Origin of the sequence: Halobacteriovorax sp. RT-2-3 (assembly GCF_047085075.1) — a bacterium.
Classification (GTDB): domain Bacteria; phylum Bdellovibrionota; class Bacteriovoracia; order Bacteriovoracales; family Bacteriovoracaceae; genus Halobacteriovorax_A.
Window position 1 is genome coordinate 180,781 of record NZ_JBKIYF010000002.1, and the last position, 115,343, is coordinate 296,123.

101 protein-coding genes and 1 pseudogene (2 of these 102 only partly in view) are annotated in these 115,343 nt (G+C 36.9%); 32 read left to right on the forward strand and 70 right to left on the reverse strand.

What is annotated here, in order from left to right:
* Together acs and ACMAYX_RS06695 are read right to left on the reverse strand one after the other, a co-directional pair.
* Positions 1 to 786, reverse strand: the beginning of a protein-coding gene (gene acs / locus ACMAYX_RS06690) for an acetate--CoA ligase (RefSeq protein ID WP_412470144.1). 1,122 nt of this gene lie to the left of the window's left edge; only the first 786 of its 1,908 coding nucleotides appear in the window; the start codon lies at positions 784 to 786; the stop codon falls past the left edge of the window.
* A 74-nt stretch (positions 787 to 860) separates the two neighbouring features.
* A complete protein-coding gene (locus tag ACMAYX_RS06695; protein ID WP_158246876.1) occupies positions 861 to 1,892 on the reverse strand; it encodes a serine/threonine protein kinase in 1,032 nt (343 codons plus the stop codon).
* Between the two features lie 80 nt (positions 1,893 to 1,972).
* Between ACMAYX_RS06695 and ACMAYX_RS06700 the strand changes: the two genes are divergently transcribed.
* Complete coding sequence (locus tag ACMAYX_RS06700) at positions 1,973 to 2,413, forward strand: DUF4430 domain-containing protein (RefSeq protein ID WP_392992556.1); 441 nt, start codon at positions 1,973 to 1,975, stop codon at positions 2,411 to 2,413.
* Between the two features lie 12 nt (positions 2,414 to 2,425).
* Here the strand turns inward: ACMAYX_RS06700 and ACMAYX_RS06705 are convergent, their stop codons facing one another.
* Both ACMAYX_RS06705 and ACMAYX_RS06710 read right to left on the reverse strand, forming a co-directional pair.
* Positions 2,426 to 3,913, reverse strand: a complete 1,488-nt coding sequence (locus tag ACMAYX_RS06705; RefSeq protein WP_392992558.1) for a protein adenylyltransferase SelO — start codon at positions 3,911 to 3,913, stop codon at positions 2,426 to 2,428.
* A gap of 6 nt (positions 3,914 to 3,919) precedes the next feature.
* Positions 3,920 to 4,141, reverse strand: a complete 222-nt coding sequence (locus tag ACMAYX_RS06710; protein ID WP_103218105.1) for a SlyX family protein — start codon at positions 4,139 to 4,141, stop codon at positions 3,920 to 3,922.
* Positions 4,142 to 4,278: 137 nt separating this feature from the next.
* Here ACMAYX_RS06710 and ACMAYX_RS06715 point away from each other — a divergent pair, with 137 nt between their 5' ends.
* From ACMAYX_RS06715 to ACMAYX_RS06750, 8 genes are all read left to right on the forward strand, one after another.
* Positions 4,279 to 4,791: a TlpA family protein disulfide reductase gene (locus ACMAYX_RS06715; RefSeq protein WP_103218106.1), complete on the forward strand. Its 513-nt coding sequence runs from the start codon at positions 4,279 to 4,281 to the stop codon at positions 4,789 to 4,791.
* A 65-nt stretch (positions 4,792 to 4,856) separates the two neighbouring features.
* Entirely contained in the window at positions 4,857 to 5,588 is a 732-nt protein-coding gene (locus tag ACMAYX_RS06720; protein ID WP_103218107.1) for a YebC/PmpR family DNA-binding transcriptional regulator, read from the forward strand.
* Positions 5,588 to 6,022, forward strand: coding sequence for a DUF5522 domain-containing protein (locus tag ACMAYX_RS06725; RefSeq protein ID WP_412470146.1), 435 nt, complete (start codon positions 5,588 to 5,590; stop codon positions 6,020 to 6,022). The genes ACMAYX_RS06720 and ACMAYX_RS06725 overlap by 1 nt, the downstream gene beginning before the upstream one ends.
* 96 nt (positions 6,023 to 6,118) lie before the next feature.
* Positions 6,119 to 7,606: a DUF4105 domain-containing protein gene (locus ACMAYX_RS06730; RefSeq protein ID WP_412470147.1), complete on the forward strand. Its 1,488-nt coding sequence runs from the start codon at positions 6,119 to 6,121 to the stop codon at positions 7,604 to 7,606.
* A 15-nt stretch (positions 7,607 to 7,621) separates the two neighbouring features.
* Positions 7,622 to 8,206, forward strand: coding sequence for a hypothetical protein (locus tag ACMAYX_RS06735; RefSeq protein ID WP_103218110.1), 585 nt, complete (start codon positions 7,622 to 7,624; stop codon positions 8,204 to 8,206).
* Between the two features lie 11 nt (positions 8,207 to 8,217).
* Positions 8,218 to 8,805 carry a hypothetical protein gene (locus tag ACMAYX_RS06740; protein ID WP_103218111.1) on the forward strand — a complete coding sequence of 196 codons (588 nt, stop codon included), beginning with the start codon at positions 8,218 to 8,220 and terminating at the stop codon, positions 8,803 to 8,805.
* A gap of 143 nt (positions 8,806 to 8,948) precedes the next feature.
* Positions 8,949 to 10,472, forward strand: a complete 1,524-nt coding sequence (locus ACMAYX_RS06745) for a hypothetical protein (protein WP_412471123.1) — start codon at positions 8,949 to 8,951, stop codon at positions 10,470 to 10,472.
* A 53-nt stretch (positions 10,473 to 10,525) separates the two neighbouring features.
* Positions 10,526 to 11,335 carry a hypothetical protein gene (locus tag ACMAYX_RS06750; RefSeq protein ID WP_412470149.1) on the forward strand — a complete coding sequence of 270 codons (810 nt, stop codon included), beginning with the start codon at positions 10,526 to 10,528 and terminating at the stop codon, positions 11,333 to 11,335.
* On the opposite strand, the gene ACMAYX_RS06755 is transcribed toward ACMAYX_RS06750, so the two are convergent.
* The 8 genes from ACMAYX_RS06755 to rlmN all read right to left on the reverse strand — a co-directional run bounded on the left by ACMAYX_RS06755 (position 11,313) and on the right by rlmN (position 18,186).
* Positions 11,313 to 12,101, reverse strand: coding sequence for a hypothetical protein (locus ACMAYX_RS06755; protein WP_412472270.1), 789 nt, complete (start codon positions 12,099 to 12,101; stop codon positions 11,313 to 11,315). The genes ACMAYX_RS06750 and ACMAYX_RS06755 overlap by 23 nt on opposite strands.
* Complete coding sequence (locus ACMAYX_RS06760) at positions 12,089 to 12,310, reverse strand: hypothetical protein (RefSeq protein ID WP_103218115.1); 222 nt, start codon at positions 12,308 to 12,310, stop codon at positions 12,089 to 12,091. Before ACMAYX_RS06760 ends, ACMAYX_RS06755 begins: the two co-directional genes overlap by 13 nt.
* Complete coding sequence (locus tag ACMAYX_RS06765) at positions 12,311 to 13,237, reverse strand: hypothetical protein (protein ID WP_412471873.1); 927 nt, start codon at positions 13,235 to 13,237, stop codon at positions 12,311 to 12,313.
* Entirely contained in the window at positions 13,234 to 14,007 is a 774-nt protein-coding gene (locus tag ACMAYX_RS06770) for a phosphatase PAP2 family protein (RefSeq protein ID WP_412471872.1), read from the reverse strand. The genes ACMAYX_RS06765 and ACMAYX_RS06770 overlap by 4 nt, the downstream gene beginning before the upstream one ends.
* A 36-nt stretch (positions 14,008 to 14,043) precedes the next feature.
* Entirely contained in the window at positions 14,044 to 15,246 is a 1,203-nt protein-coding gene (locus tag ACMAYX_RS06775; RefSeq protein WP_199177545.1) for a multidrug effflux MFS transporter, read from the reverse strand.
* Positions 15,246 to 16,112, reverse strand: coding sequence for a pirin family protein (locus tag ACMAYX_RS06780; RefSeq protein WP_103218118.1), 867 nt, complete (start codon positions 16,110 to 16,112; stop codon positions 15,246 to 15,248). Before ACMAYX_RS06780 ends, ACMAYX_RS06775 begins: the two co-directional genes overlap by 1 nt.
* Positions 16,113 to 16,122: 10 nt before the next feature.
* Positions 16,123 to 17,055, reverse strand: a complete 933-nt coding sequence (locus ACMAYX_RS06785; RefSeq protein ID WP_392992572.1) for a glutathione S-transferase family protein — start codon at positions 17,053 to 17,055, stop codon at positions 16,123 to 16,125.
* Between the two features lie 96 nt (positions 17,056 to 17,151).
* Positions 17,152 to 18,186 (reverse strand): 23S rRNA (adenine(2503)-C(2))-methyltransferase RlmN, encoded by a 1,035-nt coding sequence (gene rlmN, locus ACMAYX_RS06790; protein WP_412470151.1) that lies wholly within the window; start codon positions 18,184 to 18,186, stop codon positions 17,152 to 17,154.
* 61 nt (positions 18,187 to 18,247) lie between these two features.
* Here rlmN and ACMAYX_RS06795 point away from each other — a divergent pair, with 61 nt between their 5' ends.
* Positions 18,248 to 18,811, forward strand: a complete 564-nt coding sequence (locus ACMAYX_RS06795) for a redoxin domain-containing protein (protein ID WP_412470152.1) — start codon at positions 18,248 to 18,250, stop codon at positions 18,809 to 18,811.
* A 3-nt stretch (positions 18,812 to 18,814) separates the two neighbouring features.
* Here the strand turns inward: ACMAYX_RS06795 and ACMAYX_RS06800 are convergent, their stop codons facing one another.
* Together ACMAYX_RS06800 and ACMAYX_RS06805 are read right to left on the reverse strand one after the other, a co-directional pair.
* Positions 18,815 to 20,266 (reverse strand): disulfide bond formation protein B, encoded by a 1,452-nt coding sequence (locus ACMAYX_RS06800; RefSeq protein ID WP_412471871.1) that lies wholly within the window; start codon positions 20,264 to 20,266, stop codon positions 18,815 to 18,817.
* 8 nt (positions 20,267 to 20,274) lie between these two features.
* A complete protein-coding gene (locus tag ACMAYX_RS06805) occupies positions 20,275 to 20,442 on the reverse strand; it encodes a hypothetical protein (protein WP_158246878.1) in 168 nt (55 codons plus the stop codon).
* Between the two features lie 108 nt (positions 20,443 to 20,550).
* On the opposite strand from ACMAYX_RS06805, the gene ACMAYX_RS06810 reads away from it, so the two are divergent.
* Positions 20,551 to 20,955, forward strand: coding sequence for a hypothetical protein (locus ACMAYX_RS06810; RefSeq protein WP_103218123.1), 405 nt, complete (start codon positions 20,551 to 20,553; stop codon positions 20,953 to 20,955).
* A gap of 17 nt (positions 20,956 to 20,972) precedes the next feature.
* Here ACMAYX_RS06810 and ACMAYX_RS06815 read toward each other — a convergent pair whose 3' ends face one another.
* From ACMAYX_RS06815 to proB, 13 genes are all read right to left on the reverse strand, one after another.
* A complete protein-coding gene (locus ACMAYX_RS06815; RefSeq protein WP_103218124.1) occupies positions 20,973 to 21,179 on the reverse strand; it encodes a cold-shock protein in 207 nt (68 codons plus the stop codon).
* A gap of 207 nt (positions 21,180 to 21,386) precedes the next feature.
* Positions 21,387 to 22,193 carry a metal ABC transporter permease gene (locus ACMAYX_RS06820; protein ID WP_103218125.1) on the reverse strand — a complete coding sequence of 269 codons (807 nt, stop codon included), beginning with the start codon at positions 22,191 to 22,193 and terminating at the stop codon, positions 21,387 to 21,389.
* Complete coding sequence (locus ACMAYX_RS06825) at positions 22,193 to 23,077, reverse strand: metal ABC transporter substrate-binding protein (RefSeq protein ID WP_103218126.1); 885 nt, start codon at positions 23,075 to 23,077, stop codon at positions 22,193 to 22,195. The genes ACMAYX_RS06820 and ACMAYX_RS06825 overlap by 1 nt, the downstream gene beginning before the upstream one ends.
* A 9-nt stretch (positions 23,078 to 23,086) precedes the next feature.
* Entirely contained in the window at positions 23,087 to 24,142 is a 1,056-nt protein-coding gene (locus tag ACMAYX_RS06830; protein WP_412471870.1) for a hypothetical protein, read from the reverse strand.
* Positions 24,143 to 24,203: 61 nt separating this feature from the next.
* Positions 24,204 to 24,494, reverse strand: a complete 291-nt coding sequence (locus tag ACMAYX_RS06835; RefSeq protein WP_412471869.1) for a hypothetical protein — start codon at positions 24,492 to 24,494, stop codon at positions 24,204 to 24,206.
* A 62-nt stretch (positions 24,495 to 24,556) separates the two neighbouring features.
* Positions 24,557 to 25,981 (reverse strand): LysM peptidoglycan-binding domain-containing protein, encoded by a 1,425-nt coding sequence (locus ACMAYX_RS06840; RefSeq protein WP_103218129.1) that lies wholly within the window; start codon positions 25,979 to 25,981, stop codon positions 24,557 to 24,559.
* Between the two features lie 61 nt (positions 25,982 to 26,042).
* Positions 26,043 to 27,020: a LysR family transcriptional regulator gene (locus ACMAYX_RS06845; RefSeq protein WP_412471868.1), complete on the reverse strand. Its 978-nt coding sequence runs from the start codon at positions 27,018 to 27,020 to the stop codon at positions 26,043 to 26,045.
* A 185-nt stretch (positions 27,021 to 27,205) separates the two neighbouring features.
* Positions 27,206 to 27,976, reverse strand: coding sequence for a mechanosensitive ion channel family protein (locus ACMAYX_RS06850; protein ID WP_158246879.1), 771 nt, complete (start codon positions 27,974 to 27,976; stop codon positions 27,206 to 27,208).
* A gap of 85 nt (positions 27,977 to 28,061) precedes the next feature.
* Entirely contained in the window at positions 28,062 to 29,537 is a 1,476-nt protein-coding gene (locus ACMAYX_RS06855) for a sodium/proline symporter (RefSeq protein ID WP_103218132.1), read from the reverse strand.
* 111 nt (positions 29,538 to 29,648) lie between these two features.
* Positions 29,649 to 29,843: a hypothetical protein gene (locus ACMAYX_RS06860; RefSeq protein WP_103218133.1), complete on the reverse strand. Its 195-nt coding sequence runs from the start codon at positions 29,841 to 29,843 to the stop codon at positions 29,649 to 29,651.
* A gap of 62 nt (positions 29,844 to 29,905) precedes the next feature.
* Positions 29,906 to 30,709: a pyrroline-5-carboxylate reductase family protein gene (locus tag ACMAYX_RS06865; protein WP_412471867.1), complete on the reverse strand. Its 804-nt coding sequence runs from the start codon at positions 30,707 to 30,709 to the stop codon at positions 29,906 to 29,908.
* Positions 30,710 to 30,733: 24 nt separating this feature from the next.
* Positions 30,734 to 31,972 carry a glutamate-5-semialdehyde dehydrogenase gene (locus ACMAYX_RS06870; protein WP_103218135.1) on the reverse strand — a complete coding sequence of 413 codons (1,239 nt, stop codon included), beginning with the start codon at positions 31,970 to 31,972 and terminating at the stop codon, positions 30,734 to 30,736.
* Positions 31,956 to 33,101 (reverse strand): glutamate 5-kinase, encoded by a 1,146-nt coding sequence (proB, locus tag ACMAYX_RS06875; RefSeq protein ID WP_103218136.1) that lies wholly within the window; start codon positions 33,099 to 33,101, stop codon positions 31,956 to 31,958. The genes ACMAYX_RS06870 and proB overlap by 17 nt, the downstream gene beginning before the upstream one ends.
* A 245-nt stretch (positions 33,102 to 33,346) precedes the next feature.
* Here proB and ACMAYX_RS06880 point away from each other — a divergent pair, with 245 nt between their 5' ends.
* Both ACMAYX_RS06880 and ACMAYX_RS06885 read left to right on the forward strand, forming a co-directional pair.
* Positions 33,347 to 34,783 carry a hypothetical protein gene (locus ACMAYX_RS06880; RefSeq protein ID WP_412463200.1) on the forward strand — a complete coding sequence of 479 codons (1,437 nt, stop codon included), beginning with the start codon at positions 33,347 to 33,349 and terminating at the stop codon, positions 34,781 to 34,783.
* Positions 34,784 to 34,796: 13 nt separating this feature from the next.
* On the forward strand, positions 34,797 to 35,822 hold the full coding sequence (locus ACMAYX_RS06885; RefSeq protein WP_103218138.1) for a succinylglutamate desuccinylase/aspartoacylase family protein: 1,026 nt from the start codon (positions 34,797 to 34,799) through the stop codon (positions 35,820 to 35,822).
* 32 nt (positions 35,823 to 35,854) lie between these two features.
* Here ACMAYX_RS06885 and ACMAYX_RS06890 read toward each other — a convergent pair whose 3' ends face one another.
* The 9 genes from ACMAYX_RS06890 to ACMAYX_RS06930 all read right to left on the reverse strand — a co-directional run bounded on the left by ACMAYX_RS06890 (position 35,855) and on the right by ACMAYX_RS06930 (position 46,035).
* A complete protein-coding gene (locus ACMAYX_RS06890) occupies positions 35,855 to 36,805 on the reverse strand; it encodes a hypothetical protein (protein ID WP_392992595.1) in 951 nt (316 codons plus the stop codon).
* Positions 36,806 to 36,815: 10 nt separating this feature from the next.
* Positions 36,816 to 38,087, reverse strand: coding sequence for a lysine N(6)-hydroxylase/L-ornithine N(5)-oxygenase family protein (locus tag ACMAYX_RS06895; RefSeq protein WP_412463201.1), 1,272 nt, complete (start codon positions 38,085 to 38,087; stop codon positions 36,816 to 36,818).
* 20 nt (positions 38,088 to 38,107) lie between these two features.
* Positions 38,108 to 39,832 carry an IucA/IucC family protein gene (locus ACMAYX_RS06900; RefSeq protein WP_412471866.1) on the reverse strand — a complete coding sequence of 575 codons (1,725 nt, stop codon included), beginning with the start codon at positions 39,830 to 39,832 and terminating at the stop codon, positions 38,108 to 38,110.
* Positions 39,829 to 42,027, reverse strand: coding sequence for a GNAT family N-acetyltransferase (locus tag ACMAYX_RS06905; protein WP_412471865.1), 2,199 nt, complete (start codon positions 42,025 to 42,027; stop codon positions 39,829 to 39,831). Before ACMAYX_RS06905 ends, ACMAYX_RS06900 begins: the two co-directional genes overlap by 4 nt.
* Complete coding sequence (locus tag ACMAYX_RS06910) at positions 42,020 to 43,213, reverse strand: hypothetical protein (RefSeq protein ID WP_412470157.1); 1,194 nt, start codon at positions 43,211 to 43,213, stop codon at positions 42,020 to 42,022. The genes ACMAYX_RS06905 and ACMAYX_RS06910 overlap by 8 nt, the downstream gene beginning before the upstream one ends.
* Complete coding sequence (locus tag ACMAYX_RS06915) at positions 43,210 to 44,493, reverse strand: PepSY-associated TM helix domain-containing protein (RefSeq protein ID WP_412471864.1); 1,284 nt, start codon at positions 44,491 to 44,493, stop codon at positions 43,210 to 43,212. Before ACMAYX_RS06915 ends, ACMAYX_RS06910 begins: the two co-directional genes overlap by 4 nt.
* Before the next feature lie 71 nt (positions 44,494 to 44,564).
* Entirely contained in the window at positions 44,565 to 45,083 is a 519-nt protein-coding gene (locus ACMAYX_RS06920) for a hypothetical protein (RefSeq protein ID WP_103218145.1), read from the reverse strand.
* 175 nt (positions 45,084 to 45,258) lie between these two features.
* Complete coding sequence (locus ACMAYX_RS06925) at positions 45,259 to 45,489, reverse strand: hypothetical protein (protein WP_103218146.1); 231 nt, start codon at positions 45,487 to 45,489, stop codon at positions 45,259 to 45,261.
* A gap of 93 nt (positions 45,490 to 45,582) precedes the next feature.
* Entirely contained in the window at positions 45,583 to 46,035 is a 453-nt protein-coding gene (locus ACMAYX_RS06930; protein WP_412471863.1) for an ankyrin repeat domain-containing protein, read from the reverse strand.
* Positions 46,036 to 46,273: 238 nt separating this feature from the next.
* On the opposite strand from ACMAYX_RS06930, the gene ACMAYX_RS06935 reads away from it, so the two are divergent.
* Positions 46,274 to 47,191, forward strand: a complete 918-nt coding sequence (locus ACMAYX_RS06935; RefSeq protein WP_392992608.1) for a hypothetical protein — start codon at positions 46,274 to 46,276, stop codon at positions 47,189 to 47,191.
* Between the two features lie 77 nt (positions 47,192 to 47,268).
* Complete coding sequence (locus ACMAYX_RS06940) at positions 47,269 to 47,781, forward strand: DUF2391 family protein (protein ID WP_103218149.1); 513 nt, start codon at positions 47,269 to 47,271, stop codon at positions 47,779 to 47,781.
* Here ACMAYX_RS06940 and ACMAYX_RS06945 read toward each other — a convergent pair whose 3' ends face one another.
* The 12 genes from ACMAYX_RS06945 to ACMAYX_RS07000 form a co-directional block, all read right to left on the reverse strand.
* A complete protein-coding gene (locus ACMAYX_RS06945) occupies positions 47,782 to 48,258 on the reverse strand; it encodes a hypothetical protein (RefSeq protein ID WP_392992611.1) in 477 nt (158 codons plus the stop codon).
* Positions 48,251 to 51,367 (reverse strand): efflux RND transporter permease subunit, encoded by a 3,117-nt coding sequence (locus ACMAYX_RS06950; protein ID WP_103218151.1) that lies wholly within the window; start codon positions 51,365 to 51,367, stop codon positions 48,251 to 48,253. Before ACMAYX_RS06950 ends, ACMAYX_RS06945 begins: the two co-directional genes overlap by 8 nt.
* Positions 51,360 to 52,739, reverse strand: a complete 1,380-nt coding sequence (locus tag ACMAYX_RS06955) for an efflux RND transporter periplasmic adaptor subunit (protein WP_412471862.1) — start codon at positions 52,737 to 52,739, stop codon at positions 51,360 to 51,362. Before ACMAYX_RS06955 ends, ACMAYX_RS06950 begins: the two co-directional genes overlap by 8 nt.
* Positions 52,732 to 53,937 (reverse strand): TolC family protein, encoded by a 1,206-nt coding sequence (locus tag ACMAYX_RS06960; RefSeq protein WP_103218153.1) that lies wholly within the window; start codon positions 53,935 to 53,937, stop codon positions 52,732 to 52,734. The genes ACMAYX_RS06955 and ACMAYX_RS06960 overlap by 8 nt, the downstream gene beginning before the upstream one ends.
* A gap of 8 nt (positions 53,938 to 53,945) precedes the next feature.
* A complete protein-coding gene (locus tag ACMAYX_RS06965; RefSeq protein WP_103218154.1) occupies positions 53,946 to 54,227 on the reverse strand; it encodes a metal-sensitive transcriptional regulator in 282 nt (93 codons plus the stop codon).
* A complete protein-coding gene (locus ACMAYX_RS06970; protein WP_103218155.1) occupies positions 54,224 to 56,422 on the reverse strand; it encodes a heavy metal translocating P-type ATPase in 2,199 nt (732 codons plus the stop codon). Before ACMAYX_RS06970 ends, ACMAYX_RS06965 begins: the two co-directional genes overlap by 4 nt.
* 8 nt (positions 56,423 to 56,430) lie before the next feature.
* Positions 56,431 to 56,655 (reverse strand): heavy-metal-associated domain-containing protein, encoded by a 225-nt coding sequence (locus ACMAYX_RS06975; protein WP_103218156.1) that lies wholly within the window; start codon positions 56,653 to 56,655, stop codon positions 56,431 to 56,433.
* Between the two features lie 170 nt (positions 56,656 to 56,825).
* Positions 56,826 to 57,242 carry a hypothetical protein gene (locus tag ACMAYX_RS06980; protein WP_412471861.1) on the reverse strand — a complete coding sequence of 139 codons (417 nt, stop codon included), beginning with the start codon at positions 57,240 to 57,242 and terminating at the stop codon, positions 56,826 to 56,828.
* A 145-nt stretch (positions 57,243 to 57,387) separates the two neighbouring features.
* The gene (locus ACMAYX_RS06985) at positions 57,388 to 63,606 is read right to left on the reverse strand and encodes a tail fiber domain-containing protein (RefSeq protein ID WP_412471860.1); all 6,219 of its coding nucleotides are present in this window, start codon (positions 63,604 to 63,606) and stop codon (positions 57,388 to 57,390) included.
* A gap of 150 nt (positions 63,607 to 63,756) precedes the next feature.
* A complete protein-coding gene (locus tag ACMAYX_RS06990; RefSeq protein WP_412471859.1) occupies positions 63,757 to 69,606 on the reverse strand; it encodes a tail fiber domain-containing protein in 5,850 nt (1,949 codons plus the stop codon).
* Positions 69,607 to 69,745: 139 nt separating this feature from the next.
* Positions 69,746 to 71,230 carry a hypothetical protein gene (locus ACMAYX_RS06995; protein ID WP_412471858.1) on the reverse strand — a complete coding sequence of 495 codons (1,485 nt, stop codon included), beginning with the start codon at positions 71,228 to 71,230 and terminating at the stop codon, positions 69,746 to 69,748.
* A gap of 142 nt (positions 71,231 to 71,372) precedes the next feature.
* Positions 71,373 to 73,355 carry a BCCT family transporter gene (locus ACMAYX_RS07000; protein ID WP_392993651.1) on the reverse strand — a complete coding sequence of 661 codons (1,983 nt, stop codon included), beginning with the start codon at positions 73,353 to 73,355 and terminating at the stop codon, positions 71,373 to 71,375.
* Positions 73,356 to 73,563: 208 nt separating this feature from the next.
* On the opposite strand from ACMAYX_RS07000, the pseudogene ACMAYX_RS07005 reads away from it, so the two are divergent.
* The 5 genes and pseudogenes from ACMAYX_RS07005 to ACMAYX_RS07025 form a co-directional block, all read left to right on the forward strand.
* Positions 73,564 to 73,647, forward strand: a pseudogene (locus ACMAYX_RS07005) (phosphoribulokinase); the annotation flags it as partial.
* A gap of 39 nt (positions 73,648 to 73,686) precedes the next feature.
* Entirely contained in the window at positions 73,687 to 73,986 is a 300-nt protein-coding gene (locus ACMAYX_RS07010) for a CBS domain-containing protein (protein WP_370446913.1), read from the forward strand.
* Positions 73,987 to 74,053: 67 nt separating this feature from the next.
* Positions 74,054 to 75,346, forward strand: coding sequence for a Na+/H+ antiporter NhaC family protein (locus ACMAYX_RS07015; RefSeq protein ID WP_103218164.1), 1,293 nt, complete (start codon positions 74,054 to 74,056; stop codon positions 75,344 to 75,346).
* 67 nt (positions 75,347 to 75,413) lie between these two features.
* Positions 75,414 to 76,466 (forward strand): hypothetical protein, encoded by a 1,053-nt coding sequence (locus tag ACMAYX_RS07020; protein WP_412471857.1) that lies wholly within the window; start codon positions 75,414 to 75,416, stop codon positions 76,464 to 76,466.
* Between the two features lie 355 nt (positions 76,467 to 76,821).
* Complete coding sequence (locus ACMAYX_RS07025) at positions 76,822 to 84,075, forward strand: tandem-95 repeat protein (RefSeq protein WP_412472269.1); 7,254 nt, start codon at positions 76,822 to 76,824, stop codon at positions 84,073 to 84,075.
* Here the strand turns inward: ACMAYX_RS07025 and ACMAYX_RS07030 are convergent.
* Complete coding sequence (locus tag ACMAYX_RS07030) at positions 84,072 to 84,866, reverse strand: hypothetical protein (RefSeq protein ID WP_103218166.1); 795 nt, start codon at positions 84,864 to 84,866, stop codon at positions 84,072 to 84,074. The genes ACMAYX_RS07025 and ACMAYX_RS07030 overlap by 4 nt on opposite strands.
* Positions 84,867 to 84,965: 99 nt before the next feature.
* On the opposite strand from ACMAYX_RS07030, the gene ACMAYX_RS07035 reads away from it, so the two are divergent.
* Both ACMAYX_RS07035 and ACMAYX_RS07040 read left to right on the forward strand, forming a co-directional pair.
* Positions 84,966 to 85,352, forward strand: coding sequence for a hypothetical protein (locus ACMAYX_RS07035; protein WP_392992642.1), 387 nt, complete (start codon positions 84,966 to 84,968; stop codon positions 85,350 to 85,352).
* 33 nt (positions 85,353 to 85,385) lie between these two features.
* Positions 85,386 to 85,745, forward strand: coding sequence for a hypothetical protein (locus ACMAYX_RS07040; RefSeq protein ID WP_103218168.1), 360 nt, complete (start codon positions 85,386 to 85,388; stop codon positions 85,743 to 85,745).
* A 31-nt stretch (positions 85,746 to 85,776) separates the two neighbouring features.
* Here ACMAYX_RS07040 and ACMAYX_RS07045 read toward each other — a convergent pair whose 3' ends face one another.
* Positions 85,777 to 86,226 carry a CBS domain-containing protein gene (locus ACMAYX_RS07045; RefSeq protein ID WP_103218169.1) on the reverse strand — a complete coding sequence of 150 codons (450 nt, stop codon included), beginning with the start codon at positions 86,224 to 86,226 and terminating at the stop codon, positions 85,777 to 85,779.
* A 183-nt stretch (positions 86,227 to 86,409) separates the two neighbouring features.
* Here ACMAYX_RS07045 and ACMAYX_RS07050 point away from each other — a divergent pair, with 183 nt between their 5' ends.
* Positions 86,410 to 87,468, forward strand: a complete 1,059-nt coding sequence (locus ACMAYX_RS07050; protein WP_103218170.1) for a CNNM domain-containing protein — start codon at positions 86,410 to 86,412, stop codon at positions 87,466 to 87,468.
* Positions 87,469 to 87,484: 16 nt separating this feature from the next.
* Here the strand turns inward: ACMAYX_RS07050 and ACMAYX_RS07055 are convergent, their stop codons facing one another.
* Positions 87,485 to 88,351 (reverse strand): MBL fold metallo-hydrolase, encoded by an 867-nt coding sequence (locus tag ACMAYX_RS07055; RefSeq protein ID WP_103218171.1) that lies wholly within the window; start codon positions 88,349 to 88,351, stop codon positions 87,485 to 87,487.
* Positions 88,352 to 88,457: 106 nt separating this feature from the next.
* Here ACMAYX_RS07055 and ACMAYX_RS07060 point away from each other — a divergent pair, with 106 nt between their 5' ends.
* Positions 88,458 to 89,195, forward strand: coding sequence for a sulfite exporter TauE/SafE family protein (locus ACMAYX_RS07060; RefSeq protein ID WP_103218172.1), 738 nt, complete (start codon positions 88,458 to 88,460; stop codon positions 89,193 to 89,195).
* Here ACMAYX_RS07060 and ACMAYX_RS07065 read toward each other — a convergent pair.
* The 5 genes from ACMAYX_RS07065 to ACMAYX_RS07085 all read right to left on the reverse strand — a co-directional run bounded on the left by ACMAYX_RS07065 (position 89,187) and on the right by ACMAYX_RS07085 (position 92,657).
* Positions 89,187 to 89,693 (reverse strand): SRPBCC family protein, encoded by a 507-nt coding sequence (locus ACMAYX_RS07065; protein ID WP_103218173.1) that lies wholly within the window; start codon positions 89,691 to 89,693, stop codon positions 89,187 to 89,189. The two genes, ACMAYX_RS07060 and ACMAYX_RS07065, sit on opposite strands and share 9 nt — an antisense overlap.
* Before the next feature lie 18 nt (positions 89,694 to 89,711).
* Positions 89,712 to 90,086, reverse strand: coding sequence for a hypothetical protein (locus tag ACMAYX_RS07070; protein WP_412463213.1), 375 nt, complete (start codon positions 90,084 to 90,086; stop codon positions 89,712 to 89,714).
* Entirely contained in the window at positions 90,083 to 90,304 is a 222-nt protein-coding gene (locus ACMAYX_RS07075) for a hypothetical protein (protein ID WP_199177547.1), read from the reverse strand. Before ACMAYX_RS07075 ends, ACMAYX_RS07070 begins: the two co-directional genes overlap by 4 nt.
* Positions 90,305 to 90,464: 160 nt before the next feature.
* Positions 90,465 to 91,430: a deoxyhypusine synthase family protein gene (locus ACMAYX_RS07080; protein WP_412471855.1), complete on the reverse strand. Its 966-nt coding sequence runs from the start codon at positions 91,428 to 91,430 to the stop codon at positions 90,465 to 90,467.
* Positions 91,431 to 91,502: 72 nt separating this feature from the next.
* On the reverse strand, positions 91,503 to 92,657 hold the full coding sequence (locus ACMAYX_RS07085) for a hypothetical protein (protein WP_103218177.1): 1,155 nt from the start codon (positions 92,655 to 92,657) through the stop codon (positions 91,503 to 91,505).
* Between the two features lie 136 nt (positions 92,658 to 92,793).
* Between ACMAYX_RS07085 and ACMAYX_RS07090 the strand changes: the two genes are divergently transcribed.
* From ACMAYX_RS07090 to ACMAYX_RS07100, 3 genes are read left to right on the forward strand one after another with little or no spacing between them, the layout of a single operon-like run.
* Complete coding sequence (locus tag ACMAYX_RS07090; protein WP_103218178.1) at positions 92,794 to 93,882, forward strand: imelysin family protein; 1,089 nt, start codon at positions 92,794 to 92,796, stop codon at positions 93,880 to 93,882.
* Positions 93,876 to 95,240 carry a di-heme oxidoredictase family protein gene (locus tag ACMAYX_RS07095; protein ID WP_412471854.1) on the forward strand — a complete coding sequence of 455 codons (1,365 nt, stop codon included), beginning with the start codon at positions 93,876 to 93,878 and terminating at the stop codon, positions 95,238 to 95,240. Before ACMAYX_RS07090 ends, ACMAYX_RS07095 begins: the two co-directional genes overlap by 7 nt.
* Positions 95,240 to 95,755, forward strand: coding sequence for a hypothetical protein (locus ACMAYX_RS07100; protein WP_412471853.1), 516 nt, complete (start codon positions 95,240 to 95,242; stop codon positions 95,753 to 95,755). The genes ACMAYX_RS07095 and ACMAYX_RS07100 overlap by 1 nt, the downstream gene beginning before the upstream one ends.
* Positions 95,756 to 95,793: 38 nt before the next feature.
* Here ACMAYX_RS07100 and ACMAYX_RS07105 read toward each other — a convergent pair whose 3' ends face one another.
* From ACMAYX_RS07105 to ACMAYX_RS07130, 6 genes are all read right to left on the reverse strand, one after another.
* Positions 95,794 to 97,710, reverse strand: coding sequence for an ABC transporter substrate binding protein (locus tag ACMAYX_RS07105; protein WP_412471852.1), 1,917 nt, complete (start codon positions 97,708 to 97,710; stop codon positions 95,794 to 95,796).
* Between the two features lie 42 nt (positions 97,711 to 97,752).
* Positions 97,753 to 99,597 carry an ATP-binding protein gene (locus tag ACMAYX_RS07110; protein WP_412471851.1) on the reverse strand — a complete coding sequence of 615 codons (1,845 nt, stop codon included), beginning with the start codon at positions 99,595 to 99,597 and terminating at the stop codon, positions 97,753 to 97,755.
* A gap of 129 nt (positions 99,598 to 99,726) precedes the next feature.
* Positions 99,727 to 100,296 carry a YceI family protein gene (locus ACMAYX_RS07115; protein WP_412471850.1) on the reverse strand — a complete coding sequence of 190 codons (570 nt, stop codon included), beginning with the start codon at positions 100,294 to 100,296 and terminating at the stop codon, positions 99,727 to 99,729.
* Between the two features lie 7 nt (positions 100,297 to 100,303).
* Complete coding sequence (locus tag ACMAYX_RS07120) at positions 100,304 to 101,467, reverse strand: NAD(P)/FAD-dependent oxidoreductase (protein ID WP_412471849.1); 1,164 nt, start codon at positions 101,465 to 101,467, stop codon at positions 100,304 to 100,306.
* A complete protein-coding gene (locus tag ACMAYX_RS07125) occupies positions 101,464 to 103,425 on the reverse strand; it encodes a hypothetical protein (protein ID WP_412470173.1) in 1,962 nt (653 codons plus the stop codon). The genes ACMAYX_RS07120 and ACMAYX_RS07125 overlap by 4 nt, the downstream gene beginning before the upstream one ends.
* Before the next feature lie 56 nt (positions 103,426 to 103,481).
* Complete coding sequence (locus ACMAYX_RS07130; RefSeq protein ID WP_412471848.1) at positions 103,482 to 104,540, reverse strand: type III polyketide synthase; 1,059 nt, start codon at positions 104,538 to 104,540, stop codon at positions 103,482 to 103,484.
* Positions 104,541 to 104,670: 130 nt separating this feature from the next.
* Here ACMAYX_RS07130 and ACMAYX_RS07135 point away from each other — a divergent pair, with 130 nt between their 5' ends.
* Together ACMAYX_RS07135 and ACMAYX_RS07140 are read left to right on the forward strand one after the other, a co-directional pair.
* Complete coding sequence (locus ACMAYX_RS07135; protein WP_412471847.1) at positions 104,671 to 105,186, forward strand: LuxR C-terminal-related transcriptional regulator; 516 nt, start codon at positions 104,671 to 104,673, stop codon at positions 105,184 to 105,186.
* A 26-nt stretch (positions 105,187 to 105,212) separates the two neighbouring features.
* Positions 105,213 to 105,857, forward strand: a complete 645-nt coding sequence (locus ACMAYX_RS07140) for a hypothetical protein (protein WP_412471846.1) — start codon at positions 105,213 to 105,215, stop codon at positions 105,855 to 105,857.
* A 17-nt stretch (positions 105,858 to 105,874) separates the two neighbouring features.
* On the opposite strand, the gene ACMAYX_RS07145 is transcribed toward ACMAYX_RS07140, so the two are convergent.
* The 4 genes from ACMAYX_RS07145 to ACMAYX_RS07160 all read right to left on the reverse strand — a co-directional run bounded on the left by ACMAYX_RS07145 (position 105,875) and on the right by ACMAYX_RS07160 (position 109,616).
* Positions 105,875 to 106,369, reverse strand: coding sequence for an Hsp20/alpha crystallin family protein (locus tag ACMAYX_RS07145; protein WP_412471845.1), 495 nt, complete (start codon positions 106,367 to 106,369; stop codon positions 105,875 to 105,877).
* A gap of 80 nt (positions 106,370 to 106,449) precedes the next feature.
* Entirely contained in the window at positions 106,450 to 107,799 is a 1,350-nt protein-coding gene (locus ACMAYX_RS07150; protein ID WP_412471844.1) for an NAD(P)H-binding protein, read from the reverse strand.
* A 15-nt stretch (positions 107,800 to 107,814) separates the two neighbouring features.
* Positions 107,815 to 108,282 (reverse strand): DUF4442 domain-containing protein, encoded by a 468-nt coding sequence (locus tag ACMAYX_RS07155; RefSeq protein WP_412471843.1) that lies wholly within the window; start codon positions 108,280 to 108,282, stop codon positions 107,815 to 107,817.
* A 38-nt stretch (positions 108,283 to 108,320) separates the two neighbouring features.
* On the reverse strand, positions 108,321 to 109,616 hold the full coding sequence (locus tag ACMAYX_RS07160; RefSeq protein ID WP_412471842.1) for a sensor histidine kinase: 1,296 nt from the start codon (positions 109,614 to 109,616) through the stop codon (positions 108,321 to 108,323).
* A gap of 224 nt (positions 109,617 to 109,840) precedes the next feature.
* Here ACMAYX_RS07160 and ACMAYX_RS07165 point away from each other — a divergent pair, with 224 nt between their 5' ends.
* Positions 109,841 to 110,854, forward strand: a complete 1,014-nt coding sequence (locus tag ACMAYX_RS07165; protein ID WP_412471841.1) for a hypothetical protein — start codon at positions 109,841 to 109,843, stop codon at positions 110,852 to 110,854.
* Positions 110,855 to 110,925: 71 nt separating this feature from the next.
* Here ACMAYX_RS07165 and ACMAYX_RS07170 read toward each other — a convergent pair whose 3' ends face one another.
* Both ACMAYX_RS07170 and ACMAYX_RS07175 read right to left on the reverse strand, forming a co-directional pair.
* A complete protein-coding gene (locus ACMAYX_RS07170; RefSeq protein WP_412471840.1) occupies positions 110,926 to 111,972 on the reverse strand; it encodes a hypothetical protein in 1,047 nt (348 codons plus the stop codon).
* 138 nt (positions 111,973 to 112,110) lie between these two features.
* Entirely contained in the window at positions 112,111 to 112,536 is a 426-nt protein-coding gene (locus ACMAYX_RS07175) for an OsmC family protein (protein WP_103218195.1), read from the reverse strand.
* A 220-nt stretch (positions 112,537 to 112,756) separates the two neighbouring features.
* Between ACMAYX_RS07175 and hemN the strand changes: the two genes are divergently transcribed.
* On the forward strand, positions 112,757 to 114,091 hold the full coding sequence (hemN, locus tag ACMAYX_RS07180) for an oxygen-independent coproporphyrinogen III oxidase (RefSeq protein WP_412471839.1): 1,335 nt from the start codon (positions 112,757 to 112,759) through the stop codon (positions 114,089 to 114,091).
* Here the strand turns inward: hemN and ACMAYX_RS07185 are convergent.
* Positions 114,086 to 114,862: a ZIP family metal transporter gene (locus ACMAYX_RS07185; RefSeq protein WP_412463230.1), complete on the reverse strand. Its 777-nt coding sequence runs from the start codon at positions 114,860 to 114,862 to the stop codon at positions 114,086 to 114,088. The two genes, hemN and ACMAYX_RS07185, sit on opposite strands and share 6 nt — an antisense overlap.
* A 190-nt stretch (positions 114,863 to 115,052) precedes the next feature.
* On the opposite strand from ACMAYX_RS07185, the gene ACMAYX_RS07190 reads away from it, so the two are divergent.
* Positions 115,053 to 115,238 carry a hypothetical protein gene (locus ACMAYX_RS07190; protein WP_021268045.1) on the forward strand — a complete coding sequence of 62 codons (186 nt, stop codon included), beginning with the start codon at positions 115,053 to 115,055 and terminating at the stop codon, positions 115,236 to 115,238.
* Between the two features lie 11 nt (positions 115,239 to 115,249).
* On the opposite strand, the gene ACMAYX_RS07195 is transcribed toward ACMAYX_RS07190, so the two are convergent.
* A protein-coding gene (locus ACMAYX_RS07195) for an alpha/beta hydrolase fold domain-containing protein (protein ID WP_412471838.1) crosses the window boundary here: on the reverse strand, positions 115,250 to 115,343 show its 3' portion. Its footprint extends 869 nt past the window's final position; 94 of the gene's 963 nt are visible here — the last part of the coding sequence; its start codon lies off the right edge, out of view; its stop codon occupies positions 115,250 to 115,252.

Sequence of the window (115,343 nt, forward strand, 5' to 3'; positions counted from 1 at the left end):
ATGAAGAACTCCCTTAGGTGTTCCTGTTGAACCAGAAGTATAAAGAATGAATAATGGATCTTCGGCATCATGCTGAGGTGCCTCGTGTTTGTCTGATGCTTTATCAAAAACATCATGCCACCAAATATCGCGTCCCTCTTTCATGGCCACTTCATTTCCAGCGCGCTTATGAACGATAACAGTTTTTACACTCTTACATGCACTATCTTCTAGGGCCTCATCAACAATTGGCTTAAGCTCTGTCACTTTCGTTCCGCGAAGTCCCCCATCGTTAGTGACAAGAACACTACACTGAGCATCTTCAACTCTTCCAGCAAGTGCTTGTGCAGAAAATCCACCGAAGACAACTGAGTGGATGGCACCAATTCTTGCGCAAGCTAGAACAGTAAACATAAGCTCTGGAACCATCGACATATAAATACAAACGCGATCCCCTTTTTTTACGCCAAGCTCTTCTAGCATATTTGCTGTTTTACAAACTTGAGCGTGAAGTTCTTTATATGTAAATTCTTGATTGGCCTCATTCGGATCGTTGGCCACAAAGACCATCGCTTTCTTATCACCCTTAGTTGCAAGATGGCGATCAAGACAATTTTCTGTGATATTTAATTTTGCTCCATGGAACCAACGGATATCTCCGTCTTTAAAATTACCTAGAGTTACTTCATCCCACTTCTTAGAAAATTTAAAATTTTCTGCAATAGATCCCCAGTATTCTGTTGGATTATTTTTGGCCTGCTCATAGGCAGCTTCATATTCTTCGAAAGTCTTTAAACGAATATCCATATTCATTACCTCGCTAAATTACTTATTAATTTTTTATGTCAGAGGTAAATTTTCTCGCAACTTTTAAGATACGTCTAGTACTGGTAAGGATTCTTAACTTCTATTATCTTAGATAGTAAGGCCCTTAAATCATTCATCTGCCCATACCAGTAATTTGGCGATTCAAAATAGCCAAAAGTATACTTGAATGAAGGGTCATCCCAGCGCTTTGCTATCCAGGCACTAAAGTGAATTAGCCTTAATGCACGAAGAGAAGGAATGAGCTTTAGTTGCTCGTATGGAAATGAGCGAATGCTATCGTAGGCTTCTAGAAAGATATTGCGATCAATGACAGACTGTTGGTCATCCCCAGGGCAAATAGGCCAAACGTCTTGAACCACTGGGCCCATTACCATATCGTCAAAATCAACAAAGAATGAGTCATCCCCTCGAAGGATGATATTACCCTTATGAAAGTCTCCGTGAACTCTTTGATAACTTACATTTTCAAAAAGTGGTTTTGATTCAGCAATGATTTGTTCGCAAATTGTAATGAAGTGCTCGCGAATATCAGTTGGAATATAATTTGTTGAAGCTAAGAACTTTAAGTTAGCGACTCCATAAGTCTCAGGAGTAAGCTTAATTCTGTGGTCAGCACTTTTTAAGGCACCAACACTGTGAATACGAGCAAGTGAGCGGCCCATAATTTCAAGCTGCTCGATATTCATCTCTTCAGGGTTTCGTCCCCCTCTCTTTTCATAGAGACAATAGAAAATTTTGTGGTTCGGCATTTCAAAGATAGTTGTGCCGTCAATTTTAAGTGGAGCAATTACAGGAATCTCCGCATCATCTAGATCCTTTATGAAGTCATGCTCATCAATGATCTGATCTTTCGTCCAGCGTCCAGGACGGTAGAACTTGGCCACAATGAAATTATCACTTGGAGACTTAATCTCTGCTTCTGGGCGATCCACCTCAATCTCATAAACACGGTTTTCAATACTATTTAGTGGTAGGCAACGCCCTGTTGTCTTAAAACCGACAGCATCAATAGCGTCTAGAATGGCCTCTGGATTCAATTGGAAGAAATATTGGGTTTCTTCACTACCCCATACATAATCAGTCATGTAAAAAATCATATGCTTGCGCACAGTGCCATGGCAATGAAAACCTAGGGTGTTAGAAAGCCTTATACTTAGGAGAGATTATGTACAAATTTGCACTTTTAGCACTTATTTCAACTTTTAGCTTTGCCGCAACTTTTGAATTTGTTGGCCCTTGTAAAAGAGGAGCTCTTTTTAAGACTGAGATGCAGCTTAAAAAAGGTTCAACTGTAGGAAGTGCTACGATTGATCTTCTCAATAATTTTGGTATTGCTTATAAAGGAACTCAAAGAGCAATGAACTCGATCTTTGATACACCAACAGGACTCGATGCCATGGAAGTCTTAAGTGATACACAAATGAATGCTCACGGTTGGTGCTATTCTGTTAATGGCCAAAGCCCAGAAGTATATCCAGATGAAGTTCCACTAGGAAATGGTGATCATGTGATGTGGTGGTTTGGTTATGCTCACTACGATAGTGGAGAATGGCTAACTCAGTGTGAACCAACTTGGATGCGTGCACCTTCTCAGTTTTGTAACTAAGAAGGTTACCCACTAGCTCGAACAACTTAATGTCGAGCAACCTGGCCTTGATGTGGACCAATCAGGTGCCTTAACAAGAAAAGGTCTTGTGAATTCATTTAACTCATATGGATTAGCAATGGCCTTTTCAAGATTTCTAAGAGATGTCTCATCCCCTTTTTCTAAATCATCTAAAACCATCTGCACAATATAGTTACGCGGAATAAAAGCAGGATTCACTTCATTCATAATTCCAAATGCAATCATTGGATCAATTCTTTGAAGTTTCTGCTCTCTTTGCCATTTAGTGACCCAAGTATTAATTCGTGTAAGATCTGCATCACTTAAGCTTTTATAGAAAGCATCTTGCCAAGAAATATCCTTGCCTTCCATCACACTCATAAGAGTACGGTAGAAAAGAGTCATATCGGCCTGTAGCTCATATTTTAAATCAAAGAGCTCATCGATAAATTCTCGAGAACAAGTTTTAAGTCCTAGTTTCTTTGCCACACTCTCCTGATAGAAGCTGTGAAAATACTCAGGGTATTGATCTAGAGCTTCATCTAAACTTTCAAGGCAAACTGCTTGCAGGGCCTCTTTAAGCTGAGCAAGATTCCAATATGCAATACTTACTTGATTAATAAAACGGTAGCGTCTTTCTCTAAAGTCCGTCGTATTTGGCGTCCAATTTGGATCGAAGCGATCAAGCCAACCATACGGCCCGTAATCAATTGTTAGTCCTAACATTGAAAGGTTATCAGTATTCATGACACCGTGGACGAAGCCCACACGCATCCACTCACTCATAAGAAATGCACTTCTGCGCACAACTTCTTTAAACATTTGGGCAATGCTCATGCCTGGAAAGTAATTATCAATCGTAAAGTTTACGAGCTCAGTCAACTCTTCTAATTCGTGATTGGCCGCATGGATCTGATAGTGCCCAAAGCGAAGAAAGCTAGGAGCAACTCTTGTGCAAATAGCACCTTTTTCATAAGCAGCATTTCCATCATAGAACATATCACGTAAGACTTGTTCACCTGTTTCAACAAGACATAGTGCTCTGGTTGTTGGAACACCCAAATTATACATGGCCTCCGAACAAATATACTCTCTTAAAGATGAGCGAAGAACTGCCTTACCATCGGCACCTCTTGAATAAGGAGTCAGACCTGCTCCTTTTAGTTGTACTTCAAGTCCTTCATAAAGACCTAAAGTCATGGCACGGCCATCACCTAGCTGGCCGGCCCAGTGACCAAATTGATGACCACCATAGCGAGTCGCAATTGGAGCTGGATTATATGATTCTTGGTTGCCACTTAGCAGAGAAAGCCAAGATGACTTATGTTCTTCAGTTATTCCCATGGCCCTAGCAAGATCGCCAGACCAGCAAAGCTCTTTAGGAGCTGGAGATTTTTCTGGTGTGACACGACTAAAGTGTGCACCAGGAGTTTGTTGTGGACGACCTGTGAGATTTTTAAACTCACGTAGTCCTTTATATGCAGTTTCTAACTTAATCATAGTTACCTAATAATGTGGTGGCTTGAAATCCCTAAGATTATCAAGTGTCAATTGCTCTGCAGAATCCTCTCCTTGATTAGCAAGGAGGTTCCTGATATGTGTGACAAGTTCATCAATGATAAATTCTTGTTTCGTGACAACTTCGTTTAGTTGGCCAAGTAAATGATCTTGGTGACAAAACTTTTCTTCTAATGCGATTATTTTCTTTTCAAGTTCTTCATTATTCATGTCTATAAAATACTACATTACTCAAGTAGCGTCCATTTCTTAGTCGATGAATACTGTAGTTTTGGGCGCTTACAGACGTCAAAAATATTAGGATTTTATTAATAACTCCCCTTCCTTTACATGGTACAATTACTGCCATGAAAAAGAAGTGGAATATTGCCACAAATTTCATCTCCATCCTTCTTATTGGGTTTATTATTTACAAGCAGGCACCTGCTGTACTCAATAACTTTAAAAAAGAAGGAAGCACTCTTACTCCACAAGAGTATGTTGACCTTCGCACAAATCAAAAAGTCGATTTCCCTAGTAAGGATTTAAGAGATAGAAGCCTTGCTATCTTTTGGGCGACATGGTGCGCTCCTTGTAAAGTGGAAATGAAACGACTTCATCAATCTGTTTTGGAGGGCAAGCTCTCGCCAGATCAGATCTATGCCATCAACTCATTTGAAAATGAATCAACAATCAGAAGATTTATCGGTCAATCTCCATACGAGTTTCGCTTTATCTCTTCACCTTACGCAGTAAAAACTCTTGATGTAAAATCAACACCGACAACAATTCTACTTGAAGGCCCACACGTTAGTTCCATGAGTTCAGGATTAAGCTTTATTGGTATTTGGCGCGCAGAGCAATACCTTGCTAAGAAGTAGAATTCTCGACAAATAGTTCCTCACTAGCTACTATTAACAATACTTTATTATTAAACGAGGATTCTATGGGAAGAAAATGGGCCAATATCGTCAAGAAGAAAGGCGCTCTTGATAAGGCAAAAAGTCAGATTTACACAAAGCTATTATTTGAAGTAACAAAAGCGGTAAAATCAGGTGGCGACGACCCAGGCTCAAACTTTATCCTTAAAATTGCTCTTGATAAGTGTAAGGCAAATAATGTTCCAAAAGATAATATTGATCGTGCCATCAAGAAAGGTCTTGGCGGTGAAGATGATGGATATGAAGAAATCAACTATGAGGGTTATGGGCCAAATGGTGTTGCGGTATTTGTAGAAGCTTCAACAAATAACCCTACTCGTACAATTGCTAACGTAAGAGTTCACTTCAAGAAGGCCGGCGGCTCAATTGGAACAACTGGTACTCTACAATATGTATTTTCTAGAAAGGCGCTTTTTGAGGTTCCAGTTGCAGACCTTGATGAAGATGAATTCACTCTTGAGATGATAGATGCTGGAGCGGAAGATATTGAAGTGGAAGATGGCTACTTTTCAATCACTGGGCCAATGGAAGTATTCGGCTCTATCTCTAAGAAATTAGAAGAGATGGGAATTACTCCAGAAGAAGCGACTCTTGAACAAATTCCACAAACATTCAAAGAAGTTGATGATGAAACGTATTTAACTATAATGAAGATGGTGGATGGCCTTGAAAGTGATGAAGACGTTCTAAAGGTTTACCACAATATTGAATTTGATGAGCGTTTCGAAAGTTTATAATGGATAAAGCAAAACTAACATATACAAATGAACAAGGACGAGAGGTGAAAACCTCTCAGTTCTTAAAAAATCGCGGCTCTTGCTGTAAGACTTCATGTCTTCACTGCCCTTACGGCTTTACCTTAAATAAACACGGTATTCAAAGCCAAGAAATTTCAGCAAATGACATAACGAAGGCCCAGGCCATCGTCGATGCCAACCAACAAGAATCTCTATCTGTTGCCTCTTCTTTAATGGGTGCAGCTTTTGGCGGTAGCAAGCCTAAGAAATTAACAATAACAGAATCAAATTCGTGTGATTTTGCCTTTGTTGAGCTTAAGGGTGAGATTTTTGGCCTTATTGAAAAAGGTGGATTACAGGCCAAGAAGCTCTATCTCAAAGAACAATTTAAAGAGCAAGGTCTCGATCTCGATACAGTAAATTCAGTTATATAGACACTGTTCACTGTTTTTACACGCTCGTCTTTTTTTCAATTTCTCTGTGAAACCTCTGTAATCAATTTATATTGAAGCAGATTAAATGGAGAAAATATGAAGAAGATTACTCTACTTTCAGTAGTGCTCATGGCACTTCTTAGCTCACTGACAACTCAGGCCAGACGAGACGAATCGCCTTTTGAAAGAAGGCAGCGTGAACGTATGGAGGAGCGTCGTAAGCAGAAAGAACTCGAAAAGAGGGCCAATCAAATCAATTGGGGAGCAAATTACCAAGACCTTCTCAATGAGAATTCTCGCTTCTTCAAAAGACTATTTGATCGCTATGAAAATGGAAATATCGTAGGACTTGAGCTTGTTATTGCCTCAAGCTCTTGGTCTAATATTGAAAGTGGCTTTGGCCACACAATGCTACGTTTTGTCGACAATGTAGGAACAGAGGCAGATGACGTTGTTCTAAGCTTCGTTGCAAACGTCGACACTTTAAAGCTTAATTACTTTAAGGGAATTTTTGGTGGCTATCCTGTCTTTCCTCAAGTGAAAAGTCTTCGTATGTTTATGGATGAATACAATAACAAGCAAAGACGTGACCTTGATCGCTACATCATAATTTCTAATGAAGAAATTAGAAGTAATATCATTAGAGAACTTAAAACTCAGTGGGAACAAGTTACTAAGCACAGAATAGAAACTCAAAAATCGGTACTTCAAAATACCCTTGATGAATTAAATAAGTTTTCAACTGAAAAGTATGGCCAAGGTAATTATGGAATCCTTCCACTACGCTCAGGTACAGGTTCGGTATTTGCCCTAACACCCGTTCCAAATAATCTGACTTCAACATTTAAGACAACTGTCGAAGAAGTTTTTCCTGTTAAATATGAACTACCTGAAAGTAGTGAATTAGGAGACTACACTTTCTTCTCTAATAATTGCGCTGGAGCACTTGTTAATTTTCTAAAGCAAGTTGGTTATCCATATCATAAGAAGATGGGCTTTAAAGGACGTATTCCTCTCGCTCTTCCAGATTATTTGCAAAGGGCCTTAATTAACCCATACCCAATTATTAAGATTCACTCTCTAAGAGAGCTTAAAGATAAAGTCGCTAATATTCTTGAATTAAAAGATGAGACATATCTGCAATACGATATCGACACAGCTCAAGTAAAGAAACTACAGAAAAAACTAAGCCTTAATGAGTTTAGAAAACTTAATGAAATCGCAACACTTGATTTAGAAGCTTTCAAGTATTATGCATCTCAAATTCAAGAAACGAAGGCCATTTCGTTTGACGAGCTTCATGGCATTACTAAAGCACCAGATGCACTTTATGAAATATGCAATAACTCTAAATGTGAACAAGATGTGATTAAAGGACTAGAAGAGTTTTACGGGACAGGTAGCTTTTCTAAGATCAAAGAGATTAATAAAGAGAAGTCTCTAAAGTCCATCACAAGATGGAAGCGAGATCACGACACAAAAAGAAGAGAGAGGGTCATCACTCGCCCTTACAAAGGTTTATTAGTTAATAAGAAAATATTAGATCATCAAAAGAGATTCTACCTACTCGATTCGAGGTGGTAGAAATAGGAGAATTCAATGAGAAAGATTATGCTTTTAACATGTCTAATTTCTATTTTAATGGGATTTAGTACAAGAGCATCATGCCTTGAAATTTATCAAGAAAATCATCGTGCGCCTGACTATCAACAATTAGGTGCCGTCGTTGGGATTTCTTCTACGATTTCAGGTGTCACAGTAGCTGGTGGAGAGATTGCTCTAGGTTTATCAACGACAAGTGCAGTGGGTATTCTTCATCCCGATAGTGCTCTTAGTGACCTTACAATTTCAAAGTCAATCAAAGGCGCAGCTTCTTCAACTGTTGATACACTTTTTTATGGTGCCTCAAGTACATCTGCGGCCATGGGAATCATTAAAGACAGAGATTATAGAAAGCAAATTAAGCTTATCCAAGCTTCTGAGCTTGCTCCAAAGCTTATTAGTGGCGACATTATCGAAATGACAGGAATGATCAATGATACACGTCCTCTAGATAAGAGAGTTTCAGTTAATGAAGTTGCAAATGAAATTCAACTAGCAAATGAAAGAATGGAATTCTGTCTCGATAGTGAAAATCTTATGACAGTAGATCAAATACAAAAATATATTGGTGAACAACTATAAAGGAGAAAACAATGAAAAAATCGTTAATTGCCCTTGGACTACTATGTTCAGTAGCAGCTTCAACGCAAGCATCTTGTCTTGAGCTATACAAAGAAAGAAATAATGCTCCAACAGACAAGGCCCTTGCAACTGGTGCGGCCCTAAGTACAACTGGTGTGGCCGTGATCTATGGTGGTGTTGAGCTCGCTTCAACAACAATCGCTGCAGGTACTGCGCTTCTAGAAGATTCAGGAAATATCATTATCGACCTAATCGCTCTTGATATTATTGAGGATGGACTTTCATCTTCAACTCATGCTGTTTACCACGGATCATCTAGTACACTAGCTGCAACTGGTGTTATTGATGACAGTAAGAGAAACTTTAGAGGACAAATTGAATTAATCCAAGATGCACAACTTTCACCAAAAGTGACAGGATCAACTCTAGCTGAGTTTACAGAAGATCTAAATGATAGAAGATCTTCAAATGATAAAGTTACAGCTGAGCAAGTTGCTGACGAAATCCGCGTAGCTGATGCTCGTGGTGAATTCTGTATGGACGTTGATGATATGATGTCGATGTCAGAAATCCGTAACTACATCAATAATCAACTTTAATAAGTGTTTAAATAATAGGCCCTCTTCTAGGGCCTATTGTTTAAGTTCTAAACACTACTCTCCCCTAAACTCCTCAAATCACATAACCTAATTGGCACTATCATTGCATTAAATATAAAGACTAACTAAATTAGGAGAGAGAAATGAAAAACGTCTACTGCTTGGGACTTCTTACCATTCTATTCTTAAATACAAACACGTATGCGCAAAATCTACGTGGGAAGATTTATGATAAAGATGGCAAGGCCAGAGCAATTGTAAAAGTAGACGGCCAAGACCAAGACCTCTCACTAGAGCTCGATAAGCGCTATGACAGGTATATGGATAAAGTTCTTAAAAACTCTCCAGATTATGTCTTTGAATTTGACGGTGAAATTTCAGGAGACAAGTTAGTAATTGATAAAATGCCAAGAGTTGTCGCTGATCTTGAAGATCGTATCGGTGTTCTAACAAGAGCAAAAGATGGCAACTATTATATCGATGATCAACGTGTTGAGTTTGGTCGTTCTAAAAAGATTTACGGAAGTGAGTTTGATTATATCTCACGCCACTACTTTGAAAATAAGAAAGTTCACACTCAGGGACATATGCAAGATGATACCTTCATTATCAATGCAATTATTCCAGCGGATCTTTTTACTGTTGGAGAGAACCCATATCCAGCAAGTGAAAAATTTAATAAGAATCCCCTAAAGTATATTTTGAATGAGATGCCAAAAAATAAGAACTCACAATCTAAAGTACCTTTTAGAGGTACAATCAGATATCGTGATAATTACGAAGCAACTCCAGGTGATCATGTCTTTATCGTAACTTTAAGCGGACGCCAAGGAGATGAACCAGGAGCGGCAGCAGGACATTTTGCAATAGGTATGGGTGAAGTTCAAAATGATCTATCGATAAAAGGTGAAACATTTAACTTTTACTTTAAAGGTGAAAAAGAAGTTCTAGCAAGTAATACTGATCTAGTAAGTTACTATGGCCACTTAATTCAAGGTCAAGTTAACTATAGGCCAACTTATACTCTTATTGGATACGCACGCTCAAAAGAAGATATGCTTAAGGTTAGAGATATATTTGAAGAGCAACTACACCGAGTGCGTACAGAAGTCGGACTTGAAATTACTCCTTTCTATAATTGTACAACAACATCAAATGATACAATGAGAACAATTGGGATTAAGGGAGCACATGAATTTGCGATTAGTAATATCCTTGATTACCAAACATATTTACCAATGAGCTCAAAAGCACCAAAAGATGGAACAAATGCATCAACTCTATCTCAGCTACGTTATATCTTAAAGAGAGATACTGAGCATTATGTACCAAGAAAAGCATTTGAATCATTTGCTAAGGCAATGGTTTATCAAAGTAAAAGACTAAAGCTTAAAAGAACAGATTATATTTTCTTACCACAAACACCTTCACAGAGACCGACTGGTGGGATCTCTTATGATGAAGTTCTATCAGAAGGAAAGAAAATTATCGATTTCAAAGAAGAGAGACTTCTTAGACTTGAAAAAGAAGAGAATGCTCGTATGACATTAAAAGATCCAAATGCGACCGCACAACAATTAGAAGAAGCCAAGTCAATTCTAGCAAATGCTCCGACTAAAGAAGAGGATCAAAAACAAATTAACGAACTACTATACAGAATAGATTAAAATTAACTTTCTCCTAAACTCCTATCCTGAGAAGATAGGGTTTAGGAGTTTTCATGACTAAGCCCTTAATACTCATTCTACTACTGGCCCCATTTTTCTCATACGCAGAGTGGAGTACTCATCGTTTCTCTCTAGGTCTAGGGTACACATATCATGACACGACAATACAGGTTGGAAAGAAATCCTTAGGTGCACTCATATTGAGTACCGAAGACACACTAGGACTTGATGACACCCAATCTTCGATTCGCTTAAATTATGAATGGCGATTTAGTCAGAACAAGAGGCACTCAATAACGACAGGCTGGTATAGTCAGCATAGGAGTGGGAGAAGAATTCTTGATCAAGATATAAAATACTTCGATAAGAATAATAACGAAGTAGTCATTAGCGCAGGAACTTCAGTAGAAACAATTTTAAATTTTGACATCGTTCGACTCGCCTATTCTTACGCCTTTTTCCTAGATGATCGCATTAATATTTCAACCGGAATAGGTTTCTATATTATGCCCCTTGAATTTGGCATTGGTGAAACAGGCACAACCAAGACAGAGAGTGACTTTATAGCACCACTACCTACTCTTCAACTCAAGTCAGAAGTTAAGATTACCCCTAAATGGACCCTTTCAAATGAATTTAATATCTTCTACATACAAATCGGAGATTATACCGGAAGTGTAATTGCAACAAGCCTCTTTGTTGACTATCAATTCTATAAATCATTCTCTATTGGACTTGGTTTTGAAGCTTTCAAGTTAAAAGTCGATATGTCAGAAAGCTCCGATGTCTTTGATGCAGAGGTTGGTGGAGAGCTCAATTTTGGAAATAATTCACTAATTGCTAGGATGCGCTACGAATTATAGGGGCCTGGTAGATTTTTAAGTAAAGCTCAATCCAATTTAATAAATCTTTTCTCTTTTTATTAAAAAGTGCAATTTGGTCCTGGCTTAGTGTTTTTGAAAATTTATCAAAGAACTTAAAGAAAGACTTATTTTGTTTTAAAACTTCTTTTAATGGAACAATATCTTGAAAATTCTTTTTAAGGTAATCCTGATATGCTTTTTGATCTTGTAAATTTAGCGCCGAAATAAATTCATTATGCCAGCTTCGGTTCTCAACACGATCTTTTTGATATTCAAGAGCAAATTCATTGACGAGTTTAATTTGATTTTCTGAGAGCTTCCCAAATACATTCTCAAGGCGTTTCACACCCCTTTGCTCATAACTCTCCTCATAGTCCTTACGGTCTTCGACTCTCTTTTTTACAAGCTTCTGTCTTTGTTCAAAACTAAGTCCTGACAACACTTCCACAGATATTATATTTACTTTCTTCATGATAAGAGAATACGGAGGATAACCTTTCACAATAGCTGCTTTTAATGAGTCATTTTGAATTTTATAGTCTTTAATAATTGCCTTTAACTCGAGAACTTCTTTATGATGTTCAAAGAAGGCATTAGTCACTTTAACTCTTAATTCTTTTTCTTGTTCATCATTTAAAGAAAGATAGTCATCAATCTTCTCGCTTAAGAAATCAGGAGCCTTTTTTAAAATAACTTCACGATAACTACAACTAGCAAGGGAGAGAATAAGTAATAATGAGAGAAACTTAACAACTATTTTGGACACTCAACTTCCTTCCATTTAGAATCATTTGTATAACGAAATGTCGGAGCATTTTCAATATCGACTTGCTTCAGCCAAACATCCCATCCCCATTGTCGCATAACTTGGTAAATTTCTGGATACTCCTTACTTGTTAAACAAGTATTAGGTTTCCTTCTGACAACAAATTCAGAACAGCTCAATATAAATAGGAAGATAATAAATAACTTCATTTAAAACCACTTCTCAATTTGAAAGATAAAATCTAAATAAGAATTATCAGCAACGTAAAGGTCACTATTATCAACTTGAAGATCATAGCGATCGATTCTCTGATTAACTTTAAAAGTTAATATTCCAATTCTATTCTCATATTTTAGATAATCAAACTTAAGAAAATAGTTTTGTTGAGTTGATTTCTCAACATTAACGTTTTGAGTCTGACCTGAAAGCGAAAAAGTATCAGCAGATAAAAATGAAATTCCAAGACTTGCTTTCAAGTGCTTTGAAAGATCAATTTGTGCTTGAAATCCTATTGCAACTTGATAACTATCTTCGGCCTTTAAGCTCTCATTTCCAAATTCAAATTGATTTAATCCACCATTGTAAAAAATGGCCCCGACATAACTAAGTAGATAGAAAGTATTAAAATCAATTCCTGCAATGGCACTTACTTGATAGTAATCTTGTCCATCAAAGGGGCTAACAGTTTTACTAAGTGGTGTTTTCCCGGAGTTTGTTGCTCCCCATACGACTTTAGTACTCAAGTCGAAGAAAACCTCATTTAAGTCGATAAAGCGATATCTAAGCTCTATGGCAGGATCGTAAATTCCAAAAGGGCTCTGCTCAGGAGTTTCTTCATCCAACTCATTTTCAAGATGCGTTTCAAAATCAGCAATTTCAGCATGAGTACTAAAAGCAGCTAAGAACTTATCTGAAAAAGCATAACGATACTCAAGTCCGGCAACAAGAACAGAGCGGTCAACTTCAAAAAACTCTTCAACTCCTGCACTACGATTATCAAACTCCATCTCGTCAATAGACCAATAGAGAGAATAAGTTAAAACACTCTCTCCCTTTTGAGGAAAACGATAAAGGTAATCCAATCTATTTTCAGCGAATGTAGAAATTGTCAGGAAAAAGATTAAGAAATATCTCATAACATCATCCCAAAGCTTAGAGCATAGCGTTCATTCATTATATCAATTGCTGGCGCTACGACAATCTTACTCTTTTCATTAAAGCGATAATTACCACGATTATCAAAGTGGAAGTCATACATTAAATAACTTGTAAGCCCGCCAATGAATGCCCCCATAGAGACATCTTTAAAACTGTGTTTCTTTGCATCAATACGACTCCAACCAATATATGAAGCATAGACAAGAGGAAGTGAAGCAACCAGGTAATTTCGATAAAATCTTTCACTATTAAAGATATCCCTACTCATCCACATTCCAACAGCAAAAGCATGAGTGGTATGGCCACTAGGAAAAGAAAGATAGTTTGAACTATCAGGTCTTTCTTTATTGGCCGTATACTTGATACCAAAAGTTATTCCTTGAGAAATAAGCAACGACTCCGTAAAAACAAATGCTTTCTCTAGAGCATACTCATCGCTACCAAGTAAGTAGTAACCATACATACCAACCGTTAATAACTCAGGTCCATGATTACCTAACTCATACAACCACTTTGGGACAGATAGATCATCTTCATTATAATCAAAGTCTCCTCCCTCAAATTCTGTTTTTACAAAAGATGGAGAGATGATTGAGTAAGTAATGAGCTCTAAAGCAAAGAAGGCCGACATAAAGCGAATTTGAATAGGAGAAATATCCCACTTAGATTTTCTAATATGCTCGGATGGTGCAACGAAAGCACTTGTGCTGAAGCTAATGAATATACAAAGAATAAATGTTTTTAACATCTATTAATGAAAACAAAAAACAGCTAATTCGTCTATTTATTTTACTTTTAGAACGATAAATAAAGAAAGAGTACTGCAGATTAAAAACCCTAATGCAATTGGCGTTACATCACCACTATACATCTGACCAATTACCCCACCTATTGTCGCAGAAATGATAATCTGCACTGAGCTAACAACCGAATTTGCAGTTCCCGCAATATGTCCCATTGGCTCCAATGCTAAAGCAATGAAATTTCCAAAAAGAAGACCAAAGCTGAAAAGGCTTAATAGTAAAAAGCCATAAAAAAGGAAAAATGGAGGAAGTCCTCCAGTAAAGAATAAAATAATATTAAACGTAATTGCGATAAAAGAAATTGTCGTTAGAGCTAGGCGACATAATTTTTTCATTCCAAACTCTTCCACAAGTCTAGAATTTAAAAATGAAGAAAGACCGATAAATGAAGCCAGTACGCCAAAGGCCAATGGGAAGTCCTCACCTAGTCCATACTTAATTTGTAGAATCTGCTGAGAAGTATTTAGATAACCAATAAAAGCACCAAAAACTAGACCAGAAGCAAGAGTATAACTAATTGTTATAGGATGGCTTAAAGTTTCAATGGCAGCATCTTTAATCTTCTTATAAGAAAGAGGGCGTCGATACTCTTCGTGTAAAGTTTCTTCTTGTCTCACAGTAAACCAAGCTAGGCACAGAACTGCAAGAACAAGCATAATAAGGAAGATATCACGCCATCCACCAAAACTTAAAATAACTTGTCCAATAGTTGGAGCAAGGGCCGGAACAAGAACAAAGATAATCATAATTAACGACATCGTCTTGGCCATTAGCTTTCCGCTAAAGCGATCTCTAACCATTGCTGTTGAAATAATTTTAGCTGATGCCGCTCCTAAGCCCTGAGTAAAGCGTCCAACTAACATCATTGTAAAAGTATGAGCATTTAAAGAAATAAGTCCACCAACAAAGAAGATCGCTATACCAATATACATTGCAGGCTTTCTTCCAATGGCATCAGAGATTGGACCAAAAAAGAGTTGACCAACACCCATGCCCAAGAAAATGAAGGAAATAATCATCTGGTTATCATTAGGGTTTTGAACTCCTAAACTCTGACCAATAAGATTAAGCGCCGGCAACATCGCATCAATTGATAATGCTGCAAATGACATAAGTGCTGCCATCAGAGTTATAAATTCACGACGACCAATTTTTTTCCCAACTTCTTCTACTGATAAATCCACTAGCTTAAATGTCCCATTTTTCCTGATTGATAATCTTCAAAAGCTTGAATGATCTCTTCTCTTGTATTCATGACAAAAGGGCCATGTGAAAAGACAGGCTCATCAATAGGCTCACCATTTAAGATCAATAGCTCTGCGCCTACATTACTTGATAACTCAACCTCTTGGCCATCTCTTTCAAAGATCACTAATTGGTGTTCGTTAACTTGATTACCATTTATTGCAACACTTCCTTTTCGAATAAGAACAAGTAAGTTTGTTTTATCATCTAATGAAAGTAGGAAGTTAGAATCTTTTTGCATTTTCGTTTGAATAAGATTTATTGGTGTAAAGGTCTGACAAGGCCCTACTTTATCCGCATATTTTCCTGAAACTAATTTTAACTCAACACCTTCACTAGGATTGATTACAGGGAACTTCTCCCCCTTTACCCCCTGATAGCGTGGAGCTGTCATCTTATCTTTCTTAGGAAGATTTACCCACATTTGAACCATCTCAAATAATCCACCTTCCCTTGCAAATTTTTGTGAATGAAATTCTTCATGTACAACACCACTTGCAGCAGTCATCCACTGGACATCTCCACTGCCAATGATACCGCCGCCACCAGCAGAGTCGCGATGTTCAATTTCACCTTCAAAGGCAAAAGTTACAGTTTCAAAACCGCGGTGCGGGTGCTCACCCACTCCTCTTTTTGTTTGCGTTGGTGAAAACTTTTTAGGAGCAGCAAAGTCCATCATTAAAAATGGAGTTGTGTAATAGTAAATATCAAAACCTGGGTGAAACATTGTGTGAACATGAAATCCATTTCCTACCCAATGTTTTTGCGGAGGATTTAAAATATATTTAATAGCTTTTTGTTTCATTTAATTATCCTTAAAAAATTTCACTTGGCCCTAAAGCGACAATACGATATGGATTTAAATCATCGTGGCTATAGAAGTAGTGTCTTTTGATATGTTCAATATTAGTAGTCTCTTTAATACCTTCGATTGAATAAAGGTCTCTCACATAGCGAGAAAGATTCTTATAATCTTTGATTCTCTTTAGGTTGCACTTGAAATGAGTTACGTAAACACAATCAAAGCGTAAAAGAGTTGGCACTAACCTAAGGTCAGCTTCTGTTAACCTGTCACCTAGTAAGTATTTTTGGCCCTCAAGTATTTCTTCGACTCGATCAAGAGATGTAAATAACTTCGTCACAGCTGATTCATAAGCTTCTTGAGTTTTTGCAAAGCCACTACGGTAGACACCATTGTTGATATTGCTATATATAAATTCATTTAACTCATCAATTTTATCTGCTAAATCTTCAGGATAAAAATCTTCATGATTGCCAGTAAGTTCATTAAACTCAGAATTAAAAATTCTAATAATTTCTGATGACTCATTATTAACAATCGTTTGTGTTTTCTTGTCCCATAGAATTGGTACTGTCACAGTTGTGCTTACCTTAGGATCCGCTTTTAAGTAAATTTCTTGAAGATAGTTTAAGCCGTATAGATCATCCCCTGTTGCACCAGCGATTGACTTATCAAAAGTCCATCCCATCTCTAACATATCAGGAGAAACGACACTTACACTAATATGAGACTCAAGTGATTTTAACTTGCGATAGATAAGAGTACGATGGGCCCAAGGACAAGCATAGCTAACATATAAGTGATAGCGCCCACTTTCAGGTTGATACTTTGAGTGATTGCTACTTATTGTGTCTCTAAACGAGCGTGGTACGCGATCATATGCCCCACTTTCGTCACTTGTGATGACCGAAGACTTGACCCATTTTCCATCGACTAAACGTCCCATTACTAAACCTTTGTTTGATTATTAACGGGTATAGAATAACGAACAAATGGATCGATTAAAAGATCATTTACCAGATCAACTTGTTCTAACTTTAGATCATTTAGTATTTAGCTGGCCACAGGCCGCAAGGACGTCATCACCTTTAGTGGTACGAACCATCGTCGGGATTTTGAATTCTTCCAGGATTAATTTGAAATCCTGAACACTTTGAAGCTCTGGCCTCTTATATTTTGTGCCAGGGAATTCATTGAAAGGAATGAGATTTATTAAAGCACGTCGATCTCTAAGAAGCTCACCTAAGGCCTTCGCATCTTCATTTCCATCGTTTAAATCTTTAATTATCAAATACTCATATGTAACAAATTGCTTATAACGAAGAGGTATACCATCAATGTAATCAAGTACTTCTTTAAGAGGATACTTTCTATTAATTGGAATTAGCTCGTCACGTATTTCATCAAATGGTGAATGTAGGGAAAGTGCTAAATTAACTCCAGGTATCTCATCTTTCCATCTTTTTAGTCCTGGGATATAGCCACTTGTCGAGATCGTTATCTTTTGATGGCCAATCGAAGTTCCATATTGAGAAGTAAAAATATCACAGGCCTTCTTTACTTCATCAAAATTATGTAATGGCTCGCCTTGTCCCATAAAAACGATATTAAGAATTCTCTCTTCACCTGGGCGATGATCTCTTAGCCAATGCCAGGCAGCTAGAAATTGACCAATAATCTCACTAGCTGAAAGATTTCTTTTTAGCCCTTGCGTACCAGTGAAACAAAAAGAACACTTCATGGCACAACCAACTTGAGAAGAGAGGCAAATTGAATACTTCTTATTAAAAGGAATTAAAACACTTTCTACTTTAGAACCATCTGATAATTCAAAAAGAAATTTTACCGTTTTATCGTCTGCCTGCTGAACTTTTACAGGACGAGGTAAATTAAAGTTAAAATTAGCATCAATAAAAGACATCGTACTCTTAGCAATATCAGTGATTGAATTGCTGTAATGATTTTTTCTTTTATAATACCAATTATATAGTAGATTAGCGGCCGATATATTGAGCCCATTTTGCTCTAGTAACTGCTGTAACTCATTGAATGTAAGTTGATAAAATGACTGCTTCACCAAGTCACATTATAAGAATTAACACATATAGTCCATGCTAAAGAATCAAAAGGGGTCAATTATGAAAGTTTTATTAATCAGCTTATTTTCAATTCTTACTTTTTCCCAAGAACTTGGCCTAGGTGTCGGAACCAAGTCCCCTAATATAGAGATTAAAAATATTGAAGGTACGGAAATAATTCTAGATGATAGCGACAAGAAAACGGTACTTGTTTTTTATCGTGGTTCTTGGTGTCCATATTGCATGAAACAACTTCAAAGTATTCAAACAGAAGTTATGCCAAAACTTGATAAGAGCTCTAAGCTAGTGGCCATTAGTGTGGATAAGAAGATAATTGCTCATAAAATGAAAAAGAAATATCAATACACTTTTGACATTGTCTCAGATCCTAAAGCGAGTCTTCTCTTGGCCTTTAATATTGTTAACAAACTCGACGACAAGCTTGTTCAAAAATATAAGCAGTCTTATAAAATTGATATTGAGGGAGACTCAGGCCAGACACATCACATGGTTGCTCACCCTGCAGTTTTTGTCATAAGAAATGGTAAAATCACTTATCAAGATATACACAAAGAATATAAAGATCGTACAAAGAATGATGATATTTTAGCAGCGCTAGAATAAGGCTTACTTTGTATAAAATGTTGCACGCTTTTGCTCAATGAGAACAAATTGTTTGCCCTCAAAAACAGCAAGGCCATGATAATTACCTTTAGGTAATTTTATAGAGCCAGAGAATGCATCTAGCTCATTATCGAGAATAAGTATTTCACTACTATTTGGATCTAGGCCATATAAAATTGAGTCAATAACCTTAAGGCTTGAGATAACTGGGCCTAGATCATTATCATCAATGAAGATTTCTTTTTCACTATTCAAAAGAAAATCTGCACTAGAAAATCTAGTTGCAATAACTTTATTATTCTTTTCATTGGGTATTGAAACGATAACGAGTTCTTGATTTTTCTTATCATATGCTAAACAGCGAATATAAGAGTATTTCGAGCGAACACTTGAAAGACGTCCTCGATATTTCTCAGAAATTCCATTTGTTCCCTCTAAAAAACCTGCATAGTGATCAACAATTTTCGCTCCCTCATCAATACGGATGACAACATATGACTTATTATATCCTGTAACCATAAGACGACGTGGGCCAATGAAGCTTATACCAACAAGAGTTTTTATGTCGATACTATAAAGAGGATCTATTCGTACGTAGTAGAGAATACTTTTTAATTTATCATCTAAGATATAAATAAAATATTGATCTGTAACAATGGCAAAAAGCTTTGACTCACTATTATAATCGATATCTCTAATCCCACCCCTAATCTCACTAGGAAGACTAACCTCCTTAACCTTCATTAATTCATCACCACTTTGAAACATTGCAATCTTTCGCCTTTCATCATGCTTAAAGTAAGGTTTATCAATTGAGTAGTTTCCCCTTAAGCTAAATGGTTTTAATAGGCCACTCCAATTCTTAGTCGACCAATGCCAGTTTTTAGGAACCCAAGAAAATCTCACGGGATCACTATGTCCAATGAATGGTGGAGGACCAACTTGGGTAAATGCTTGTACCGAATTAAAAAATAAAATAATGAAATAAGAGATAAATGCCAATGATTGAAACTTACTAAGATAGCGAACTTCTCCGTCTTCATTATCAACTAAATTATTACCAAAGAATATAAGTATAATTGAGAGAATTAATAAAATTGACCAGCATATAACAACACCCCACGTATATGTGTGGAGTCCAAATATTTCTAAAGAAAATCCCTGACCAAGATCTCTTAAGAAGTGACCTCCTGTATGCCTTAAGGTCATGAAGATTCCAATCGTACAATACAGAATTAATAAACCAAGATACTTTGGTCTAAGGCCATAGCGCATAATAAAGAGAGTTGTTAATGTAACAAAAATAAGGATTGCTCTTTCCTGCCAACAGAGAATACAAGGATTATCACCTAAACCAAACCCTAGAATGAGACATGCGATTCCAACAGGTAGAATAATCAGGGCCATTGATGCCAGGGCCACGATATTATAGAAACGTTCTGATTTATTTGTCATGGACACCTCTAGTAGTTACCAGGCGGAAGAATCATCGATTTTGTTGCAACAAACCAAATTAAGAACATTAAGAATGTAGCACTATAAAGAAACTTTTCTGCTTGCCTTTGATTTTGAGGCTTCTTCCATACTAGAAAACCGGCAATTATTAACAGTACCATTTCTAAAAATTCCATACAGACTCCTTCTATCAGCTTATTTCGGCTTGTGTTTAATTTAAGCTAAGTTAAATTCCCTTAATTTTAGCTTTGCAGTAAAATAGAAAGATAACAAAAGGAGTTGTTATGAATAGTCTTAAGCTAATTTTCTTAATACTAATTTCTAGTGTGACATTGGCAAAATTTGGATCAAAATCTCAACCTCTCTATCATTGTGTGAATTATGATGAGCAATCAAAAGTTACTGATGCGATGATATATGAATCACAATACGGAAGAGGGCCAATCTTTCATGAAATTGAAGTTTATGTTGAAGATACTAATCAAAACAAGGAATTCTCATACCGTAAAAAAGTTAACTATATTCCAAAATATGATGCCAAAGTTGAGTCTTTCACAACTGGAAGTTTCAGAATAAGACTTGATCATGTCGTAGGTGGTATCGATGGAAATATTTGGGCCTTTGTCCGTATTCCAGAATATGATATTCATTCATTTGATTGGTCATGTAAGGCAGTAGAGGGACAATAAATGTCCCTCTTCAAAAATTAAACTTTTTTAACTTGAGTTGCACAAGGTCCACGTTTACCTTCCCCAAGCATATAAGTAACTTTATCATTATTGTTTAACTTATTGCCAGTTTCAACAGCAGAGATATGAACAAATAAGTCCCCTTCCCCACTATCTGGTTTAATAAACCCAAAACCCTTTGTTTCATTAAAAAACTTAACTTTACCTGTTTGCTCTGTATTCATATTCTTCCCTATTTTTTCCAAGACCGACAATCAGTTGCCGGGAACTAAATTAACAATAGAAAAGTTATCGCCAAAACATTGAGATTTGAGAATTTAAAATAGGTTAAGTTTTTCAAATCAAAAGATTACTTGGACATATTGCATAAACAATCGTGATAGTCGTTTTTAATGGAAATAAATGAGAGAAAATAAAAAAGTCGCACTAAATTAAGTACGACTCATTTTAAATTTTATCAAAAATGGTAGGAACACTATTGGAACAATAGTAAAGACCACCACGATAATTGCTCCAGCAGGAAGATCAAAGAAGTAACTGAGGGCCATTCCAAGTAAGCTCAAAATTAAGCCAATCCCCCAACCGATAAACAGCTGTGATCGAATACGTTGAGAGAGTAATGTACTGATCAATGCAGGGACAACAAGAAATGAGAAAACAAGTAGAATACCAGCTATTCCAACAGATGAGGTAATTACAACACCAAACAACGAAAAGAAAATAAAATCCCAAAATGCAGAACTATTATCTTTATCTAAAGTTGACCTAAGAATTTGTTTTCTAAAAATATAGTGAATTGTAGCAACAATACTATAAATAGCACCTGTCTTTATAACATCTGCCCAAGTTACCCAGAGGATCTTACCAATGAGTATTTCTTTAATATGTTCTGCACCATGGGCCATCATGTTAACAACGAGAATAACAGCGGAAGAAGCGAAAGCATAAACAAGAGCGATTAACACTTCTTGCGAGATATACTTTTCAAACTTCTTGGCCCAAGCAAAGTAAGCTGCGGCCACAAAAGTGAAACCTAAAGAAACAAAGTAATTAAGGCCACTATGGTGATCGAGATGAAGGAGTAAAGCTACTGTTGAGCCTAGGCTTGCCACTTGTGCTAAGGAGAGATCAACGAAGATAACTCCTCTTCTTAAGACATGTAATCCTAGATAGCAGTGTATCCCTACAAGAATTAAACACATGACAAATGGTGCAGCTAAAAAAGAAATAACTTCCATTAATCCTCCAGTGCTAGAGCGAGGCTCTCATAAAGAGAGAAAATATCTTTCACTTGTGAGCTACCGTCAACAGCAACTGCGACATTGTTGATTTTTACATTTTTGATACTCTTACTAATTCTTTTAGCGACACTATCATCGAAGTAATTTTCAACTAAGATATGACGAATTCCTTCTTTTTTCATCTGTTCAATAACACTGATAATGTGTGAAGCAGTTGGAGGAATTCCTGGCTTAGGTTCAAGAACATTTTGAACTTGAATTCCAAATTCATCTAAAAAATAAGTTAGCGTACGGTGAAACGTTATAATCTTAGTTCCTTTCTTAATCTTGGCGCTAAGATCTTTTATCAATTCTTTAGTGCGTTTTTCATATGCTATGTAATTATTTTCGTAAGCCTGCCTATTACTTTCATCTAACTTAATGAATCGATCACGAACTCCCTTCGCAACTTCAAGGGCCTTACTCGGTGAAAGCATAAAGTGAGGATTTCCTTCCGGATGAACATCACCATGAGCACGCGTTAGCTTCCCCTTAACCTCATCTGTTAGTTTCACAAGAGCGTATGCTTCAAGTCTTCCTTCTTGTCCGATACGAACTTTTGGATTGCGACTTCCTCTAACAACAAGCGGGAGCCAACCGACTTCAAGGCCCGCACCGATACTAATTAACAGATCGGCCTTAGCTACTTTAAAAGTATAGCTAGGTTTTGCTTCTAGGAAGTGAGGATCTTGAGTACCTTTAGCAAGAGAGTGTACACTCACACTCTCTCCACCAATTTTTTTTGCAATATCTGCTAAATTTGTCGTCGTTGTTACAATTCTCAATTGAGCGTAAGAGCTCATACCTAGAACAAGTAACAACCCTATAAGAATTGACTTCATTTTAGCGACCTAGTACTGGTGTGCCGGGTGGGCACCGATACTAAAGCTTAACTGAAGACTTACTCTTTTTTCAGGACGATCTTCACCATCATGAATTTCATCGTATTGCATTCTTACAGCTGAGAATTCAGTAGGAACAAATGCTAAAAGTGCAGTATATGCATTTTGATCTGCAATTGACTCATCCTTAGCAACACCTAGGAATTCATATTGTGCTTGAGCAAACCAGCGTGGTGCAAATTGATAACGTAAGAATGTCGAATAACCACCATTTTTAACTTCGTTTGTTCCCTGAACATCTTTGTGGATAAACTCAGTTGACCAAACAAATGACGAATACTTACCTTTTTTAACTGGACGCCATTTTAATGTTAAGTCTGTTCCTAGGACAGTTGATTTCTCAGCTTGTTCTTCAAAATAAAGACCTGAAAGACCCCACTCTAGAGTTAGTGACTCAGATAAATCCCAAAGGTTTTTTAGGTTAGCGACTGTAGTGATCGAGTGTGGATCTTCAACAAATAATTCTTCATTTGTTGGCTGAAGAAACTGAACAGTTAAATCACTATACCATGGCAGTGGCGCTAGATATGATACACTTACACCAGCTTCATTTAGTCCTTCTTCTCCAAACATATACTCTTGAACAAGACCACGGTAAATGAATGGCTGAGCGTGAGTATGTACCATATTGTACTTACCAAATTGGGCATAGAACTTCCCTAACTTTACTGTAAAATCAGGAATTGAAATTGTTTCAGCAAATACTTCTTCAGGCTCAAATGCATAACCATGCTCTTCCTCGCCACCCTCTTCATGATGTTCCTTGTGAACTGCAAAAGTAGCCTCAGCTCTAAAGTATGCATCAACATCTGCACTAAACTGAAGCTCTGCTTCTTGTAGAGAAAATCCATCGTGATCATTATCACGAGACGAGTTTTTATAGATAGTTAAAGCATTTAAACCGATGGCAGGATTAAACCCATTGCCTCTTGAATTGTCAGAAAGAGATTGCGCAAAAGTGTTTGAGCCTAGTAATAAAATAGAAATATAAAATAAGTTTTTCAAAATAAACCTCATTGAAAATTAATTAATTAAATTTAAAAAATAAAAAGTGAATGTAATTAAATTAACAATGAGTTGGTGGCCCACGAGGAGCTGTTTGAATAGATAGAGATTGTAATGTGTGACCGACTAGGGTCTGATAACGATCTGTAACGAGAAAAAGAAAACTTGCTTCAAGTTCTTCAGAGAAATCAGATTTTCTAGCATCATATTTGAATTGAGAAAATTTAATACAGAAATGGCAAGCTTGATCTAACTTACTAGTCTCATGCTCATTTTCATGGAAATGGATGCTTGCTGTAAGAAAGCTTACAAGAAAGGTTGCCGCAAATATGAATCTAAAAAATTTCTGCATTAGCTCAATACTAGCAATACTAAATTTAAATTGTCTCGTTTTTTTTTAACAAGACAATCTATTTAGATACTTAACATCTGTCCAATAAAGAGATTACTCGATCGAAGAGAGTTTCTCTTTCTTATTTCGTATGTAGTCGTATTATAGAGTTTGGCAATACGTGTTAAGTTATCCCCCTTTTTAACACGATAGCGAAATACTCTTACACCTCTAGTGATATCTAACTTTTGCCCTACGTAGATACTATTGCCATGAATTCCATTTAAGCGTCTTAAGTAAGATACGCTTAGGCCCGAGCGACTTGCAATCTTTCCTAGATAATCATTTTTTTTCACAAAGTAGAATCTCTTCCCAACAACACTCTTATACTCATTTGCTCTTAGGGCAAGTTTTTGACCTGGATAAATTCGGCTGCTTCTTAAATTATTAATTCGCTTAAGCCTGTTAAGTGAAATTTTGTAACGACGAGAGATCTTTGTTAATGAGTCCCCTCTTTTAACTCGATAGTGAGTTGGAAAGGAATTAAGTTTTCCCCATTGACGGTTACTTGCCAATTTCTGTTGAATTTCTTCTATATTCTCATAATCCTTACGAGGCATCCAAATCGCATATTGCTTAATCCAATTAGGTGTACGCTTATGTTTAAGGGCGGGATTAATTTTTTCAATTTCACTGCGATCAATATTAAAATGTTTTGCAACATCTTTAATGTGCACGCCCCCAGGAACCTCCACTAATTTTAAATCAGGGTAAGTCGGAGATTGTGCAATCGTCTCTTCGTCAAAGCCAAATTGAGCAAGATTTTCACCAACGTAGGCTGCTGCCAAAAACTTAGGGACATAATTTCTCGTTTCTCTTGGAAGTAGTTTTCGATCTGCAAGTTCCCAAAAATTACGTGTTCTCCCCTTCATAATGGCACGTAAAACTCGAAGCTCCCCACAATTATAAGCTGCAATTGCAAGCTCCCAAGAATTAAAAACGGTATATAGATCTTTTAGATACTTCGTTGCGGCTTCTGTACTATGAACAGGGTCTCTTCTTTCATCAACAACGCGGTTAACAGCTAGTCCATATCTCTTTCCCGTGGCCTTAATAAATTGCCATGGCCCAACGGCCCCAGCATGAGACAGTGCAGTTTTGTTATAGCCACTTTCAATTAGAGGTAGGTAATATAATTGATATGGAAGCTCTTCTTCTTCAAGTACTGTTTGAATAACTTCTTTGTAATACATTCCCTTTTTAATAAATTGTTCAAAACGAGCACGATCTTTTACTGCAAAATAATTTATCCATTTTTGGACACGTTCATTTTGATAGAGCTCCATCTCATGCTTAATTGTATCTTCATCTTGATAAGAGATCGTATTGCTTCCAGCAACAGCAGGTGTAATATTCTCCTTCTCTGAAGAAACACATGAGAACAAAGTGAATAAGAGTGTAAAAATAGAGAAGAACTTAATTGAATTTAAAAGAGTATTTTTTTTCATATAAAAATTCTAAGGGAATTTTCACGAAATAAAATATGATCAAACACAAATTAGTTTTATCCTAATTCAATAAATCATCTGAAACATCAGACACTTCAATCTGTAAATCCACATCTTCATAACGGTCAGGAACATTCGATAATTTTGATTGAAAGAGTTCTTGTAGCTTACGAATAGAAATAAGGCCTTCATCTGATTTCTTCCAAATAGCATAGAGAGACATTTTAAGAGGCTCTCCAAGATTAAATGTTTTGAGTCCGAGGTATTCTTCAAGCGGATTCTTAGGCAAGAACATCACACAACGTCCTCTCAAACACAACTTATGAACAAAGTCGATATGATCGCTATAGACCTTCTCTTTAGGTATGACACCATTCTTTCTTAAGTGTTGGTAAATAACACGATTTAGATTCTTATCCCAATTACTCTCTGCAAATGGAATATTTACAAGTAGATCCTTTTCATCCTTAAACTTGTCATAAAGTTCTGTTGAGCAACAGAAGACAATTTCGAATGAACCTATTTCAGCAACATTTAGACTTTTTCTCTTAGGTTTTCGAAGAGAGATTCCCCAATCGATATTTCCTCGTAAAATATTATCCACAAGAACTTCATGGTCGGACTGGCGTATTGTGTTAACTGTTCCATATTTCGTATAAAGATCCCAGTATTGAGATGCAAACTCAGTAGCAAGATCATATGAAATAGTCTCTTCAATACCAATTGAAACAGGATAACCACCAACAACATCTTCTGAGAAGTGTTCAAGTAACTTACTCCCCTCTTCAAAAATGCCTTTTGTTCTTTCGAATAATTGTAGGCCTTCAGGTGTTAGAGATAGCCCCTTTGAGCTGCGATTAAATAGCTTCATATTGAATTTATTTTCAAGACGCTTTAATTGTTCACTAAGTGTTGGTGATGAAGTACCTATGATTTCGGCACCTTTTTTTAAAGATTGAACTTTGGCGACTTCATAAAAACAATAGAGATGATTCCAATTAATATCTTTTAGTTTTTCCAAGTTTATTCCTCGATTCATTTAGCTTTGCTCCTTACCTTAACAAGACGATCATCAATTAGCAAAAACCGAACTACCTAGTCGCGCTAAGTACCTAGGAGTCGGAAGAAAGGGGGAAAAATTGGTCTAAAATGAAAATGATCATCTTTAAAACCTGTTCAAATAAGTTACTTATTATATTTAAAATCATATCAACCTCTAAATTATTAACTCTTAATATTGAGTTTATGAAACTCAATCCCTGCACTTTGAAGCTCAATATAGAGCTGTGTGCGCATATCATTTCTTAACTCCCAAGCATCACTTGGATTATCGGCCCAAGCAGCTAACCAACACTCAATAGCATCCTTATCTAATTTCATGACCCACATCGTTGGCTCTTCAACATCGCTGAAATATTCCGATCTTTTTGCAACCTTGTGAGCTATTTCCTTTACCAACTTCAAATCGACATTTGGCGCAACGAAAAATTCAACGTGTGTCCAAACATAATGATCATTCATTGTAAAATTCTGGATTTCTTTCTGGAGTAACTTTGAATTCGGAATTACTAATCTAATCCAATTCCATTTTTTTATTACTGAATAAGTCAATCCAATCTCTTCAATTAGCCCATAATGTCCATCGATCGTAACGGTATCTCCTATCTTGATTGATTTAAAAAAAGAGATAATGACACCTGCAAAGAGATTTTCTAGAAAAGGCCTTAAAGAAAAACCAGCAATCACAGATACAATGGCAGCGATAATTGAAACGTAGACTGTTGGAATTTCACCTAAGTACGGAATTGAAACAAATAGAGACCATAAAATAAAAAATAAAACTGGCAGTGCTTTCATCATAAATGAGAAGCGACCTTCTATGCCCTCAGCACCATGAGACTTTAATTCTTTTTCTTGATCGTCAACAGGTGAATCTGTTTCAACAGCATCAGAAATATCTCTTTTACGAATATTTTTGAGCTTTCTTTTTTGCACTCTTTTAATATTAAAAAGAGAAAGAAAGTACCCTCCTAAAAATAGGAGGGTAACCGTAATTGGGTATAAATAATCGACCAAGGAGTTAGCTATTGGCTTCATTTACAAGCTTTGAATTTTTCATTCGATTATCAACAACCTTATTACTAGAAACGATTTCATTTAATGGTGTGTTTGAAAGAACAAAGTATGTGATTAGTCCTGCCATGATACCTGGGGCAACTTCATAGATAGTCGCACCGTAACCAAGATTCATCCAAACGATTGTCACGACTCCACCAACAATAACCATAGAAATAGCAGTTATTTCAGATACCTTCTTACCAATTGCATAGATAAAAAGGAGTGGGCCAAAGCAAGCAGCTAGTATTGACCAAGAAAGAAGAACCAACTCAAACACATTCTTGCTTCCAAAAAGGGCAACACAAAGAGCAATAATTGTCGTACCTGCTGTTGCAAGCTTTGTAAGATAAATATTATCTGATTTTTTAGGTAAAATATCTCTCGTAAAAGCTGCAGAACAACTAAGTACCTGAGAGTCGGCCGTCGACATTGTTGCAGCAAAAATACCTGCAAGGACAACACCAATCAGTAATTCAGGTAGAAGTTTTTGACTCATTAAAGGTAGTGCGAGTTCAGCATCAAAATTTGCTGAGCTTGGTAAGAGAAGTCTTGCAGTTAGACCAACACCAATTGTTAAAATTGTAAAAGCAATAAACCATGCATAGTAATACAATTTAGTCTTTGCCATATTCTTAGTATCATCAATTGTCATAAATCTAATCATGATATGTGGTTGTCCAATAACACCAAAACCAGCAAATACCCAACCTAATATAAATAAACCGATTCCCGTTCCACCTGGTACATTAAGTCCAGTTGGAGTGAAACTTAAAAACCCAGGAGATACAGCATCTAGTTTTGTCACATATGAATTAAATCCACCAACTTCATTGATTCCAACAAAGAAAAGTAGCCCCATTGCAATAATCATGACAAATGATTGAGCTGCATCTGTCCAAATTGATGCGCGAATCCCACCTGATAGACAGTAAGCAAAAACAATGACTGCACCAATAATAGCACCAGTACTATAATCCCATCCAAAGAGAACGTGTAAGGCCTTAGACCCTGCCTTGAATTGAGCAGCAGCATAAACACCTAAAAATAAGATAGTAATGATACCGACTAACAATCTAAGTTTCTTAAAACTTGTTCCACGTTGCCAACGAGAAAGAACACCCCCAAAGCTTAATAGGTTTTCTTTTTCAGTAACATCTCTTAGCTTCTTGTGAACAAAGAAACTCATGACCATATCACCAACAATCCAACCAATCATTACCCAAGAAGATTGAAGTCCACTCGTATAGGTATAGCCAATAAGGCCAATAAACATATATCCACTATTATTTGTTGCCACAGCAGATAAAGCTGCAAGCCATGGTGGTGTGGAATGTCCTGCTAATAAATAGTCAGAATTATTTTTCTTACTTTTTAAACTTGAAGAAACTCCAATCAAAACAAAGAGGAGTAAAAAAAAGAGGAAACTGTAAACAATCATTTAACAATCCTTTTTTTGGCACAGCTATCCGTTCACTTAAAGAATACAAAGCGCTAGCGAACAAGATGAGCTCTTGCTTATTAATAAAATACTAAATTAAAAACTTATTCATTAGAGTATCGAGAGGCAATTCTCTTCATCTTCAATTAGGCTTCGACGAAGGAAAGATGTCTCTCTTAGCGCCTTACCATGCCCCTCTTCACAAATAGAAGTCTTCTTTTGTACTTTAGTTTTGCGGGACTGTTTCTTATCAACGATACTATAACTTACTAATTGTACTAATTTTTCAGATTTCTTATTGTTCATTTAATTACCTTAACATTGTCTAGATTCATTAAGAATTGATTAATTTACTAATTAGGTTATCCCTAAGACTCACGTAGTTGGGCCGAGCGAAGGATCGCTTTATCAATTCCCATCCTCACAAATGCATCGACACCATTATCCTTAAAACTTTTAATCGCCTCTATCGTAACGCCCCTTTTAGACGTTACTTTCCCGATTAAATCATCTAGTTCACTCTCGCAATTAATCAATGCACTCTTTGCACTTCCTCGAAATAATTGGCTAACGATTGCTCTGGATTCAACTGATCCTAATCCCCAATCCTTTAAAGAGTCTTCTAGAGTATTCATAAAGTAATAAACAAAGGCCGGGCCAGATGCCGAAACAATGGTTACTTGATCAAAGAGTTCCTCGGTACTCATTTTTAAAATTAAAGAGCTATCAGAGAGAAGCATTTTAATAAAATCGAGTTCATCTACTTCCACATTCTTCGAAGAACTAAGAAGACAGATTCCTTCAGAATATTCCATAGGTAAACTTGGCATCAATCTGATTACCTTTGTCGTATTTAAGAGCCTACAAATCTTTTCTTGATCGATTCCGGCCATGATAGAAATGATAACTTTCTTTGAAAGGTCCATACTCTTTAGAGACTTTGCTAATTCTTCAAATTGTTGAGGTTTACAGCCAATCAAGAAATAGTCTGCATCACAAGCTTCTTCTAAATCAACAATTGCCTTTCCCTCTACTTCTTTAGCTAGTTCAACTGCTCGAGTGTGACTTGGCGTATAAGTGAGAAATTCATTTTTTACTTTTTGGCCTCTATACATTGCACGAACAACTGCGCTGGCCATATTTCCGCAACCAATTACTGCAATTTTCTTCATCACTACTCTCCTTGCTCTATTAAATTATGATCTGACTTGTCCATCACCGACGACAACATAGCGAGAAGTCGTCATTTGTTCGACACCCATTGGCCCATAAGCATGTAGTTTCGTTGTTGAGATTCCAAGTTCAGCACCAAGGCCTAGTTGAGCACCGTCGTTAAATCGAGTTGAGGCATTAACCATGACACAACTTGCATCAACGCTTTTTAAGAACTTAAGACAATTGTCTTCATTAGTTGAAATAATACATTCTGAGTGATTACTTCCATACTCTCCAATATGCTCAATAGCATCATCAAGAGAAGAAACTGTTTTGATTGATAAAATATTATCTAAATATTCTGTCGCCCAGTCTTCAGAAGTTGCTTTAATGAATGAACCTTTTGTCTGTTTTGCAAATTCTTCATCAACTCTTAATTCACATCCTTTTGCCAAAAGTCTTTTCGCAATTTTTTCATTTACTTTAGGAAGAATGTCTTTATGAATTAGTAGTGTTTCAATTGCATTACATACACCGGTTCTTTGTGTTTTTGCATTCTCTACTAATGTCACGGCCTTCTCAATATCAGCTTCGCTATCAATATACATATGACAAAGGCCCTGGTAATGAGCAATGACTGGCATTTTGGCATTTTCAAAAACATGATTAATTAGGCCATGTCCACCACGTGGTATAACAACATCAATCTCTTCTTTAAGACTTAGTAAATCATTTAAAACTTCGCGATTATCTGATGCTAAAACTTCAACGACACTCTTATCAACATATTTCGATATCGCCTCCTGAATGATCTGTCCTAGAACCTCATTTGAATGCTTGGCCTCTTTTCCACCTTTTAAGATGATGGCATTTGAAGATTTAAGCGCCAAGGCAGCGCAATCAACAACAACATTTGGTCGACTTTCAAAAATCATTAGGATCACCCCTAGTGGAACCCTCTGACGCTTTATCTTTAAACCGAGATCATTAGTAAATTCGTTATAAAAAGTACCAACGATTTCAGGTTGTTCCTTAATCGTTTTAACTCCAGAGATAATGTCATCAATTCTTTCATTAGAGAGCTTTAGGCGATCAACCATTGCTTTAGAAAGATCATTTTTAAAAGCAGCATCTAAATCAAGTTGATTCTTTTGTAGAATTAACTCACGATTTTTATCAAGGGCCCTAATAAGATCATCAAAAATCATTTCTTTTGTTTCACTACTCAATTGTAGCAATTCTCTTGAAGCCTTCTTTACTGTACTAGCTAATTTTTTCATCAATTATTTCCTTTTCTAAAATTAAGTTTATTGTATGGACAACCTCGATTGATGTTCGAAAACCAATAACTTCTTCGATTTCATCACTATGGCGTCCCATAATTTGTTCAACTTCACAGTGGCCATACTCACAAACCCCGGAAGCAAAAACTTCTCCATCACAAAGAATATCAACACAGTCCCCTTTATAAAATTGGCCAAAAACATCAATAATCCCTTTTGGTAAGAGTGACTTATTTTCATTAAGAGCTTCGAATGCACCTCGATCAACTTCAATATAACAATTTGGTTTTTTCATTGAGAGCAGCCATGCTTTGCGCTCTTCTGGGTCATAGGCATTTTTAGGTGCAAAGTAGGTTCCTATGTCTTTAGTGAGTGGATCTAAAATTAGGCGCTCATTTTCCATTGAACTAATAATCGCCTTTATACCTATAGGAGTAATTTTTGTGATGGCGTGAACTTTTGATTCCATTCCACCTTTTCCTACAGCAGTCTTTCCTTGATAATCCACGTCCTCAAGAACATCACTTCCAAATGGAACAATAGCGATTCTCTTTGCATCACTAAAAGCAGGATCTTTATCATATAGGCCATTTGTTGAAGTGATCATAAGCAATGCATCGGCATTAATCATCTGAGCAGTTTGCGCAGCAAGGTGATCATTGTCTCCTAAGGCAATTTCGGTAAAAGAGATCGTGTCATTTTCGTTAAGAATAGGCGTAATATTATTTTTCAAAAGTACATTTATACTTTGCTTTGCATGTAGGTTGCGCTTTCTATTTCTAAAGTCATCATGGGTTAGAAGAATTTGTGAACATATTTTTTGATTCTCTTCAAATAATCTTGAGTATGTATTGATAAGCTTTGGCTGCCCCACGGCACTTGCAGAGTGCTGAAGATCAATTTGACCTCTTCTTGGTAAGTGCTCCTTAAGAAAAGACTTCCCCACACTAACTGCACCAGAGCTTACTAGAACGATTTCGATCCCTTCATCAATTAGCTCACATATATCCTCTACTATTTTTCTAACCTTCCTTGTATCTAATTTTCCGCTGTCTTTTGTAATAACGTTACTTCCAACTTTTACAACAAGGCGCTTCACACCCTGTAGTTCTTTACGAAGTCTCATTCCTTCCCCTTATCTTGTTTAAAAACAACATGACATAAATTCAAATAAACCAAAAGTGAGACATTTCAAGATTAGGGATAACCGAACAAGCAAGTCTCTGACTAGAGTAGTCAACATATACTAGTATATTGTTTAGAGCTCTTAAAAATTTAATAAAAATTACAAAATATTCCCTACAGAATTAGGGATTGAGATTATAATATTTCCATTAACTTATGCTTTAGAAAATACAATTTGGAGAGAACTTGAAAAGAAGAATTGAAGTTATTAAGCCTGATAATTTTGAACAAGAGAATCACTTTTATCCGAAGGCCTTGAACTCACAACTACACCCTCTAGTGAGTCACTTTTTTAATTTAGATCACGAAAGAATTATCAAAAGATATAGTCATTTAAATCCACAAATTTGTACTGACACGTTGAGAGATATTCTATCTTATGAAAGTAAGCACTTCTTCTGGGGTGGCTCTGACTTATTTTATGTAACAACTCAAGCAGGTAATCGCCGCATGGTAGTTCTTGAAACAAACTCTTGCCCTTCAGGACAGAAGTCGATGCCACCAAGAACAGATGCAGATGAGCACAGAGGTTATAAATTTCTAATCGAAAACTCATTCATACCAGCACTAAAGAAAAGAAAGAAGAAACTCCCACCCGGAGCACTGGCTGTTATCTATGATAAGAACTACATGGAAACATCGGGATATGCTTCAACTATTGCAGACCTGACAGGAGAAGAAGTTTATCTCGTTCCTCACTTCAATGGTGAAGAACAAATGGCCGATTTTGAAAACGGAGTTCTTCACATCACTCTTGAAACAGGAGAAAGAATTCCTATTCGTGCGGCTTTTAGATATGTAACTCAAAAGCCATGGAATAGAATTCCAACGACAACGAAGACCTTCATCTTTAACTCGACTCTTGTTTGTCTTTCAGGTGGACGCAATAAGCTTCTCGCAAATAAAGCCTACGAACTCTATAACTCACAAATTGCAGAATCAGGTTTAAAAATCAATATGCCTGAAACAATTAAGGATGTTAATAAATTAGAAATTCCTTTATGGGTTCAAAAGTTTGGTGGAAAAGCAGTTATTAAAATTCCTTATTCAAATGCTGGCCAAGGTGTATTTACAATCACAAACCAAGATGAGCTAGATGCCTTCATGCAAATGGATTATCCATATGACCAATTTATCGTTCAAAGTTTAATTGGTCACTATGAGTGGAGTTCAACAAGTGAGTATGGGAAATTCTTCCATATTGGGACGGTTCCAAATAAGAAAGGAAATATTTATATCGCCGATCTAAGACTTATGGTCTACTCTTCACCTAAAGGCTTTATGCCATGTGCAGTTTATGCTCGTCGAGCGAGTAAACCTCTTGAAGCAACATACCCAAAAAATAGTTGGGAAGTTCTAGGAACAAACTTATCAGTAAAGAAAGGTGAAAACCTATGGGACTCTGACACATCAAGACTAATGCTAATGGATCAAAAAGATTTTAATTCACTAGGAATTGGTACTGACGATCTAATTGAGGCCTACATACAAACAATTCTAACAATTGTGGCCATTGATAAGATGGCAGAACAACTTATAAGTAAGAAAGGGACTTTCAGAACAAAACTTTTTAGAAGTTTAGATAATGATAACTCTCTCTTTAACGAGATCATGATCTCATAGCATAGGAAGTACAATGGGTGGAATACAAGTCATTAAGACCACTGAAGAAATTGATTTAAACTCTTTTGCAAAAGGTGAAGTACACCGTTTACAAATACACCTTTCAGATAACGCACTAGGAGTACCTTGGCGCGTGCCGATCATTATTATGAAAGGAATTGAGGATGGGCCAGTTGTTGGGATTACAGCAGCTGTTCACGGAAATGAACTAAATGGTATCTCAACAATTTTTAAAGTTATTGAAGAGATTGATCCGAAGAACTTGAAAGGAACTCTCATCATGGTTCCTATTAGTAACGTACCTGGTTACCTTACAAATCAGCGTCGCTTTATTGATAATGTTGACTTAAATCGTATTATGCCAGGTAAACTTACTGGGAACCCTAGTAATGTTTATGCTTACTACTTCACTCAAAAAATTGTTTCGAAGTTTGACTACCTACTCGATCTTCATACAGCAAGTCATGGCCGTGTGAACAGTCTTTACTTAAGGGCCGATCTTGAAAAAGAAGAAACAAGAACCCTGGCCTTCTTGCAAAACCCACAAATTATTGTTCAAAAATATGATGAAGAAGGAACACTAAGAGCATGGGCAAATGAACAAGGTATTCATGCTATTACTGTTGAAATCGGTAATCCAAATGCTTTCCAACATGCTCTAATTGATGAAACTCTCGATGGAATTAAGAACACACTTCGCTACTTCTCTATGATTGAAGGCGATGTGAAAGATATGATTACTGATGCAACAATTTGTGACCATTCTTACTGGATTTATTCAACAAAAGGTGGAATTGTTGATGTCCTTCCAAAACTTACTCATCGAGTGCAAAAAGGCGAAGTCATCGCAAAAGTTTACGATGTCTTTGGACAAGTTAAAGAAGTCATTTGTGCTGACCGTTCTGGAGTTGTTATTGGAAAGAATGTTAGACCTAACTGCGAGGCCGGACAACGTATTGTGCACCTTGGAGTAGACCTAAAAGAAGCATTACCGGAAGAAATTCCTGGCCACGATGATTTTGAAATTTCAGAGAAATAAAAAAAACCAAGGGGGATTCAATCCCCCTTTTTTTATAAATTCACATTAAGTGTTAGTCCAACATTTGTGCGATCGGCACGAATATCTTCTGCAATGAAGCGAATATTAGGCGCAATTGAGATATCGCGATTAAAGAAGTATGTAGCTGCAATAGTTTGTTGAAGAACGCGCTTTTCAAGTTTACTCTCACGTCTTAGTGTATAGCGAGAGAAGATATCTGAAATAAGTCTTAAAGAAATATTGCGCTTCAAGTACATTTCAGTTGATAAACTTATCTGATACTCTCTTTCTCTTTGATATGGAAGAAGCGAGATATCAAAACCCATATACTTTGTCGTCGACTTATCAAAGAAGTACTGAGTCAAAGTGGCAGTTGCCGCAATATAAGCGAATTTAGAAATACGGTACGCCATTGCTTGTGAAAAAGCGGCAGCAGAATGATAACCATAATCTTTTTCTGTTCCACGAGTTACATACTGATACTTTAGAAATGAAACATTTTGTAATTCACCAATTGTGTATGTTTTAAAGTATGAAAGAACAGGATTATCAATATCAAGCTCTTGTGAGTTGTCATCAAATTCTTTTTGAATAGAAGCTGTCGATGCCGTGTGGTTTGAATGAAATGGCGTTGCCATATACATTCCAGCTTGAAGAGAAATATTATCTGATTTCGTGAGGCGATATTTAGCACCAAAGACACCAGATATATTTGTCAAAGAAGGATTACCTTCTGCATTCTTAATATTAGGTCTTTCTGCACTTGTTAAGTCATTAATTGCACCACCTTTGTAAGCAAAAGTTGAGTAAAATGACCAACGCTTAAGAGAGCCCGACAAAGTCTTTAAAGTTGGGTTTTCGATAACTTCTTCTTTTGTATTAAAAGATTCGGCCTTTTTTACTTCTGCCTTTGACTCATTTGCCGGGGCAGCAGATATAGTAATTGAAAGTATTGAGAAAAATAGTAACGTTACTAGCTTCATTGTCTCTCCGTTAGTTAAAAAAGCTTAAAAAGCTTTCGCTATTATTTGTAGTTTTGTATTTAGTTTCGCCAACGAGGTCATTAGCAATCATGGCCGAGCGCCAAGACATTAAACTTGTTTGTGGATCTGCTACACCATGGCCATGGCGACTAAAATTCATTGAATAGATCTTCCCGTTTTCAATCGTAGTCTGGATGCTATAATCCTGTCCTACAATTATGCGCCCCTTAGAATCCTTTGTAATCTTATCCGCAATTCCATCCAGAAAACTAGGTAGAACACTTTTAAAACCTGTCGCCAAGATAACAATATCGGCATCGATAAATTCTTCGTTTTGATTAAGTAAATTATCAACGACTAATTTATATGATTCTCCTTGTTTCTCAATCGCCTTAAGCCAGCGCATTGGAGAAATTGTATAATCAGGAAGTTTCTTTAAATAGAATCGGTCAAGATATAGTTCATTATACATTTCTTGTAAGTATTGAGGAGTGTTACCATCACTAGCTAATAGCTGGCTTTGAGTATATGAATCTTTTTGCTCTTGAGATAGAGAGTGAAAATTAAGTACAAATTCAGGTGTAAATATTTCATTTGTAAATGGAGCTTCATCAAGTGGTTGTAAATTATGTCTTCCGCTTAACAAGGTAACCTTCTCTACTTTTCCCCACATTCCATTAAGAGCATTTCTAAATGTTTCGACTCCCGTCTGTCCCCCACCGATAACAACAACTTTCTTACCTTTAAGATCAAGTTTCTTCATTTGCTTAGACTTAGCGTGAAAAAGAGTCTCAGACAGGAATGGCCTTGCACATTCTGGTATATTTTTAGTTGGGCCAGAAGCGACACAAATATTTTTCGTAAAGTAACTCCCACCTTCCTTAATCACCTCAAATTTTTCACCATCGTGCTTTATATCAATTACCTTAGAGTCGAAATCAATATCATCGCAAAGTTGTTTTGAAACCCACTTGCAATAGTCTTGAAACTCATAACGGTTAATCGCCTTACGATCCGTATTTAAGAAGTGATAAAATTGTCCATTTTCAACTAAGTAATTTAGAAAACTAAAGATACTTTTAGGATCAACAGGAGTGACAAGATCCTTTAAGAAAGAAGTTTGCATCATCGCATCACCAAACATCAACTCAGGATGCCAACTAAATTCTGGTTTGTTATCTAAGAATTTACTATTAATTTCACTTAAAGGATTTAAAAGAGCTGCTAAACTCAAATTAAACGGTCCTAAACCGATTCCAACAATGTCATATATATTCTGCATTTAACTACCTCAACTCAACCCTAACTATTTTTAACAAGAGGATTTTTAATATTACTTCCAAGCATTGGTTTAAGCCTTTCCCCTGTTTCGCTGTAACCAGCTACAAAGCGAACAGTATTAACCAATACCTTTTCAAATTCATTTCTTAATAAATTAACCTTACCAACAGGAGAACAATCGACTTGATAGTTTGCTACAACTTCACCAAGTAAGTGATAAAAGTCCTTTTCTTTAAAACCTAGACATTCTTCAACTACTCTCGAGAAGTAGCGTAAGACTGTGATAAAGTGTCCTGTGATAAGATCGTGAATCAAATACTCTGGTGGTAACTTATCAAGCTCAACACCAAAATCAGCTTCGCTATGCTTTGAATCAGATGCCATTCTAAAGTCACCATGAAAGTCTTTAATAATAAGTTTATTAGGCCTTGCACCTTTAAGAGTCAGTATCGTATTTTGTCCGTGAGCAACAAGGCCCAATCCATGTTCTACTTGTAAGTGATAAAGAGGAATGACAACAACTTCAAAGTATTCTTTTAACCATTCCTTAGTACCTAGCCCCGATAATTTAATATATTCACTAACAAGAGATTGGTTATCTTTAGTGAATAATAGTGCCGCTGTAGGAATTGCGAGCTCATCATCAGCAATCTTATTCTCTACACTTTCTCGCCATACACACCCAAGTAATTCCTTATAGCGATATGAGCCACCGTCGATACGGTTAAACTCAGGTAGCGGACAGCTCATTGCTGCAACTTCTTTTAATATATCGACCTTATCAGCAAGAAAGCTATCTGACTTAATGATGCTCTCAACCTTCTGTGATAAAAGATGACCTTTTGAGATATATTTTTGAGGAATTCCTCTAACACTAGATGTATTTAAAATTGAAATTGCGACTTTTAAGTCAAATTTACTCTCACGAGAATTAGAAGATAAGGTTCTAATAGAAACCTGTGGAGTATATTCTCTTCCCATGATTCCAAGTGGTATAAGCGCATTTTGATAAATTAAGTGTGCAAATTGAACACTTATATATTTACTCCACTGCCAAGGATGTACAGGGATGAAAACAAAATCATCACTATTTGCGCCAGTTTCATGAACTAGCCCTTTAGCAAATTCAACTTCGCTGATCGACAGGGAGTCTTTATAGAGATCATTTAGATTTAATTGTTCTTGATCAAGGCCTAATTCAAGATACTCTTTTTTTATTGCACACCAATGTAGCTTGTAGCTGTTTCGTGTTTCTGGTGCATATTTTAAGAGTTCATCACTTCCCCATCCGAGGCGTCCCTTATTCATAATAACTTTTGGGTGCCCTGAAAGAATTTGATCAATTTTATTAAAATTAAACTGTGCAATCTCATTAAGAGAAAGATTCTCTAGAGAGTGATAATGAAGGATATCTCCATAAATAGTCTGATTACCTTCTTCGATAAATTGTGCCAATGTTTCATCACTCATCTTTGTAAGGTATTGAGTCTCGTAGAAGAAATCTGCCAGAGTAAACTCCACGATAACCTTTTCACCACTTACTTTATGAAAAGTACTTTTATCAATTTGAAGGTTTCCCCATGCACCAATACGGCCATGAAAACTATAATAGATGCTATCATTTATCCTAAAATAAAAACGATCATCAATAAACTCAACATTAAATAGTTCTTCAAACTGAAGTTCTTCAATGGCCTTAATGATTAGGTTTTTATGTAATTCATAGAATAGCTGAGTATTGATCATGATTGAACCTCGCGCAAAAACCTTGTACGATCAGCTTCTAAGAGATTTGATGTTTTATGTGGAAAATCAAAAACTCCTCTATGTTCCCATCCCGGAAGAAGCCTTGCTAAAGTTAAGACCTTCTTATTATCAACACGAGGCTCCCCCCACACCTTTTGAGTTCTTTCATCATCTTCAAATAAGAATTTAGTTAAATGAAAAATTGAATCAAAAACGGCACGAGTACCTAAGAACTTCTCTTCTCCAATTAAAATGTGGATTCCTCTATCATATAGTGAAGCATCACAATAAGGAGCAATCCTATCATCAAAGCTCCAATAAACTTCGAAGTATCCAGCTTGTTCTCCATCGATATCCACAATCATTGGAAGTTGGTATGGAGAATCTTTCAGGCCCTGTACATAAGCTCTTAGTTCCTCTATCGACTTATTCATTTCCCAAAATTCATAAACATACTTCTTATTATGCCATTCATGAAACTTTGCAAGATCTTCATTCAAATCAAATGCACGAAGAGTTATCTCGTGATTATGCTTAGATTTTGCACGATAAAGTTCGCCTTCATAGACACGAGGTTTTCTTAGAAGAGTACTAATAGGATTAGGTATTTTATTATATATATCCCAAGGGTTTTCAATTGTATTTTCGTTAATATTGCTTACACAACATCTGAAATTCCCTTTTTGATAGAGAAAGTCACTGTTAATCAAATAATTTAGAAATGTTGATTTATGATGCGCTTTAAAAATAAAATTTCTAAATTGTCCTAAATGAAATAGCTCGGCCTTAGCATCACCATTTGCAAGCGAGATAATGGTATTAAATACTGAGTTGATAATTAAGTAGTATGTATATACTTTGTTAACATCATCAGGTGAAAGAATATTTCCCTTTGTGCCACTAATAAATTCATACTTAGAACCAAATTTTTCCACACTCTTTGTTGTAAATCCAGTCCCCTGACAATCACGGTATATTGTCCCAACAGGTAACCCATCTTTCATTTTTAGGATGATATTTTGCATATGAGCACCTAGAAGAATTCCGTGCTCTTCAGAAAGAGTAATAAACTCCCCTATGACATTTTCAAGAAAGGCTTCAAACCAGTACTTTCTTGCTAAAAAGATATTCCCGCAAGCCTTCTTTGCATTTCCCTCTACTAAGCTTAAAAGATGTGACTTTCCTGTATAAGGATTCTCTTCAGCAAGGCTACCTAGTAGAAAACAATTATCTGTCTCAAAATTTTCACGTAACTGAATTGTCGATTCAATAATAGCATTACCATCTTGTCCCTTAAGAGCAACATAGAATGGTTCATAAAGAATATGAAATTTATCACTAAAGTTTGCGACCCCTTCATTTTTGAATACAGTTTCCATCTGCATTCCACGAATAGCTTCTTCTGGTTGAAGATGCCTAATCGAGTTTGTTAGCTTTACATCCATTGAATACTTAACTAAGAAAGGTGCTCCATATGAATATAGAGACCTAAGGGAAGAAAGTGCATACCAATCATTAACACCACTTGCAACTTCCACTATGCCATTAACTAATTCTTTCTCTTTTAAACGACGCCACTGCCAAGGATGCATTGGAATATAGACGAAAGAGTCATCGATATCTTCTAAATCAAATTGAGCAAGCTTATTCATAGCTGTAGAAACTGCAAATAGCTCTGCATTAGTATGGATTGATTCTTCTCTACACTTTATCCAGATCAACTTAAATCCATTAGAGAATTCAGGTGAATAAAGCTTGAGATCCTCTTCACTCATTCCCTTTTTACATTTAGGATAAGGGTGAAATGGATGTCCAAGAAGCATCTTTTGTTCACTAGTAAGGTAGCTATCAATATTCACTTGTGGATTATATTTAAGAATCAACTCGATATTATCGCGAGAGTTAATTATATTTTCGATAAAAGTAGAATCAACATTAGAAAAATTAGGCACTAAGTGAACAAGCATCTCATCAAAAGTGAGCTTTGTTTTATTGAAGTAAATATCACCAGTATAACGATGCCCACCGAGAGGAGAATATGACTCAAGTTCAAAAACAAGATCACCAATCAATACATCACTATTTTCAACATCAACTTTAACAAGATTATCTTCTGAATAATCTCTTATCATTGAGTTAACTAATGCACGAATACTATATTTATCAGCAAGCTGCCTATAATTTATATTAACCATTAGTCGCTCCGCTTAGTTCTTCGCTCGTATCTGAAGTACTGTATTTGAAACTTATTGAGATCGCCCCTACTACTAAGGCCACAAATAGAAAAAGAATATAATTTGTAAAGTTGTACTTAATAATTACACCTGACATTATCGCTCCAAGAGCGTTGCCTAGGGTTTGATAAAAACTGATCTCACTGGCAACAATCTGCTTTGGAGAACTAGGGTTCAAGTTATAAATATGTCCCATATATAAAATTGGAATAATAGCAGCTCCAAATGAGAATAGAAGGATGAATCCGTAAAGTGTTTCTAAGCTATTTACTCTAGAGAATGAGTAGAAACTAAATAAAAGAGAAACAATTGCCAAAGTAGAGAATATTTTAGAGTTAATAAGTTTTAACTTCTTTAAAATTAACTGTGTAAGAATTATGACAAGAGATGCAAGAGTTAGTAGCCAATAGATAGTAGCTGATTGCTTAATTTGGCCGATTAATATGTCTCCAACCACACTCGTGATACTAGTGTGAAAAAATGAAGTCATAAATGTATAAATCAATGGAATAAAAAGAAGTGGCATTATCAATTGCTTAGTATCAGAATCTTTCTTTCCAGCGATAGTTTGAATTTCGTTGATTCCGCTCTTAAAATCAAATGGAATTGTTAAAAGAAGCATAACGATCAAAACCACTAAGCTCAAATTGAGATTAAATGCGAGAAGTCCACCTAGTACCAATCCAACAAGCCTTCCAGCATTTAGAAAAATAGTTGTTTCAAGAATACCACTATGAGTATCTTTGTATCGGCCAATCTTAACAATTTGAGAAAAAGGAATAATAGAGCTTGCACTCAATGCATAAATAATTCGAGATATAACAAAGAAAATGAGAGACAGCCTAACATTACCAGAAGTAAATGTTGCTAAAAGGGCCAGATTCGACATGAGCAATCCAAACTGAGCAATTCGATAGATAGTCTTGGCCTTAAGTTTAGAAAAAAGTGCGGCCCACTCCTTTGTCATAAAAAGAAAGAAGAAGATCGAAAACCCATAGATAATTATGATTGATGTAATATCAAGATTCGTTACCATAGCAATTTTCGGTATAAGACCAAGAAGTATAGTTTGGGCCGCACCAAAAACAAAACAAAGGCATGAGATGGCCTTAGTAAAATTGTCACTTATTTGAAGTTGAGAACTCAAGAGATACTCTCCTTCTGAATTCTCTTCTTTTTTCTTAGAGAAGAAATAAAAACTATCAAATCACGCCAAGAGAAAACTAAGTAGACTAAAAATAGTGCACTTAAAATCCATTTAAAATCAGAAGTAACAAAGAAAATGACAAAAACAAATAAGCTAGGAAGTAGAATCTCAGTAAACGAAATATTTACATCACTTATTAAATAACCATTATACTGCTCACTCCTTGCTACTAAGTATTTTTTTCTAAATAAGAAAATATAGATTCCACTAATTGGTATAAAAGAAGAAATAAGACCGAAAAGACTCCAAATAATCTTAAGAATGACTCCACCATAATCGCCAAAGTGCAGAGGTTCTGAAAGAATGAGAAGTTCTAAGTACCATGGTAACGTTACTGTGCGGTTTAACTTTCCTGTTATTCCATCAATATAAGCGATCTCGTGATGATGACTTTCATTTTCCATCAATACAACAAATTGATTTGGTACTGAGAATTCATTATCAGGAAAAGAAATAAAGTCATATTCTAAATGAGCAAGTTTTGATTCTAGTTCTTTTAAAATTATTGTGACCGATACATACTTTGCATTTTCGATGACAATTGCATTCTCTTGCTGGGCCTTTACATTTCCTCTTAAAAAGAGACCAATTAATGTACTATTGAATGCTAAGATCGCTCCAGTAAAAGTAACAATAAAAAGCCATGCAAGTGTTTTAACGCCGATTATTTTATGAAGACGCCCAAGCATAATTCGAGAGTTCATTGTTCTTACGTTACGGTAGAACTTATTTGCAATAAAAGCACCACTTAGAAGAGCAACGAGAAAGAACACTCCCATAAGCCCTATTAAAATTTTACCTTTTCCACCTAAGAGTAACTCACGATGTAGCTTTAAGACGAAATCAATAAAGACCGTAGGCTTGACTTGATTTGATGTCAGCACATTACCAGCAAGATCAAATTTTAATCTTGTTGCACCTTTAAACTTTTCAACACCTGGCTCTGTTATTCGTGCTTGAATATCACCATCATCACCTTTAAAAATTGAAAGTACTTTTTTATCTTTGTAAATTTCATTTTCATGTATGTAATTTTCAATTTTTGAAAGAGAGGATTGATCTGAAACAAAAGCGCTCTGCTGTTCTACCGAATGAACAGGAGATAATTCGTGACGCCAAACGAGAACAACTCCTGTTAAGCCTAACAAGAGAAAGTTAATCGCTAGGACTAAGCCTAGAATACGATGAATTTTTAAAAATTTTCTTACTAATGAACTCATAAAATTAAGTAAAAAGCAGGAACCTTATACTTTCTTACGAAAGAAAGGCCCTGCTTAATATCAAGGATTTTTTATAGTCTTTTATAAACCATAAAATCGATACCAATATGTGTTGCACCTTCGCCGCAAACTTCAGCTGCACCAGTTGCAGGAACCATAATTGTTGCGTGGTGAGGGTGTCCCCAGTATAGGTAATCATTGTTTGCAAGCTGAGCATCAAGAACTGCCTTACCTTCTGAACAATCTGCTGAAGCATCAACCTTAGAGAAAGCTCTTGAATCGACTAGGTCAATTGTAGAAGCTGCGTTGTCTGCAAATAGGATTGAAGAGTATGAACACTCAACACCATCTACATTCTCAAAAGTTGCCTTGATTAGAATATTATCTAGTGTGTAATCAGTTGAAAGCTTTTCAAATTTAACATTCATGTTGTTGTGAGAAGCGGGTGCATTTGTGTAGTCAGTAAATGCTGCACATACATAACCTTTATGCTGTGCAAGCCATCTCTCACCTTCAAGAACAAGGTCAGTGTTTGCGATAGCTGAAACTGATAGTAGTGATAATAAAGCTATAAGTGATTTTTTCATCATGTTTATTCTCCTTTAAGTTTATGAAGAATAAATATCTGAACGAGTTTGAGGTGTCAAACAATAATCTACATATTTAAACAAATGATTGCTAACAAAGACACTTTTTGAAATAAATACATGAAATTTGGTGGAAGTGGCCCTATTTGGAGACATCAACAGGGCCTCTTTGTTAGATTTAGCGAATTGGATCACGCCCTTCGATCTTACTAAGGATGCGAGTTTCGCCAGACTTTTTAAACTTTGATTTAAATGAATTAGAAGAATGAACAACTTCATTCTCTAGGTTACGATGAGAGCTCACCTCTTGTGAATCGTATTTATGTTCACAAAGGGATTCAGCTGTTGCCGAAAGGCTCACCATACTTGCACCAATAATTAGTGTCGTAAATAATGTATGAACTTTCATATCCATCTCCTTTGATGATTAATTATCCGTTAACTAATCTTCGCAAGAAATAGGATTAAAATAAAATACTGAGTCTTTATGGCGCCATAGACATTACCTATTAAACCATGAAATGGACTTAAGTCCATTTTTGACGAGGCCATAATAGCTCTTGATTCGATCATTTTGAAAATGGTGTGTTTCACTAATAAATGAGACTATTTTTTTTCGATTAAATGCCATTGCCCAATCATGTGCACTCATTCCAGAATCATTTATTTCGCAAAGCTTTGCTCCATATTGAATAAGTAATTTTACGATTTTTAAATCACCTTTTAAGCAAGCTAGCATCAATGCAGTATTGCCAAGGCCGTCTTTAGCGATTGGATTTGCTCCAGCGCTAAGTAGTGTATGACAAAAGTCAAAGTGACCACGTTGGGTAGCCTCTAAGAGTGGCGTATAACCTTTTTCATTTTTGACCTCTAAGTTACATTCTTCATTTGTGAGTAAGTAAATACTTAACTCACCTACATCACCACTTCGTGCCCAATCAAAAATTTTAGTCATAACTTCTCCTGATAGATAATTCTACGGAGAAGTCATCTCGTCTATAAAGTGAAGAAGGGATAAGATTAATTAAGCCCCTTAATTGTTATTTGCCTATTATTTATTGAATTAAGCTATATTGGTGCCGTACGCAAAAATCTTTCTTGTTGTATATTAAGATTTTATTAAGAATTTCATTGATCTTTTACATCAGTCTTTAGACAATATTAGTCTATAAAAACATACACATGGAGTGATTATGAAAAAGAACATTGCACTTGCAATCTTTATGCTAGGGCTGGGACTTTCAAACGCGCAAGCAGAAGAAAAGAAAACAACTACTGATAAAAAGGATATCGATGAAGAGATTACAAATGCTCGTATGAGAGCTGAATCTGGATCGAAATCTCCACTGAGCATGAGTCTCTCACTTGGTTACAATGGTGGATCTCTTGATGACCCATTTGGTAAAGAAAGACCAAATATTTATGCTGACCCAGAAAACGAAACTGAAACATCGATGAGTGGATCAATCTCTGGTCGTTATAGACTTTCTAAGAATGATTCTATTACAGTTGGTGCTGGTTACTCAGTTCTAACGCCATTTCACCACGCTAAAGGTGACATTTCTAACCCATACATTGGTTACTCTCGTGTTTACACAATCGCAGGTATCCAAACAATTACGTCAGCAGATTTAACTTTTGGTACAAAAGATTCATACAAGAATCAAAATCTAGATCAAATTCTAGGTGTATCTCAGTATATGATGAAAAAATTTGGAGACTCAGGTTGGACTCTTGGTGCAAGTGTTTCAGCAAGCTTTTACTTCTCTGGTGGTCTAGCTGACTCTAAGTACAGAGCTGACTTTCAAGCAAAAACAGGACAACCATTCTTAAAAGACTACCAGACAGAAATGGCAATTGGTCTTTACCCTCAACTTGAATACGTATTCAATGATACTTTCTCATTCAGAACAGTATTTGGTTACTTTAACTACCAAAAATCAAGAGGAAAAGATGCAAAACTTCTTAGAGCTTACGAATACCAATCAGTTGGTGTAGGTATCTCTGTTACTCGTGATATTTACCTTTACCCAAATATCCAATTCCTTGCTGATGACTTTGACAAAGACAAAACAAACTTCGGTTTCTCAGCAACAATTAACTTATTCTAAATTAAAGTTAATATACAGGCCCGGTTATCCGGGCCTTTTTTTTTGCTTAAATTCCAAAATCTCTCTATAATTTTAATATGGATGTTTTTAAAGGTTTAAAGAATACACATACTGAAATCAAACGAATCAATGGCTACCTCAAAGAAGTTGTTACATTCTTAGATGATACCGGTAAGCCAATTGGTCATGTTATCAATCCACTAATGGTTGAATTAAGACTACGTGATGTCTCACAAATTTTTGTAGGGGCCTTTCTTGTGGCCTCACCATTGTGTTTTACTGAAGAAGTATGGAATCTTAGTGTAAGTTTGAAGTTTGATAATATCTATTATCTACTAGCATCTTCAATTGTTATTGTTACTTGCTTTGTCTACTTTAACTTCTACCGATTTAAGCTTAAGGGAAATGTTGCAGAGTTTATTAAGAGAATTTTTGCGATTTACTTAATCACAACTTCCAGTGTTGTATTCATTCTATTTTTGATTGATAAATTTCCCGTAATGACCGATCCAATTCTAGCTTTTAAACGCACAGTAATTATTGCATTCCCAAGCATCTTTGGAGCGGCCATCACAGATTATTTGAAGTAATTAGAACTTAGTATCTTTTTGTCCACAGTGTGGCATATTTGATGCATATGGATTGTGAACTTTATCCTGTTTAGATGAGTTTTGTACCCACTTCTTCTTAACCATAGGACATGAGTAAGCATTATACTTCTCACCTACATCATATGTATTAATGATATGAATTAGTGCCATTGAAACTAAGTGGTAACTTTGATTGTTTTCAGCAGTTGTTTTTGAAGCTTGAATTTCAGAAAGCTTTGTTTTTGAAAAAGTTAGAAGCTTCTTAATTTTCTCATCACTAATCTTATCAATTGCTGTTGAAAGCTTCTTTGCAGCTTCCTCAACTTTTGCCCCATCGTATTCAAAGAAGCTTGCATGAAGTGTTTCATTTAATTCGAGAACTTTAACAACTTCTTTTTTTGTGTTTGGTGCCATCTCAATACGGCCAGCAGCAAATAAATTAAAAGCAATCATACTTACAATAATAAATTTATTCATGTGTTTCTCCTTTAAGGTTCTTTTGTTCAAAATATGAATATGTAATAGGAACAACAAATAATGTAATTAACTCAACAAGCATCCCTCCAAGCGTAGGAATGGCCATCGGCTTCATAACTTCGCTTCCTGTACTTGTCGACCACATAATAGGAACTAAGGCCACGACAGTCGTTGTCGTTGTCATAACAAGAGGTCTAATACGTCTAGAACCTGCATTGACGATTACTTCCTTAAGCTCACTCCAATTTCTTGGTTTAATTGTTTTAAACTCTTCTTGCAGATAGGTCATCATAACGACACCATCATCGACAGCAATACCAAATAAGGCAATAAAACCAACCCAAACGGCAACAGACGTATTAAAGCCTCCAATCCAAAGCAGAATTAGACCACCTGCAAATGCGATTGGAACGGCACTAAAAACAATTGCAGCATTACGTAGATTTTTAATCCCAAAATAAATAATGATTAAATTTATAACAAGCGCTAGAGGAACAAGAAGCATCAGTCGATTATTAGATCGTACCTGATTTTCATATTGCCCGGCCCAAACTAAAGAATATCCTTTAGGGAGTTCTACTTTTTCTTCTACCGCCTTCTTAGCTTCTTCCACAAAACCAATTAGATCACGATCTTGAACATTTAAAAGTACAAGTGAGCGCAGCATTCCATCTTCAGATTGAATCATAGCAGGACCAGTTACAACTTCAATCTTAGCAAGCTGTTCTAATGGAATATGCTGACCAAGTGGACTAGGTACAAGTACCTTCTTTAACTCGTCAATACGATCTCTTAGCTCTTTCTTATAACGTACGCGAATTGGAAATCTTTGTCTGCCATCATAAAATTGCCCGATCGTCATACCGCCGACTGCAGTTTGAAGAATTTTATTTATCGTTCCAGTATTAATCCCATAGCGACTTGCGGCCACACGATCAATATCAAATTCAATATAAGGTTTACCTGTGATCTGTTGTGCATAGACCCCACTTGCACCTTTGATGCCCTCAAGAACATGGCCAATTTCTTGTCCAATCTTTTCTAGCTTTTCGAGGTTATCCCCAAAGATTTTCACACCAATTTGCGTTTTAATTCCTGTAGAAATCATGGCGATTCTATTCTCAATTGGAAATAGCCACGCGTTTACAAGGCCAGGAACTTGTAGCTGTTGATCAAGCTCAGCCATAATATCGTAAATCGAAGTTCCACTTGGCCACTGATCTTGAGGGATAAGTTTTACAACTGTTTCAAACATTGCAACTGGAGCAGGATCGAGTGCCGTTTCAGCACGCCCTAGTTTTCCTATCGCACTCGCAACAAGAGGATGCTTAACTAGCTCCTTGTCTGTATAGGCCAAAAGCTCTCGTGCCTTTGTCATCCCAACATCAGCAGTAGTTACAGGCATATAAAGAATTTCCCCCTCATTAAGTGAAGGCATAAACTCTTTACCAAGTTGAGAATATGCAATTCCTCCGAGGATGAAAATTAGAGTTGGGAAAATTGCAAAGAACTTTCGATTATCCAGAAGCCAACTAAGCACTGGCTGATAAGTATTAATAATTTTTAAGCTGACAGGGTTTTTCTCTATCGGCTTAAGCTTTCCTTTTAAGAAGAAAACACTTAGGGCCGGAACAAGAATAATAGCAACCACAACAGAGCCAAACATTGCCAGTGTCTTTGCCCAAGCAAGTGGACCAAAGAGTTTCCCTTCACTTCCTTCTAATCCAAATACAGGTAAGAAAGTTACAATTGTTGTGGCAACAGCTGTTAAAATAGCTGGACCAACCTCACGGGCTGCCTTAACTACAATTTCAACACGCTCAGACTTAGAAAGATCTCGATCTTCACTTGCAAGGCTTGAATAGATATTTTCAGTCATGATAATACCCATATCCACCATTGAACCAATAGCAATAACAAGCCCAGATAAACTCATAACATTAGAGTCAATACCAATAAATTTCATGAGAATGAAACTTATACCAACACCAAATGGTAGAGTTAGCGATACTAAGATTGAAGATTTAAAGTGAAGTAAGAATAGTAAAATAACAATAACAGTTATCACAATCTCTTGCGCTAAGGCAGAATAAACTGTTCCAATTGTTCTTTCAATTACCTCTGTTCGGTCGTAGAAAGGACTAAAAATAACGCCTTTTGGAAGTCCGGCCTTAACAATTTCAATTTTCTCTTTTACATTATCAATGACTTCTTTTGGATTTTCTCCAAATCGCATTGTAACGATACCACCAACAGCTTCTGTTCCGTCTTTATCAAGTGCTCCACGACGAAAAGCAGGACCTGTACCAACACTTGCCATGTCTTTAATTCGAATAGGAGACTTATTCTTTACAGCAACGACAACATTTTCAATATCTGTAAGTGACTTGAAGAATCCTTTACCACGAACAATAAATTCACGATCACCATCTTCAATAACTTCTGCTCCAACATCAATATTACTATCTTGAATAGCTTGAATAATAGATGTCAGATGAATGTCATAGGCAATAAGTTTATTAGGATCAACATCGATTTGATACTCTTTAACAAATCCACCAATACTTGCGACTTCACTTACTCCCTCCACACTTTGAAGAAGATAACGAACGTAGAAGTCTTGTAATGTTCTCAACTCTTCTAATGACAACGGCTTTTCATTATCTGAAGCGTTCTCGAGTGTATACATATAAACTTGGCCAAGACCTGTTGCATCCGGTCCCATTGCAGGATTTACGCCTTCAGGTAGTTCATTCTTTGCACTTGTAAGCTTTTCTAAAACACGAGATCTCGACCAGTAAAAATCAACATCATCATTAAAAATGACATAAATCGTAGAGAAACCGAATGCAGAAGTTCCGCGAATATTTTTAACTCCAGGAATTCCCTGAAGAAGAACACTTAAAGGATAAGTAATTTGTTCTTCAATATCCTTAGGTGATCTTCCTGCCCAATTTGTGAAAACAATTTGCTGATTTTCTCCAATATCTGGAATTGCATCAATTCGTGCTGTCGATAAGCTAAAGACAGAAAGTAGTGCAACTAAGATAAAGATTAGTACTACAGTGACACGATTTCGAATGGATAATTCAATAATATTCTTAATCATTAGTATGCCCTTGATGAGGATCAGATGTACTCATATCCTCATATCCACCAAAAAGTTGTGCTTGAGCATCAAGAAGAAAGTTTCCTTCGATAACAACTTGATCCCCATCTTTAAGTCCCTCTTTAACCTCAACATAGCCTTCTGACTCATGCCCCGTTTTAATAACGATTGACTTAAACTCTTTATCACTAACCTTTACCCATGCAACTTTTCTCTTTCCAGTATCAATAACAGCAGATCGTGGAATTACGAGAGGCATTCCCTCTAATTCAAAAGTAATTTGAGCATTTGCAACCATTCCAGGCTTTAGTTTCCCTTCCTCATTTTGAATCGTAGCGCGAACCTTTAATGTTCGAGACTGCTGATCAAGAACAGGGCTAATAAAATCCACCTCACCCTTTGTCGTCTTTCCAGGGATTGCAATAAATTCTAATTCAACAGTTTGACCTAATTGTACTAGGGCAGAATCCTGCTCATAGACATCGAGTTCGACCCAAACATCACTTAGGTTTGAAAGTTCAAAGAAGTTTTGTCCTTCTTTAAAATATGTACCAACTGTAGCACTTCTTTTTTGTACAATTCCTGTAGCAGGCGAATAGATTGTGATCTTATTCGGAACAGCACCAGACTTTGCCCATGCTTCATATTGTTCTTTTTTTATCCCCCACAGCTCAAGTCTTTCCTGACTTTGTAAATAAAGATCACGGAACTCACGTCCTTTATTCTTTAAGTATGTCTTTCGAGCTAGAATGTATTCTTCTCCTGCTGAAATTAATTTTGGACTGTAAATATCAACAACTGGATCACCTGTTTTAACAAAACTTCCTGTTGATTTCACATATACTTTCTCAACACGGCCATCGATTCTTGCCGGTATATTACTTTCCTTTTCTTCTGATTGGAGTACTTGACCTAGAAGTCTAATTTTCTTAGTCATCTTCATTGTCGTTACAGGAAAGTAAGATGGATTAAAATGTTTTAGTTGAGACTTTCTAAGTTTCACACTAGCAACAACTTTAGAAGCATTCTCTTTTTGTGTATTAACTTTAACCATTGGAGACCCATCCATTGGACAGACATCTTCTTTCTCACTTGTTACATCTGGAAAGTCCTTACAACGCCAAAGATCCTTTTTTGGTTCATTTTGTGTCATGGCAGAATGGTCATGATCATCTTCAACTTCAACTTTAGTTAAGTTCATATGACAGATTGGACACTTTCCAGGCTTATCTTCCTTAATCTGTGGGTGCATTGAGCATGTATAATAAGTTTTAACCTTAGATTCACTATGTGTACTAGTTTCCTCTTTCGGCGAACAAGCAACAAATCCTAAAAGTGTTGTGAAAGTAATAATTTTAAGTAATTTATTCATAGAGAGACTCTCCAAGAGTGTATTTATAATCAACTTTAGAAGTTGCTAATTGTGCTTCTAGCATGACTTTTTTTAATAAAATTGTTTGCAGTCGCAATTCACTCTGCAAAAGCTCTACATATGAGCTATTGCCACGACCGTAAGATTTTGAAGTGATTGATCGCGAGTTTTTAGCGAAGTTTACAGACTTCTTAGTAATAATTTGTAACTCCGCTTTTAATTTCTCAATATCATCTTTAATAATATTTAAATCACGATTCTTCTTAAGCTTGTAATCTTCCAATTTCTTGATTGCGGCATAGCGATTTGCAACAGCTGCACCTTTTCCACCACTTTTGTCATCTGAAACCGGAATAGGAAATGTTATTTGTGCTCCAACGAAGTCACCATTCTTATCTATTTCATCTGAACGAAATGTATAACCTAAAGAGACTGTAATATCTGGAATATAAGCAAGATTAGCTTGTTCAACAGCAAACTCTCCTGCGATCTTTCCTTCTTCGAGGGCCTTAAGACGATTATCTTTTATATCCTCTTTCATAGACTTATCTAATAAACTCCAAGGAACACTTTTGTAATCAAAGCTAGTAGCACGATCTCCAAGTAAGTATTTGAGCTGTGCCTTATTCTGTTTTAATTCGAAAGTCTTATTACTTAGTTCACTTTCAATTTCTGACTTTCTAATTTGAATATCAAGTAGAGCTTGCTGAGTAATGCGTCCATTTGAATAGAGCTTCTTACTTACTTTCAGAATATTATTAATCCATGCTATGTTTTCTTTTAAAATGAATAGCTCGCTTTCAATTTTACGATTCCCAATAACATTTCCCCATAGGGCCTTAACAAGTGCTTGCTCATAATCAAGTGCAGAAAAATTCATGGCCCTTGCTTGAGCATTCATACTTTCAGATGCTTTGCCGTACTTGTTGGAAAGAGCAATCTTCTGAGAAATACCTAGCTCTAGGCCAGTCATTGGAGTTTGGTTGTAATCGAGAGTCTCCACCGGAAAGTTCTTAGCAGCAACCTTAAACATTGGGTCTCCCCAAGAACTTTTTTGTTTTGAAGACTCAACTAGAGATTTAGCACTTCCCTTAATGGCCTCAACACTATTGTGATTAGCTAATTCTCCAACGGCTTGCTTAAAGCTGAAGGCCATGGTGCTAGTAGAAATACAAATGATTAAAGCAGACTTAAACATAATAAAACCTATGACTTTGCTGATTTTTTTAGAAGTTCCATGATCTCACTGATTTTTTCTTCAGAATCCTTTTCAGAACCTGATTTGATGGCCTTCATAACACAACTATTCAAATGTGATTCTAGAATCACATGTTCAAGCCCCTTTAGAGCACTTCTTATGGATTTAATCTGAGTAAGAATATCAACACAATACTTACCATCTTCAATCATATTCTTAATTCCACGAACTTGACCTTCAATACGATTAACTCTTGTTAATGTTGATTTGTGATCTGGGTGCTTACTCATATTAATTTCCTTATTCTTAAACTATTTGAAACAACTGAAATACTACTTAGTCCCATGGCAACACTTGCAAGTACTGGAGGCATTGTCGGCCCACCGAAGATAACAAGCACACCAGCGGCAATTGGAATTAGTAATGTATTATAAATCATTGATAAGAAGAGATTTTGCTTGATGATCTTCATTGTCCCTTTAGCAAGTTCAATGAATTCAACTGCCTTGGCTATATCACCTTTAACAATCGTCACATCTGATGCACTAATAGCAACATCAGTTCCAGTTCCCATTGCCATTGAAAGATTTGCCTTTGCGAGAGCTGGCGCATCGTTAATTCCATCACCAATCATAGCAACCTTACGTCCTTCTTTTTGTAGACGCTCAATTTGAGAAGCTTTTCCAAGAGGCAGTGCTCTAGCGATAAAGTGATCAACACCCACTTCTTCACTAACACTTTTTGCAACGATTTCGTTATCACCAGTAATCATCCAAGTCTCAATTCCAAGAGATTTGAAATGATCGATGGCCTCTTTCGCACTAGGCTTAATCTCATCACCTACAATCAGTGTAGCAACATGTTCTTTATTTCGAGCAACAAAGATGAAACTTCCGATCTTATCCGATTCCAAATCAACATCGCGTTTGATTCTTAAATCATCTAAGAGCGACTCGTTTCCAATTTGGTATTCGATATCGTCGATATCAGCGATAATTCCCTTACCTTTTATAACTTCAAAACCATCTGGTTCATTTAAGTTAACACCTTTTTCTTTTGCAAAATTTAAAACGGCCTTTGCAAGAGGGTGCTCTGAAAATTGCTCAATAGAAGCAAGGTGAGCAAGAATTTGTTTTTCATCCTCCCCTTCTTTATAAAGTGAATCAATAACACTTGGGCGTCCAAATGTAATTGTCCCTGTTTTATCAAAGATCACTGTATCAATTTCAACGGCCTTCTCAATCACTTCTCCTCCACCAATAAGGAGACCTTTTAAAGAGGCTCGACCAGTTGAAACAACAACAGCAGTAGGTGTTGCGAGTCCAAGAGCACAAGGACAGGCAATAACAAGAACTGCAATAAAATTAGAAATTGAATTCCCCCATCTTGGCTCTCCTCCATAGAAGTACCAAGCAAGAAAAGTCACAACAGCTATAACAATAACCACTGGAGTGAAGACTCCACTAATTTTATCTGCATATTTTTGAATATTTGGTTTAGAAGACTGGGCCTCTTCAACGAACTTGATAATTTGAGAAAGGAAAGTATCACTACCAACTTTTGTGGCCTTATAATCAATAACGTGATCACCATTGATTGTTCCAGCAAAGACTTGCTCCCCCTCTCCTTTAGTGACAGGTAGAGGTTCTCCAGAAATCATCGATTCATCAATAGCACTACTACCTTTAATGATCTTCCCATCAACTGCAAATTTCTCACCAGGACGAACTCTTAAAGTATCCCCAGCCTGAACTTCACTGATAGCAACTTCCACAAATGAGTCACCTTTTAAGATCGTCGCTTTTTTTGCTGACAATTTAAAGAGATCATTAAGGGCCTCTTTCGTTTTCTTCTTCGCTCTTTCTTCAAAGTACTGTCCTAAGAAAACAAATGAAGTAATGAATCCAACGGCTTCAAAATAGACTCTAGTTGTTAAGCCTAGTTCAACACTTAAATTTGTAAATACTGTGATAAAAACACTATAAAGAAAAGCCGCTGTTGTCCCTAATCCAATAAGGGTATTCATATTGGAGCGACCACTTTTTAGAAATTGTAGAAGTGAGCGTTGGAATTTTAAACCAATCCATGCCCAAATTGGAGTCGTTAAAACTAGCTGAATATACCAATTAGCTTTTTTACTTGGCCATCCTTTAAGTGGTCCCATCTCAAACATAAAGACCGCAATAGCAAGAGTCATCCCAATCACAAACTTATGGAAATTATCCTTTTCAATTGATTTTACAGGAGCTGACTCACTTAGCATCTCTTCTTCGGATTGAATTGTATAACCAAGTTCAACAATTTTATTTTCAATATCATCTAAGACATTCTTATTCTCAAATTCAAAGTGACCACTTTCAATTGCATAATTTACACTTGAAAGTTTAACTCCATCAATTTTTGAAACTTCACTTTCAATAGAAGCTGCACAACTTGCACAGCTCATACCTGAAATTTTTAAGTTTACACTATTTTGTGTTTCCACTCAGTCTCCTAAGCCTCAAGTTTTTTCATGCTTGTTACAGGAAATCCGATTTCCCCTAGCATTGACTTGATTTGCATATTTGAAAAACCTTGCTCTCCACTAACAAGAACTTCCTGGTTTTCGATATCAACATTTATATTTGTCACTCCTGTAAGCTCCTTTAGTTGCTTTTCAACCTTACCTACACATCCCCCACACTTAATTCCACTGACAACAAATTTAACTGTTTTCACTTCATCTCTCCTCTCTAAGAATAACTAAAACCATATACCCCTATAGGGTATATTAAAATATTACGCCTCTCCTAAAAATAAAGCAATTAAAGATTGGTTAATTGACATAGAAATGACAAAGGCCCTAAGAAAAGGGCCCTAAGTGACTGAATTAATTTATATCTAAATAGTTATTTCTGACTCGGTAATTTGGGGCCAACAAAACGATCATCATTATAGACCATATCAACACTTGAAGGGCCTCGTAATTCATCAACGGTTTTATGGGCCAATAATGCTACGATCATCTCATCTGGTTTCATTTGATTAAAAATATGTCCAATAATTGATTTTCTGAGCTTGTCATCATCTTCACAACAAATAAGCTCTCTAATACTAGGTCCTGCTACTTCATTCGACTTTACCTCTATCACTGTTTCCTCTTGTATGGGGCCGACAAATTCTTGTCCAAACTCCTGAACTTCAAGACAGCGAACTTGTGCAACTTCACCACAGCGAAGTAAATTATCCAATTGCGAGTCCTGTGCGAAACTAATTGACGAATATGCCAGTGCAAAATAGAGAATACCGAATTTAATCAAGATCATGCTTCCTCCTGGCCAACGTACAACATTCAAGTTAGCAAGATGATCAATAATGTATATTGTAACCTTCTTTTGAAAATCAATAAGATAAGATTCTAAGTTACTGAAATCTCAATACTAACGTTAACATGTTAACAATAATTTTTGACTAGTTTTTCGGGCAAAGAGGCATGTCAGGATCTTTCTGACAGAGGTAGGCCTTGAGAATCTCATTCTCTTCTTTTAGAGTTTCAACTTGCTCTTCTAAGGATGCTACTCGACGAGAAATCCCTTCTTGCATAAGATTTAGCATACGCTTATTTTCTTCAATCTGACTTTGCTGCTCTTTTGTCGCATTAATAAGGGCCAAGAAGATTGGATCGTTATCAACTGTTAGATAATCATCAGTTGTCGTTCTAACTGCTTCAGGAATCACTTTTTGAATCTCTTGTGCAATGAAACCAGAGTGCTCCCTTTCGTTTAAAATTCCAAGAGCGTTATCTTCTTTGTAACGATACTTTATTGTATCAATACCCATAATAGCATCTAGGCCGTAGCTAAACTCACCAGTGATATCTTTTAAGCGTGCATCAGAGTATGTGGCCCAAGAACCACCACCTGGTTTTGCGGCCGTTCCGTTAACAACAAGTCTTTCTCCGGCTTCGGCCAATTGAACACTTGCAGACGTACCAATTGCAACCCCACGATAGTGAGTGCTATCACCAACATCTGGTTGAAGATGAAGTGTTGAAAAGTAGCCGCCATACGTGTCCGTTGTAGTATGTCTAGCGAGGATCCACGCCCTTCTTCCGTTTAAATCGCCATTAGTCCCGATCTCAACGGCGTTATTACTATTAGAAAATTTCGCAACAATATTACCTTGGGCAATACTAGTTGGATATGAAGCAGTATTGTCTCCTGCGTGAGCATGCATCGTGGCCGCAGGGTTTGTCGTTCCCACTCCTAGCTTTCTTGACGAGCTTAGAGTCATTGCATAGATATCATCAAACTGAGAAGTCGCATCTTTTGAACCATCATCATCTGTATCAAAAGTGAAATATAGCTTCCCTTCATCTAGTCCAAGCCTAAAGTCATCTGCATTAACCGAATTATCTTCAAGAACAAGTCCTGGCCTATAGGCAAAAATTTTAACATCTGATGTATTATTGGCCGCCGTAGCATCTTCAAAAAGCGCCATTGAACTTCCATTATCAGAAACGCGTCTTACTTCAAATTTTGAACTTGGTGTCACTGTTCCGACTCCAACGTTTGCAGATTCACTTATATAAAAATCTGGATCAGCATCGCCAAAAGTTGCAGCATTGGCCTTAAGTCCCAGTCCTTTACTTTGACCTGATTGAATGAGTCCTGCACCATTTCCACCATTAAGACTTACATCAAGTCCCATATATAAACCTTGATTATTATCTCTTACAGAAATAAATTTATCATTTAAGCTACCATCTCCAAAAAGTGCAACATTACCGTTAGTTCCAACATCTAGAGTTGTACGTGGTATCGTTTTCCCAATCCCAACATTACCAATGACAGGATTTAAAAGAAGGTCGTGAACTGCTGCCCCTGAAGATTGAGTTTGAATAATCTTCTTTCCGGCAGAATCGATATAAACATCAAGGTACTCATCATTTGTCCCATCACTATTCTTATCAGCGATTAGTCGAATACCTTCATAATTATCAGCGACTCCACTTTGCTGAATTGAAAGACGAGCAGAAGGAGCAGTGGTTCCCATTCCAATCTTTCCTGATGCATGATCCACAACAAGACTCTTACTACCCGCAAGATCTTCTTTTTGCCCCGAAAATATTTTTACATTTCTAAGATTTGAATTTGCTCTGATTTTAAAATTAGCAAGTGGTAGGCCTCCTGTATCAACTGCACCACTGGCCTTAGTGAAAGCGCCATTAGGCTTAGTAATTTTCCAAGTGATGATATTATTAGTAATATTCACATGGCCTTTTAAGCCCTTCTGTCCAGAGACATAAGTGTGACCAACATTTCCAAGCACTGTAGAAACACCTGCAATTGTCTTTCTAACCGTCTGCTCATTATCACCTTCATGTGAAACACGGTAATAGTTATTACTATCTAAACCAAATTGAAATGGATCTGAACCAGTACTGTCAAAGTCAAATGTAATATTGATTCCTGTGGCCGTTGCACCAGCGGAAAAATCGTAAGCAGTATCACTCCACTCACTTGCAGCAACAAGAAACATTGGATCAATTGATTGAACACTAGTTCCCTTAATTGTTCCCACGACATCAAGGGCAGTTATTGGTGATGAAGTTCCAATCCCTACTTTCCCACTTCTTTCAAATGTCATAATATGGTTATCAACAGTATCATCATTAGTTCCATAACGCATTTGCAGAGAGTGAACAGGAGTTGAGGTTGATTCAAGTTTATAGAATGAATCGGCTTCAAATGCACCTAGGTGCATAAGATTCTGTGTTCCACTATTTGTACGAGGTGCCCCAACTTGTACAGAAGGAGTTGCTGTACCACCAGTGTTTGCAGGACCTAAGATACTCTTACCATTGACATGAAGTTTTTCACTCGGAGTAGCTGTTCCGATACCAACATTACCTGAGTTATCAACTGTCATCTTAGTTGTGCCACCAGTTTGAAAATTGATCACTCCTGTTCCATTGACATCAGTATCAGCAGAGATTGTATTATCTGCAATATTAGAAGATGATGACGAGTTAACCCCAGTTAGACTTGAACCATCCCCTATAAAAGCTGTTGCTTTTACATTACCGCTAACTTCCAGTTTTTCACTTGGAGTCGTTGTTCCAAGACCGAGATTACCTGCTTTTGTATAATAAAGACTTCCACGAATTCGAGAGTACTCTTTAACATTTAAAACGGCTGTTAAGTCAACATCGTCTTCATTGATAAACTTAAAGGCATCAGCATCTGCTTGTGATCGAAAGCCTTGAAAACCAATATTATTAGCATGAAATGTACTATCCGCATCGTAGCGTAGTGCCCACCATGTCTCACCTTTATAAGTAATTTCAGCTAGAGCAATTTTTGCATCAACGCGATAAGCGTTTGTGATCTCTCCTACATCTGTATAAACAGATGATGTATCAATCACAACATCAACAAAGTAAGGACGAGGGATGGCCGTGGCACTTCCACGATGTCCGTAGATGCGTCCATAGACCTTGTCTTCACTAGATGACTTAGCAAGTAAGAAGTAAGAAAGATTAGTATAATCGTAATTAGCGTAAGTGACCTGCTCACTTGTATAAAAACCAGAAAACTCAGCATCACCATTAACTGATAATTTTGCAGTTGGTGCCGTTATACCAATTCCGACATTTCCTGTTTCATCAATTGTCATTCTCGTAATATTATTTGTTCTTAGTCCGTACTTATGATTAGTCATGGCACCAGAGAAGGCTTCTCCTGCGATACTTGTTCCCATTGCAAATTCAATATCATTTGCTACATCTCGACCACCATAGAATGCTCCACCACTTCCTTGAACCATAACCATTCGATCGGCCGCAATACCAACTGTTGCAGAAGCTTCAGGAGTAATCCCAGGCTCTTGAAATAAAGCGATAAAATCATTTCCGTCGACTGCATCATCAGCAACAACATGAAGTTTTCTTGTAGGACTTGCCGTCCCAATACCTACATTACCACCAGTGTATGAAATATCACTTCCACTAGTCGCCCACTGAGTCGCGCGATCATCAACATAAGTTTTAATCGAACTAACAGAAGGTGCTTGACCAGTTTCTGTTCCGGCCATTGAGTTAATCACAAGATTAGAGTTTGCTGCAATGGAAGTAGCATGAGCACTTAATTGCCCTTGAACTTTTCCAAATGCTTCTAAGATTGTATCTGTTGCCACAACACTTGAAGCGACTCCTATTGCATATCCAGTAAGTGCAACATCAAGAGCAGGGTTATAATTAATGATTGAATCCGCAAGCTTATCACCTGCTCCAACTTGAGCAATCTTGCCATTTGTTGTTCCCACATCAACTGCAAGAGTTCCAGTTGAAGTAATGGTTCCACCTGTAAGACCAGTTCCTGCTGCAACAGAAGTAACAGTTCCGCCACTTCCTGTCGGCCATGATGTACGACAATCACCACCAATACAAAGTTCTGTCCCTTTTACTCTACCAACAACTTCAAGCATCTCAGATGGATTGATTGTCCCAATACCAACACGCCCATTAGAATTTGTCGTTAGAACTTTACTCCATCCAGACCAAGTACCATTATAGCGATAACGTAAGTACATATCTGTACCATTGTAAGGAATCGCATATTGAGTCAGATTACCACTACCATTTTTTGTAATATATTCGTATGAGAATGTATGAAAATAATATGAAGGTCCTGGCCCATTTGGTGCATCCCCCATTAAAAGAGTGTTACCACTTCCAGGCCTTGCGTTACTAATATCATTCCAATCAAGAACTCCAGAAGTTGTTCTTGCACCAAAACCACCTGTAATTTGTCCATCAACTTCAAGTGCTGTTAATGGCGAGTTCGTTCCAATACCAACTCGTCCGCTATCAAAGTAGATATCACTTGCCGAATTAGTCCATTGAGATTGATTAACACCTGCAATCTCAGTTGTGACATAATTTTTCATGGCGGCCACAGAAGCAGCTTGCCCAGTCTCACTTCCCGCTGTCGAGTTAATAACGAGTGTTGAATTTGAGGCTATGGAAGATGCATGGGCATCAAGTTGTCCCTGTACTTTAGCAAATGCCTGTAAGATTGTATCTGTAGCTACAATACTTGAAGCAGCTCCTGTTACATATCCAGTCAAGGCAACATCAAGTGCAGGATTATAATTAATAATTGAATCCGCTAGCTTATCCCCTGCTCCAACTTGAGCAATCTTGCCATTTGTTGTTCCCACATCAACTGCAAGAGTTCCTGAAGAAGTGATCGTTCCACCTGTAAGTCCCGTGCCACCAGTTACAGAAGTTACAGTTCCAGCATTTCCAGTTGGCCAAGCTGTGCGACAGTCGGCCCCAATACAAACTCCTGTTGCTTTTATATTTCCTGCAACATCTAATTTTTGTGTTGGCACTAAAACACCAATACCTACTCGCCCTGCATTTGTAACTGCTAAACTTTCAATTTGAGTTGCATCCACATCACTTACAATTCTTAGTGAATGATAAGCATTATTGACGCCTTCGTTTGCAATAAGAAGACCCGACATATTAGAAAGATTTGTAAGACTTGAGATATCAGCATCAGTTGCACCAAAGCGCATGATATTTAAGTCATTGGCCGTCCCAACGACGTGTAGTGGCCCCATCGGAGTATTTGTTCCAACACCAACATAGCCAGTGTTAAAATAAATATCCAATCCCGAATCTGTCCATTGCGAAGAAGTGATCCCTCCAGTCTGAGAAGTCACATAAGTTTTAACAGCATTTACAGAAGGAGCAATTGTCGTTTGCACCCCACTCATATCATCGATCACTTTTGCATCAGCGAGATTCGTGGCCGTTGTATCAACATAATTCTTAATAATATTTTCAGTGGCAACCGCACCAGTCGTTCCAAGTGGGCCAGCACTATTAACAGTCAAACCAACATCACCTGGAGTTGCCCCGGCCTTGTTAATCTTTGACCAAGAAATCGCTGCGTTCGTATTGATATCAGCATCCACAATTAAGTTATCTTGAATATCACTTGCCGTTGTTGAAGGTGGTGTTGTTGTACCACTAGTAACACGTCCATAGTCGTCAACAGTTACTGAATAATATGTATCCCCTGTCACAACAGTTGGAAGACCAATCACTCCAGCATTATTAACAAGAGTAGAATCAACACTTACAGAAGCAGTTTGATCCACACACACAAATTCATTTAAATTATTAATTGAAACAACTTGTCCATCTGAACACGTACTTTTGAAATCAACGCTATCTGGTGTGATAGCATCATTTGCAATTGTCTCAGCAAGAGCTGCGTGATTGGCGTAAACTGAAATTGGAGTCGCTAGAATATTTTGAGAGTCATAGACAACAGGGTTTGCAATATCAGTAATGTCTGTGACTTGAATAACGAGAGTTTCAGAAGGTGGAATAGCATCAATCACTGCAGCAATACCTGCAAAGTCTAACTCAACAGTATAAATACCATTTGAAAGAGCAACAGCGTTGATTGTCTGAGTTCCCCTATTACTACCAGGAGAGCCAGAGTAATAGAGATCAAATTTAAGATCAGGAGTTCCTGTAACCGGTGTGCCATTTGTTAAAACAAGGCGGCCAGAGTAACCAAGCTTAGTCGTCGATGCAATAGCACTTAGGTTTAAGAATACCCCTAAACAAATTGCTAAAATAAATGTTAATTTTCGACTAACGTGCAACCAAGTTCCCCTGTTAATACAGTGGCTTATCGTCAGTATAGATCGGTTTAATTAAGATCGTTAATTAAATGTCATTTAGAGGACTTATCTGCCGGTGAAGATTATAAGCACCTGAAAATTCGCCACGAATATGGGCCTAGAGAATAAGAATTATTGTCTACAGAAAGGCGCTTCAGGGTCTTTTGAACATAAATAGTCTTTAAGCATTTTATTTTCGGCCTTAATTTCAGCATTTTCTTCTTTAAGGCTTGCGATTTCTCGACTATTTTCATCTACTTTTGTTTCAATTCCACTACTCATGAAATTAAACATCTTCTTATTGTCCTCAATCATATGATTCAGATCTTGAAGAGCATTGATAATGTACGGAGTAAACTCTCCTTGATTAAGAGTTAGATAGTCTCCATCCTTTCTTTGTGTATCAACAGTTACCGCATGAGGAATTGCCTCTTGAACTTCCTGTGCAATAAATCCGTAATTTATTTTTTCGCTTTCATCCGCATTCCAAACATAAGTGCGTGGACGAAGCTTCATAATCGTTTCAATCCCACCATTAAAATCTTCAATGTCGTGCTTAAGTCTTCTATCTGATGAACATGAGAAAGTTGCAGATCCACCAGCTTTAGAGCATACCGATCCAGTACCTGCAAAAGTTGCGATTCGTCCATCTGCATAATTAATGGCGTATCCATTATTCCCACTATCACAAGCTCCTTCACAACCTGCACCAACCCAACCAGTTGCACCGATCGCTCCAGTGACATGAAGAGCATTTGCAGGGGCCGTCATTCCAATCCCAACACTTCCATCCCAAATGAATGTATTGGTATTTAGATCCATATAACCAGAAACTTTATCTGCATCTGTTTCAACAAAAGTTATCTGAGCATCAGACTCAATACTCATAGCATTATCATATGGAAGAGATGGCCCTAATCCGGTTTTCGACTGTTGTCCCAAGAGATGTGGGTAGATTGCATACTTATCAGTTGTTGAAGTTAGATTATATCCAAGAGCATAATCAGAAGCCGTTGATATATTTCCGGCAGCAACATTTATTGCATTAGTATGTATAGCGTTTTGTGAAAATGTTGTAACGTTTGTGACATCTGTATCATAGACAAGTCTTAATTGCTCTACTCCTGTAGCATTATATGCATAACCAGTAAAAGTTGCGTTATACATCGTCGAGTTATCTGGAATAGCAAGAGCAACATACTTCACGCCACTATAAGTAACATAAGCAAGATAAGTGTATTCACCATAGTTGATAATATTTCCTCGACAGCTATCATAAGCACAGGCCGTATTAACTTGTGCTGAAACTTTTCGATTCCATGCAGCCGTTCCACCTCGCCTTAAATTAATTTCACCATTTACATAGTGCTCGTCTAAGAGAGCTCCATCATAGGCACGGTGAAGAAGAATATAATTTACACCAGTCGAGTTTTCAGTTTGTGAGTAACCATCAATCTTACGATTAACATGATAGTGTTTACCATTTTCATAAACGTGTAGGCGCGATGATGGAGTACTTGTCCCAATCCCAACATTCGCCGTTTGGCGACTAATGCTGATAGCATTTACATCACTTGATGTTAATAGGTCGGCCGTATCATGAACACCAATATGAAGATAGTCTGGCCCCGTTCCATCATAGTGAATATATCCACCTTGGAATGTATTATTAGGCTCAGCAAAACGAATACGACCGCCTTCAAATTGATTACTTACATCTCCAGCAAGAGTTAGTGTTGGCCCATTAGTGACATCATCAGCTCCACGTACCGTAAGTTTTGAAATAGGCTCAGATGAACCGATACCAACCTTACCATCATTTGCGATGATCATTCTTGTTTGCTCTGATAGAGAACCGTTCGTTACAGTTTTAAAATCGAGATCAGTCCCTCTAGTCGTCGGGCTCCAGTCTTCTGATGCTCGCCCTGAAATTCCGGCCAGCGCAGTTGTCGCCCAACTTGTGCCATCAAATCCAGTAAAAGATATTCGTCCCACTTCATGATTCTCTAATGGAGCTGTCTCTGCACCAATAGTCCCCTTAGCTCCACGTAGGAGTAAGTGAGAAGGATTACCTGAAACGCGGTCAAAGAAGATAGGCTCTGTTCCGAATGTATGAATTTGACCTTGAGGAGTATTCGTCCCGATACCTACTCGCCCAGTGTTTTCAACAATTATACCAGTTGTACTATTCCAAGGAGCAGTTCCAAATGTCATATAAAGTTTCTGTTGAGTTGTTGCACTTCCTAGTAGCCCAAAACCTGCAAGCCCATTACTAGTAGAATCAACACTTCCGTCTGGTGTATAGTGCATACCACGGGCCCAACTACCAGTGGTTACGGGTCTTTGTAAAGTAAGGTATCCACCTTTTAAAGTCATATTTCCATTCACTTCAAATTTATCAATCGGTGATGCAGTTCCAATTCCAACACTTCCAGAATTATAGTAAATATGACTTCCCGAAGTCGACCATTGAGTTGCTCTTGCATCCACATAATTTTTAACAGCACTCACTGACGGAGCCTGAGTTGTTTCACTACCTGCAGTTGAGTTAACAACGGCCGCAGTTTGAGCACGCACATCCGTAAAATATAAGTTACCAGCTTCGGCCACATCATCAGTGTCAAGGCCAGTAATAGAAGTAAATTGAGCATTCAGTTGTGCTTGGAGCTTTCCATAAGCATCTACAATTGAATCAGTTGGAGCAAGCACTGAATTTGTCCCTACAGTATAACCAGTAAGAGGAGTGCCCATGACATTAGAAGCTGGCACACGCCCACTTGCATCTAATCTTAAGAGTTCATTTGCTCCATTTGCTGTATTGATAGCAAGGCCAACATCATTGGCATTTTCCGTAAGTGTAATATCACTTGAACTTGTTAGACCTTTAAAGACTAAATCTGTTCCAGTTTTTGTTTTATAAATTGATGTACCACCAGCACTTGAGGCCGTATTTTGTTCACCACTTGCAGCAACGACACTTGATAAACAACCACTACCATCAATACAAATATCATTAGTGGCCGTCACATTGATACTTCCATCAACAGTTAGCTTCTGCGTTGCAGTTGTTCCAATTCCAACATTACCTGTGGCATCTGCTGTTACAATTTCTTGCCAATCTTTAAAGTCTCCAGTGTTATCACTGTGACGAATAAAGGCACGAGGATCTTCTGTATTATTTGCCTTTATGTGAAGCTGAGCAACAGCACCACTTGCAACACCACTTTGCATATTAAGGGTCGCACCACTTTCTCCCGGAGTTGGCGATCCAGTCGTTGAAGTATTTGTACGATATAGACCAGCAGGTAGTGCATTGCTATCAAGAGAGTTTGATGCTGGAAGACTTAAGCCAATATTATTTGCTGAAACAATTCCATTAACCTCTAATGCTGTTGTTGGAGAATTAGTCCCAATTCCCACACTTCCTTGAAAGTAGTTCTTATAAGTTGCACCGACTTGATAAAGCCCAAATCGATTTGTAATTGTTCCACCTGCTCCACTATTATTTCCAATATGAAGATCATAGGCATTTGTCACAGTACCTGAACGATTATAATTTGTTACCTTGATCCCGTATGCATCAGTAGTAATCGGATTAGCTGTACCATCAAAGCTATGATGTCCATAAGCTACATTAGATGCTGTTTGCACAGCTAAAGTTCCATTATCTCCGCTTACACCTGCGTTTCTTAGGGCCTGAGTTAATTGCCCAACTTGCATACCTGAAGATGTAATGCCGGAATCAATTTGAGTTGTATTAATAACATAAGCTCCACGAGAAGAGTAAGCTCCATTCGTATCAATCGAATGAACAGTCTGAGAATAAAGTCCCGACTCATCGACATTTGCATTATTTATCAGTGTATCTGTTACATGTAATTTCGTGCGTGGAGAAGCTGTTCCAATTCCCACCATGCCTGTTGAATAATAAATATCACTTGCTAACGTTGTCCACTGGCTCGCACGAGCATCAACGTAATTCTTTACTGAGTCTACTGAAGGTGCCTGAGTCGTCTCCGTTCCGGCCATTGAATTAATAACTAAAGATGAGTTTGCAGCAATGGAAGTAGCTTGTGAGTTAAGTTGTGCCTGAATTTTTCCAAAAGCTTCTAACACTGTATCTGTCGCTACAACACTTGAGGCAGCCCCTGTCGTGTATCCAGTAAGAGCAACATCAATGGCAGGGTTATAATTTATAATTGAATCTGCTAACTTATCACCTGCACCAACTTGAGCAATCTTTCCATTTGTTGTCCCTACATCAACCGCAAGCGTTCCAGTAGAAGTGATTGTTCCACCAGTAAGTCCTGTCCCACCTGTAACCGATGTTACAGATCCCGCAATCGAGGATGCGTGAGCATCGAGTTGTCCTTGAATTTTACCAAAGGCTTGCAAAATTGTATCGGTAGCAGCAATACTTGAAGCGGCGCCCGTTGTATAACCAGTTAAGGCAACATCAAGGGCCGGGTTATAATTGATAATTGAATCAGCTAACTTATCACCTACTCCAACCTGAGCAATCTTGCCATTCGTTGTCCCAACATCAACCGCAAGAGTTCCAGAAGAAGTGATTGTTCCACCAGTAAGACCAGCTCCTCCAGTTACTGACGTCACAGTTCCAGCATTTCCTGTTGGCCAAGAAGTTCGACAGTCAGCTCCAATACAAAGCCCTGTCCCCTTCACATTACCTGCAACTTCTAACTTCTCTGTTGGATTAAGAACACCGACACCAACTCGCCCAGCATTTGTTACAGCAAGACTTTCAATATCTGCTCCATCAATATCACTTACAATTCTAAAACTGTGATAGCTATTTGAAATTCCCTCAGAGGCTATGAGAAGGCCTGCCATATTCGCATAATCTGTAATAGCGGCCACATCTGCGTCGGTGGCACCAAAGCGCATTGTATTAACATCATTTGCTGTTCCAACAACATGCAGCGGTCCTGTTGGAGAATTTGTTCCAATACCAACATGTCCAGTATTAAAGTAAATATCGAGTCCTGAATCCGTCCATTGAGATGATGTAATAGCACTAGTTTGGGCCGTTACATAATTTTTTACTGAATCAACTGAAGGTGCAATTGTTGTCTGCACACCACTCATATCATTAATAACTTTCGCATCTGCAATAGCTGTGGCCGTTGCATCAACATAACTCTTAACAACATTCTCTGTTGCAACAGCAGTAGTTGTCCCTAGAGGTCCTGCACTATTAATAGTTAAGCCTACATCACCAGGAGTTGCTCCAGTCTTATCGATCTTTGTCCAAGAAATTCCAGCGTTTGTATTGATATCAGCATCAACAATTAAATTGTCCTGAATATCATTTGCCGTTGTTGAAGGCGGTGTTGTATTACCACTCTTCACACGTCCCTGCGCATCCACAACAACAGAATAGTAAGTTGTATTATCAGTCACAAGGCTTGGTAATCCTATCACTCCCGCATTGTTAACAAGCGTTGAATCAACAGCGACAGCGGCCGTTTGGTCCACGCACTCAAGTTCATTTGATGCGTTTACTGAAACCACCTGACCAGGAGAGCAAGTAGCTGCGATAACTAAATTATTCGAAAGAGCAGCATGATTAGCATATACCGAAATTGGAGTTGCTAGTACATTTTGAAAATCATAAACAACAGGATTACCAACATCAGTTATGTCTGTTACTTGTATGACTAAAGATTCTCCTGAAGGGATACCATCAATCACCCCAGCAATGCCAGCAAAGTCTAACTCGACAGTGTAAATACCATTGGAAAGAGCAACGGCGTTGATTGTCTCAGTTCCCCTACTTACTCCAGTAGAGCCAGAGTAATAGAGATCAAATTTTAAATTAGGAGTTCCTGTTACTGGTGTTCCGTTTGCTAGAACTAGTCGGCCTGAGTAGCCGAGCTTAGTTGTGGATGCAATTACGCTATGACTTAAGAATAGACTTAAGAAAATAAATAAAAAGAATGTTAAATTTCTACTAACGTACAACTAACTTCCTCTGTTAATACAGTGGCATATCGACATTTTAGATCAATTGATTAAATGAAAGAAATTTAATGACTTAGAGAGGAAGAATCTTCACAGCCTTAAGAAAGCCGCCAATAAAATGAGTAACTTATTAATTAATCTACTGATGAGTTACAGTATAAAGACCTTGTTTATTTGAGGTGATTCCTTGGTCATTACTTAACTGACCTGAATTAGAAGTATTTGGAGTAGCTTGGAAATGGCCATAACCGACAAAGCTTCCATAAGTTGTGCGAATACCAGAAATAACAGGAGTTGCTCCAGTTGCCGTGAATGCAGCAATATTGAAATCACGAATCACAACATTTTGCACCTGACATGAGATAATCCCTAAATTTCGATCTTCCAAAACTGTTGCAATATAATTATCACCAGTAGCAAAATCACCAATGCCGATCAATTGATCAATCTGCTCAGTAGCAGGATTAAGAGATGAGACATCGACATTTGTCGCGATTGATGAAAAGCCAGAAGTACCGTAGTCATGATAAATTTGATCACAGGTCCAATTTAGTCCCCCTGCTCCTGGGTTTGTCCCTTTAAAATTGATTTGATGATAGTAGTAATTGGCCTTACCAAAATCACCCGACTGAGTATAATTAGGGAGGGCATTAGCAGTTGTTTGAGCATAAACTTTTGGGAAAGTTACCAATAAGTCTGGCGGAGTTGAATCAATAGTATATGTAAACTCGGCCACCTCTGTTGAGCTTGTCGTGCTCATCGACTCTGCAAAGAACGATAGGCCATATTCTCCATCTACTGAACCAACAGCAATCGGCCCAGAGTAAATTGTTGGAGATGAGACAGGGTCACAAAATCCCCCACCAGTTTGTAAACAATATGAAATTTTAGAAAACTCACTACAAGTAATAGTGACATTGATTGTTGTTGAATACATACCTTCTGCACGATCCACAGAACAAGTTACAGGAGTGATAACTGGATCATTTGAACTACTACTTCCACTTGAACTAGAAGAAGATGAGCTACTAGTGTTATCATTATCATCATTCGTTGAGCTTGAAGCGCCTGTCTTAACACCTAAATCATTATTAGAGATTGAGGCAATTGAGCCTGAAGTACTAGGGCCATCACTTGCGCTGCTACCACTATCTGACGAGAAATTATTTGAAGAAGAACTCTCTCCTACTAGGCTTCCAGCATCTCCACCACTATCAGAAGAGCCAATATAAGCTGAGCCTCCTCCAGCAGAAATACTTCCACTCCCACTTGGGCCACCATAATTTTCTTCGTGGCCAGAGCCTTCAAGTTGCTGGGCCTCGTAAGCAGGATCTCTTACAACCTTGCCACCTACTGAAACTCGTGATGATTCTTCCTTTCTTTTTCTTGTTGGAAATTGGCGACTGATCTCTTCTTCGTAAGAAGAAGGTCGACGCTTAGAGCGGCCAGCTTCGTCTCTTTCAAACTCTGCTATATTCTCCTGAGCATCACTAGACTTAGATAGCATTTTATCTTCAGGAGAAGTTCCTGATTCGGGGGCCAGGAAGCTAAAATAAGAAACAACTGCAGCGATTACACCTGCACCAAAAATATTTCTTAATAGCGAACGAAATTCTGAACTCAAAGTTACACCTTCCCCTACTTTTCTTATCGGTTAATTTTAATACATCTTTAAAAAGAACAATAATTTAGTAGGAAAAGGCGTATAAATTAGTAAATAGCTAATATTATTTGCCAAATTTTAGAGTCAGCATGACCTATCTTCATTAAACGAGCTCTGAGTTTGAAAGGTGAAGAAAGTGAAAATGCTTCTCGTATTGAGTTACCGCATCGGCAACAATTTGATTCTTCGTGTAACCAAAAACATCATATTCCTGCCCACCACTTAGTAGAAAGACCTCAGCACGATAGTACTTTTCATGCTCTTCATCGGGTGCATACTCAGGAACTTCAAATGAGCGAAGAAATACCTCATACTTAAAGTCTTCCACTTCTTCATTGTGAATAACTAAAGAGATAGAATCCTTTTTGTTAGTATTTAATCTAGCATCAAGTCCTCTCTTTTTAAATTCTTCCTGAAGCTCAACTAAGCCAGGTTCAACTACTTCATTTAAAAACTTATCAGCTTCTTTAAACTTTGGATGGCTAAGTAGAGAATCGAGTCTTTCCTGCCATGTTGTATTGGACTGCTCATATTGAATAGTCGTGGTGTGATTTTGAACTTGTTTCATCAAGAGTAAATCAGCTCTTAACGATTTCACCAAACAATAAATTGCTATCATTAAGAGAATGATCATCGGAAAGGCGGAGGCAATAGTCATCGTCTGTAGCGCATCCAAACCACCAGAGTGAAGGAGAATTGCTGCAACAACACCTTCTGTAACCGCCCAAAAAATTCTTTGCCAAACCGGTGGCTCTTCTTGACCACCAGAAGCAAGTGTATCAATAACTAAAGAACCAGAGTCAGAAGAGCTCACAAAGAAAGTCACAACGAGAAGAACTCCTAAGACAGAGAGTGCCGCAGAAAAAGGAAAATATTCAAAGAAGCGAAATAGTGCGACTGGAACATTACCATTAACCGCTTCGACAAATTTTCCACTCGTATCTTTTAAGGCAATACTAATTGCAGAGTTTCCAAAAACCGTCATCCAAAGAAATGTAAAACCGGCCGGTACAAAGAGAACTCCAATCATAAATTCTCGAATCGTGCGTCCTCTTGAGATACGTGCAATAAACATTCCTACAAATGGTGACCATGAAATCCACCATCCCCAATATAGAAGTGTCCAACCACCAATCCACTTTTCTTTCTTTTCATAAGCATAAAGATTAAAAGTTTTATAGATAATATCTGAAAGATATGATCCTGTATTTTGAACATACTGCTGAAATAAGTGTACTGTATCACCTAATGCCATAACCGCAACAAGTAAAATGACTGCGACAACAAGATTGATATTAGATAATTTCTTAATTCCTCCGTCTAATCCAAGAACAACTGAAATTGTCGCCATCCCTGTAATAATCGCGATGAGAATGACTTGGATTGTTTCCGATTGAGGAATGCCAATTAAATAGTGAAGACCTGCATTGACTTGAGCAACACCAAAACCCAAGGAAGTCGCAACACCAAACATCGTTCCAATAACGGCAAATGTATCCACGACATCACCTGCAACACCATGTACTTTGTCGCCTAGTATTGGATAAAAAGCAGAGCGAGGAAGAAGAGGGAGATTCTTTCGATAACAAAAGTAAGCAAGACAAACTGCTAAAAGAGCATAAACACCCCAAGCATGAAGGCCCCAGTGAAAGAAGGTAATCTTCATTGCTTCACGTGCACTCTCAATTGTTTGAGCTTCCCCTACAGGAGGTGAAGAGAAGTGCATAATAGGTTCGGCCACTCCAAAAAAGAGCAATCCAATTCCCATTCCTGCAGAAAAGAGCATGGCAAACCAAGAAAGGTTTGTATAACCAGGCTCAGAATGATCAGGTCCTAACTTAATGTCACCAAGGCGGCTGACCATAAGCCAAAGTGAAGTAAATAAAATGATTCCCATTGATAAAACATAAACCCAACTTGTCTTAGCAATTAGCCAAGCTTGAATTCCTTTAAAAAACTGACTTAAGTGACCAGGCCAAATTGAGCCGATTGCAGTGATTAAGAGAATAAAGAAGGCAGAAGAAAAGAAAACATTCTTGTTGATAGTTGATTCGACTTCATTAGTCGATTTCGATTCTTTATTGATAACAAACTCCCCTTTAATTGGGCCCGTAACGGATCCAACACAAAATAACGTATAAAAACCAATACCTACCTATCGACAAATTAGTTAATTATTTTAAAGTTAAATTTCTTTGATTTACTTTAACAAAATGATAACTCAACACATCTCTCTAAACGTCCGTTATAACCCTTGTTACAAAAACGAGGAAAATATGGACATTAAAAACATCATGACAAAAACACCAATTACTATCACAGAGAATAAATCAATCAGGGATGCGGCAAAGCTAATGTGCGATAAAAAAATAAGTGCATTACCCGTTCTCAATGACGATGGAGATGTCGTTGGAATTATCACTGAATCAGACTTTGTTGGAAAAGAAGTTGAAGTCCCTCATGCCATGGCCAAACTCAAACAGGCCTTTGGTCAGAATTTAAATTTTACTCAGCTTGAAAAATCGTACGAGCAAATAAAAGAAATAAGAGTTGGCGATGTCATGAGTAGAAATGTTAAGTCACTAACAGAAGATACTGACCTAGAAGGCTATGTACAGTTCATGATAGAGAAACATATTAAACGTGTTCCAGTTATAAAAGATAATAAGCTTGTGGGAATTGTTACACGTAAGGATATTATAAAGTCATTTCTCTAGACGCAATTTATTGGCTTATGATAATGGAGTATAATACATAAAAAAAAACTGTATTGAAGGTACTTCTATGTCACATATTAAGCAAAAAATATCTCTACTTCCACTTCTACTTTTTGTTGTTATTTACTTAGGAACTGGTATTTACTTTCAAATGAAAGGTGTTAAACATGCTTTTTATCAAGTACCTGCACCAATTGCCATTCTCCCAGCAATCTTTCTTGCATTTTTTATTACTAAGGATACGCTTAATAATAATGTTTCAAAGTTTGTAAAAGGAATTGGGCATCCGGATATTATTACAATGTGCCTAATTTACCTTCTTGCTGGAGCATTTTCTACAATTGCGACGGAGACAGGTGGAGTTGATGCAATTGTTAACTTAGGCCTATCAATAATTCCTAACACTCTCATTCTTCCAGGTGTTTTCGTTATTTCAGCGCTAGTTTCAACTGCCATGGGTACATCAATGGGTACAATCGGTGCAATTGGTCCAATAGCTCTTTCAATGGCGACCAAAACAGATATCAACCTTGGTATCCTAGCAGGTGCAGTAATGTCTGGTGCAATGTTTGGGGATAACCTTTCAGTTATTTCAGACACAACGATTGCGGCCACAAGAACCCAAGGTTGTAATATGCGAGATAAGTTTCAAGAGAACTTTAAGATTGCTTCATTTGCGGCACTTATAGCTATCATTCTCTACTTCTTTCTAATCTCTGCACCAAATGTCACGATTGATAAACCAACAAATCTCTATTTGGGAATTCCATATATATTCATCCTTCTCCTGGCCATCTTAGGAGTAAATGTATTTGTCGTTTTATCTGGCGGGATTATTCTTGCTGGAATCGTTGCTCTTTTCAATGGTTTTGATTTTTCAACTATTATCGGACTTACATATCGAGGCTTCAGTAGTATGCAAGAGATCTTTCTTCTCTCTCTTCTAATTGGCGGTCTAAGTGAGTTTATTAGATCAGAGGGCGGCCTTGACTACATTTCTGGAAAGATTCAAAAACTAATTTCTAAACTTGCCCATATAAATAAAAAAGCGGCAGACCAAATTGGAATTGGGCTTTTATCTGCACTTACAAATATATGTGTTGCTAATAACACTGTATCGATTATCATCGTTGGACCTATTGCAAGAAGGCTTGCTATACAAGGTGATATTTCCCCAAAAAGAAGCGCATCTTTAATTGATATTTTTAGCTGTGTGGTTCAAGGGCTACTTCCTTATGGCGCCCAGGCACTACTACTTGGAGTTACTTTTAAGATATCTCCATGGGAAGTCGTTACAAACTCTTATTATTGTATGATTCTTCCATTTATTGCTCTAGGTTTCATCTTTACAAGACGTTAGAGCGTATAATTTTTGCGATTTCTTCTATTTCAATTGAGATGAATGGGGATTTTTGTCATAAAGACCTATGCAAAATTCCCTAGTTAAGTATTTATTATTCATTGCCCTATCAATCCAAACACTAGCTTTAAGCGAATATGCCGCAAGCTTTGATACAGTAAATAGTGCAAAATGTAGTACAAAGATTCCAACGAATTGGCAGATCTCTCAATTTGCAAAACCATACTTAACAACTAAACTAGATGAGGCATACTCTCTCCTAGTTAAAAACTATGTTTACGATGGATTAAGATCTAAAGAAGATTTTAAAGACAAGATATTAGCAGCAAGTAAGTGCCAATCTAAAAGCTGTAAACTTAAAGAGCTATTTGAAAGTGATGAACTTATTGAAAAGTCCATCTTTCTACTTTTTAAATATGGACTCAACACTTCTCCTTACGCAAATAAAGATGCAGCACTTCTTGATCTAGAACAAATGGATGCCATTATTAAAGGTGTTAACCTACTGCCTCTTCACCTTCCCAAATTATGGAGCAGCAAACGATTAGTTCGTCATATAAAAGAAGATATAGGATACGGTACTCATGGGATGATCTTTGCAAATGCTTCTATTGAACTTTATGCTCCATGGGATAGAGAACTTGATGAAGATGGAAAGGCTTACAGCCTTTTTCATGAGCTTGGCCATAACCTCGCTTATTTCTATAACCTAAACTATTCCTCATTTTGGTGGGATATGTCAGGTTGGATCGACCATCCAATGGGATGGAGATACAATCGTAACGAAATGGTTTCTTTATACGGTCAAACAAATCCAAGTGAAGATGCGGCCGAAAGTATCGCTGCTTACCGTTTAAATCCATCACACTTAAAAAAAGTTTCTCCTAAGAAGTACGCATTTATTCGTGATTACATTTTTCTTGGCCAGGAGTATTCACAAGAAAGTAAATGTCACATTCGTCCTGTCGAAGATTACCTAAACTCATTAATCAAAGAGTCAAAACTTAAGTGTAGTACAAATGAGTGCACTCTTAAATATTTAAAGAAAGCAATTGCTAAAGATGAGAAATATCCTCACTTTTTAAAAGCAAAAGATACATTCCTAGAAAATTTTCTATAAATTACTCTGTTGGCCATTAATTTCTATTTAGTGGCCATCGCAAACTATTTTTATCACTTACATATTTCTACTAAAAGCATCTTCAACCAATTTTTAAGTACTTACACAGATAGTAAATAGACTATTGAAGTCATGATAACTTAATAAAAAGTTAAGAATTCCGATAAATTTTAGTGACACTTAAGTAAATAAAATTATCTGGGGGAATTTAGACAGCGATATGAAAAAAATAGGCCAGCTGATATTCAAACCAAAGCTACTTATATTATCACTCGCAATTATAGTGTGTTATGTTTTTATTTTTTCAGAAAATCAAAAGAAAGAATATTCTAGTAATAAAATTCAAAATAAACACTTGTTAAAAAACTATAAAAAAAATGGCATTACAAATAAGTCAAAAAAGTCAAAATCTGAAAGTTTCAAAAGTCGATATAGAAGAGGAATTGCTTCAGAGGCAACAACACCAAATAATTCAAATTCATATGACAACTACGAACAAGATGCTCGAGTCTCAAAAGTTTCTGCACAGGTGGCCAGAAACTTTTCTAAGGTAGCAAATGCAACTCCTCTAATCACCTCACCTGATTACTATCAACAATCAATGGAATACTTTAGCGAGTCACCATCTAAAGAGAATAGAAATGAGCAGCAAGATAAAAATGAAGATATAGTCTCAACTGGTGGACTAAAAGTACAAGAAGAGCAAGTAGCTCAACAAGAAGAAACGACAGAAAGTAAAAAAGGTAGTGGCAGTTCTTATATTCCAAAAAGACCTAATATCTATGGAACAATCCCACCTCTTAAAGAGTACTTTAAGACCACATCAATCTCTCTTATTTCGAAGGCATATGCGGCGCCAATTGATATAAACTGTAGTGATGCAAAAGTTGAACTCTTTGACTTAGCAACAATGACGCCTCTTGCAGACAATCCTCTTTCAGGAAATGCAGTAGAAGAAGAGACACTATTTGAATTTGATCCATTTGATCTAAGCCTTGATATGCTGGCCCCAACAAAATACTTTCTTAGAACTTCTGGCTGTAATTATGTTTTTGAAAGAATTGTAACGAGTTTCACTGATCCTCAAAATATTACCCAAGCTTCGACTATTATTTCACAGGTCGTTAAAACGAAATTAAAAGATGAAGTAAATACGATTAACAATCATACAGTTTCTTTAATGATTAGTGAATTAGAGCAACAAATAAATGCAGATGATAATCTTAGTGAGACATATTCAAAACTACAAAGCAACACAACGATAAGTGATACATTTGATAATTCATTTAGTGATGCCCATACAATTCTTGAGAACTCACTACCTGATATTAAAGAAATAACAGTTCCTCAGTCACTTGAGGAGAAGAAAAGCTACCTCTTTACAATCCAAGCATATGACCATTGGTCTGTGAATTATGAAATAGCATATGAGTGGTATTTAGAAGATTTGAAAACACCATCGGCACCAGTATTGATGTCAAAGTCTGCAAGCTGGTCTTACACACCATCAGCAAACCATAGTGATGAATTTATTATTTCTCTCTTTATAGGTAAAAGCGATGGATCTGGAAATGTAATTCGAGGAAATGCAGACATACCATATCATGAATTTTCATGGAAATACCCAGATGCAACAATTGGAACGACCTTTACTGATACCTCCCCTGTTACAGCACCGTCAATACAACTTGCAGCCTCTCAAAATAATCCGACGAATAATCTAGCAATAAACCTTGAGGTTTTAACAGGAACTGAGATATCTCCAGGTCTAATGACAAATTGTGAAACCTTTTCAAAACTTGCAATTACAGAGAGCTCATCTGCACCAACAGCTCCTGAGTTTAATATAGATTGTACGGATGAGAATTTTCAAAATATCATAAAAATAATTACTACTGGAGATGGGTCGAGAAAACTCTACTTATGGGCAATTGATCATAATTCAAAAATAAGCTCACCAAAAGAAATAGATTTTGTCATTGATCAGACACCTCCAGAAATCACAATTCCTAGTATTGCGGCCCTTAGGGCAGATACTTACTTTAATCTCGTTTGGAATATTTCAGAGCAACATGGCCTTGCCATTCTTCCTCATACAATTGAGTTTCTTGACTCAAATGGAACAAGTTGGACAACAATTTCGTCGAGTACACCTTCTGCAGATGGAGTGCTAATAAATAATTCCTTTAATCATGGTTTTACACTACCCGATCGAGCACAAACGAATGCTAAAATTAGAATTAGCTTATCTGATGCTCTAGGAAATACTTCGACAATTGAATCGAATACTTTTGAATTACAAAAAGCACTCCTTTCAACAACTCCTTCAAGTCACAATTTTAACGGAGTACCAAATAATTCAATCTCAATGGCCCAAACATTTACAATTACCAACTCAGGAACGGGAGTTACAAAGAATTGTACTGTCCCACAGCTTTCAGGGACAAATGCGAGTGAATTCCAAATTATAAATGACAACTGTGGGTCAAACAACTTAAGTGTCAATCAGAGCTGTTCATATCAAGTACAAGCAATACCAACAACTAAAGGTACAAAATCTGCGACATTGACTTGGACGTGCGATACTGACATTACGTCAGTAAATTTAAACTATACTTCAGAAAACGTTATCCCAACTACCGCAAGCAATCTTTCTATTACGACAGACGAAGACACTCCGGTAAACTTTGATGTTAATCCATCATCTGATACAGATGGTGATCCTATTACTTATACGATTGTTACACCTCCTACTAATGGAGCACTAACAAATTGTCTAGCAAGTAACAATGACCTAAACTGTGACTATACGCCGAGTGCTAATTATTTCGGAACAGATAGTTTTACATATAAATCAAATGATGGAACTGCTGATTCCTCAGGAGTCACAACTGTTACGATTACTGTAAACTCAATTAATGACACTCCAACCATTCCGACAACACAAGCTGTTGCAACAGATGAAGATATACCTGTTACATTTGATTTAAACATTGGTTCCGATATAGATGGTGATACGCTAACTTATCATGTTTCCTCAACGACAAGTAATGGAATTCTTTCATGTACAGGGGGTACAAATAGAAGTTGTACCTACACTCCAAGTTTAAACTATAACGGAGTCGACACATTCACTTATTATGTAAATGATGGCACAATTAACTCATCGACAGCAACTGTTACGATTACGATAAATGCTATTAATGACCTTCCGGTCATGGCCGCTGACTTCAGCATAACAACGCCAGAAGACACACCGATAAACTTTAGTGTCGAATCTGCTACAGACGTTGATCCAGACACTCTAACATATACGATTGTGACTCCCCCATCGAATGGTCTACTTACAAATTGTATGGCAGCAGATGGAGACCTTAACTGTGACTATTCTCCAAATTTAAACTATAACGGCGTGGATACTTTTACATACCGTGCAAATGATGGAGTAGCCGATTCAGCAACTGTCACAACAGTAACAATTAATATTACTCCTGTTAACGACGCCCCAACTCTAGCAGCGACACAGTCAATAACGACAGATGAAGATACGCCTATTACATTTGATCTTAATGCTGGTGCAGACATTGATGGTGATATTCTAAACTATACGATAACTCTTTCTACCGGTAATGGTTTCTTAACTTGTGATGAAGGTACTAGTCGATCTTGTACTTATACTCCTTCTTCTAATTTTAATGGTTCAGATGATTTTACTTACCAAGTTAGTGATGGAGAATATAACTCAACAACGGCCACTGTTAACATTACTGTTAACGCCTTAAATGATGCACCAGTTGCAGCGGCAGATAGTTCATTAATTTTTAGAGATAATACTTTATACACAATAAACTTAGACCCAGGAAGTGATGTTGAGACAGCAACTGGCTCACTACAATATAAGATCACTCAAGCTCCTGCCGTTGGGACACTTTCGAACTGCATTGACCAGATAAGCTATGGAAGTGATCTAGTATGTGACTATATTGCACCTGTAAACACAAATACAACAGTTACAATTAAGTACGTTGTATATGATGGTCAACTAGAGTCAACGACAGAAACAACTCTAACTATTACTGTTAATGATGAGACTTCGACAGTACCATCTCTTACACCAGTAAACTTTACTGCCGGTACGTCAACAAGTTCGAACCCGATGACTCTGACTGCAGCGAGCTGTGATGATATATCTCAAGTTTTAATTAGTGAATCAACGACAACACCACTAGCTTCTGATTCAGCTTGGCAAAATTGTTCGACGGCCATTGGCGCTATTTCTTATGACCCAAGTGTATTAAATACTCAAGGATACCGAACTCTGCGTATCTACGGAAAAGATCCTGTGGGTAATATTTCAGCTTACGACAGTATCGACTTTATTTATGACTCCCTTGCTCCATCACTATCTTTTGATAATGTTCCGACACTTCCTTGGGGAATAAACTACGCAATAAAATGGAAAACAACAGAGGCCACTGTCAGTGCAACAAAGAATCATACTTTTTCAGTCTCATATAATGGTGGTTCTACATGGACACAACTTGGGCTTACTTCTGTAGCGACTGATGGCCCTCACTCTGATACACCATTTAGCTATAATTACACTGTCCCTTCAGGAACACTATATAATGATGTTCGCTTTAAGGTAACTCTTACGGATGATAATGGCATGACAGGCGAAGCGATCTCTAACTCATTTAGGATCGTTGAGGACTTAGGTGCCCCATTCATTCACACAGCAACTTTCAAAATTAATGGATCGACGACGCCGACTCCTACGGCAGTTAAGTATGTAAGCGTTGAATTCGATGCAGAAGACCTCGATACAGTCATTACTCATTTCTGCCTTAAAGGAAATGGTACAACTCTGCCAAGCGCTAATGACGAGTGCTGGAAAGCTATGGATGCTCCTTCACCAGGGCTTACTCTAAATACGTTTATGCCTGTTCGCGACTATAGCTTCCTTCTAGGTTTTGCTCCATCAAACTTTAAAGTATCTGTTTGGGTAAAAGATCTAGCTGGAAATATTTCATCTAACCCTGATGCAACTCTTGGTAAAGACTTTGTAACAATGAACTATACTCCAGATCAGGCTCCTGTTATCTCGGAATTCTTTGTTACTAATTCTGATTCACCAAGTAGTCCAGTAGAAGATATTGATCTAACATTTAATAATGGTGATACTGTATATATCTCATGGAGAACAGTCGATAATAAAACGATTCCAGATGGAACAACAAAATTATATTATACAACTGATGACATCGAGTTTCACCCTATTGTCTCGGCACAAAATCTAAATAATAGTGCAAATAATTGCCCGCAAGTTAACTCTGCAACAAATCCACTTGATGACAATGCAACAGCATGCTACCAGTGGACTTTCCCTCTTGCTGATGGACAGTATTTTAGGCTAAGTGTTACCGCTGCAGATAGTGCAAATCAAGATACCTCAGCAACATCTGTTGCACTTAACTCGACGAAGTTTAAAATTCTTGCAGGAAATGTTGACCCAGGAACTGGCTCATCGGCCAAGTCTGCCCAACTTTTTCCAAAATCAACACAAGCACCATACTCCCTTGCAGTTACAAGTGATGGGAAGATATTCTTTAACGATAAGGTTCGAGGTATTCTTTATATCAATCCTTTCACAAACGTTCTTGAGCAACTAATCCCAATTGGAGATGAGGTTGGTGACGGTGTAACTGTTGATCAAGCATCTGTAAAAGATGTACAAAAAATCACAATGGATTTTCAAGATCGCCTCCTGATTTGGGACGAGAATTCAATTCGTCGTGTCGATACAACAGTCGTTCCCATGACTATTGAAACAATTATTGGAATGAAAGCTGATGGAACGATTGGTACAAATCGTAGTGATATTATTCTAGACCCAAGAGATTTCAATTTAAACCGTGGTAATTCATATTCAATGTTCCAGCCACTACCTAATGGTGATATTTGGTTTAACGATCAAACAAATCGTGTAAGCAACAATAACTTAATTAGAATTTACAAAGGCTCTCTTTCTTCACCACGTTTAGAATCTAGACGAATTTCAGGTACTGGTGGAAGCTCTCCTCCAACAAGTGCAATTAGTGGAAACACTTCTGCCACGGCCGAAATGGATACAGAAATCATCTCTGCTTATCAAATTGGCTTTGACGTTAATACGAGTGAAGTTACTTCACTTTTTGCAAAATACTACCGTGGTCTAAATGGTTGTTCATACTATATGCGAGAAGAGATTGACCCTTCTACATTTGTTGCAACTGGTGTAGCGATTCCAAGCCACGATACAACTTGTGTAGATGCGTATGGAAGATCTACGAATGATGGAAGTACATGGGGATGGAGTTATCACATCGGTTACCCTACACGAGTTAATCGTTATAACCCTACAACAAACTCTTATGAAGCGACAAAACTAGGAAATGGTATTCATGGTACTTGCCCAGATGGAACACTTGCAACGAGTTGTCCAATTAGATTACAAGACTTCTTCGTTAACAAAGATGGAGTCTTCTTCTTTGTCGATGCCAATACGATCAGAGTAATTGATGCTCAAGGAAAGGTCCAAACACTCTATGGACAAACACAGTCATTTGGAGACAATGGACTCGGTCAGGATGCTCGCTTTGGAAATATTCAATTTATTGACCATGGTGTTGGAGATAATATCATTCTTGTTGACTCACAAGAAAGAATCATTCGAGAAGTTCAACCAAACGAATCAATCAACCAAGTTATTCGAGTGGCCGGAAATGGAGTTCTTGCTCGCGGCTCTTTTAGTATTAGTGCTGACCCACGAACACAAATGCTTGATACAGGAGGATGGTCGCAAAACTTCTCTATGGCAACAAATCCGGCCAATGGTGACATCTACTTCCCTTGTCGTTGGGATAATGTCTGCCTCCTTTCAAGAGCTACAAATCAGTGGTCACACTTTATGGGTCTAAACGGTGGAGGAAGTTGGACCACAACGGCCACAGTAGATGGCTTAACAATTGATATGGGTAACTATACCCCTTCTGTTAATGGTTTCTACAATGGCGGTATTTTAACTGGACACTACTCTTGGTCGGGAACTGCAAATAATAACTCGATCTTCCGCTATACAACAACGGATGGAATGTCTCAATTTATTGCAGGAACAGGTGGAGGCGTCCATGCTGGAGCAGGTTCTTGTCCAGTAGGGCCAGGGGAAAATTGTGTTTTAAAAAATGTTAGACAACACTGGAATGCATCGACTTGGGATAGTAGTGCTGGAAAAATACTTTTTGAAATGGAATACGATAGAAGTGGTGCTAAAACATTTAGACATTTATCAAATAACTATACTTCTTTCTCATCGTTTAACTACGGTACGACAAGTTTCAGTTCTATTGTAAAAGTAGGAAGCATCATTTATGGCTGTACAGAAGACTACGAACTAATTAAGTGGGATACTGTTAGTGATTTACGAACAGTTCTTCCGATTCCAGGAACGGCCGCTTGTCACGGTTATCGTATCCTCTACAAGCCTGCGGCAAATGGAAAACCAAATCGTATCGTTTTCCCATTCCACCAAAATGGTTTACATGGTATCGCAGAGTACTTCCTAAACTAACCAGGTAACTGCCCTCTATTAAGAGAGATATGTAAGTGGAGAACCTCGTTATTATAACGATTATCTGATTCATCTGATAAACGCACAATATCTGATATCGAATCAATTTGATTCTTAATAAGAGAAAGATATCTTGGTGATATTCTACGAATCATCATTTTATTCACTAGATTTTGAAACTTAAAGTTTTTACCAAACTCCATATCCCAATCATCAAACTTCCCATATGCCTTGCTAATTGTCTCACTTTCTTCTTTTGGAAAGCGAAATTCAGTTGATCTAGCATAGATTAGGCCATCTTGTTCAAAGGCAATTTCGGCCTTGATAAGATCATTAACAACACTCTTTTTAATGGAGTATGTTTTAAGCTCCCTAATATCGAGAGCACTTCTTGAAAGAGTTAAAATGAGAAATAGGAAGTAATGAGACTTTGTTTGTGCTAGAGCATTTATTTGCATAACAGAAAGGTAGCGTTGCCCCTGGTTGGCCTTTGAGATAACTTCTTCCAGCTTCTCCTCTTCCTGATTACTCTCCTTGAATAAATAATCAAAAGAAGAAAATTGATTACGACAAAAGCTCAGAATAAGTGCATTTGCATCTTTTGTTTTTAAACACTTTGCAATTTGATTAACGATAACAGACGAAGGAAATGCACTCCCCTTTTCAATCTTAACGAAATATTGATAATTGCACTCCAATCCCTTCTTCGCCAACATTTCATAGAATGATTTCGCACTCTTATGCCCGTATGCCTTTCTAATCTTAACCAAATCTTGACCAAAGTGAACCATAAATCTCCTGACAGGCGATTATCGCCTAATAGAATACTTTTCAATGGATTATCGGAATTATAGAACTCATTCATTAATAAAATTTGGAGATAATAATTAATGAGAAAGCTAATTGCTCTGCTACTAATTTGCCTTACAACTTATGCTGGAAACGGTGTTGAGCGTGGAAAAGTAATCCTAACAGGACAGTTTGAGATTCAAAAAGAAATTAGAAATTATCTTTCAAAAGAACTGACGAAGTGCTCTCTAGGAATAGCACAAGAGCGCTTTAATATTAAAAACATTGCAATTACAAAAGATAAAGTTGATCAGGGTATTACTGATTACTACTACAAAATTGAGCTTACACACTTAGATAATATTGGAAATAACCTTAATGACATCAAGATCGAAATTGAAGATGCTGATTATAGTAACTGGCGCCGTTACGAAGAGAAGCTTTCCATTCAATTACTATCTGATGTGAAAGGAAATTGTAATCTTTAATTATTAATACACGTATAAACAACGGAGAAAAAAATGAAATTTATTTTAGTAGCACTAATGACACTTTCGGCATCAGCTTCAATTATCAACTCAACTTTTGAAGCTCGTCACAACGACAAAATCGTTGATGCAATCATCAACGAGTGTAACGTAATGAAAGACCTTACTCTTGTAGCAACAAAGAAAGAAAAAGTTGTTGTTGATCAAGGGATCGTAGATTACAAGTTCGTATCAACTTTCACAGGAAAGCAAAGATACGATCAAAATATGTTTGATCACTACGAAATTACAGTTGAGTCTTGGCTATTTGATGGTTATGACCACAATACAAAAGAAGCTAACTGGTACTATGTAGATTCAGTTGAATGTGAAATGACAGCAGAGATGCAATAAAATAGAAAGGCCTCACACGAGGCCTTTTTTATTATTTTACGCTTTCGAAAGCTTTTAAAATATCTTTTCTAGTAATAATACCAACTAGCTTATCCCCATCACAAACAGGAATTCTCTTAAGTTGTTTTTTCATCATAAGCTCTACTACAGCTGTTAGAGAGTAGTCAGAAGTAACAGTCGTTACATTCTTTGTCATAATCTCTGAAAGAGGCTTATTCTTAGCTTTCTTATAAATATCTTCAACGTCACCAAGATTATAGTCCATTCCAAATAGTCTCTTAATAGAAGCAAGAGCATGTGGGATTTCTACTTCTCTACCGATGAAGTCCGATTGAGTTACAATACCAACTAATTTGTCAGCGCTATCTAAGATTGGCATAACACTCACACCTAGATCAAGCATTGCTTTTGCTGCATCTGCAACAGTTTGAGTATCGCGACAAGTTGTTACATCTTTAGTCATAAATTCAGTTACTTTCATATAAACCTCAATTTTGTATTAATCCTCACTATTTTAACTTAAACTTGGCCCCTTAGCTATCATTATGAACAAGTGCCCAAAACCGAGAAAAACGATAAGGTACTAAAAATTAATATACATTATGCATCATTTTTGGCCGTTACTTAATTTGACACAAAATTAAAGCCAATTTAAAGTATAAAAATGCTAATTGTTTATATAGTCATCTCGATTGGCGTCTCCTTTGTATGCTCGATCATGGAAGCAGTTCTGCTATCAATTACCCCTAGTTTCATCTTAGCGTCTCAGCGTCAGAACCGTAGCTATGCCTCAGCATTAAAGAAGTATGCCTCAAATAAAGATGAGGCCATCTCCGCAATCCTCACACTTAATACTTTTGCCCATACTCTTGGTGCAGCAGGTGTAGGTTCAGAGTCGATTCAAATATTTAAAGATATGGGAATAAGTGGTGCAAACCTAGAGTATTATCTTTCCGCTGTTTCTATTGTCTTAACTTTGGCCATTCTCTATCTTTCAGAAATTATTCCAAAGTCTCTCGGACACCATTATTGGAAAAGTTTAACTCCATTTTTATTAAAGATTCTACCGCCACTAATCTTTATCCTTAAGCCGATTCTATTTATTTCAATGACATTAATGAGGATGTTAAAAACTGATCCTGAGCATAAAATGAGTCGTGAAGAAGTCGAATCAATGATTGAGCTAGGTGTGCAAACGAAGGCCCTTGCCAAAGATGAAGGTGAATTTTTAAAAGAGTCCCTACTCGCTTCACGAAAAGTGATTGAAGAAGTTATGACTCCCGCACGCAAGGTCTTCATGGTTAATATTGAAGACACTATCTCATCTGTTTACGATCTAAAGGCACCTGTTACACGTATCCCATGTTATGGTGAGAATGTTAACGACATCAGTGGCTACATCCATAAAGAGGATATTGCCAAATCAATTATCGAAGACAATAGCGCTAAAAAGCTTTATGAATTAGATATCATCAGGCCCATTGCTATTATTAATCGCCAGACTCCTCTTCGAAACCTCTTCAAACGCTTCATTCGAGAAAAAGAACATATCGCCATGGTTAGTGATGATTACGGCACAATACTTGGGGTAATCACACTTGAAGATATTGTTGAGACCTTCTTTGGGATTGAAATCATGGATGAATTTGATGAAGTAGAAGATCTACAGAGTCAGGCAAAAGATGAGATTTTAGCAGAAGAAAAAAAAAGAGAGCACTTATAGTGCCCTCATATGAACCTTAATCTTTAAATGTTAGTGGCATTTGAAGGTATCTTACACCATTATCCTGAGGTGCAGGCATATGCCCGCCACGAATATTTACTTGTATACTCGGTAGCAGAAGTTTTGGAGCAGCAAGCGTCTTATCGCGACTTGTGCGAAATTTTACAAACTCTTCACGACTAGTTTCGGCCTTAAGATGCACATTCGTTTTCTTATTCTCACCGATTGTGCTCTTATACCTTAACTCCCTTCCACCTGGCTGATAGTCGTGTCCTGTATAGACATTAGTCTCGTCTGGTAGCGTGTAAAGTTTATTTGTAATTGAATCATAAAGAGCATTTGCGTCCCCACCAGGAAAGTCACATCTTCCTGTACCATAATCTGGCATAAAAAGAGCATCTCCCGTAAAAACATTATTTCCAATTACAAATGAAGAACATGCCGGAGTATGTCCAGGAGTGAAAATCGTTTTGATCTCAATAGTTCCAGCAACAAGTGGCGCTTCTTCATTTAAGAAAGCATCGAAGTCCTCAAGTTTAATCTCTTTTAGAATATTAAATCGTTCACCAAATACTTCTTGAACAATCTTGATATTCTCGTTTATTGCCACTTTCACACCAGGAAAGAAATCCTTGAGCTTTAATGCTCCTGTAAGGTGATCCGCGTGAGCGTGAGTTTCTAGAATATAGTGAGGCTTAAGTCCCGCTTCTTTAACAAAGATAGCAACCTTTTCAACTGACTCTGTTGTGATAGTTGATGATGCCTGATCATAATCAAGAACTGGATCGATAATCACAGCATCCTTCGTCACTTCATCATAAACAACATAAGTTAGTGTGTAAGTTTGCTCATCAAAGAATGTTTTTATATTTAAATTATCCATAATTTCCTCCTATCATAGAGTAAATAAATTTATGGGAAAATACATTGACCCCCATCAAGGTTTAAGAAAAATTAATCCCCTATACTGATTTCAGGAGGAAATTAACATGGCATATCTATTAGCACTTATTGCAGGAACAACTCTTGGTCTTTTAGGCGGCGGGGGCTCAATTCTAGTGGTTCCAATCCTGGTTTATATTGTAAAAATTGACCCTAAAATCGCCATTACAATGAGTTTAGCAATTGTAGGTCTAACAGGCTTTATGGGGACACTAAGACATCATAAGAATGGTAATGTTATGGTTAAACTTGCCTTTCAATTTGGTGCTATGACAATGCTTTCCACTTATCTTGGTACCTATCTCGCTTCTTTCATTAGTGGACAAGTTCAACTTTATATCTTTGCAGGAATTATGCTACTGGCCTCAGTTTCAATGCTTAAAAATGGCAAGAATATCAAGGTTAAATCATCATCAAATCTAACAATTTTTGGGGCAGCGAGTGTTGTCGGTATTGTCACTGGTCTCATTGGAGTTGGAGGTGGGTTCTTAATTGTTCCAGCACTTGTAAACTTTTTTAACGTACCAATGAAGAAGGCCATTGGAACTTCTCTTCTAATTATTGCAATTAACTCTCTCATTGGATTTGTAGGAAATATTATCAACTCTCCTAATCTTGAGTTAGATTACCAATTTATTGCAATCTTTACAGCTCTTGCCATTGTTGGATCACAACTTGGATCAGCACTGACTCATAAACTTCCACAAGATAAATTAAAAAAGATTTTTGGCTACTTCTTAATTGTAATGGGGATCTTTATGATAGTTAGAGAAACACTACTCTAGTCTCTTTTTTAATTTCTTCAAATATTTCTTCATCAGAACACCATATAATTTAACGACGACCTCTGGCTTTGCATTAAAGCCAAAGGTCTCTTTAATCATACGACGGTCAAAGTCCACCACATAAGTAAAAAGAGTTCCGTTTTCACTTTCATTAAACATGCGGTTGCTTCTTAAAAAGTATGGATTTGATCTAACAGTTTCAAATAATGCCTGATAAGGAGCATTCAATTTAATTAGCTCTGTTGTTGTTATAAAGTTTTTACGAATTCCGATCCAAGCATCTTCTCTAAATGTGCTACCAACTTCAAATGTTCTTGAGTTTGTGGCCATATCATTAACTTCACTTCGCCAATGATGATCATTCATTGGATCCGCTACAAATTCAAACACCTCTTCAATAGGTGCATCGATTTCGATACTGCCAGTAACTTGGACTGTCTCCAGTGCATAAGAAAGTGTAGATATTGTTGCTGCTATAATTAGAATAAGTTGTCTCATATAAAAATGATGGCAATCTTAACTTAATCTGGCAAGTTTACGTCCAAAATACAAAACCAATTGGATGACTAAAACGCTCAAGAATGCGCTTATTCCAAGTGCTCCACCGTAACCCTTAAGGTGCGGAACAAGGTATTGAAAAAAAAGAGCAAAGAAAACTGAACCAATGACAATAGTATAATTATGCATTTTTGTGGGACAGCTCATTCCAACAAAAGTAGAACCAAAGAATATCACGGCCATCATTTCGTAGTTAGGAACTGTAAGATATAAAATTGCATAGGCAATTATTGTTAAAAGAGCGGAAGCTCTAATGGCCCCAAACGTCTTTAGACGAGACAGATGAAAAGTCGAAAGCGCACCAATAAGAGAAACTCCAATTGCGGTTATCATATAATACTCCCCTTGATAAAGAAGAATAAAGCAACGCTAACAAAGGCAATTGTTCCAAGCTTTCCACCAAAACCTTGAAAGATTCTTAAAGTATAAAAATATAAAATTGCACCAATGAGAGAGATCCCAAGAATTTCCCAGTAATTAGTCACTAACTCACTTGAGCACATTCCTGCAAAGCTTCCACTATAGACCGCTGCTTGCAATGTCATTCTCATTGGAATGAGACCTGCAATCAAACCTACAGAAGCGGAGGCCAAGACTGGAGACCAGCCTAGTTGTGAATGTAAGAGGAAACAAAAAAGGCATCCTATAAAGAATGCCCCAAATTTGTATAAAAATTGTATTCTCATGCCCATCTATCTTAGAGCAATGATCTTAGTTTTCCAATACGTAATGGAAAACAAGTGGTGCAACGATTGTCGCATCAGATTCGATAATGAACCTTGGAGTCTTTGAAGATAGTTTCCCCCAAGTGATTTTTTCATTTGGAACAGCACCTGAGTACGAACCATAACTTGTAGTCGAATCAGAGATCTGGCAGAAGTATGACCATAGAGGAACATCATCTTCCATATCTTGGTTAAGCATTGGAACAACACAAATTGGGAAGTCTCCCGCGATCCCTCCTCCAATTTGGAAGAAGCCGATTCCGCCATCTCCACAATTTTCAGGGTACCACTTAGCAAGGAACATCATATATTCGATACCATTCTTAACAAGAGAAGGCTCAAGCTCTCCTGTTAAGCAGTATGAAGCAAAAATATTTGCTGTCGTTGAATCTTCCCAACCTGGAACGATAATTGGAAGGTTCTTTTCACAAGCGGCCATAACCCAAGAATTTGCAACATCTGTTTCAAACTCTTTTGCAAAGTCTTCACGACGAAGAATTCGATATAGGAACTCGTGAGGAAAAAGTCTCTCCCCTTCTTTAGCAGCGTTTGACCACTCTTCAAAAAGATATTTTTGTAACTTTCTAAATGCAGTCTCTTCTGGAATACATGTATCTGTTACGCGGTTGAAACCTTGAGCAAGTAGCTCTTCTTCCTCTTCAGGACTTAGGTCTCTGTAGTTTGGAATACGCTTGTAGTGGTTATATGCGATTAAGTTCATGATATCTTCTTCAAGGTTTGCACCAGTACAAGAGATAATTTGGACTTTATCTTGGCGGATCATTTCAGCAAGAGAAACCCCAAGTTCGGCCGTACTCATGGCACCAGCAAGAGTGATCATCATCTTCTTCCCACTCTTTAAATGATCAACATATGCCTTTGATGCATCAACAAGTGAAGCGGCATTAAAGTGACGATAGTTGTTGCTAAAAAATTGGGCCATTGTGCTCATAATAATTCTCCAGAGAAAGCCTAAATAGAACGAGACTTATTACACCACAATATAGATCCAAGTCTACATAAATTAGTCAAAAATATTGTAATTAGAAGAGTACATGAGCCCTACCACACTATTATCAGAAGTACTGTCTTGTTTCTGGTAGTAAAGGCCAAAAATTGGGCTAGCTTTTCGATTGGAAAGCTTAAATCCAAGCGAAGCTTCATACGTTCGAGAGATACTGCTCGGTAAGTCTTCCGTAACACGATTCTCTATCTCACGGTACTGAAGGCCAAATAAAAATGAGTAAGTTGTTCCTTTGTAAAATTTAGACATCGTATATTCAGGAGTACTCAATCCAAATTTAAGCCATATATCATCTGAAAAGTTATTTCGATTTTGCTCTTGGTTCGGATCAAAAGAAATAATATCTTTAGAAATATCATAGAATATTTCAAATGAAGGCGACCAACTATCTGATGATAAGTAACTGTAGCCAATATTTAATCCCGTATTACTCTTATAACTCGGTTTACTTACAACTCTATTAAATACGGCCGGATCTGCATCAACACGAGAAAAGCTCTCCTGAGTACTTGATGAAGAATATTTGATCCCAGGAAAGAGAACCGAAGCACTCAAAAAGTGCTTCCTTTCGATATAAGATGCACTTAAAAGAGTATTAATAATAATATACTTTGTTCGATCATTTACTGTTTCAAGATATTCGCTACCAGCAATATTCCCATAGAAAGTAGCAAATGTTTTTGAAGACTGAATATCAAGACTACCAGAAAAACCGACGGCGAATTTATCATTTAGCTTCTTTGCTGCGCTAATTCCAAGCACCGTTTCTTCGGCCTGAATATCTGCACTTCCTTTAAATTCATTCGTACTAAAATTGATCGTTCCATTATTTGTTCCACTATAGGTAACAAAATTCGTGAATGTTATGCCAAAGAAGTCCCCTGCAAAACCTGTGAAATAAGGAATGAACTGACTCTCAAAATCGCTACCAGCTGTTCCCTCTACATCAATATCTTGTCTAGCGTACATGAGGCCAAAATAAATTTTAATCTCATCGTGTTTGAGGTAGGCCGTGGCCGATGGAAATACCAAGGCCGCGCCTATGTCACCAGGACGTGCAGTTGTATTTCCAAGAAATCCTGCTTCATGACCAATTGGTAAGGAGAATACATTAAATGAAATAAGTATAAGTATGAGAAATCTAGTGAAATACATAGGAAAAATTAAATCACCCTAAGTAAATAAAGTCTATTCCTATAAAAAATGAACTTAATCGTTGATATTAACTTTAGTTTGATGTATCAAACCATAGTTCAAACAAGCAACCAATCTTACTAACAAAGGATATAATATGTTAAAAAGATCTATCTTATTGATTTCATTAGGCTTAGGTATGAATGCCACTGCTGCAACAACTGCGCAGTCAGTAATTGAAGCTTACTCAAATCTTGTTTATAAAACTTACTCAGAGTCTCTTGATAAGGCGATTGTACTTCAGGAAGACGTCGAATTCTTCATCTCTAACCCTGGGGTAATGACTCTAGAGATGGCGAGAGAGTCTTGGAGACAAGCAAGAGCTCCATATGGCCAATCAGAAGTTTTTAGATTCTACAATGGCCCTATCGATAGCGATGAAGGACCAGAAGGATTACTAAATGCATGGCCACTTGATGAAGCATATATCGACTATGTTGAAGGTGCTCCTAATGCAGGTATCGTAAATAATATTGCTGATTACCCAGTAATTAATAAAGAACTTCTTTCATCACTTAACGAGCTTAACGGTGAAAAGAATGTTTCAACTGGTTACCATGCAATTGAATTCCTACTATGGGGACAAGATCTATCTATTGATGGTGCTGGTGACAGACCTCATACAGACTATGTTATCGGTCTTGGAAAGAACGCACAAAGACGAGCTGTATACCTTTCAACAGCAACAGATCTTTTAATAGATCACCTTCAAACACTTGTTGATGCTTGGGCACCAAATAAAGCTAACTATAGAGCTGAATTTGTAGCAAAAGATCAAAAAGAATCTCTTAATAATATTCTTTCAGGAATGATCTTCATGTCTGGTGATGAGCTTTCAGGTGAAAGAATGTTCGTAGCTTGGGAAACTCAAGGCCAAGAAGATGAGCACTCATGTTTCTCAGATATGACTCATATGGATATCCAGTGGAATTTCTGGGGTATTGCAAATGTACTTAAAGCAACAGGAATCCTAGCACTAACAGACAACACTGTTCTTGCAACTACAATTGATAACAGAGTTGCAAAGATCAATAAAATGCTAGCTGGTCTTCCTGTACCATTTGATCAAGCAATCCTTGACGAGAATGCAAGACCAGAAATCCTAGCTTCTATCGAAGAGATGGAACAACTTGCAATTGAGCTTGTAGAAATTTCTGAAGAACTTGAGACGCCAGTACAATGGTAAGAGCTCTCCTTCTTACATTTTTGTGCGTATTTAGTCTCAATACTTACTCCAGTGATAAGTTCCCGGCCGGTGCCGGGACTACACTGGACCTCTCAGTTAATGCTTTCTCACACCCTATGAGTGGGACACGTGGAATGTTAAGGCGTCAGTTTCAAGTAGGTAATAGCTTTTTTAAAGGAGCTTGGGTTACCTCACCTTCTTCAACGCCGCTAAGAGATGGCCTGGGCCCGATCTTTAATGCAACATCTTGTACTGCCTGCCACCTATTGGATGGACGTGGCCGAGGGCTTCCTGATACAGATGGGAAAACTGATATATCTCTCCTATTTCGCTTAAAAAAAATAGACCAAGATGGAAAAACTTCTCCACATCCAAGCTATGGTGACCAATTTCAACCTCATAGCATAGAAGGTGTTCAAGGCGAAGGTGAAGTCTTCGTTAAGTTTGAAACCATCAAAGGAAACTTTGCCGACGGCGAAGCCTATGAACTTAAAAAACCAAATTACATCTTTAGAAAGCTTAGTCATGGAAGCTTAGGTGACGACACGATAGTCTCACCAAGAGTCGGTCCACATATGATTGGACTTGGACTTCTTGAAAATATTAATGAAGAAGATATTCTTACAGGAGCTGATCCTGAAGATTTAAATAATGACGGTATTTCAGGCCGTGCAAATTATGTCTTTTCAATTATTGAACAAAGACAAATGCTTGGGCGCTTTGGTTGGAAGGCCTCACGTCCAAATCTCTTAGAACAAAACGCTGCTGCCTTCAATGGAGACCTTGGTATCACCAGTCCACTCTTTCCGACAGAAGAATGTAGTCTGGTTCAAATTGATTGTTTAGAAAAACAGACACAAGAAGATATCTCTAAGGATCTTTTAGATAAAGTGACTCTATACACCCAATTAATCTCTGTTCCAGCAAGAAGAGACTTTGATAATCCGAGCATAAAAAATGGCAAGAAGGTTTTTCATCAAATAAACTGTCAAGCTTGTCACAGAGCTGAGTTTACAACAGGCTCAAATTCAAAATTTAAGGTTTTAAATAATCAAAAGATCTATCCATACACTGATCTTCTCCTACATGACATGGGGGACGCTTTAGCAGATGACACTCGTTCATACCAACTAGAAGGGCTGGCCACAACTAGAGAGTGGCGAACACCTCCTCTTTGGGGTCTTGGCCTTGTAAAAACTGTTAATGGCCATACTCGCTTTCTTCATGATGGACGTGCTCGCAATCTTCAAGAGGCCATCCTATGGCATGGTGGAGAGGCGAAACAAGCAAAAAATAATTTTATTAAATTAACAAAGAAAGATCGTGACGATCTCATCAAATTTCTTAGGAGCCTATAATGAAGAAACTAATTCTATTAGTAACACTTCTAACAAATCCGGTTAGTGCCCAAATTTGGCCACTTCCAACAGGGACAACATATATAGTTAAAGGAACTGGCTACGACTGTGGAAAGTTCATCAGCCGCTATAAAGTCGAATATACAAATACACCAAAGGTATTCTCAGATAGAGGTATTCAATTTGATCTTCTAACTGCAGATAGTGACTTGAATGTATTTTCAATCGAAACATCGTGGAAGACACTAAGCGGTCAAACTTGCCAATATGGACTTTTCTTTAATCGTGCAAGAGAAACAAGAACACTTGATCTTGATTATACAAAGTCACAAACAAACGGGAACCCTGAAGAATGTTTAGGGAATGAGAACTTTTTAAAAACGAAACTTCACTCTAGTGCATATGAAGCATCGAAAAGAGGAATTCGCTACATCGCAGTCGATATTCTAAATGAAGAAAATGAAGTATGTGAAAGCGATCGAGTAAGATTAATTTTTGACCGACGAGCTCAATAATAATTTATATATTAAAATCTTAGTGGCCCTATATGCCACTAAGATTTCTTAAGCGGAATTACAAAAACAAAGCGAGTTAATGTAGAACTCTCATCCAGATAAAACTCTCCACCATGCTTTTCGATATTACTTTTTGAAATACTAAGACCTAAGCCTGTTCCCCTATTCTTCTTCTTAGTTGTAAAGAATGGCTCCATTATCTTGGCCTTTATATCATCAGGGATGCCTCTTCCTGTATCAGTAATCGAAACTTCAACATAGTCATTGTCGTACTTTCTAATAGGTATTGCCTTTAGGTTAATCCTTCTTTCCCCGTTAACTTTAATGAGTTCATCAAATGAGTTATTAATTAGGTTTAAAAGAACTTGTGCAATCTGAACAATTGAGCCATGAATAACAATTGACTCATCCACATTAATTTTGAATTCAATATCATTTTCTTTAAATTTCTCATAACAAAGCGACGTTACATCTTCCACCGCTTCAATAAGATGAAAGTCAGCGGATTTTGATTTGTCGCCATCTTTTGCAAGATGCTTTAATCCTTTAATGATCTTTGAGATTCTAAAGGCAGTACTTGAGATACGCCCAGCATTTTTTTTAATACTATCTAAGTCTGTTCTTTGAGAAATACGATTGGCACTTAAATCGATAATTGTAAGTGGATTATTAATTTCATGAGCAATACCACTGGCCATTTCACCAATTGAAGCGAGTCTCGCTGAGTTAATAATTTGAGACTGTTGCTGTACAAGCTGAACTGTTCGGTCATGAACATTTCTTTCAAGCTTTTCGTTCACTCTAATAAGTAGGTCTTTATAACTACGTTGTTTTTCGAAGAAATATAGCAAGATAAAAAAGAAGATACATAAGCAGACAAAACAAGCAAAAACAACTAAGAGTTCAGACTTATACTCATGATAGAATTGAAAAAAACTTGAAGAGTAACTAATAATTTTGGAACGCTTTGGTAATTTTTCGACATCAATATTATATCGTTTAAGCTGATCATAATCGAAAACGAGATCATTAATAGAATCGACAATAAGTGGAATCTCAGAAATTTTCTTTTCACCAGAAAGATACTCATTTGCCATGCGAGCAATTTCTCTTCCATAGATCGTTCCGTCAGAAACATTGCCCCCGACAATCCCTTTGTTTAAGAAGACTTTATTGAATCCATAAATTGGCTGAGCTGAAAACTTACTTAGGTTCTTAATATTCTCATCAAGCTCAAAATACTTTCCATCACGATCTCTCGCATAAACACCAAAGAGAACAATTGAGTCGTCTTCAAAGTGTTTGGCCATTTCATAGATTTCTTCCATATTGTAATTTTCAATATAGATAATCTTTTGCTTAAGATTCATTTTTTCAAACGAACTTTCAAACTGCTTTTTTAGATAGCGTCCTGTTGGAGTAAATTGCGTGTTAATCACATAAATTTTAGTTGCTTTTGGATTAATTAGTAATGCACTTTTAACAGTTGGGATAACATCAAATGTTTCAACAACACCTGTAAAGTTCTTCTCTGTTCGATAGAGATCACGCTTAAACTTATCATATCCATTAACTCCACTAAAGATAATAGGAGCATCATTAAAGATTTCATTTCTATACTTTATGGCGAAATCAAAGGCATAATCATCAGTCGTAACAATCAGATCGATTTTATGTGAGCTAAATTTAGTTGCATAAAGTTTTGCTAGAACTTCATCATATTCACGGCCGAAGAATCTTTTAGAGTCCATATACTCCGTATAAAAATTGATTCGATATTTATTTTTACGATGAAGGTTGTAACGAAATGAGTTATCAAGCTCCTCAGTCCATACATTACCTTTTTCATAGGAGTGAAGCATGAGAATATCATAAGATTCAGCTGCCCTCGTAAAGGAAGAAGTAAGAATAAGTAGAAAAATAATTAGTCGATAGACGGCCTTAAATAAACTCATTCTAAATAAATATCACTTAACCAATGAAATGTAATTAGTTATTTAGGCAGTTGGTAGTTGAATAACAAAACGCGTATTAGGACACGACTTATCCACAAAGATACGCCCTTTATGATGCTCAATGATATTCTTACAGATACTTAGGCCAAGACCTGTTCCTCTTTGATCAACCTTAGTTGTAAAAAATGGCTCCATGATTCTTTCAAAAATCTCTTCTGAAATCCCTTTTCCAGAATCTGTCACTGAAATTTCAACGATATCCTTTTCTTTTTTTCCTTCGAGCTTGATCCAGCGCTCACTATCTCCCTGAACTAATTCATCAAAAGAATTATTGAGAAGGTTCAAAACCACTTGTGAAATCTGTACTGGTGCCCCATGAACCTTTAGGTTCTCGTCGACATCAATCTTAAAGTGAATTTCGTTCTCTCTAAATCTTGCCTGACAAATTGAAATGACATCTTCAATAGCAACCTTAATATTCACGAGTTCACTAGTTAGACTAGCATCCTCTTTGGCCAGTTGCTTGAGTCCTTTAATAATTTTTGAAATACGATCAACAGTTAGTTTGATTTTTTCTGCCGACTTTAAGACAACTTCATTATCTGACAATTGAATAATTCGATAAGCACTTAAATCAATGATTGTTAGTGGGTTATTAATTTCATGAGCGATCCCACTTGCCATCTCTCCAATCGAAGCAAGCTTTGCAGAATTGATAAGTTTCGACTGCTGCTCAATTAACTGTCTTGTTCTTTTTTCAACTCTATCCTCTAATTGTTCATTGATTCGAAGAACTTCTTTCTTATGCTTCTTTTGTTGCTCAAAATGATAAGCAAGAACAACTAAACTAATAAATAAACACGCAAAAGAAAAAAGAATAAACCAAAACTCGAAAGTATACTCTTCATAGAAGCGCAACAATTTATTATTACGATTTATAATTTGTGAATTAACTGGTAGCTTATGGAAATCAAGACCAAATTTAACAATTTTAGCGTAATCAAAAATAGCTGGTGCCTCGACATCCTCAACTATAGCAATCGAATTAATGTCTTCACCAGCAATTAGCTGATTCGCAATTAATGCCGCTTTCTTTCCGTAGAGTTCACCACTAGTGAAGTATCCCCCAGTCAACCCAAAAGGCAGATAGTATTTTAAGAAGCCATAAATTGGAACATTTGAGCGTTTTGCCAATTCTCCAAGATTCTTTTCGAAATCGAGAAAGTTCCCATCACGGTCACGAGAGAAGCCACCATAAAGAGCAAAAGAGCCTTTCTCTAAATTTTCAACTTTCTTATAAAGCTTATCAGCTGAGATATCCTCTAGGTATTCTACTTTACCGTCTAATCCTAGCTTTGAAATAGATTTTTGAAATTCTTTTTTTAGGTACTGGCCAGTTGGTGTGTGGATCGTATTGATGACATAGAATTTTTTCGCCTTAGGATGCAAGCTCTGAGAAAGCTCTAGCATTTTATCTATTTTGAAACTCTCCACGAGACCGGTGTAATTCTTTTCAAGGAGATATTTTTGCTTAAATTCTTCATTATAACCATTAACACCAGTGAAAATAATCGGACTATTTTGAAAAAGCTTGTCACGATACTTCATGGCAAAAGCAAACGCATTGTCATCTGAAGTAATAATTAATTTAATATTTCTGTCTGAATACTTTATTGAAAAGAGATTATAAAGCTTCTCCCCATAGTCACGGCCGAAGAATCTTTTAGAATCCATATACTCTGTATAAACATCTAAGTGATCACTTTCACTATGAAGATTTTTCTTGATTGATTGGTCAATGAGATCTGTCCAAATACTATCTCGAGAATACGAGTGCAGTATAAGTACTTCGTACTTATCCATTGCAAAGCTTGGAAAGATCGTCATGAGAAACGTGAATGTTAAAATTAATGCCCTGGCCCAGTTCACAACTTTATAATTAACATTTTATCGCTAAAAAGTATTGATAAAATTTATCGATTCAGCAAAAAATCTTCATAAAGTCCTGAAATCACTTCATGGTATTAAGTAAAAATTAACCTCGATTTCGTCATGCACAGTAGCGATCCATATCGATGGGTCCGGTATTTCAAGCTTTTTCAGTGATAGAACGGCCTTGCCAACCAAAGACATTTGACCGTCTGCGCTGGCCAATCTTTCGATGAAAATATCGATAGAATGTTTCTTATTTCGAACCTCAATAGTTCCCTTATTTAACTCACCCAGTCTAATTGGCCCAGGGATATGAACATTAATATGTGGGTTTTTTTCTACCTCAAGACACTTCTCATACATTTTTTCGTTACGAGACTCATTATCTGTATCTAATTTCTTGGCATCAATTTGAATCGAAATATCTTTGTAACTCCCCATGCCGTCTTTCGTATATGTTATCTTTGCACCTTTAACGACACCTTGAAAATCTGTAGTAATAAGGCCTGCTTTTGTCGAAGACATGTTAAATATAATACGATTCTGAGCATTAGCGGCTTGCTCAAAGTTATCATATTTTAGTGATAGCTTTGATGCTGCAATTGAACTTACTTGTAGAAGAATAAAAATAAAAATAACTTTATACAGTTTCATATTAACCTCATGAAATAATAATCTTTAAAAGACCTTTTAATGGAGTGTGAATATTTCCAATGATTCCAATAAAGGTATCTCTTCTTTCTTTACTGTGATTTAAAAATTTAGCAACAATTTCAATTAGCCATGAACGGCGAATCAACCACTGGAAACCAGTATTAAGAAATGATTTCTCACGAAAGTATTTTTCTTTTTTGTGCCTATAAACTTGTAAGGAAGAGTTATAATCAAAACAGATTTTTGAAATATTAATACTTTCAAATAACATCTTCGCTGTTAATAAAGCATTAAAGATACCTTCTCCTGTTATTGGATCAATAAAACCCGCGGCATCTCCAATTAGGGCAACATTATTTCCAATGACATCTTTTACATTATGCTCAATTGGAAAACTTGTATGTATCTTACTACCTTCTTCTAATGTAACCCCTAACTCATCTTGAATTCTTTCAAGATAATACTTGAAGGTATTGCGAGCACTTCCATATTGTTTAATCTCATCGGCACCACAAACAAGAGAGAGGTTTAGTTCAGTATTCGAGATAGGATCGACACCAATATAGCTTCCTCTTTCAAAAATAAACATCTGTCCTTTTCGAATAGGAACTTTGTCAGTATTGAGCCAAGCATGAAGAGCAATACGTTTTTTAGAATTGGGTAACTGAAGCTTCAATTGACGTGCAACGATTGAGTTTCGTCCATCTGCACCGACAAGAAGACGAGAATAATAAACTTCTTTATCAGCTGTTTCGACTCTCCAATATGTTCCTAAATACTCAAAACTCACAACACTTTGACCAAATCGTAAGTCTGCACCACTTTCACTTGCTAGCTTGGCCAGTCTCTGATCAAGAATTTTTCGATTAACACTGACACCAAAATTTCTCCTTCCTCCCTCACTTGTAGGGAATGTGCTATTAACACGACAGCCTTTTGGCGTATGTATCATCATCCCATTAAGAGGTAAGAAGCCATCATAAACTGATTGTAAATTAAGTTCATCAAGAAGCTTTACCCCTTGAGGACAAAGATATTCGCCGCATACTTTACGACCGACCTCTTTATTTCTTTCAAGAATCAGTACTTTTGAATTCTTTTGAGCCATTAAGTGTCCAAGTAATGCCCCTGCGGGACCACCACCAATGATAAGTACATCATAAATATTCATTTCCACTCCTCAACAATCTCTCTTAGAGACGCATTACCTAAGTAAAGTGTTGGCAGAACAAAGAGATCGAAAATCATTCCACAAAACAAGATGAAAGATAAATTCACCCCAAACTCTCTAATAGGAAGAAAGTCATAAATTCCAAATAATAAGAATGCGATAATAAGAGTAAGCGAACTCGTTAGAATAGGCTTAACGATTGTTTCAACATAAATGCTAAAGTCACCTTGTTTTTGGTCAAAGAAATGTAGTAGGTGAAAAGTACTGTCTACGACAATCCCGAGCCCCACACTATAAGTCATAACAGTTGCAATATTTAACGACATCCCCATGATATTCAAAAAACCTAGCGACAAACCAAGTGGCATTGTATTGACTAGAATAAAAATGGCAAAAAGCTTTATCTGTTTTAAAAAAATAACAGCAATGAGGGCCATGATAACCAAACTTAACAAAAAGCTCTTTGAAAGAGTATGCACCATTGCTTTTTGAGAAATCATTAAATTGTAGTACAGGCCATCTAAGCGATAAGTTTTCTCTCCAATAATACTTTTAACTTTATTCAATAGGATTTCGTATTGATCAACATTTAAAGGAGTTCCAAGAAGAGTTACCTTATATTGAGAATCTATTGGGTAAGCTTCTCTAATGCCTTCGGCCGCTTTCGAATAAAGTGTCACATAAGCAAATTTATTATCCGGTAAAGAATAATTTCCACTATAGGCTTCATTAATTTTTCTAACAACAAGGTTTCGAGATAATACTCTTACACCTTTAATTTTCTCTAACTCATCTTCAACTTGTGTAAGATTTTTCAAAGCTTCATATGATAAATCCCCCATACCAATCTCTAACAGTGGTACTCCTCCAGCTATCGTTGAGATATCATTAAAGCTCTTCGCAATATTTGTTTCCTTTGGAAAGTACTTAGTTGCATCAGTTACGATAGCAACATTTACTGCTCCCCAAATTCCTAAGATGATCGATAAAAGGCCAATTACAATAAAACTCAGACCCGAAAAGCTTCTCGTTGGATATCTTTTTAATTCTCCCCCCTTCGATTCTTTTAGCTTTAAGAAATTTTCAACACTAAGTAACCAAACGATTGACAGAAGAGAGCTTAGCAAAATCATGATACTACTAAGCACCCCAAAGATACGAATAACATAAATCTCACTTACATAAAGTGATAGGAATCCTATAAAGGTGGTAACAAGCATTAGTGCTATTGGACGAGTTTTATGCTTTAAAGCACCAGATAATGAACCATCTTTCTTTGCTGAAAAGTATATATGCTGTCCAAGAGACAAAATGATCACAAATGTCATTAACGGTACTATAGAGGTCACCATATTCATTGTGACAAAGAAGTATTTAATAACACTCAAACTAAAGAGCGCACTAAAAATACATGGGATAAAGAGCATTAAGGTTGTCAGAAAATCTTTTATAAATACAAGTAAAAGAAAAAATGAAAATGTAAATAAAATCGGAAAGAGCTTTTCTTGAACAAGTGCCGAGGATTGATCGAGATGATAATTCGTATACTCATGTCCAGCACAGTAGAAGTTCTTTTCATCCTCCACTCTTTTGATGATCTCTTTCAGTTGACTTTTTTCGCCATTATTAAAAATTAGAAAACCAATTCGATTGGAAGAAATAAGGTCAGCTTTCGCTAGTTTTCCTTTTTGAAGTTCAACATCCAGTTCCCGACGCTCTTTTGTAAGATCATGTGGATAAACAAAGTAACATTCATCACTACATAAATCCTCAAGCTTTTTACCAAAATTTAGAAGTCTTGAATAAGCTTCGATACTTGGAGTGTCATTTGCGTAAACAACAAGAGAGTCCACTTCTGGGTAATCTTGCTGAAATGCCTTAAACTGTTCTATCCCCTTATCTGTTAAGAAGATTGACTCAGGATTCTTTTGTTTTAAATCCTTTGTATAAAACAACATTCCAGCGAAGACCCCTAGAAATAGGATAATAAATAGAGACCTAAAGATCGCTTTTATTATGACCTCCACTCTAAAAGAATACTTTGGGCCATAAAGCCAGGGCCGAATGCTAGCATATAACCACGCTGCCCACTTTCAATAACTCTTTCTCTTGTAACCTTGTCAAAGATATGAAGAATTGTCGCAGAAGACATATTTCCACAATTTTCAAGAACCCATTTAGACTCTGAAATATCTTTGTTGTAATCACCAATATAGTCTTCAACCATTTGAATGATTTTCTTTCCACCTGGATGAAACATATAATTATCAATATCCTCAATTTTTAGTCCATTTCGCTCTAAGAATGGTAAAAAGATATGTTCAAAATTTCCTTCAATTGCACTAGGTACGTCTTTATCTAAAACAATTTTAAGTCCTGAGTTAATTAGCTCAAATCCCATGAGGTATTCACCATGAGAAAAGTTATACATATCTGTATCGATAATATGAGCACCTTTACCTTCGCCGCCTTTTAAGACAGCACAAGCAAAACCGTCAGAGAAAATTGCAGTCGATACAAGATTGGCAGCATCAAGATCATTAAGTTGGAAAGTGATACTTGGGATTTCCATTGTCAGCACAAGGGCCGTTTTACCGGGATTGGCCTTTAAGAACTCATCTGCATAAATAAGAGCAGATGTACCACCCGCACACCCCATTTCTGTAACAGGAAGACGAACAACGTCCTTTCTTAAACCAAATTCATTGACCAGGTAAGCATCAACTGAAGGGATCATGAAACCTGTACAGCTAGTTGTGATGATATAGTCAACTTCACTTGGATCAATATTCGATCTTTCAAAAGTTCGTTTCAATAACCTCTTACCGTACTCAACCATTTTGGCCTTATAGATATTATTTTTCTCTTCAAAGCTAATGTTGGAGAAAACAGTCTCAAGGTCAACAACTGCACTACGTTGATCAATTTTGGAGCCCTTGAATATTTTCAGGGCCTTACGTCTTGTTGTTTCATCAACATCTTTTAGCCATAGGCGCTGTGCTGCTTCAACAATCTCTTCAGTCTTGTACGTGTAATCTGGTTTATAAGTTTCCATGTGAACAATACGAGTCATTTGTTCCTCCTTTCGTAGAGAAAGAATCGTTCAAAATCCTAAATTTTGTAACTGGACGAAAGTCCTAATTCCAAATAAAATGTGTATTATCAGATAGATACAACACTTATAAGACTAAGGTCCTAGAACTATGCTTAATAAACGTGAACGCCTAATTACTGGAATACTCTTCCTTCTTATCTCTATTTTTCTCATTTTTGATATCTACGAAGACCTCAGCGAAGGCTCGACTTATGAGCATGTGATCGAGGAAGGTATTGTTATGCTCATCGGACTTATCGGAACTGCAGTTCTATGGTTCAAGTGGCTATTTACGAAAAAAGAAAACTTAAGAATTAATTCAGACGTTACAAAGTTAAAATCAGATTTAGAAAATTATAAACAAAAAACTCAAGATCTTTCACGTGGCCTATCTGAAAAAATTAATGATCAATTAAATGAATGGTCACTAACAAAATCGGAAAAAGATATTTCATTACTTTTGTTAAAAGGCTTAACAATAAGAGAAATTGCCGATATCAGATCGACATCTGAAAAGACGATTAAGCAGCACTGTACCAATATCTATAGTAAATCAAATCTCAGTGGACGCAGCGAACTATCAGCATTCTTTTTAGAGGATATTTTAGTCATTGATGAGTTATAATTTCCAAAGAAGAATAACCAAGAATAATGGCCATGAATCTTAAAGAATTTAATGAAGAATTAGCAAAAACGAATAAACTAGTGATTATAGGACCGATGGCCCTAACTCTCCCCTATATTATTGACTCTCCAATTATATATGTTGATGGTGGCCTAAACCATAGACCAAGTGACGATCATCCTTACCTTTCAGTTGGTGATGATGACTCAAATAAGACTAGTGATAGTCTTGATATAAAATTAGATGAAAATAAAGACTTTTCGGATTTAACGTACGCACTAACACTGATACCAGATAATATTACCGAAATTGAGCTCTTTGGATTTTTAGGAGGAAGACTAGATCATCAAATGGTGACTTTAGGCTCGATCCACCACTTTCTAAAAGAAAGAAAACACCAAACAAGGTGTCATTTTGAAAAGAAAATTATCGCAAATTCAAGCGGTAACTTCTCTTTTACACATGAAGGTATTTTTTCAATTCTTAGTCTTGAAGAACAAGAAATAACAATAAGTGGTGCTTGTGATTATCCCCTCAATGACGATAAAGGAGTAAAAACTCTTAGTTGCCTTACTCTTTCGAATAAAGCCTACGGTGAAGTCCATATAACATCTAAACACCCTATTTTTGTCTACTTACTAGATAAAGAAGTGCCAGGCAACAATGCCTAGCACTTTCATTTTTTTTTTTAATGAGATGACTTCTCTTTTTCATCAGAAAATAATTTAACAAAATTTTCTGTCGCATCAGAAACTTCAATCTTATGCGCTTTCTTCTCTGCACTCTTAGGAAGGGCCAGATAAAGAATTCCATCTTGAAGTTGGGCCTGCACTTCACTTCGATTTATGAAGTGTGGAACAGTTAGACTGCGAGAGATACGACGTGTCTCTCCACCACCATCTTCAAATAATGTCTTACGTTCTGCCTCAATAGTAACGAGGCCATCATCGACTTGAATATTTAAGTCTTCTTTTTTTACACCAGGCATATCAATGCTCAGTAAGTAAGCATTATCAGTCTCCTTCATCTCTCCGAAGGCATTAGAATTTCCGCTTCCTCGACCTTGCCAAATATCTTCAAGGCCTGAGATGATATCTCTAAACTCGTTGTCAAAACTGGAACTATTGAAGAAATCAGAGCTAAATGCTGAACTTTTTCGTGGGACAATTGAACGTCTAATCATGATAAACTCCTTTAACTTACGTGTGTATCTTCTCTTAATAAGATGGGCCCATTTTATCACTGTAAAAGAGTCGGATAAACTTAAGATATTTTTAAATGCTTCAAATGAGAACTAAAGGACTTCATCACAAGAAGATGAATAGGTGCTTGTGTATAACAGTAAATATACCAAGGAAGCGACGGACAAAATTCATTGATTGATACAAGTGTAAACTTTCCATTGGCCACACTCCTAAATTCGAGCCATCCCGAATTAGTCGTTGCACTTAATAATCCTCCAATAATATGGAACTTGGCCCTTCTTAAGTTAGATTTATTTTCGATGTATTTAAGAGTTAATAACGGAGTGTTGATACAAATAATATTAAAAGTAATAAGCCCCCTATCCTCATGTACATAGATAATGAATCGAATAAAACGTGGAAGCCACTTCATATAAGTACTTGCTAACTCTTTCATTTCAAGGTGACTAGGATTATCAAGACGTTGAATTGAACGAACAGTCCTCTCTTCTTTACGTCGTGCTACACGAGGTTTTCTCTTTGTCTTTTCAATTCTTACTAGATCAAGCATTTGATCATATGTTCGAATCTTTATTAAATTATCGATGTCACTGTCAATTTCAACTTTAGGTAGATGACATTTTAAACTATCAACTAATGGAGAAACCAATTCAATTTCTGATTCACCAAAAACACTTACCCACCATTTAGATAATTTTAAGTAATTAATCGGTACTGGAATCATTGGACAGAATTTTCTAAAACGTTTTGATGTTTTGCGTATTAGTTGTTCATAGGTTACATCCTCACCATTAACGACATTTATAATACGGTTATAAAATCTGTCATCGCAAATAAGCTTAGTGATAACTCTTAGTAAGTCATCAATGAATACCACTTGAGTTCGACTCTTTGTCCACTTTGGCAAAATCATTGCGGGAAGATTAATTACAAGATTTTTTAGAATTTCAAATGAAGAGCCCCCATCACCAACAATCATACCTGCTCGCAAGAGCGTATAGGGAATTCCAGTTGATTTGAAAACTTCTTCAACTTCTAGACGGCTTTTAAGATGCTCGCTACTTTCTCCAGTAGGAACGAGCCCTCCCAGATAGATAATATGTTTCACATTATTATGTAGACATGCTTTTGCAAAGTTATCTGCCAAGAGCAAATCTGTATCTCGAAAACTTCCCTGAAATAATCTTGAAGAAGGAAGCATTGAGTGAACTAAGTAGATAGCGATATCGATATCTTTTAGCGCTTCTTTAGTGCTATGATATGAAAATAAATCAGTTTTAGAAAATTCAACATTCTCATCAGAATAAGATTCACTACGCCCTAAGGCCCTTACGAGATGCTTATCCTTAATCTTTTGAATGAGATTCCTACCAATAAATCCATTGGCCCCGGCAATTGCTATTTTCATAATGAACAACTATTTTCAATAATTTCTCTTTCGTCGTACGTAGAGTGTTTTCTTTACTCTGGCCACTTTCTTATTATCTTTGTCGTAAATAAAAGTTTCAAAAACAGGAAGAGCCTTTCTGGCTTCGCTTGCCTCTTGCTTAATCCTGTTTACTTCTTCCATCTTTATCTCGAACTCGGCCTTGACGATATCTTTGCCTGGACTTAAGAATTCGATCTCAGCAGCTTTATCCCAAATAATATGATCTTTACCAAGGTGAAAACTTAGTAAGAGCATATAGAATGGATCACACATAGAGTATAAGCTTCCGCCGAAGTGAACTCCAACATAATTAGTATTAAGAAATGTTTGTTTCATTTGAACACTGATCTTCGTGCGTTCATCGTTGATTGATAGAACTTTAATTCCTGCACCGAGGTAAGGAGGCCAATAATTTAATAATTTAATGGCCTTTTCTGGAGGTATTTTTTGCCAAAAACTCATGCCACACCTTAAAATTCAACTAAATAATAAAGTACTTATTATATCATTGGAAATTTTAAAGTCACGCGTGAGCCACTATTTGGCATATTTTCGATAAAGAGAGCTGCGCCATGCTTTTTAAGAAAAGAATGAACAAGTTTTAAACCTACGCCTGTACCTTTCTCACCTTTTGTTCCAGTCTTTACATGAAATGTCTGACCACTTTGAATTCCATCAATTACAATTTCTGGAACCCCTTCTCCTTCATCACAAATCTCAATAGCATAACCGTCATGTGCCGCTCCCTTAACAATAATCTTCTTCCCTTCAGGAGAGAATTTGATGGCATTTGAGATGATATTACGCACACAAGTTTCAATCATATTACTATCATGATTAAAGATATAATCTTCTAAATCGACTTCAATCACAAGGTCTTTAGTTTGCGCCAATTCATAAGCAAATTCGACAGCACTTGTAATTGTATCCTTTATATTTAACTCTTTTGGACTATATCCAAGACTCTCATTACTTGTAAGTGCCCAGGCCAATAAATCCTTTAATAAGGCATCTGTCTTCTTGGCCGACTTAATAATACGATCTTGATAGAGCTTAATTCTCTCAACAGATAATTCTTCATTTCGTCTAGAAACAAGAGATGCTGAAGATAGGATAACTTGTAATGGGCTCTTTAAATCATGAGCAATTGTTGAGATTACATCGTCTTTTGTTTTATTGAGTTCTTCAAGACGACGATTTGAAATATAAAATAATCTCCACGCTCTATTAAACATCGAACGAAATGCAAAGAGAACAATGTTAAGGGATAATAGGATAAAGATTTTATAGAAATGTTTTTTTAGATCAACTGATTCATTTAAAATTGGGATGATGACAAATAGGCCAAAGAGAATAACACAATTAATAATAATTCCATTTAATCTTCCCGGTAGCATGACGTAGAAAGATGTCGTCATGATCATAATACCAGCTAGAAGCGTAGTACTCGTCCCCATAATCATAAAGGTCATTAGGGCGACGATGATGACAGAAACTAATTTAATAAGGAATAAGTGTGTTTCAATTTTTTCATTATAGTCACTCTTTCTAAAAGCGATGAAAAAACCAAGTCCATAAGCAACAAGTAGCGCCCTAAAGAAAGTAAGAATATTTGCTGAACCAAAAGTATAGACTCGTTGATAGTCGGCCAGAATACCTGCAAATAGCAACAGGACACAGCAAACTAAATACGACAATAAAGTGTATGTACGATCCTTTGGCCATGACGTTTGAAGATAGCTTCTCTCTTCATCACGAGACTTAAATTCCCCAAAGGAATTGATTAGGGCTTCCAATAGTTAATCCTTTAAATTTAAATACGTAAACAATTAGTCTTTACTACATTTATACAAGAGATTCGAGAAAAAAGATTGTGGTGTGAAAAATTACAGGCTTGTAATTCTCATAAAAACAGACACTTAGAAAGATTGAACAAGTGATTATTTTGTTCGACATTTAGTCGGCCAAGGAAATCTTTCAATTTAGAGAAGTGCTTAAAAATTGCGTGTTATTCATAATTATGAAGAAAATCACACCTCTAATTATTGCACCTTTAATGAGCTTTAGTATCTATGCAAGTGATATTAAGTTAAAACTACTCGACTTTCATCAAATACAAGAAGAGCTTAAATGCGAAACTGACTACCCTTACTTATCTTCTGCATTTAAGGTGAAAAAAACGGACTCTATCGATTGTTCAGATGTAGAGTGGGCCAATAACGCCTTAGCGAAAGTAGCAAAACTTAGAAATGATGCTCCTATTGTGAATATAGAGATTCTATCACGAGATAATGGTGCTTCATTTGATATTGGTGAAACAATTCGCATCCCTCTTCACTTAACATTCACAAACCAATGGGGACAAGTCTTTAACTCCTATAGCATTGGAACAGATGCCATTTTATATCATGAGTATTCTCATGCAATATTTGGCAAAAGAATTGGAAAGAAATTCTATCCAAAATTAAAGGCACTAGCAGAAAGGTTATCTCGCTTTAAAGTGAATCGCCATAAGGCATATGCTGAGGGGAATCCTCGAAATGTTGTCCAGTACTACACAAAGCAAATTGAAGTTATTGAAGAGAGGATTAAAAGTCATAGTGAACTTGAAAAATACCACCTTTCATCTTCATATAATGAGCTATTTGCTGATTTAGTAGCGGTACTTGTTACAAATAATCGTAATGCTATTTTTAATGCTCTTTATTATGATGAAATGACAGACGATGCATACCAGCTGACAAAGCTTAGGTCTTTTGAAGATCAAAATACAAAGTATGATAACCGCGGTTTATACGAAGAACACGGTGAATTAGCATTAGTTCGCCAGTATATTGGAGAAGAAATACTTCCAAATATTTTCAAGAAAGAAAATGAAGAACAACTAAAGAAAGATTTGATTGAAATAGTTCTAGACTCAATTGAGTCACAAATGGATATGCGAATTCGTAAGTCTGCCTACAAAGTTTCACCGATGCAAAGTAATACTGCCTTAATTGAAGAAATTAAAGAGCGATACCAAACAACAAAATAATTAATCATTTCATTTATTAAATTCACAAGTACGGCCTTATTATAAAGCCGTACTTGTCTTAATTACTTGTATTAGTTTTCAAGAATTGATGTAAGATAAATTAGGTCATAATAAGTTGCTAAGAATAAATCAGGATCACGATCTGCAAGACCTTTATAATATTCAAATGTGTCTTCTTTTCCATCCTCAAAGTACTTTACGAGAGCACGAAAGCTACGTGAATTAATTGAATGATGTCCTACAATCGTTGCCGATAACTTCAGAGTCTCATTAAGATCATATTTCAAAACATTTTTATTATAATTTTCAATCTCTCTTTGCGCAGCTATTAACACAGGTGAAAGCAGATAAACTCCACCTCCCTGTTTTACTATTTCACCAGCAAAAGGACTCACCTTATCACTTGCCAAGTAAGGCCCCATATACTGACTATATGTTTTTCTCAAAAGTGCTCTATTCATTCCAATTCGCTTTAATCCTTTCTTTTGGGCCAAAAGAAATAATGCATTAACCTCAGCAAAGGACTCAGATTCATGGACTCCATGTCCACTTGGAGGCGATTGATAATTCATTGGAAGATAAATATCATCTAAGCAATGTGAAAGCTCATGATAGAGAGAAAAATAATATAGTTCTTCAAGGGAGAATAGTCGCTCAATTTTTGAGAAGTCAAAGTCTTTATAAACATCAACTCGATCATCATGTCCAAGAGATCTTTTCACTTCACTTGGTAGATCATTAATTATTCCATTTGGAAGAACGGCACAAAATTTAAATTCCTTACTCCATCCCCCTTTCATAAAAGGTAGAGCTGAAGCAGAGCCATTTAATACGCCAAAATATGGGATGAGATTTATGGCCTCATTTCTCTCCAATTCAATACCAAATTTTTGAATCATATATTCGCTAAGGAGCTTAATTTGTTGTTCCTCTGTATGCCCCTTGAGTATCGGTACGACTTCACTCTTATCAAAAATAACGATTGGATAGTTTTTAACATTTCCATATTCCGCATTTAAAACTTTAATTTCATTTGAAAGAGTTAATTCGAGATTGGAGGCAAACACTCCGCTTGCCAGCAAGGTGACTGCTAGGAACTTATTAAATAATTTATTCATATTTTGGCCTTGTTAACTTTGTCGCATTTAACCATATTTCAATGCCTTCGAGTGGTTAAATAGTTACTTTTACAAGGTCGTCGAAGTTTTGGACATCCAATAAGTGGGGAAAATTCCCCACTTATAGATACTGTGAAATTAAGCTACTTTAATTTTTGGATTTAGAGTAAATTTGCAATTCATTGAATTGGTAACAAGGCACTTGTGTTGAGTTTCCTCTAATAACTTTAGATAATCATCAACATTTTCCTTACCACGAACAACAAGGTGTGGTTGAATTTCAACTGTAGTGAATGTAAGCTTCCCATCTTTTCTTTCGAGCTTGGCATCTGCTTTTACATCGAGGGTATCCCAATCCATTTTTCGCGCCTGGGCCAGGGCCTTAAAGCTTAAGAGGTAGCAACTTGAAATACTTGCTGAAAATAAATCTTCAGGAGACCACTCTCCTTCTGGTCCTTTAAATTCAGGAGGAGCTGTCGCTTCCAAATTCTGTTTACCTTTAGAAGAAATCTTCATTCTTCCATCATTTCTCTCACCGTGGGTGTTGGTACTGTAAATACTCATATATACTCCAATGTTCTCGTTATCTTGCTATCTTAAAGTCTTTTGGGAAGCAGTGGCCTTAAAGAATTCCTTATTTTTGTTTAACAACTAAACAAGGCCATAATCTTTGAAGCTTGAAAGAATTGAAAACAGATTCAACTTGCACTACAAGCAAAAACCTAAGCTACGTCATCTTTTTTTTGCTCATATTCTTCTAATATTGCCCTTAGGAGTAAAAAATATGATTAAAGACAGTCTTGTTCAAAAATATAATGTACCAGTTCCACGCTACACAAGCTTTCCAGCAGTGCCCTATTGGACGGGAGCACCATCTCAGGAGATGTGGTTTGAACACCTCAAAGAAGGTTACGATAAGTCTCAAGGAGTAGAACTCTATATCCATGTCCCATTTTGTGAAAAACTTTGTTACTACTGCGGTTGCCATCGAGTTATTTCTAAGAATAAAAATCGCGGTATTGAATATGTTGATTTTCTCTTAAGAGAATGGGACCTCTATCTCGAACAAATGGGTGATATTAATATCTCGTCAATTCACCTTGGTGGCGGAACACCTAATTTCTTAAATGAAGAAGCATTTTCTACTTTATTAGATAAATTAAAGGAGTCGATTGATGCTAAAGAGTTTAAAGGCTCAATTGAGATAGACCCACGTACTTGTTCAAAATCGCAACTAGACCTTTATAAGAAGCTTGGATTTAGTCGATTATCAATGGGAATACAAGATTTTGATCCAGTTGTTCAAGAGGCAATTGGGCGTATCCAACCTTTTGAAAAAGTAAAAGAGCTTGTGGACTATTGTCGTGAAATTGGAATTGATGACATAAACTTTGATTTAATCTACGGCCTTCCTTATCAGACACTCGATACAGTTGAAGCAACAATCGAGAAGGTCATTTCACTTAAGCCGTTACAAATTGCATTCTATAGCTATGCCCACCTTCCATCTAAGATTAAAAATCAAAAGTTAATCCCAGAGGAGGCTCTTCCAGAAGGAGCACTTAAGCGAGCTCTTTATGAACATGGCAAAGGTCTACTTGAAAATCATTCTTACAAAGAGATTGGGCTAGATCACTTTGCAAAATCAAATTCACAGCTTTATCAAGCAAAGCAGGAAGGAAAACTAAGAAGAAACTTTATGGGTCATACTCATAAAAGTTCACCAATAATTATTGGCCTTGGTTGCTCTTCAATATCTTCTTCAGCAAAAAGCTTTGTACAAAATGAGAAGAACGTAAAAACTTATTTCGAATCAATAAGTAAGAGAAGGCTTGCCATTTCCACAGGCCATATCCACACGCAAGAAGATATCGTTGTAGAAGAGATCTTACAAAATTTCTTTGCGACAAATAGCGTTTCAAAGAAAGACTGGCAAAGCCTCAAGAATGCTTCACACATTAATAGTAAAATTTGCGAACTAGAAGAAGATGGCCTGATTACAAATAGTGATAAAATAATTGTCACTGATGATGGCAGACCATTTATGAGAAATATTGCGAGTATCTTTGATCATCATTTGATGAGATCAAAACAAAATAGTGGTTCACGTGCACTATAGATAGAAATCTATCGTAAGCATTGTCATCACACCAATAATTACGCCAAGAGTTGCATTTCTCTCATGCCCTTGCCTAAAAAGCTCGGGTAGCATCTCTTGGCAAATTACAAATAACATTGTCCCTGCAGCAAAACCTAGTGCAATCGGAAGACTTTGAGTTGATATACTAGTTGCTAAAAAACCAACACCTGCAGCAACTGGTTCTACAAGGCCAGAAAGTAAGGCCATCAAGAAAGCACGGTTCTTAGTTGCACCTTCATTTAAAATTCCAAAAGCAATAACAAGTCCTTCAGGAATATTTTGTAAAGCAATGGCCAGAGCAAGCGCCATTCCTCCAGCATGGTTTCCACCACCGAAGCCCACTCCAACAGCAAGGCCCTCAGGTATATTATGAAGCGCGATGGCCAAAGTGATTAACATAACCCGACTTAGTTTGCGCTCGTGGCCACCAAGCTCCATATCGCTTTTCTTATTAATATGTTTATGGGGTATTAGATCATGAACAAAAATGATGAAGACATAGCCTAAGAATAGACTTAATAGAAAAATAGGCATTGCCATTGAAGCAGAATAGAGTTTCTTTGCCTCTTCCAAACCAGGGGTTATCAGTGAAACAAATGATGCAACTAGCATGACTCCTGCACTAAAGCCCATTGCGATATCAAGTATTTCTTTTGAATAATGCTTCTTCAAATAGATAGGTAATGCACCTATTCCTGTTGCAAGGCCCGCAACTAATACTCCAGAGATGGCCATATAATTTGCACTCATAAACTCTCCTCTTCCCCTCTGTTTAAAGGAGAATATATTAATTTTACGGAAATTCTGCGCCAGACAATATTCGATTAAACTAAAGCTTTGATAGTTATTAACTATCAACTATAAGCTCTTGATAATTTGCATATTTTTACAATCTAATGGATAATTTAAGTCACACAACACACATCGACAGGGAGCACACATGAGTCAATTGACGCCACAACAAAAAGAAGAATTACTAGCGGAAATCACACTTCTAGAAGGACAACTTACTGGAAATATGATGGAAGATATGGATATTCGTGGCAGAATTCACAATATTAAAATGAAGCTTGATGGCGTAAAACCACCAGAAAGTTTTATCGATTGTATCGGTTGTGGTTCATAAAAAAACTTAACCTAACGATCAAACTCACTTTTTAATAAAGATATAATCTGATTAATAGCGAATCTGGACTCCCTAAGATGAGGCATTTCAATAAATCCGTGCATC

Coding starts and splice junctions, on each gene's coding strand:
- ACMAYX_RS06695 (WP_158246876.1), bottom strand. CDS start 1,892: ATGACTGATTATGTATGGGGTAGTGAAGAAACCCAATATTTCTTCCAA.
- ACMAYX_RS06700 (WP_392992556.1), top strand. CDS start 1,973: ATGTACAAATTTGCACTTTTAGCACTTATTTCAACTTTTAGCTTTGCC.
- ACMAYX_RS06705 (WP_392992558.1), bottom strand. CDS start 3,913: ATGATTAAGTTAGAAACTGCATATAAAGGACTACGTGAGTTTAAAAAT.
- ACMAYX_RS06710 (WP_103218105.1), bottom strand. CDS start 4,141: ATGAATAATGAAGAACTTGAAAAGAAAATAATCGCATTAGAAGAAAAG.
- ACMAYX_RS06715 (WP_103218106.1), top strand. CDS start 4,279: ATGAAAAAGAAGTGGAATATTGCCACAAATTTCATCTCCATCCTTCTT.
- ACMAYX_RS06720 (WP_103218107.1), top strand. CDS start 4,857: ATGGGAAGAAAATGGGCCAATATCGTCAAGAAGAAAGGCGCTCTTGAT.
- ACMAYX_RS06725 (WP_412470146.1), top strand. CDS start 5,588: ATGGATAAAGCAAAACTAACATATACAAATGAACAAGGACGAGAGGTG.
- ACMAYX_RS06730 (WP_412470147.1), top strand. CDS start 6,119: ATGAAGAAGATTACTCTACTTTCAGTAGTGCTCATGGCACTTCTTAGC.
- ACMAYX_RS06735 (WP_103218110.1), top strand. CDS start 7,622: ATGAGAAAGATTATGCTTTTAACATGTCTAATTTCTATTTTAATGGGA.
- ACMAYX_RS06740 (WP_103218111.1), top strand. CDS start 8,218: ATGAAAAAATCGTTAATTGCCCTTGGACTACTATGTTCAGTAGCAGCT.
- ACMAYX_RS06745 (WP_412471123.1), top strand. CDS start 8,949: ATGAAAAACGTCTACTGCTTGGGACTTCTTACCATTCTATTCTTAAAT.
- ACMAYX_RS06750 (WP_412470149.1), top strand. CDS start 10,526: ATGACTAAGCCCTTAATACTCATTCTACTACTGGCCCCATTTTTCTCA.
- ACMAYX_RS06760 (WP_103218115.1), bottom strand. CDS start 12,310: ATGAAGTTATTTATTATCTTCCTATTTATATTGAGCTGTTCTGAATTT.
- ACMAYX_RS06765 (WP_412471873.1), bottom strand. CDS start 13,237: ATGAGATATTTCTTAATCTTTTTCCTGACAATTTCTACATTCGCTGAA.
- ACMAYX_RS06770 (WP_412471872.1), bottom strand. CDS start 14,007: ATGTTAAAAACATTTATTCTTTGTATATTCATTAGCTTCAGCACAAGT.
- ACMAYX_RS06780 (WP_103218118.1), bottom strand. CDS start 16,112: ATGAAACAAAAAGCTATTAAATATATTTTAAATCCTCCGCAAAAACAT.
- ACMAYX_RS06785 (WP_392992572.1), bottom strand. CDS start 17,055: ATGGGACGTTTAGTCGATGGAAAATGGGTCAAGTCTTCGGTCATCACA.
- ACMAYX_RS06795 (WP_412470152.1), top strand. CDS start 18,248: ATGAAAGTTTTATTAATCAGCTTATTTTCAATTCTTACTTTTTCCCAA.
- ACMAYX_RS06800 (WP_412471871.1), bottom strand. CDS start 20,266: ATGACAAATAAATCAGAACGTTTCTATAATATCGTGGCCCTGGCATCA.
- ACMAYX_RS06805 (WP_158246878.1), bottom strand. CDS start 20,442: ATGGAATTTTTAGAAATGGTACTGTTAATAATTGCCGGTTTTCTAGTA.
- ACMAYX_RS06810 (WP_103218123.1), top strand. CDS start 20,551: ATGAATAGTCTTAAGCTAATTTTCTTAATACTAATTTCTAGTGTGACA.
- ACMAYX_RS06815 (WP_103218124.1), bottom strand. CDS start 21,179: ATGAATACAGAGCAAACAGGTAAAGTTAAGTTTTTTAATGAAACAAAG.
- ACMAYX_RS06820 (WP_103218125.1), bottom strand. CDS start 22,193: ATGGAAGTTATTTCTTTTTTAGCTGCACCATTTGTCATGTGTTTAATT.
- ACMAYX_RS06825 (WP_103218126.1), bottom strand. CDS start 23,077: ATGAAGTCAATTCTTATAGGGTTGTTACTTGTTCTAGGTATGAGCTCT.
- ACMAYX_RS06835 (WP_412471869.1), bottom strand. CDS start 24,494: ATGCAGAAATTTTTTAGATTCATATTTGCGGCAACCTTTCTTGTAAGC.
- ACMAYX_RS06840 (WP_103218129.1), bottom strand. CDS start 25,981: ATGAAAAAAAATACTCTTTTAAATTCAATTAAGTTCTTCTCTATTTTT.
- ACMAYX_RS06845 (WP_412471868.1), bottom strand. CDS start 27,020: ATGAATCGAGGAATAAACTTGGAAAAACTAAAAGATATTAATTGGAAT.
- ACMAYX_RS06855 (WP_103218132.1), bottom strand. CDS start 29,537: ATGATTGTTTACAGTTTCCTCTTTTTTTTACTCCTCTTTGTTTTGATT.
- ACMAYX_RS06860 (WP_103218133.1), bottom strand. CDS start 29,843: ATGAACAATAAGAAATCTGAAAAATTAGTACAATTAGTAAGTTATAGT.
- ACMAYX_RS06865 (WP_412471867.1), bottom strand. CDS start 30,709: ATGAAGAAAATTGCAGTAATTGGTTGCGGAAATATGGCCAGCGCAGTT.
- ACMAYX_RS06870 (WP_103218135.1), bottom strand. CDS start 31,972: ATGAAAAAATTAGCTAGTACAGTAAAGAAGGCTTCAAGAGAATTGCTA.
- proB (WP_103218136.1), bottom strand. CDS start 33,101: ATGAGACTTCGTAAAGAACTACAGGGTGTGAAGCGCCTTGTTGTAAAA.
- ACMAYX_RS06885 (WP_103218138.1), top strand. CDS start 34,797: ATGGGTGGAATACAAGTCATTAAGACCACTGAAGAAATTGATTTAAAC.
- ACMAYX_RS06890 (WP_392992595.1), bottom strand. CDS start 36,805: ATGAAGCTAGTAACGTTACTATTTTTCTCAATACTTTCAATTACTATA.
- ACMAYX_RS06895 (WP_412463201.1), bottom strand. CDS start 38,087: ATGCAGAATATATATGACATTGTTGGAATCGGTTTAGGACCGTTTAAT.
- ACMAYX_RS06900 (WP_412471866.1), bottom strand. CDS start 39,832: ATGATCAATACTCAGCTATTCTATGAATTACATAAAAACCTAATCATT.
- ACMAYX_RS06905 (WP_412471865.1), bottom strand. CDS start 42,027: ATGGTTAATATAAATTATAGGCAGCTTGCTGATAAATATAGTATTCGT.
- ACMAYX_RS06915 (WP_412471864.1), bottom strand. CDS start 44,493: ATGAGTTCATTAGTAAGAAAATTTTTAAAAATTCATCGTATTCTAGGC.
- ACMAYX_RS06920 (WP_103218145.1), bottom strand. CDS start 45,083: ATGATGAAAAAATCACTTATAGCTTTATTATCACTACTATCAGTTTCA.
- ACMAYX_RS06925 (WP_103218146.1), bottom strand. CDS start 45,489: ATGAAAGTTCATACATTATTTACGACACTAATTATTGGTGCAAGTATG.
- ACMAYX_RS06930 (WP_412471863.1), bottom strand. CDS start 46,035: ATGACTAAAATTTTTGATTGGGCACGAAGTGGTGATGTAGGTGAGTTA.
- ACMAYX_RS06935 (WP_392992608.1), top strand. CDS start 46,274: ATGAAAAAGAACATTGCACTTGCAATCTTTATGCTAGGGCTGGGACTT.
- ACMAYX_RS06940 (WP_103218149.1), top strand. CDS start 47,269: ATGGATGTTTTTAAAGGTTTAAAGAATACACATACTGAAATCAAACGA.
- ACMAYX_RS06945 (WP_392992611.1), bottom strand. CDS start 48,258: ATGAATAAATTTATTATTGTAAGTATGATTGCTTTTAATTTATTTGCT.
- ACMAYX_RS06950 (WP_103218151.1), bottom strand. CDS start 51,367: ATGATTAAGAATATTATTGAATTATCCATTCGAAATCGTGTCACTGTA.
- ACMAYX_RS06955 (WP_412471862.1), bottom strand. CDS start 52,739: ATGAATAAATTACTTAAAATTATTACTTTCACAACACTTTTAGGATTT.
- ACMAYX_RS06960 (WP_103218153.1), bottom strand. CDS start 53,937: ATGTTTAAGTCTGCTTTAATCATTTGTATTTCTACTAGCACCATGGCC.
- ACMAYX_RS06965 (WP_103218154.1), bottom strand. CDS start 54,227: ATGAGTAAGCACCCAGATCACAAATCAACATTAACAAGAGTTAATCGT.
- ACMAYX_RS06980 (WP_412471861.1), bottom strand. CDS start 57,242: ATGATCTTGATTAAATTCGGTATTCTCTATTTTGCACTGGCATATTCG.
- ACMAYX_RS07015 (WP_103218164.1), top strand. CDS start 74,054: ATGTCACATATTAAGCAAAAAATATCTCTACTTCCACTTCTACTTTTT.
- ACMAYX_RS07020 (WP_412471857.1), top strand. CDS start 75,414: ATGCAAAATTCCCTAGTTAAGTATTTATTATTCATTGCCCTATCAATC.
- ACMAYX_RS07030 (WP_103218166.1), bottom strand. CDS start 84,866: ATGGTTCACTTTGGTCAAGATTTGGTTAAGATTAGAAAGGCATACGGG.
- ACMAYX_RS07035 (WP_392992642.1), top strand. CDS start 84,966: ATGAGAAAGCTAATTGCTCTGCTACTAATTTGCCTTACAACTTATGCT.
- ACMAYX_RS07040 (WP_103218168.1), top strand. CDS start 85,386: ATGAAATTTATTTTAGTAGCACTAATGACACTTTCGGCATCAGCTTCA.
- ACMAYX_RS07045 (WP_103218169.1), bottom strand. CDS start 86,226: ATGAAAGTAACTGAATTTATGACTAAAGATGTAACAACTTGTCGCGAT.
- ACMAYX_RS07050 (WP_103218170.1), top strand. CDS start 86,410: ATGCTAATTGTTTATATAGTCATCTCGATTGGCGTCTCCTTTGTATGC.
- ACMAYX_RS07055 (WP_103218171.1), bottom strand. CDS start 88,351: ATGGATAATTTAAATATAAAAACATTCTTTGATGAGCAAACTTACACA.
- ACMAYX_RS07060 (WP_103218172.1), top strand. CDS start 88,458: ATGGCATATCTATTAGCACTTATTGCAGGAACAACTCTTGGTCTTTTA.
- ACMAYX_RS07065 (WP_103218173.1), bottom strand. CDS start 89,693: ATGAGACAACTTATTCTAATTATAGCAGCAACAATATCTACACTTTCT.
- ACMAYX_RS07070 (WP_412463213.1), bottom strand. CDS start 90,086: ATGATAACCGCAATTGGAGTTTCTCTTATTGGTGCGCTTTCGACTTTT.
- ACMAYX_RS07075 (WP_199177547.1), bottom strand. CDS start 90,304: ATGAGAATGACATTGCAAGCAGCGGTCTATAGTGGAAGCTTTGCAGGA.
- ACMAYX_RS07080 (WP_412471855.1), bottom strand. CDS start 91,430: ATGAGCACAATGGCCCAATTTTTTAGCAACAACTATCGTCACTTTAAT.
- ACMAYX_RS07085 (WP_103218177.1), bottom strand. CDS start 92,657: ATGTATTTCACTAGATTTCTCATACTTATACTTATTTCATTTAATGTA.
- ACMAYX_RS07090 (WP_103218178.1), top strand. CDS start 92,794: ATGTTAAAAAGATCTATCTTATTGATTTCATTAGGCTTAGGTATGAAT.
- ACMAYX_RS07095 (WP_412471854.1), top strand. CDS start 93,876: ATGGTAAGAGCTCTCCTTCTTACATTTTTGTGCGTATTTAGTCTCAAT.
- ACMAYX_RS07100 (WP_412471853.1), top strand. CDS start 95,240: ATGAAGAAACTAATTCTATTAGTAACACTTCTAACAAATCCGGTTAGT.
- ACMAYX_RS07105 (WP_412471852.1), bottom strand. CDS start 97,710: ATGAGTTTATTTAAGGCCGTCTATCGACTAATTATTTTTCTACTTATT.
- ACMAYX_RS07110 (WP_412471851.1), bottom strand. CDS start 99,597: ATGACGATCTTTCCAAGCTTTGCAATGGATAAGTACGAAGTACTTATA.
- ACMAYX_RS07115 (WP_412471850.1), bottom strand. CDS start 100,296: ATGAAACTGTATAAAGTTATTTTTATTTTTATTCTTCTACAAGTAAGT.
- ACMAYX_RS07120 (WP_412471849.1), bottom strand. CDS start 101,467: ATGAATATTTATGATGTACTTATCATTGGTGGTGGTCCCGCAGGGGCA.
- ACMAYX_RS07125 (WP_412470173.1), bottom strand. CDS start 103,425: ATGTTGTTTTATACAAAGGATTTAAAACAAAAGAATCCTGAGTCAATC.
- ACMAYX_RS07130 (WP_412471848.1), bottom strand. CDS start 104,540: ATGACTCGTATTGTTCACATGGAAACTTATAAACCAGATTACACGTAC.
- ACMAYX_RS07135 (WP_412471847.1), top strand. CDS start 104,671: ATGCTTAATAAACGTGAACGCCTAATTACTGGAATACTCTTCCTTCTT.
- ACMAYX_RS07140 (WP_412471846.1), top strand. CDS start 105,213: ATGGCCATGAATCTTAAAGAATTTAATGAAGAATTAGCAAAAACGAAT.
- ACMAYX_RS07145 (WP_412471845.1), bottom strand. CDS start 106,369: ATGATTAGACGTTCAATTGTCCCACGAAAAAGTTCAGCATTTAGCTCT.
- ACMAYX_RS07150 (WP_412471844.1), bottom strand. CDS start 107,799: ATGAAAATAGCAATTGCCGGGGCCAATGGATTTATTGGTAGGAATCTC.
- ACMAYX_RS07155 (WP_412471843.1), bottom strand. CDS start 108,282: ATGAGTTTTTGGCAAAAAATACCTCCAGAAAAGGCCATTAAATTATTA.
- ACMAYX_RS07165 (WP_412471841.1), top strand. CDS start 109,841: ATGAAGAAAATCACACCTCTAATTATTGCACCTTTAATGAGCTTTAGT.
- ACMAYX_RS07170 (WP_412471840.1), bottom strand. CDS start 111,972: ATGAATAAATTATTTAATAAGTTCCTAGCAGTCACCTTGCTGGCAAGC.
- ACMAYX_RS07175 (WP_103218195.1), bottom strand. CDS start 112,536: ATGAGTATTTACAGTACCAACACCCACGGTGAGAGAAATGATGGAAGA.
- hemN (WP_412471839.1), top strand. CDS start 112,757: ATGATTAAAGACAGTCTTGTTCAAAAATATAATGTACCAGTTCCACGC.
- ACMAYX_RS07185 (WP_412463230.1), bottom strand. CDS start 114,862: ATGAGTGCAAATTATATGGCCATCTCTGGAGTATTAGTTGCGGGCCTT.
- ACMAYX_RS07190 (WP_021268045.1), top strand. CDS start 115,053: ATGAGTCAATTGACGCCACAACAAAAAGAAGAATTACTAGCGGAAATC.